This is a genomic window from Candidatus Woesearchaeota archaeon, from assembly GCA_016214075.1.
Classification (GTDB): domain Archaea; phylum Nanobdellota; class Nanobdellia; order Woesearchaeales; family DSVV01; genus JACRPI01.
The window spans coordinates 56,438-143,554 of sequence record JACRPI010000005.1; the positions used below are offsets into that span (position 1 = coordinate 56,438).

The 87,117-nt window shown below is 39.9% G+C and carries 72 protein-coding genes and 1 tRNA gene; 40 read left to right on the forward strand and 33 right to left on the reverse strand.

Going from position 1 to position 87,117, the window contains the following annotated elements:
• Window positions 1–290: 290 nt before the first annotated feature.
• Complete coding sequence (locus tag HZC31_01140) at window positions 291–512, forward strand: hypothetical protein (protein MBI5001969.1); 222 nt, start codon at window positions 291–293, stop codon at window positions 510–512.
• A 182-nt stretch (window positions 513–694) separates the two neighbouring features.
• Entirely contained in the window at window positions 695–3,229 is a 2,535-nt protein-coding gene (locus HZC31_01145; GenBank protein MBI5001970.1) for an alanine--tRNA ligase, read from the forward strand.
• Between the two features lie 363 nt (window positions 3,230–3,592).
• Here HZC31_01145 and HZC31_01150 read toward each other — a convergent pair whose 3' ends face one another.
• From HZC31_01150 to HZC31_01160, 3 genes are all read right to left on the reverse strand, one after another.
• Window positions 3,593–4,084, reverse strand: a complete 492-nt coding sequence (locus tag HZC31_01150; GenBank protein ID MBI5001971.1) for a flavin reductase — start codon at window positions 4,082–4,084, stop codon at window positions 3,593–3,595.
• Between the two features lie 11 nt (window positions 4,085–4,095).
• Complete coding sequence (locus HZC31_01155; GenBank protein ID MBI5001972.1) at window positions 4,096–4,944, reverse strand: DUF1189 family protein; 849 nt, start codon at window positions 4,942–4,944, stop codon at window positions 4,096–4,098.
• A 325-nt stretch (window positions 4,945–5,269) separates the two neighbouring features.
• Window positions 5,270–5,749: a class I SAM-dependent methyltransferase gene (locus HZC31_01160; protein ID MBI5001973.1), complete on the reverse strand. Its 480-nt coding sequence runs from the start codon at window positions 5,747–5,749 to the stop codon at window positions 5,270–5,272.
• A 48-nt stretch (window positions 5,750–5,797) separates the two neighbouring features.
• Here HZC31_01160 and HZC31_01165 point away from each other — a divergent pair, with 48 nt between their 5' ends.
• Complete coding sequence (locus tag HZC31_01165; GenBank protein ID MBI5001974.1) at window positions 5,798–6,382, forward strand: hypothetical protein; 585 nt, start codon at window positions 5,798–5,800, stop codon at window positions 6,380–6,382.
• A gap of 69 nt (window positions 6,383–6,451) precedes the next feature.
• A complete protein-coding gene (locus tag HZC31_01170; protein ID MBI5001975.1) occupies window positions 6,452–7,318 on the forward strand; it encodes a DegT/DnrJ/EryC1/StrS family aminotransferase in 867 nt (288 codons plus the stop codon).
• A 122-nt stretch (window positions 7,319–7,440) separates the two neighbouring features.
• Here HZC31_01170 and HZC31_01175 read toward each other — a convergent pair whose 3' ends face one another.
• Window positions 7,441–9,243: a cation:proton antiporter gene (locus tag HZC31_01175; GenBank protein MBI5001976.1), complete on the reverse strand. Its 1,803-nt coding sequence runs from the start codon at window positions 9,241–9,243 to the stop codon at window positions 7,441–7,443.
• 248 nt (window positions 9,244–9,491) lie between these two features.
• On the opposite strand from HZC31_01175, the gene HZC31_01180 reads away from it, so the two are divergent.
• A complete protein-coding gene (locus HZC31_01180; GenBank protein ID MBI5001977.1) occupies window positions 9,492–9,791 on the forward strand; it encodes a hypothetical protein in 300 nt (99 codons plus the stop codon).
• 1 nt (window position 9,792) lies between these two features.
• Here the strand turns inward: HZC31_01180 and HZC31_01185 are convergent, their stop codons facing one another.
• Together HZC31_01185 and HZC31_01190 are read right to left on the reverse strand one after the other, a co-directional pair.
• Window positions 9,793–10,254 carry a HEPN domain-containing protein gene (locus HZC31_01185; protein MBI5001978.1) on the reverse strand — a complete coding sequence of 154 codons (462 nt, stop codon included), beginning with the start codon at window positions 10,252–10,254 and terminating at the stop codon, window positions 9,793–9,795.
• Complete coding sequence (locus tag HZC31_01190) at window positions 10,244–10,816, reverse strand: nucleotidyltransferase domain-containing protein (protein ID MBI5001979.1); 573 nt, start codon at window positions 10,814–10,816, stop codon at window positions 10,244–10,246. Before HZC31_01190 ends, HZC31_01185 begins: the two co-directional genes overlap by 11 nt.
• A 128-nt stretch (window positions 10,817–10,944) precedes the next feature.
• Here HZC31_01190 and HZC31_01195 point away from each other — a divergent pair, with 128 nt between their 5' ends.
• The 16 genes from HZC31_01195 to HZC31_01270 all read left to right on the forward strand — a co-directional run bounded on the left by HZC31_01195 (window position 10,945) and on the right by HZC31_01270 (window position 36,777).
• Window positions 10,945–11,496 (forward strand): hypothetical protein, encoded by a 552-nt coding sequence (locus HZC31_01195; protein ID MBI5001980.1) that lies wholly within the window; start codon window positions 10,945–10,947, stop codon window positions 11,494–11,496.
• 81 nt (window positions 11,497–11,577) lie between these two features.
• The gene (locus tag HZC31_01200; protein ID MBI5001981.1) at window positions 11,578–13,872 is read left to right on the forward strand and encodes a hypothetical protein; all 2,295 of its coding nucleotides are present in this window, start codon (window positions 11,578–11,580) and stop codon (window positions 13,870–13,872) included.
• A gap of 200 nt (window positions 13,873–14,072) precedes the next feature.
• On the forward strand, window positions 14,073–17,402 hold the full coding sequence (locus tag HZC31_01205) for a hypothetical protein (GenBank protein ID MBI5001982.1): 3,330 nt from the start codon (window positions 14,073–14,075) through the stop codon (window positions 17,400–17,402).
• 3 nt (window positions 17,403–17,405) lie between these two features.
• On the forward strand, window positions 17,406–17,930 hold the full coding sequence (locus HZC31_01210; GenBank protein ID MBI5001983.1) for a hypothetical protein: 525 nt from the start codon (window positions 17,406–17,408) through the stop codon (window positions 17,928–17,930).
• 271 nt (window positions 17,931–18,201) lie between these two features.
• Complete coding sequence (locus tag HZC31_01215; protein ID MBI5001984.1) at window positions 18,202–18,423, forward strand: hypothetical protein; 222 nt, start codon at window positions 18,202–18,204, stop codon at window positions 18,421–18,423.
• The gene (locus HZC31_01220; GenBank protein ID MBI5001985.1) at window positions 18,420–18,935 is read left to right on the forward strand and encodes a PIN domain-containing protein; all 516 of its coding nucleotides are present in this window, start codon (window positions 18,420–18,422) and stop codon (window positions 18,933–18,935) included. The genes HZC31_01215 and HZC31_01220 overlap by 4 nt, the downstream gene beginning before the upstream one ends.
• Before the next feature lie 287 nt (window positions 18,936–19,222).
• On the forward strand, window positions 19,223–21,109 hold the full coding sequence (locus tag HZC31_01225; GenBank protein MBI5001986.1) for a hypothetical protein: 1,887 nt from the start codon (window positions 19,223–19,225) through the stop codon (window positions 21,107–21,109).
• A 4-nt stretch (window positions 21,110–21,113) separates the two neighbouring features.
• Window positions 21,114–21,641: a hypothetical protein gene (locus tag HZC31_01230; GenBank protein MBI5001987.1), complete on the forward strand. Its 528-nt coding sequence runs from the start codon at window positions 21,114–21,116 to the stop codon at window positions 21,639–21,641.
• 182 nt (window positions 21,642–21,823) lie between these two features.
• Entirely contained in the window at window positions 21,824–22,612 is a 789-nt protein-coding gene (locus HZC31_01235) for a hypothetical protein (protein ID MBI5001988.1), read from the forward strand.
• 31 nt (window positions 22,613–22,643) lie between these two features.
• Window positions 22,644–24,599: a hypothetical protein gene (locus HZC31_01240; GenBank protein ID MBI5001989.1), complete on the forward strand. Its 1,956-nt coding sequence runs from the start codon at window positions 22,644–22,646 to the stop codon at window positions 24,597–24,599.
• Between the two features lie 184 nt (window positions 24,600–24,783).
• Entirely contained in the window at window positions 24,784–30,828 is a 6,045-nt protein-coding gene (locus HZC31_01245; protein ID MBI5001990.1) for a fibronectin type III domain-containing protein, read from the forward strand.
• 195 nt (window positions 30,829–31,023) lie between these two features.
• Window positions 31,024–32,880 (forward strand): nucleotidyltransferase domain-containing protein, encoded by a 1,857-nt coding sequence (locus HZC31_01250; GenBank protein MBI5001991.1) that lies wholly within the window; start codon window positions 31,024–31,026, stop codon window positions 32,878–32,880.
• An 84-nt stretch (window positions 32,881–32,964) separates the two neighbouring features.
• Entirely contained in the window at window positions 32,965–34,410 is a 1,446-nt protein-coding gene (locus HZC31_01255) for a LamG domain-containing protein (GenBank protein ID MBI5001992.1), read from the forward strand.
• A gap of 246 nt (window positions 34,411–34,656) precedes the next feature.
• Complete coding sequence (locus HZC31_01260; protein ID MBI5001993.1) at window positions 34,657–35,421, forward strand: SIMPL domain-containing protein; 765 nt, start codon at window positions 34,657–34,659, stop codon at window positions 35,419–35,421.
• A gap of 253 nt (window positions 35,422–35,674) precedes the next feature.
• Window positions 35,675–36,400: a hypothetical protein gene (locus HZC31_01265; protein MBI5001994.1), complete on the forward strand. Its 726-nt coding sequence runs from the start codon at window positions 35,675–35,677 to the stop codon at window positions 36,398–36,400.
• 146 nt (window positions 36,401–36,546) lie between these two features.
• Entirely contained in the window at window positions 36,547–36,777 is a 231-nt protein-coding gene (locus HZC31_01270; protein ID MBI5001995.1) for a hypothetical protein, read from the forward strand.
• A 236-nt stretch (window positions 36,778–37,013) separates the two neighbouring features.
• On the opposite strand, the gene HZC31_01275 is transcribed toward HZC31_01270, so the two are convergent.
• Window positions 37,014–38,210 carry a bifunctional folylpolyglutamate synthase/dihydrofolate synthase gene (locus HZC31_01275; GenBank protein ID MBI5001996.1) on the reverse strand — a complete coding sequence of 399 codons (1,197 nt, stop codon included), beginning with the start codon at window positions 38,208–38,210 and terminating at the stop codon, window positions 37,014–37,016.
• A gap of 374 nt (window positions 38,211–38,584) precedes the next feature.
• Between HZC31_01275 and HZC31_01280 the strand changes: the two genes are divergently transcribed.
• Window positions 38,585–38,995 (forward strand): hypothetical protein, encoded by a 411-nt coding sequence (locus tag HZC31_01280; GenBank protein MBI5001997.1) that lies wholly within the window; start codon window positions 38,585–38,587, stop codon window positions 38,993–38,995.
• Window positions 38,985–47,642, forward strand: coding sequence for a hypothetical protein (locus tag HZC31_01285; GenBank protein MBI5001998.1), 8,658 nt, complete (start codon window positions 38,985–38,987; stop codon window positions 47,640–47,642). Before HZC31_01280 ends, HZC31_01285 begins: the two co-directional genes overlap by 11 nt.
• 6 nt (window positions 47,643–47,648) lie before the next feature.
• On the opposite strand, the gene HZC31_01290 is transcribed toward HZC31_01285, so the two are convergent.
• From HZC31_01290 to HZC31_01305, 4 genes are all read right to left on the reverse strand, one after another.
• Window positions 47,649–48,575: a hypothetical protein gene (locus tag HZC31_01290; GenBank protein ID MBI5001999.1), complete on the reverse strand. Its 927-nt coding sequence runs from the start codon at window positions 48,573–48,575 to the stop codon at window positions 47,649–47,651.
• A gap of 88 nt (window positions 48,576–48,663) precedes the next feature.
• Window positions 48,664–48,861: a hypothetical protein gene (locus HZC31_01295; protein MBI5002000.1), complete on the reverse strand. Its 198-nt coding sequence runs from the start codon at window positions 48,859–48,861 to the stop codon at window positions 48,664–48,666.
• A gap of 225 nt (window positions 48,862–49,086) precedes the next feature.
• Entirely contained in the window at window positions 49,087–50,262 is a 1,176-nt protein-coding gene (locus tag HZC31_01300; protein MBI5002001.1) for a methyltransferase, read from the reverse strand.
• Window positions 50,263–50,270: 8 nt separating this feature from the next.
• Window positions 50,271–50,750, reverse strand: coding sequence for a hypothetical protein (locus HZC31_01305; GenBank protein ID MBI5002002.1), 480 nt, complete (start codon window positions 50,748–50,750; stop codon window positions 50,271–50,273).
• Between the two features lie 317 nt (window positions 50,751–51,067).
• Here HZC31_01305 and HZC31_01310 point away from each other — a divergent pair, with 317 nt between their 5' ends.
• Window positions 51,068–51,673, forward strand: a complete 606-nt coding sequence (locus HZC31_01310; protein MBI5002003.1) for a cyclase family protein — start codon at window positions 51,068–51,070, stop codon at window positions 51,671–51,673.
• 15 nt (window positions 51,674–51,688) lie between these two features.
• Here the strand turns inward: HZC31_01310 and HZC31_01315 are convergent, their stop codons facing one another.
• The 6 genes from HZC31_01315 to HZC31_01340 all read right to left on the reverse strand — a co-directional run bounded on the left by HZC31_01315 (window position 51,689) and on the right by HZC31_01340 (window position 57,671).
• Window positions 51,689–52,615: an ORF6N domain-containing protein gene (locus HZC31_01315; GenBank protein MBI5002004.1), complete on the reverse strand. Its 927-nt coding sequence runs from the start codon at window positions 52,613–52,615 to the stop codon at window positions 51,689–51,691.
• Window positions 52,616–52,725: 110 nt separating this feature from the next.
• Window positions 52,726–53,949 (reverse strand): DEAD/DEAH box helicase, encoded by a 1,224-nt coding sequence (locus HZC31_01320; protein ID MBI5002005.1) that lies wholly within the window; start codon window positions 53,947–53,949, stop codon window positions 52,726–52,728.
• A 99-nt stretch (window positions 53,950–54,048) separates the two neighbouring features.
• Window positions 54,049–54,873, reverse strand: coding sequence for a Bro-N domain-containing protein (locus tag HZC31_01325; protein ID MBI5002006.1), 825 nt, complete (start codon window positions 54,871–54,873; stop codon window positions 54,049–54,051).
• A gap of 134 nt (window positions 54,874–55,007) precedes the next feature.
• Window positions 55,008–56,033: a virulence RhuM family protein gene (locus tag HZC31_01330; GenBank protein MBI5002007.1), complete on the reverse strand. Its 1,026-nt coding sequence runs from the start codon at window positions 56,031–56,033 to the stop codon at window positions 55,008–55,010.
• Between the two features lie 361 nt (window positions 56,034–56,394).
• On the reverse strand, window positions 56,395–57,318 hold the full coding sequence (locus HZC31_01335) for a transcription initiation factor IIB (GenBank protein ID MBI5002008.1): 924 nt from the start codon (window positions 57,316–57,318) through the stop codon (window positions 56,395–56,397).
• 182 nt (window positions 57,319–57,500) lie between these two features.
• Window positions 57,501–57,671: a hypothetical protein gene (locus tag HZC31_01340; GenBank protein ID MBI5002009.1), complete on the reverse strand. Its 171-nt coding sequence runs from the start codon at window positions 57,669–57,671 to the stop codon at window positions 57,501–57,503.
• 207 nt (window positions 57,672–57,878) lie between these two features.
• On the opposite strand from HZC31_01340, the gene HZC31_01345 reads away from it, so the two are divergent.
• The 4 genes from HZC31_01345 (at window position 57,879) to HZC31_01360 (ending at window position 60,301) form a co-directional block, all read left to right on the forward strand.
• Window positions 57,879–58,376 carry a CBS domain-containing protein gene (locus HZC31_01345; protein ID MBI5002010.1) on the forward strand — a complete coding sequence of 166 codons (498 nt, stop codon included), beginning with the start codon at window positions 57,879–57,881 and terminating at the stop codon, window positions 58,374–58,376.
• Between the two features lie 33 nt (window positions 58,377–58,409).
• Window positions 58,410–58,577, forward strand: a complete 168-nt coding sequence (locus HZC31_01350; GenBank protein ID MBI5002011.1) for a hypothetical protein — start codon at window positions 58,410–58,412, stop codon at window positions 58,575–58,577.
• A gap of 182 nt (window positions 58,578–58,759) precedes the next feature.
• Window positions 58,760–59,299, forward strand: a complete 540-nt coding sequence (locus HZC31_01355) for a hypothetical protein (protein MBI5002012.1) — start codon at window positions 58,760–58,762, stop codon at window positions 59,297–59,299.
• 54 nt (window positions 59,300–59,353) lie between these two features.
• Window positions 59,354–60,301, forward strand: coding sequence for a hypothetical protein (locus tag HZC31_01360; GenBank protein MBI5002013.1), 948 nt, complete (start codon window positions 59,354–59,356; stop codon window positions 60,299–60,301).
• A gap of 8 nt (window positions 60,302–60,309) precedes the next feature.
• Here HZC31_01360 and HZC31_01365 read toward each other — a convergent pair whose 3' ends face one another.
• Window positions 60,310–62,874, reverse strand: a complete 2,565-nt coding sequence (locus HZC31_01365) for an ATP-dependent helicase (GenBank protein MBI5002014.1) — start codon at window positions 62,872–62,874, stop codon at window positions 60,310–60,312.
• Between the two features lie 153 nt (window positions 62,875–63,027).
• Window positions 63,028–63,129 carry a 23S rRNA (pseudouridine(1915)-N(3))-methyltransferase RlmH gene (locus HZC31_01370; GenBank protein MBI5002015.1) on the reverse strand — a complete coding sequence of 34 codons (102 nt, stop codon included), beginning with the start codon at window positions 63,127–63,129 and terminating at the stop codon, window positions 63,028–63,030.
• A gap of 44 nt (window positions 63,130–63,173) precedes the next feature.
• Here HZC31_01370 and HZC31_01375 point away from each other — a divergent pair, with 44 nt between their 5' ends.
• Together HZC31_01375 and HZC31_01380 are read left to right on the forward strand one after the other, a co-directional pair.
• Window positions 63,174–63,821, forward strand: a complete 648-nt coding sequence (locus HZC31_01375) for a hypothetical protein (GenBank protein ID MBI5002016.1) — start codon at window positions 63,174–63,176, stop codon at window positions 63,819–63,821.
• Complete coding sequence (locus HZC31_01380; GenBank protein MBI5002017.1) at window positions 63,818–64,327, forward strand: hypothetical protein; 510 nt, start codon at window positions 63,818–63,820, stop codon at window positions 64,325–64,327. The genes HZC31_01375 and HZC31_01380 overlap by 4 nt, the downstream gene beginning before the upstream one ends.
• A gap of 6 nt (window positions 64,328–64,333) precedes the next feature.
• On the opposite strand, the gene HZC31_01385 is transcribed toward HZC31_01380, so the two are convergent.
• Genes HZC31_01385 through HZC31_01400 form a run of 4 tightly spaced genes read right to left on the reverse strand, consistent with a single transcriptional unit; the run spans window position 64,334 to window position 66,574 of the window.
• Entirely contained in the window at window positions 64,334–64,792 is a 459-nt protein-coding gene (locus tag HZC31_01385; GenBank protein ID MBI5002018.1) for a 23S rRNA (pseudouridine(1915)-N(3))-methyltransferase RlmH, read from the reverse strand.
• Window positions 64,793–64,798: 6 nt separating this feature from the next.
• On the reverse strand, window positions 64,799–65,572 hold the full coding sequence (locus tag HZC31_01390) for a VIT1/CCC1 transporter family protein (GenBank protein MBI5002019.1): 774 nt from the start codon (window positions 65,570–65,572) through the stop codon (window positions 64,799–64,801).
• 4 nt (window positions 65,573–65,576) lie between these two features.
• A complete protein-coding gene (locus HZC31_01395; protein ID MBI5002020.1) occupies window positions 65,577–65,882 on the reverse strand; it encodes a DUF4191 family protein in 306 nt (101 codons plus the stop codon).
• Between the two features lie 32 nt (window positions 65,883–65,914).
• The gene (locus HZC31_01400; protein MBI5002021.1) at window positions 65,915–66,574 is read right to left on the reverse strand and encodes an endonuclease III; all 660 of its coding nucleotides are present in this window, start codon (window positions 66,572–66,574) and stop codon (window positions 65,915–65,917) included.
• A 334-nt stretch (window positions 66,575–66,908) separates the two neighbouring features.
• Between HZC31_01400 and HZC31_01405 the strand changes: the two genes are divergently transcribed.
• A complete protein-coding gene (locus HZC31_01405; GenBank protein MBI5002022.1) occupies window positions 66,909–70,466 on the forward strand; it encodes a DUF5011 domain-containing protein in 3,558 nt (1,185 codons plus the stop codon).
• A gap of 275 nt (window positions 70,467–70,741) precedes the next feature.
• On the opposite strand, the gene HZC31_01410 is transcribed toward HZC31_01405, so the two are convergent.
• From HZC31_01410 to HZC31_01420, 3 genes are read right to left on the reverse strand one after another with little or no spacing between them, the layout of a single operon-like run.
• Window positions 70,742–71,092 (reverse strand): OB-fold nucleic acid binding domain-containing protein, encoded by a 351-nt coding sequence (locus HZC31_01410; GenBank protein ID MBI5002023.1) that lies wholly within the window; start codon window positions 71,090–71,092, stop codon window positions 70,742–70,744.
• Window positions 71,093–71,101: 9 nt separating this feature from the next.
• Window positions 71,102–71,437, reverse strand: coding sequence for a type II toxin-antitoxin system RelE/ParE family toxin (locus HZC31_01415; GenBank protein MBI5002024.1), 336 nt, complete (start codon window positions 71,435–71,437; stop codon window positions 71,102–71,104).
• Window positions 71,406–71,720, reverse strand: coding sequence for a hypothetical protein (locus tag HZC31_01420; protein ID MBI5002025.1), 315 nt, complete (start codon window positions 71,718–71,720; stop codon window positions 71,406–71,408). The genes HZC31_01415 and HZC31_01420 overlap by 32 nt, the downstream gene beginning before the upstream one ends.
• 203 nt (window positions 71,721–71,923) lie before the next feature.
• Between HZC31_01420 and HZC31_01425 the strand changes: the two genes are divergently transcribed.
• On the forward strand, window positions 71,924–72,724 hold the full coding sequence (locus HZC31_01425; GenBank protein MBI5002026.1) for a hypothetical protein: 801 nt from the start codon (window positions 71,924–71,926) through the stop codon (window positions 72,722–72,724).
• A 183-nt stretch (window positions 72,725–72,907) separates the two neighbouring features.
• Here HZC31_01425 and HZC31_01430 read toward each other — a convergent pair whose 3' ends face one another.
• Both HZC31_01430 and HZC31_01435 read right to left on the reverse strand, forming a co-directional pair.
• A complete protein-coding gene (locus HZC31_01430) occupies window positions 72,908–73,393 on the reverse strand; it encodes a hypothetical protein (protein MBI5002027.1) in 486 nt (161 codons plus the stop codon).
• Window positions 73,390–73,866, reverse strand: coding sequence for a hypothetical protein (locus HZC31_01435; protein MBI5002028.1), 477 nt, complete (start codon window positions 73,864–73,866; stop codon window positions 73,390–73,392). The genes HZC31_01430 and HZC31_01435 overlap by 4 nt, the downstream gene beginning before the upstream one ends.
• A 250-nt stretch (window positions 73,867–74,116) precedes the next feature.
• Between HZC31_01435 and HZC31_01440 the strand changes: the two genes are divergently transcribed.
• Complete coding sequence (locus tag HZC31_01440; protein MBI5002029.1) at window positions 74,117–74,731, forward strand: hypothetical protein; 615 nt, start codon at window positions 74,117–74,119, stop codon at window positions 74,729–74,731.
• Between the two features lie 1,270 nt (window positions 74,732–76,001).
• Window positions 76,002–77,084, forward strand: coding sequence for a hypothetical protein (locus HZC31_01445; protein MBI5002030.1), 1,083 nt, complete (start codon window positions 76,002–76,004; stop codon window positions 77,082–77,084).
• Window positions 77,085–77,123: 39 nt separating this feature from the next.
• On the opposite strand, the gene HZC31_01450 is transcribed toward HZC31_01445, so the two are convergent.
• Window positions 77,124–77,717 (reverse strand): hypothetical protein, encoded by a 594-nt coding sequence (locus tag HZC31_01450; GenBank protein ID MBI5002031.1) that lies wholly within the window; start codon window positions 77,715–77,717, stop codon window positions 77,124–77,126.
• 220 nt (window positions 77,718–77,937) lie between these two features.
• On the reverse strand, window positions 77,938–78,762 hold the full coding sequence (locus HZC31_01455; GenBank protein ID MBI5002032.1) for a hypothetical protein: 825 nt from the start codon (window positions 78,760–78,762) through the stop codon (window positions 77,938–77,940).
• A 103-nt stretch (window positions 78,763–78,865) separates the two neighbouring features.
• Between HZC31_01455 and HZC31_01460 the strand changes: the two genes are divergently transcribed.
• Together HZC31_01460 and HZC31_01465 are read left to right on the forward strand one after the other, a co-directional pair.
• The gene (locus tag HZC31_01460; protein MBI5002033.1) at window positions 78,866–79,531 is read left to right on the forward strand and encodes a hypothetical protein; all 666 of its coding nucleotides are present in this window, start codon (window positions 78,866–78,868) and stop codon (window positions 79,529–79,531) included.
• A 105-nt stretch (window positions 79,532–79,636) separates the two neighbouring features.
• The gene (locus HZC31_01465) at window positions 79,637–80,737 is read left to right on the forward strand and encodes a histone deacetylase (protein ID MBI5002034.1); all 1,101 of its coding nucleotides are present in this window, start codon (window positions 79,637–79,639) and stop codon (window positions 80,735–80,737) included.
• 5 nt (window positions 80,738–80,742) lie between these two features.
• Here HZC31_01465 and HZC31_01470 read toward each other — a convergent pair whose 3' ends face one another.
• Both HZC31_01470 and HZC31_01475 read right to left on the reverse strand, forming a co-directional pair.
• Entirely contained in the window at window positions 80,743–82,890 is a 2,148-nt protein-coding gene (locus HZC31_01470; GenBank protein ID MBI5002035.1) for a hypothetical protein, read from the reverse strand.
• Window positions 82,877–83,647 (reverse strand): hypothetical protein, encoded by a 771-nt coding sequence (locus HZC31_01475; protein ID MBI5002036.1) that lies wholly within the window; start codon window positions 83,645–83,647, stop codon window positions 82,877–82,879. The genes HZC31_01470 and HZC31_01475 overlap by 14 nt, the downstream gene beginning before the upstream one ends.
• 144 nt (window positions 83,648–83,791) lie before the next feature.
• Between HZC31_01475 and HZC31_01480 the strand changes: the two genes are divergently transcribed.
• A complete protein-coding gene (locus tag HZC31_01480) occupies window positions 83,792–84,148 on the forward strand; it encodes a hypothetical protein (GenBank protein MBI5002037.1) in 357 nt (118 codons plus the stop codon).
• A 164-nt stretch (window positions 84,149–84,312) separates the two neighbouring features.
• On the forward strand, window positions 84,313–85,152 hold the full coding sequence (locus HZC31_01485; GenBank protein MBI5002038.1) for a hypothetical protein: 840 nt from the start codon (window positions 84,313–84,315) through the stop codon (window positions 85,150–85,152).
• A gap of 5 nt (window positions 85,153–85,157) precedes the next feature.
• On the opposite strand, the gene HZC31_01490 is transcribed toward HZC31_01485, so the two are convergent.
• Window positions 85,158–85,766, reverse strand: a complete 609-nt coding sequence (locus tag HZC31_01490; protein MBI5002039.1) for a hypothetical protein — start codon at window positions 85,764–85,766, stop codon at window positions 85,158–85,160.
• Window positions 85,767–85,885: 119 nt separating this feature from the next.
• Here HZC31_01490 and HZC31_01495 point away from each other — a divergent pair, with 119 nt between their 5' ends.
• Window positions 85,886–86,644 carry a hypothetical protein gene (locus HZC31_01495; GenBank protein ID MBI5002040.1) on the forward strand — a complete coding sequence of 253 codons (759 nt, stop codon included), beginning with the start codon at window positions 85,886–85,888 and terminating at the stop codon, window positions 86,642–86,644.
• 164 nt (window positions 86,645–86,808) lie between these two features.
• A tRNA-Leu gene (locus tag HZC31_01500) sits at window positions 86,809–86,923 on the forward strand.
• The last annotated feature ends 194 nt before the right edge of the window (window positions 86,924–87,117 follow it).

Sequence of the window (87,117 nt, forward strand, 5' to 3'; positions counted from 1 at the left end):
TAATGGGTCCCCCTGACATTTTTGCTTTACTGGTGCGTGTATTCTTCTTTACTATTAAACAATAATTCGCCTTACTACTACATGAATCGCCTTATTGTCCTTTTGAATCCCCATGTCTTTATTATTTATTTTTTAAAATACTGATTATTTTTCTAAACATCGTACGAAAACAAACAAAACAACAATCAAATACTCTCTTTCATTCCCGAGTGGTTATAAAACTTTAAATAAGGCAAGTAGCAGAAAAAGAAAATACCTGAGATCAAAGATTTCAAGGAGGGGTGTTTATTATGGCAAAGAAAGCAATGAAAGCGATGGGCGGAACGTGCCCAACAGAAGGAAAGTGTCCGTGCTGGTTTAGCTGGGCAGTATTAGGAGTAGGTATATTATATTTATTGAGCGACCTTTTTCCAATGACTATATTTGGATGGTTCGGCGCGACATTCAGCTGGTGGACAGTAGCGTTTGTCTTATTTGGCTTGAAATGCGTTTGTAAACAAATGTGCAAGTAACGAAAACCAAAGTTTGGTTTTCGGTATTACAAATCTCGATCTGAAGGTTATAATAAGCGAGATTTGAAATAAGTTTGCACTTTTTTCTTTTTTCATTTCACTATTCTCTCAAAATTTTCTCAAAAATATTTTTCAAAGCATCTCCCGTTACCTTTATATAGCAATTCATTCTCTTGAGAACCATGCCAACTGACAAAGAAATAAAAAAGGAGTTCAAAAGCAAAACCTCCAAAAATCCAGAAAAATATTATGCGGTGGATGTTCTGAAAGGAGAAGGCTTTGAAAGAAAGCAATGCGAAAAATGCAGTATCTTTTTCTGGACAACAACAGGCAAAACAGTTTGCGGCGATCCAAGCTGCAGTGGTGGATTTCAATTCTTCGGCAAATCTCCAGCGTCAGAAAATCTCGATTACATCCAAGTCTGGAAAAAATTCTCCAGCCAATTCCAAGATTTAGGATACACACCTATCAAGCGCTATCCTGTCGCGGCGCGATGGCGAGACGACACGGATTTCGTCCAAGCGTCAATATACAATTTTCAGCCCTACGTCGTGAGCGGAGAAGTTGCGCCACCAGCGAATCCATTAGTGGTCCCGCAATTCTGTCTCAGATTCAATGATATTGATAACGTTGGAATAACAGGCGCGCATTACAGCGGCTTCATTATGATTGGTCAGCACGCGTTTATGCCGCCAGAACGTTGGGATCAAAAACAATATTTCCAAGATATTCACGGTTGGTTAAAAAAAGGATTAGGACTTCCAAATAATGAGATCACGTTTCATGAAGATGCGTGGGCGGGTGGCGGTAATTTTGGACCCTGCATGGAATTTTTCAGCAGAGGATTAGAGCTCGGAAATCAAGTATATATGATGTACGAGCAAACCCCAAGCGGTCCAAAAGAACTCAAGATCAAAGTCCTCGACATGGGCATGGGCCATGAACGAAACGCGTGGTTTACAAAAGGAACATCCACAAGCTACGAAACAACGTTCCCTACAGTGTGTCAATTCTTAAAACAAAAAACAGGAATAAAAGTAAATGAATCATTAATTCAAAAATTCCTTCCTTATTCTTCCTACCTCAACGCGGATGAAGCGGAAGATCTTAATGTTGTGTGGAGAAATATCGCGACAAAGCTCGACATGAATATGTTTGAGTTAAAAGAAAATATTCTTCCGCTCGCGGCAATGTACAGTGTGGGAGAACATACACGATCATTGCTTGTCGCGATTCATGATGGCGTTCTTCCGAGCAATGTCGGTGGTGGGTATAACTTACGACTCATCTTACGCAGAGCGTTAGGATTTATCGACAAATACAAGTGGGATATTGATCTCGCGGATGTTGCGGAAAAACACGCGGCGTATCTCAAGCCATTGTATCCAGAACTCACTGAAAATCTCGACCATGTCAATAAAATCTTGGAAGTTGAAAAGCTCAAGTATCAGGCAAACAGAGATAAAGCAAAACAAATAGTAATAAGGCTCATTGAAAAAAATGAAGAGATTAATGAACAAAAACTCCTCCTCCTCTACGACACACAAGGTATTGCTCCAGAAATTGTCAAAGAAGTAGGAATAGGGCTCCAGAAACAAATTACAATCCCTGATAATTTCTATGCGCAAGTTTCGCAATTACACGAAAAAAGAAAGCAGGAGCACCAAACAACACAAGAAGAAAAACTGCAACTAGTTGGAATTCCTCCAACAAGAGCGTTGTATTTCCAGGATTATGCGGTCACAAAAGCAAAAGGAAAAATTCTTGCGGTGATCGGTAACAACATTGTCTTCGATCAAACAGTCTTTTATCCAACAAGTGGAGGACAGCTGTATGATACAGGAATGCTCACCACAGAAACAGGAAAAAAAGCGCGCATAATAACCATCTTCAAACAAGGAGCGCATATTGTGCATGTTGTTGATTCTATTGAAGGATTTTCTGTAGGCGAAGAAGTCAAGCAAGAAGTGGAGAAAGAACGCAGGCAGCAGCTCAGCCAGCATCACACCGCGACGCACATCGTGAATGCGGCGGCAAAAAAAGTGCTTGGTGCACATGCGCAGCAGGCAGGAGCGAAAAAAGACATAGACAAAGCGCATATTGATCTCACCCATTACGAAAGTCTCACAGAAGAACAATTGAAAGAGATTGAGCGGGTGGCGAATGAGATTGTCAAAAAAGATATTATTGTAAAAACAGAATTTATGTCGAGAGACGATGCGGAGAAAAAGTATGGCATGGAAATCTATCAAGGAGGAGCAGTGCCAGGCGCGGAATTGCGCATGGTTCAAATTCCAGAAATAGATGTGGAATGTTGTGGAGGAACACATTTGCATTCCACAAAAGAAGCAGAAGAAATTAAGATCATAAAATCGTCAAAAATTCAGGATGGAGTGGTAAGAATTACGTTTACTGCAGGAAAAGCGGCGAAGAAAACAGAATCACAGAATGAAGGAGTTTTGGATGCGGTCAAGAAACTCATGAACGCGCCAGAAAATCAGTTGCCTGGAAAAACAATTGAACTCTTTGAAAAATGGAAGAAAGCAGTAAAAAAGAAACAGGAAATAACAGCGGCAGAAGCGCAATTAACATCCACAACAATCTTTGAAGGAGATGTGCTTGCGGAACTCGCGAAAATTCTAAAAACACAGCAAGAGCATGTCCCAAAGACAATTGAGCGGTTTATGAAAGAATTGAATGACGCAGTGAAGAAGTAAAAGTAGAGTAAACTATTAATAGAAGTATTAACGAGTAATATGAGGTGGTATTTATGGAAAGCATAATCAAGACATATGGCTTAAAGGATTGGGAATATTATTTGGCGTTGACACTGAGTGTTATTGCGGTTATAGCGATTGTTGCTGTCGCATTGCGAGTCTTTGGTTTGATATGAAAGATAAAATTATTTTTTTCATTACACTTTTAGACTTTCTTCTGATTCTAATGACCGTTCTTATGATACTTATAACTCTTCATACAAGTTCTTTATTTAATCTTTTTTATAATATTGTTTATGTTACTCTCAATAGTGTTTCTTTGCTTCTAAACATTCATGTGATTAACAGAACAAGAAATATTTCTTAATCCTTCGTCGTCGTAAACTCTCCACCACCCACGTGAAATAATCGTTTTGCGCTAGAAATTAATTCTCGTGAAGCGACAACGTTCCCAATAAAAAGAACATACTCCTCAAAAGCATGCTGTTCAACAACATGACAACTGATATACGCGACAGCGTCTTTCAGCCGACAGCAATCAACGCCATCCGCTTCTTCTTTCGCGATAGAATAAATAGCAAATTTATCAATAGTGTGTCCGCTTGCTTTTCCAAGCAATCGAACAGTATCAGCAAATCCAACGCCAACAAAATTGACGACAAACACGCCGCTTTGTACGATCAACTGCGCGGTAAAAGAGTTCTTAGAAACGCTTATCGCAAAATGAGATGGAGAAATAGGCATGTGCCAATCAGTGGGTGCAACATTATCTTTCAAGAACTCTTTGCCAAATTGTATAAGAGTTCCACGAGAAGTAATAAGGACAGTTTCACGTGGTGTAATAAAAGTAAGCATAACCAAAACCCTCAATGCGGATGTTTAAAGTGATGGAATGGCTTTTCTGAAACCATATACGTTGAAACCATAAAGAGCAACAATGACGCGGCGTACGGAACATAATATGTTTCATAATAAAAACCAAAGATGGTCTCAGAAAGGATGGTGGGCGTCATTGAAAAAACAGCAACTAAAAAGAGTTGTCGGCCATGCACTTCATATCTGATCGCGGTAGTATAAATAAATCCAAAAAGAAAAAAGAGTAAAACAACAATGAAATATTTGGCAAGGAGGAAGAGGAATAATAAGATAAATATCCCTGGAAGCATCAAGAGAATAAAAGTAAATGCAATGTTAGTAAACTTGTCTCTGTCTTCAACAAGTATTTGCGCTTGTGAAAAGTCAAGCTGATGAGGATCATTGTCAAACAAACAAGCTATTCTGCTCGTGAGGCATAAATTATTTTTCCAGTAAACACTTTGTTGAGTGAGGAGTAAAGATTCACCATCATAGGGTTTTTCATTTGCGACAACAATCCCAAAATCTTCAAACGCGATAACTTGATTGATTTCCATTTGCGGTGCGAGCGTGAAATTATTCAGATGATTTGTTTCTTCACGGAGTTCGTCATAAAAACTAAATAGGTAAGGAATCGTAAAGAGAATGAAAAGCAGAAAAGAAAGCGCAAGGATGTGAACGTAGTAGCGAAGTCCTTGACCAGTAGAAGCCATGCATAATTTTTTGTAAGAAAGCGGATTAAAAGTTCTGATCACAACACCCATAAACCCGACAAAAGTAGTGTATTCTTTATGTGCTTCTTCTTTGACTTTCTTTTTGATTTCATCAAAGATTTCAGGTTTGACTTCTTCCTTTGCCATAAGGTATTTTTTGCGCAGTTCTTGTTTATATGTTTTGTTGAAGGAAGGATATCATTTATCTTTTCCGTTGTTTTGTGGGGATTTTGTGTATTCATCTATTTTTACAAACTCCATAAAACCCCATTGCACTCAAGTGCAATGGGTCCCCCGGGCATTTTGCTTTTGCTGGTGCGTGTTTTGAAGCTTGTCGTAGCCCAGTGTAGCTTTGAATCGCCATACTCCTTTACTGTCAGGGGGACCCATTCCAACGCGCTTTTGCGTTGGAATGGGGTATTATTAAGGTGTAAACATATTAAAGAGAATCATAATTACAAAATAACACGAATCAATACTTCCGACAAAAGAAAATAATATCTTTCTCTTCTTCAATTGCTTTGAATGAAGGAAATATTTTTCCCATCAATTCTTCAATCAATCCAATCTTTGGACTTTTTTTCAGAGCGCTAATAACAATAAATTCTTTCGCGACTCGTTTCATTTCCAATAATCCTTGTTCAATGTCATCGAAGTTCTGCAGTGCGGTGATAGACACAACAACCATGAAAGCGTTTGTTCGAAACGGCAGCATTTCTCCTTTTCCAAGAGCAGCAAGAATTTTTTGCTTTGCGAGTTTCAATAATTGAAAAGAAGGATCAATGCCAACAACTGTTCCAGGAAAGTCTGCGAAATAAGGACCGCAACCCACGTCAAGAATCTTCCATTTCTCGTGAAAAGGGATATGTTTCTTAATCAGCGCAATTTTCTTGAGTTGTTCTTCTCGATGCAGTTCAGAATAGCCAGACGCGATCGTATCGTAGTAGGTCATGAAATGATAATGAAAGATTTATATATAAGTATTCCTAAAAAAAGAGCCATGGATAAGACTAGTGCGTATCTTCTTGGTGTAGTGGGGATTGTAGCAATTGTGGCAGTTGCAGTATTATTGATGAACAGTGAGGCATCAGCTGATCTTTCTGGACAAGCGGTAAAGATAAGCAAAGTCTCCAAACCTTCTTTCGGAGCGTTCGCAAAATATCCGGATCTCATTATTACAAGTATAAACTCTATTTATATAAATGGTACTACACTTAACGAAACCCGAGTTAATTTTACTATCAAGAATCAAGGAAGAGGAGACCCATATGATAACGGAAAAACAGTTGTATGGGTTTCCGGACAACAAACGTATCTCACTATAGATGGTATTTCTGAAGTAGGTTGGGGAGGTCCGGATTATTCAAGTCTCTCAAGTACTTCTTTAGATCCTGGAAGTAGTATGACTATGAAGCTGCTATTTGATTTAGATACAGATGTTATAAACGCAATTAATGGTGGTACTTCGTGGGATTTGGAAGTTACTTTAGAAGTAGATGAGTGGAATTTGATCACTGAATCCGACGAAACAAACAATGAATACACAACAACAGTGACGCTAACAGCAGCTGATATTGTCAGTTAAGTTTTTCATTTTCTTTTTTCTTCTTTTTCTCTTAAAATTTTATAAACAAGAAGTCATTAATTCCCATTCATGGACGAAAAACAGTTGAAAGATCAACAAGAGAAACACCTCAAAGACAAATGTCTCAAACTCTTGCAAACATACACAAAGCATCCTGTGGTAAAAATAACAAACAGTGGAAACGCTGCGATATTCGGCGCGTTATCAATCGCAAAACAGCGTGGCTGTAAAGAAGTACTCATCCCCGATCAGGGAGGATGGCTTTCCTATAAAACATTCCCAAAACTTCTCGATTTAAAAATCACAGAACTCAAAACAACCTACGGACTCATTAGCACAAACGAACTCCAAAAGCACAAGAACGCGGCATTACTCTTCTCGAGTTTTGCAGGCTATGCGGCGCCGCAGGATATCGAAGCAATCGCGCAAGTCTGCAAAGAAAATAATATCCTCATAATCGAAGACGCTTCAGGCTCCTTAACACATTCAATATTATGCAATGGAAACCTATCCGACATCATCGTCGCAAGTTTTGGAAAATGGAAGATCGCGGATGTCGGTCATGGGGGCTTTCTGAGCGCAAAAGAAGGCATTATAACAAAGGAAATTAAGGAATCAGATATTCTGAGTCTCATCAGCATAAACATCATAGACTACGCTATCCTGCTCGAAAAAATCAAAGCTGCTCCGCAACGATTACAATTCATACTAAAAAAGACAAAGGAAATCAAAGCATTGTGTAAACAAGAACACTTCGAAATGATTCATGAAGACGCGGAAGGGTTAAGTATTTTTGTCACGTACAAAACAGACAAAGAAAAAGAACACATAATAGAGTTCTGTAAAAAACAGAAACTGGAGTACAAAGAATGTCCATTATACATTAAGGTTTTAGAAAAAGCGATTTCTATTGAAGTGAAACGATTGACAGAATAAAAAAAATCCCTGCTGAGCAACGTCCGTCACTCAGCAAAAAAACAAATTCTTCGATTGAGCCATCGAATGTTTTGTTCAAAGTTAATTCTGGATGAACCAACCATAAACAAAGCCTATGATCATTATTGAGCTTTTTTCTGCGCAAATCCTTTTGGCGCTGTTCTGTACACTTCCTGAGATTTGTACAATTGCTGTAAGCTAATCCCATTGTATAATCTACCGCTTGCGTAATTGTTTGTCTTATACGTGCTCAAGATGCGCGTTGTCAAGTTGAAAAAGGCAAAGCTAATGCCGAGCAACACAAACGAAACAACATTTGTCCATGTAGGGAAATGTGCAATGTACATGATCAAGGGGAAAAACAATGCGCTGACAAAAAACACGCTGACAAAAAACAGGTTTTGTAAAATGCGCTGTGATTTTCTGTGGTTCATCATGCGGTCAATGCCAGTAAGGACTTTGACAAGCGTTTCCTGGGTGTGGCGTATTTTTTTGTAGATCACGACAAGCGCGAGGAGAGTGATAACAACAAAGCCAGCATGGATCAAATAGATGATTGTTGAAGAGAGTTCAAATGTCTGTGCAAGACCAACTCCTTTGTCCCAGCCAACAAAAATGTATGCAAGCAGCAATAAGGAAAATGCGGTGCTGAAAAATGCTGTTTTGAATTTCTTTGTTTCAGCGTTTTCTGTGTCAATCTGGTCAAAAAAGCTGCGGACATACGTTGCGAGCTGTGAAAAGCTGTTGTTCAAATACATAGGGGTTTTTGTTGCGCTCCATACATCACTGACACGGCTGCTGGACGCGACGCTGATCGACATAATGATTGCAGTTGCGAAGATAATGACGGAAGTAATGGTCACAATATCAATGGACATGCCAAAGCCGCTGCTTTGTTTTGCGATGAGCAATGCGAATTCTCCGACAGAGATCATCGCGAGGCTGGAAAAAAAGATTTGGTTTCCTCGGAAGCCAGCGAAGACATAGCTGACAAGTCCGACTGCGATGAATCTGGATATGATGACTGCGATAAGGAGCGCGACAATGAACCATGCGTTTGGAGCGATGCTTTTGAAATTCACGAGTGTTCCCATCGCGATGAAAAATAAGGAACTAAAGATAAGAGAGTATGGAGCGACTGCATGCTCAAATGATTTTGCTTGTGGTAATGATGCGATGATGCTTCCTGCGAGGAACGCGCCTGCGCTTGGAGATAATCCAAGAAAATATGCAAGCGTGCTGAATCCAATGCAAAACCCAAGCGCGAGGAATGTCGTGATATCATCGCTGCCGTTTTTGATAAGCCATCTGAAAAGATACGCGGAAACGCGAAGCATAATAAAATATGCGATGAGCAATGTGCTTAACGCGATGATCATATGTTCAACCATCGCGAGAATGTTTGCGTCCGTGCTGTTTTGAAGGCTGGAGAAGAAAATTAATGCGATGACTGCGAGAACATCTTCAATAACAAGAACAGTGAGGAGCAATGGTGTTTCTTGTCTGTTATACAATGCTTTTTGTTCTAAAACTTTGACAATGACAACAGTGCTGGAGAAAGATAATACTGCGCCAGCGAAAATACCCACGATTGGTTCATACCCAAATAATGATGCGGTTTGATAGCCAATGAAAAATGCGATGCCTGTTTTTAAGACAGCGATGGTCACTCCTTTGAAACCAAGTTTAACAAGTTTTGAAAGGTCAAACTCTAATCCAACAACGAACAACAATAATATTGCGCCAAATTCAATGATCATGTCGATCCATTCTTGATTGGAAACAATGCCTAGCGTGTTTGGTCCGACGATTGCGCCGACGAGAAGAAGACCAAGGACAGCTGGTTGTTTGAAGCGTTTTGCGATGACTCCACCGACTATTGCGAAGAAGAACAAAATTCCCAATGTTAACAATTCACTTTCCATATCCTACACCCTCGATTTATTGCACATCAGTCCCTTTCAAGCGACAAAATCGTTTTTGCCACACAACTGATATACTTTTTCGTATACTCGTTTGCTTTTTAGGATATTAATATACGCACTGCTTATATATAAACCTTTTGTTTTGGCCGGATGTTTTAAGCGCTCAGAAATGTGCCGTTTAATCAGTTGTCATTGGAAAGTGGTTATTGTAATAAACTTTATAAATTAAGGTTATCTACTCTCATAAAATGTCAAGTAAATTATCTAAATATGTTGGTGAAATTGCTATAGTAATGCAACTTACTTGTGCAGGAGCAATTGTTGGTGGAGTATACAATGGTCATGCGCATACGCCTGATGATTATGAAACTCAAAAAGGAGAAAGTGCGTATGTTGTTAATTCTGATGGTCAGAGAATATTAACTCACAAATACCTTGATGCAAAAGTAAGTGCTTTTTTTCAGGGAGTAGGAATAGGCGCGTTAGTTGCTGCAAGTGTTGGAACTGCGGGAATTACTTATGTAAGGGGAAAATATTTTAAAAAATAAATTAAAGGATCTTCTTCCTAAACGCTCCAATATCATTCTCACTAAGCCCACTCACTTGCGCGTCAAACTGAATAACAAATACTTTTGCATCTCGCAACATCGTTGCAACTTCTTCTTGTTTATCCACGCGCATGTAATACTGTGCGTCAATGCGTTTGTTTTTGTGCGTATTTATTGTGTTTACTACGTCTTCCCCAAGAAGAATACTCGTAGCCAAGATAGAGCACGTATGATTCTCACATTTTATCCCAATTCGTTGAAGAAAAGAATAGAGTGCATAGTATTCAGCGTAATAAATAACAACAGTTGTCCAGAGTAAATCTCCATCAGCAAAATTCTTCTCTGCTCGCTTCAAAGACGCTTTTGCTTCTTCTAAGTATGATTTTGCAAGCCGTTCGCTCGGCTCTTCAATTTTCAGACCATCTTTTAGTCCAAAACACCAGTGCAATTTTTTATTCTCCATATTTCCTCCACTTAATATTGACATATGTTGAATGATTATTAAAAATAATGTGATTATCTTCTATTTCTTTGATTAATGTTTCGTCTTTTGCCTTTTTGTACGATTCAAGCGTCATTCGTATGTCATGTACTTTGTACGGCAATAAATGCAAGGATAGTTCTTCTTTTTTATCAGAAAGTATCAAAAGATCACAATCAGAATCTTTCGTTGCAGTTCCTCTCGCAAAGCTTCCGAAAAGAACAATAATTCCCTCCGTATGTAATGCCTTAAGAAAGGTACTAAAAAGGGGATACTTTCTCAAGAAAAGCTGCGTTTTGTAGAGTTCTGCATGAGTAAGAGACCATTTTGTCTCCAAGGTATCAAGATGCAGTGCAAAGTATTTATTTTTGCCTTCAATCGTGCTTTTGAGAATCTTTGCATTTTCCAGTGCTCCAACAATATTTTGTGTGGTTTTCAAAGGTATTTTTGTTAAGACACTTATCTCCCGCAAATAAAATTTCTTCTTATAATCTTTGAGATACAGTTGCAAGACATCCAATTCGCTGTTTCTTTTTAGGTACATATGTATCTATTTAGATACAGTGCTTAATAAAGTTTTCTCCTTTTCTTTCTAACTTCTCAAACTACTCTCCTCCAGTAGCAACACCAACAATAACCTTTAAATAACACCGCTCAAGACAATAAAGTACGATGACAGAAACAACAGCGTTAGTGCGACTCAGCGATATTGTGGATTATCAAGGGGATCCAAGAGATGCGTACCAAGCAGTAGTTTCAGGTCTAGAAAGAGGAACAATTATTACATCTCTTTCATCGTGGGAAGATGTGGGGTGTATACAATACGCGGTTGCTACAAATTCTCAAGCATGGTATGCTCATCTTGAAGCGCAAGACAATCCTGCTGTTATTGAGGAAGCGCTTATTCTTCGCCAGCTCTTGCTTGACGCGGCGCTGGAGATGATGATTACAAGCGTTGATGGTGTTGATCCGCATGACTTGCTTCAGCTTTTGACAGAAAAAGTAGCGACAGATCGATTTTATGGAACACCAATTGGAAGGAATTTTGAACAATCTGTTGAAAGATGTCTCCAAGAGGGAGCTCCTGTTGACGCAGATGCAGTGGCGTTGCTTCGTCTCAAGTTGCGTGAAAGCGCTCGCGCAGTTCCTCAGAATCATATTCTTGCTCATTATGTTGCGGATAAATTTGTTGCGGGCTATCAAAGCAGATATTCTGCTCTCTAATTTCTCTCTCGACAATTTCCAAACCTTTATATATCTCTAAACCCCAAAAATCTCTTATTGTTCGGGAAAAGGGGAGATGTTGTGAAAAAGAGGGTCAGTAAACATATTTTTCATTCCAAAAAAGCGCAAGTCACGGTCTTTATTATAATCGGAATTCTCCTTATTGCGACAGTCGCGACAATTATTTATTTTCAAACGCAGTTCAAAAAAACACCAACATTCGAGCTTTCTGAAGATCCGGTGACGGCATATATCCAGCAATGTCTCGTTGACGTCACAGAAGAAGCAGTGCTTTTAGCAGGTCAGCGTGGTGGGTATCTCTACGAAGAAGCATTGAGCGATAAAGAAAAAGAAATCCTGCAACTCACTCCATTTAACAGCGATGTCCTCCTCCTCGCGAACGGAAAACAACAGCTTCCATACTGGTATTATCAGAAAGCAGATGGTATTGATCGTGTCGCAATTCCAGAATTAGAAAAGACTGTTGAAGGAGATAATTCAATCCAAGATCAAATAGAACGATACATCGAAGAAAAAATGCCAGATTGTCTCAACAATTTTGAAGCGTTAACTCAAGCAGGACTAGAAATAGAACAAACAGGAAATCTCAGTATAGAAACAACACTCAACGAAAACAGCGTGGACATCACCGCGACACTTCCGATAAATATAATCCAGGAAAGTGCGACAACAACGCAAGAATCGTTCTCCGCGCTTGTTCCAGTTGCGCTAAAAAAATCATACACGCTCGCGAGAGGAATTGCGGAGCATGAACTCGATACGCTTTTCCTCGAGCAGCAGACAAGAAATCTCCTCGCGATGTACAGTCAGGTGGACAAAGAGTATCTTCCGCCGATGGCAGGCGGTCTCAGATTTGAGCCATGCGCGAATCGCGTCTTTTGGTTTTATAATGCGGTCGAGACTGATGTGCAGCAAATGCTTGCGGGAAATATTCCTTATCTAAAAATCGCGGGAACAAACTATGGCGAAATTACAATTGATAAAAAAATGGAAGCGGATGATGAAACACGGGAGCTCAGACAAGGAGTTTTCGATGGATTCACGCAATATCTTGATGAACAGCTTCTTGGGGATATGTCCTACGACACCATGACTGCGTCGATAAATTATCAAACAAATTATCCTATGGAATTATATTTTGGAAACAATGTAGGGTATGGACTTCTTCAGCCAAGTGTTTTTGAAATCAATATCCTCATCGCGAATCTTTGTATGTTTGAGTACAATTATCTTTACAACCTCAAATACCCTGTTGTTGTTTCTGTTGTTGATCCGGAAAGTACAATTGAAGGCAATGCGTTTGTGTTCCAGTTCCCGATGCAAGTCGTCATTAAAAATAATTATCCGAGAGTAAAACTGAACGACGTGCTTAGAGACGTGTATAGAATTCCAGAAACAACAGATGAGCCAACGTATCAGTGTGATCCAGAGCAACGTCTGAGTGGAGAAAGTACAGTCACGGTAGAAGATCCAAAAGGCGCACCTGTAGACGGCGCAGTGATTACATTCCAGTGCGGTCCAACGTATGTGTATGAGTATGACATAAATGGAACAGTAAGCGCGGTGAATAAATTTGCAGACACCTGTCACATGGGAACAACAGATGAGAATGGAGAACTCTCCACGACATTCCCTCCATGCATTGGATCTGGTGTGATTACGGTGCAGCATCCAAATTATGTGGAGAAGAGCGCGGCGACAGGAGACATTGTGCAGGGAAAATCCTTTGAAGAAACAATCAAATTAGATAAAGTGTACACAAGAGAAATCACTATTCAGAAATATTTCATTGCGCCGCCAGGTCCAACAAATGAAGAAGGTATTGGCGTGCATCTCGATGAAGCTGGAAATGTGATCGCGTGCAACGTGAATATGGATCCAAAAGAATTTTTTAGCTACGAATCAGCGATTATCAGCTTAACAAAACTCGACACAGAAAATGGAATGTTGAACGCAGCGCCGATCGCGGTGTATGAAGTTGCGACAGGTGAACCAACGACATTGGATATTGCGCCAGGAGAATATTATGTAGATATTATGTTGCTTAGAGAAGAACGATATATGGGAGAAATGACAATTAAAGCAAACAGTGAATCATTGCAAACAACATCAACAGTTGGAACAGAAACGATTTATTATCCAGAAGAGGATGTGTTAATTCCACAAACGTTCACTGGCGGTGCGGTGTTCCTTTGGAATGTGACTGCGGCGGAATTAGAAAGCGATGATATGGTACAGTTCAGTGTGTTTGACGAAGGACCGCCAACAACTGTGGAGCAAGTAGGCGCGCCATTATTACATCGAGAAGCATGTGCGAATTTATTGCCAGAGTTAGTGGAGCCGAATGTGGAGTAATAAAATGATACAGAAGACACAGCACGCAGAAGAAAAAAAGAAAACAGAAAAAGCACTACAAATACACAACACTCACCCTCAAGACCTTGTACTGTCAGGGGGACCCATTGCACTTGAGTGCAATGGGGTTTTATGGAGTTAGTGTAAATATAAAATAATCACGCAAACAATTTTAACGAGAAAAAAACGAAGCGAAAACAATGAAACAAAAAAGAATCAAACAATTAATAGCGCTCTTCATGATCTTCCTATTTACTTCTCTCCCTGTTGCGTTTGCGTCAACAACAATGACCATAAACTCCTACGCGGGAAAAGATGAGGTCGCCGGCTACCTCAGCACGTACGATGATTACCTTGCAGTAGAAGTAGAAGTGACACCTGATACTGAAACCGACACATTCGCAAACTTCTCAGAAGACAATATTTATGTTAATGTGTTCGGTAAAAAAGAAGCGTTTGACAGCTGCGAACAAGATGGCGATGACTACATCTGCGCATACACGACAAGTACAGCGGATAGAACAGCGGCAGAAAAAACCCTCACCATATCAGTAATAGATGACGACAGCAGTATTGCTGCGGAAGAAGAAACAACAGTGTACATTGATGGAGAAAATCCAACATTCGTAAGCGCAAGGTATCCAAATTATTTTACCGACGCGGTAAACATTTCTGTTGAATTGGAAGATGAAACATGTACATCATGTGGCAGTGATGTGTGCAGCGGTTTTGATCGCTTGGAAATATGGATGAACAACACAATCAAGCAAAACATTTCAATAAATGGTGAAGCAGGAGATTGTGATTATGAAACTGTTTTCGAAACATCAGTCACTGATCTTGGGGCGAGTGAAGGTGCGCAACAAATCTGTCTTTACATCTACGATAATGTGCAAAACACGAACAAACGTTGCAGTAGTATTACTGTTGACAGCCAAGGTCCTTCAATTTCCACATCATCCTTTGTCATAAAAGATGATAACCAAAACCCTATCGAGCACATCAGCGATACAGCAATTCACGCGACAGTTTCTGTCAACATCACAGAAACAGGCGCTGGATTAGACACAAGCACAGTCTATGCGAATCTCTCCAATCTCAACGATGAAATTGAAGAAGATTATAATGAAATGGAAGCGGCGTGTGATGAGTATGAAGATGGTTTGTTCATTTGCTCATGGGATATATATGTAGACACAGCAGAAACAAGTGCGACAGTAAAAATTTATGCAGAAGACAATGCGGGAAATAGCAATGTCCTCACAAAAACAGTGGGATTTATTGAAGACAGCACAGCGCCGATTGTGGTAAGCCTCACTTCTGCGTTTGATGATTATTTCAATGCAAAGAATAATACACTCACGTTAGAAATTCAAGAAGACGGAAGCGGGTTTGATGATCTCAATGTATATCTTGATCTGAGTGAATTGCAGTTAGGAAGCAAGCAGGCAGATTCATGTTCTCAATCTGGCACAAGCTGGTATTGCTACTGGGAAAGCTTTGCGATTCCAAGTTCAGTGTCGCACGGAGAAAATATTGATATTGTGCCAGATGTGGTGACAGATGACGCGGGCAATGATTTCGACGCTACAACAGTGGAAGAAGTATCATTTGTCTACGATGAAGAAGCGCCAATCTTTCTGAACGTCACCATGGGCGCGCTCGGCAGAGAAGCGGATGTCATTACAGAAGGCGATGTCGTTTATATCCTCGCGTATCTTGAAGAGGATGTCAGCGGATTAGAAGAAAGCAATGTTCTTGCGGATTATAGCGCCTTTGAAGACAGCAATGAAAATGAAGAAGCGTCCTATTGTACAGAAGTCAATGATAATATTTGGGAATGTTATTGGGAATATACAGGAGCGCTTGATACTGGAGAAGATGTTGAGCTCACGATGATTGCGACAGATAACGCGGGCAACACAAAAGACAGCGATGATGACGATGTCGTCGCGGAAAGTCATGTTGTCAGCATTGTTGAAGGCGAAGTAGATTATTGGGACGCGGAAGCAGACGTTGATGATCTTCCGTATTTGAATCCAAACTTTTTGTATTTCACGAGCAGTGGCACGATTATTCGATTAGACACAGAGTTAGAATCAGCGTCAGGAACTGTTCCCTACATCCATGCGTACCAAATCCAATCCTGTCAGGCAGGAGTGTTCCTTGCGGAAAATCAGACAGCTGCGGTCAGTATGTATGACGCGGCGATTGTCGGACAATATTATTATGACACAGCAGATAAAAGCGCGAAATATGCGCTCGTCAACATTCCGTCGTTCTTTTATGGAAAAGTAAATATGACCGTGAGTGAAGGAAGTACAATCGAAATTACTTGTACTGCGACAGTCACGCAGGCGCGATCGATGTACGCGGATATTTATTCACCAGATGAAGAAGTAAATATTACAACCTCTGTTCCGTTGATGGGTGGTTTGTATACAGAGCCAAGTCTTGCGTCTGTGGATAAAATTCAGACAATGGCGAAATTTATTGAAACATTGGGAAAAATCACCAACTTCCTCGGAAAATGGACAGAATGGGGAACAAAGATTTGCAGTCCGATTAATGGAGTTCGCGTCATTGCGAATAATTTAGTGACTATTTTGAAAGCAATAAACACATTGGCAGTCGGAGAAGCGACAGGTGTTGTTGCAGGTGGTGTGAAAGTCACGAATACACTAAACAATGTATGGTACGGATATTATTCAAAGGATGAAGTTGCTTCTGCAAAAGGAGAAACAATCACGCAGACAGAAGTAGGAGATACAGGGGTAATGGAAAACCAATATAGAAGCGGCGGTGCTCCATTCTCGAACAAATACAAGATGCTTAGTTTAGGATACCTTTGCGACACTGTCCTCTGCGAAAGTTGTTCAGAAAACTGGAACGAATTACTGTTGAAAGGACAGAGAGGAGAAACAGAAACAATAGGTGGCTATGTTGGTGGAGAATGGGTTCCAAACTTGCTCGGACAAAAATTCACCTTCCCCTTCAATCCACGAGAAAACTTAGTGATTGCGTTAGTTTGCAATCCTCCTTGTGTGCCAGGATTATACGCGCAGTTGAATGTGTATTATCAAATTTTGATTGCCTACAATACGTGCTTGAATGTCGCGGTCGCGAAAGGAGAAGATGTCATGCAGTGTGAGCAGTTCCTCAGCGCGCAGATTTGTCAGAATGTCGTGAATGCGTTCTTCTGGCATTGGTTTTACGGATTGAAGAATCTTGTTGTTGCGAATGCAGTGGGACAAGTCTTTGACTTCATCAAAGAAACAGTGTTCAATTGTCCGACAGGAGAAGATAGCGAAGCAAATCCAATCCCATTGTGTAGTACATGGCGGGGCATTATGGCATTAACGACAATAGTCACCACAGTGGTCGATACAGTAAATACTGTACAAGGCTTGTTTAACATGAATTGGAATTTGACAGGCAATGAAACTGCTGAAGAACAGCAGGACGCGTTAGAAACAGATGTGGAAACAAATATTGGCGATCAGTTAGGAACAACACCGAGTTATGGGTAGAAAATGGAAAAAAGAATACTGCTTGATACAAATGTGTATGGGAAACTAGTTGAAGATACATTCATTTTTCCTTTATTACTAGATCAAAAAACGTGTAATAATCTTGTTGTTTATGGTACTGATGTTATTAGAAAAGAACTTCGCGCGATATCAAAGAAAGCGACAGATAAAAAAGGTCAGAAGATTAGGTTGTATACATTATATGTCTATGATAACCTTATAACAAAAGCGAATCATACTTTGAGAGTGAATAATTTTATTGAATGTTTGGCGCAATTATACATGAATGGATATAAGATAAGAGGTGGTGGAGTTGGAGAAGCAGAGATCAAAAATGATTTCCTGATAGTTGCATGTGCAACATTGCATAATTTAGATATTGTTATCTCAGATGATAAGCGGACGATGCTCAGCACAGCTGCTCTTGCTGCGTACAAATGGGTTAATCAAAAACAAGGTTTTCAAAATCCAAATTATATGCACTATATTACATTTAGAGATAAATTACTTAAGAAGGGTGGTATTTAATGAATGCGCGCAATGCTTTCATAAACTCGGGATCTTTTTTAGCTTCCTCGACCTCTTTAATAAACGCTTTTACTGTTTTCCATTTATACTTTGTTTTCTTTTCCATAATAACAATAACGCAACCATTATATTTAAATTTTACTATAAAAAAGCAACAAATCGCCAAGCAGTGCAAGATACACGCACCAGCAACATCCACATAGTATATTTATATAATTATTAGTAAATAAAAAATACAAAAAAGAGAAGGAAAAACACACAGGAAATTGGAATGAAATCCCACCAAAGAAAATATTACGGAAGTTTGTTTGTGATTATAGTAAACGCACTAAATAATTGTGATAGGAGTAGTGCGTTTACTATCCCTCTGAGGCGATATACCCATTCAATAATAAATCGCCTCAGAGATATGTTTTTGATAGTAGCGACAGCGATGTTGTTGACGAATTATGAAAATAAGGATTTGGTGGGGATGGCGGTGATTCCTCTATGAAACGAATACTGCTCGATACAAATGTGTATGGAAGATTAATGGAAGATAAGGAATTTTTGTCTCGATTACTGATATTAGTCCCTTCTTTCTTTGTGGTATATGGTTCTACTATTATTAGGCAGGAGTTGCGTGACATTTCTAAAAAGGCAAAATTTCAGGGAAAAAGTAAAAGAACATTTGCGCTTTCTGTTTACGATGCTTTTATTAGAAAAGAGAACCACACACTCCAAAACACAGATCTTATTCTTCTCATTGCGCATAAATATTTTGAAGCATATAAACAAAAAAAAGGAAGCTTCTCCTTTGATGAGTTGCTTGTTGACTTTACGCTTGTTGCTCTTGCGTCATTTCATAAATTAGATCTTATTGTTTCTAATGATAAGAGAACTATGGTATCAGATAAAGCGAAGGCAGCATTTTCTCAAGTAAACACTCAATATCAATTAAGAACTCCTGAATTTTACACTTATGAAAATTTTAAAAAGTATGTGGGAGGAAATCAACTACGATGAGCACTCAATTTAATAAAACGCTTCAAAGCTTTAACGAATTCAGGATCTTTCTTAGCGTTTTCAATATCTCTGAGCAGCTTTTGTACTTTTTTATCCTCTGCCAACGATTTTTCTTGTTTCATACCACTCATAACGCAAGTATTATATTTAAATCTTACTATAAAAAAGCAACAAATCGCCAAGCAGTGCAAGGTACACGCACCAGCAACATCCACATAGTATATTTATATAATTATTAGTAAATAAAAAATACAAAAAAGAGAAGGAAAAACACACAGGAAATTGGAATGAAATCCCACCAAAAAAAATATTACGGAAGTTTGTTTGTGATTATGTTTTTGATAGTAGCGACAGCGATGTTGTTGACGAGATCAGGAAATAATAATGTGACAGGGATGACGACGTTTGAAGAAGGAAATCAAGTCTCTTATCTTTATTATGACGGTACGGATAATGTTATTTACGAAGATTACCTCTATTATCATAATGGAAATTATTATGTAAAAAATTCAGAAACAGATACAGAGTTAGGTAAAGCCTTTAGTTCATATGGAGATGCTGTAACGTATATGAATGAGCATGTACCTAGGAGTGCAAAGAAGACTGTTATTAACCTTGAAACTGATTTTTCTGTAATCTCCACCTACACTATAGGGGAAGATGCAGCATACATAAGAACGAAGATTGCTGATGAAACAGCTAGTCCATTTAATGTAAAAGCTGCAACAACAGCAGACGCACAGACTGTAAGCAAAGCAGGTAAAGTAGAAACTTTTGACTATGCTGAAGACACAAACACACTCACTGTAAAGATTGGTGGCTATACTTACGAATATAAAATAGTGGAGATTGGTGGAGAGTATTATGCAGAGAAAACAAGTGGGGGTACGAAATTTTACACAGATGAAGCGGGCGTAATCTGGAAATATGAAGGGGAGAAATTAGTAAAGACTGGATCAATCGAGTCTGCTTTTTTAGGTACAGACGATAAAGTTCTTCCTGTGTTTAGTGCAGTACTTAGCAATGAAGAAGAAAGAAGATCAACTGCGAAAAAAATGGAAGCATATCAAAAAACAGCAACAGAAATTGGCGGTGGAGTGACAGGAGAAGACCTCTACGGCGAAGAAACCGCAATCAACGCATACTTAGATCTGAGTGAGAGTACAAAAGGAGTCACCTACGATGTCGCTTCAGGTTATTACTCAGGAAAAACAAGTGAAGGAACGTATATCTTCCATGATAAAGACGGAAATACTGGAACTTCTGTAACTGTAAGTAAGCAAGACGGGACTACTACCACAATTAACATCCTAAAAGAAAAAGGAACACCTCTTGGTAAACCAACATATTATCAATGTACTACCATAGATGAACATGGTATTTGTACTGCAAAAGTAAAATATTCTGGAGATACATCTGATTTCTCAGATGCGATCACTGATGCAAAAAAAGCAGATGAAGATATACAAGAAGGTATTCAAAAACAAATGGAAATATGTAAGAAGCCTGATAATTCTGCTTGTCAATTAAAATCTGGCGATACGCAAATCTCCGCAACCGCACGCCAAACAGCGTTCATGAATCGTATGTACGCGGAACAAGAAGCAAAAGTGCAAGGACTTATCGCAGGCTGGCTCAATGGATGGCTCGATGAAAAGCTTGGAGGCTGGAGTAGAGGAGTGCCAGCGGGAATTTGCGCGTACATCTTTGGGTTGGAATACTACAAACAAGACGGCTGGACACGAGTGACAATGAACGCGTCAGTGGATCAGCTTCAGTCACAATTAATCGCGAACAGCAGAACAGTGATTATAGAAGGAGAAAAAGAAGAAATTACAGAAGACATGTTCCGCTATGCCTACACAGTAAAATTATTAGCAAATCAATCAGTGGAGTGGCAAACCTATCTCTACAATAGTTGTACAGGAGAAACATCAGTCGATACATTTTACGATTACGGCTCATTACTTGCGGGCGGATACTTCGCGTTCCATTATGCAGGAGCAGGAGCGCAGGATATGATTTTCGAGTGCGAGCAAGAAATCTGTCTCTACGATCAAGCGTGTGTTGTCTTTGCAGATGGAAGTACACCAACCTGTGTCAGCTTAGTGCATGGCGCTGGGTTTGAAACACCTGTTGCAGGAAATGATTATGATTGTGCGATCACAGGGTAATACAATGGAAAAAAGAATATTGCTGGATACAAGTGTGTATGGGAAATTAGTAGATGATACTCTTTTGTTTGCGCTATTATTAGAAAGAAGAAAAAATAATGAATTTATCATTTATGGAAATGAGCTCATCAGAAAAGAACTTCGTGCGACACCTAAATCTTTGTTAAATAAGACGAAAGAAAAAAAGGTACGTCTGTTTGGACTATCTCTTTATAGCTCTTTAATCACTAAAGAAAATCATGTGTTAAAAATAAATTCTCTCATGGAAAATTTAGCGAAGTTATATTATCAAGAGTACCGAAAAGGAGGGGGAAATTTTAGTGCTTTGGAGTTGCATAATGATTTTCTTATGGTCTCCTGTGCAACACTGCATCAATTAGATTTGGTTGTTTCTGATGATCGGCGAACAATGTTTAGTGATGGCGCATTGCATGCGTATGAAATGGTAAATCACAAAATGGGATTTAGAAATCCGGATTATCTGCTTTATAATGTGTTTAGAGAAAAAATCCTTAAGAAGAGTGGTATCTAATGAACGCTTTCAGTGCTTTGACAAACTCGGGGTCTCTTTTCGCTTTTTCAATTTCATGTATGAGTTTTTGTTCTTTTTTAGTAAGGGCAAACAATAATTTTTTATCCATAAACGTAAATAAAACATGTAAAGTATATAAATTTTACTGATCATAAATTAAAGTAAAAAAAGAGGGGATACTGGTGGGGGAAAAAGAAAGCAAGAGCTTTGCGATTATACAAAGTTGGAAAGCGCTAGACAAATCTATCATACACATCATCTTGTTAGACTTTATCTATTATTCCATCTTGTTATTCGTCGGATCGTTTTATGTGTACAAAGTCCTTCCGCAGGCGCTTCAACTTCTCGACGCGGCATCGCTTTTACGCGATGAAATCTTTGCGTCCACTAATGATTTTGTCACGCAGGCAGGATCTATGCTTGATCAATGGACAGAATTCAAAGTATACACTATTGTCATTGGTCTTCTCTTATTCGCAAATTATGTGATCTTCAAACATTTCATTTGGTTAAAAATTCAAAAAAAACATCAAGAGCACAAAAAACTCCTCACGCAGCTGGGACAATTCGCGCTCCTGAATCTCACTATTATTGTAGGAATTGTTCTTTTCCTTGTGGGAAGTTATTACGCGTTTGTCCTCGACACGTTTAACATCATGTTTTTCTTTGTCGCGCCGCTTCTGTTCATATACACCATGAATCTCGCGCATCCATTATTTACCATGACAGAGAAGTACACAGAAACGTGGAGATTATTTTGGGAAGTAGGAATCAAACAATGCTACAAATTCATCATCCCGCATCTCATCATGCTTGCGGGAACAGTCGCGATGATGTGGGTAGTCACCCTGTTGTTAATCCTTCCAAGCGCGCTCTATTTTGTCTGGTACGTCCTCTGTTTTGCGGCATACTTCACGTGGACAAAACAGTATATTTGGGCAGTCATCAAAAAAGCGCAGGAAAAACAATAACCTTAAGAATAAGAAAATGAAAAAAATCAACGTGAAACACAAAAAAATGCAAAAAAAAGCGCAAGTGACGGTGTTCATCATATTGGGACTCTTTATCTTAGTAAGTGTAGGGATATTTACCTATTTCACATCAGAAATTTTCAAGTACAAAAATCTTCCAGAACAATTTGTTCCTGTCGCGAAATACGCGGAGCAATGCACAGAAGATGTCCTCTTACAAGGTATTTTTCAAGCAGGGATGAATGGTGGATATGTCTATCCGCAATATGAAGAAAAGGAAGCGTATCTCAACGCGGGATTTCCAGTGCCATATTGGTATCTTGCGGGACAAGATCGTTCTGTGACGCTCGCAAAACTGGAAGCGGATCTCTCGACATATCTTGAACAAAACATAAACAATTGTCTCAACAATTTCGCGGCGTTTGATGACGAATTTGATTTTGCGAAAATTCCAGAACAAAACACAACAGCGAAAATAGAAGTGCAACAAAACACTGTCATGATAGACATAGATCTCGCGACACAAGTGGGTGATGGCGCAACCACAACTACTCTCCCAACAATCAAAGTCGAAGTAGAAAACAGTATTGGCAATAAACTCTTTTTGGCGTATCAAATTATGAAAACAGAAAATGAAGAAGGATTTTTGGAATTTTACACAGATGAAATTATTGCGGCGTCAGATTGGTTACCGTATGAAGGGCTTGATTTTACCTGCGCGCCGAAGCGTTGGAAAATAAATGATATGAAATCCTACATCCAGCAAGCAGTCACGACAAATATACAATTCATCATGTTTGAAGGAACAAGCTATGAAGAAACAGGAGATTTATACTATGACAATATTTACAAAGTAGATGTGGGCGCAGGAGATGTCGATACTTTGAAAGTCGAAACAACATATAATCCAAGTTGGGATATGTCTTTGGATGTCCAGCCAAACATCAATGGCATTGTAACAGACATAAAAATGGTAGGTCCGACAATTGCGATTCCATGTATTCATGTGTATCATCACAAATACACGACAGAATTTCCAATCTTGTTCGAAATTACTGACGAAGAGAGCAGCGAGTATCCATTCTTTTTTGCGACACCAGTGATCATGCGAAGAAATGAGCCAGACAGAGAGCGAACAATGCAGCCGTGGCCGAGTGAAATTGACGCTGTGCGAAGCAAAGCATACTGTAGTAATACAACAACCGCGACAGCGTATCTCCAAAGCGAGGATGGAACAATCAGCACAGAAGAAACAACAGTGGATAATTGGCTGTACACATTAGACATTGTCGCGATGGATAGTGTCTACGGTTTTGATGAAATCCTGAACAATGTCTCAATAAGTTACCAGTGTGTCCAATTCCTTTGCGATGTCGGCGCGACAATGTATGGCAGTGGAGAAAGTCTTGTGGGCTATCCTCTTTTATCGTCACCATTCCCAACGTGCGCGAATGGACAGATCATTGCGGAGAAAGAGGGGTATCACACGACAAAAATGTTCCAGACAGTATCACAAGACACAGACGGAGGAACAATTTTGCTTCCAATGTATCGCGTGCAACCATTAGATTACGCAATCACTGTCATCCAGAATCATAACAACGTGATTACAGAGCGTGCGATGGAAGAAGGCGAGCTTGCGGTCATTACTTTGAAAAATGAAGCAAATGAATTTGAGCGCGTGATGGTGCGAGAAGCAAGTGCTGATGAAGAAACACCAGAGCAGGAAGTAGGTTTTGATAATTTCGAGCTCCTTGTCGGAGATGATATTACCTATGCAGTGGATATTAAGTTGATGAAAGACGATAGGTTTATAGGAAGTTATGTGTATAATTGGACACCAACAGCGAATGCGGTGAGTGGATCAATGCGTGTTCAACTCTATGTTCCTGTCAAGGATGTCCTTGTGCCAACAGATGAAAATTATTTAGAGGCAATCCAGTGGGCAGAGAGCGCGTCACAAGAGTATGCGCCGATATTGTCGTAAATGAGAAGACAAGTAAAAAAACAATCGTTAAGTAAAGAAAAAAACACGCATCAGAAATATACAACACGCACCAGCAAAGACCTACAACACAATTTATACATTTATTAAAAAATAAAAAAGAGATGAATTGTGATCAAGCAGCGAGGCGAATTAAACTAGTCAAGTGGCGAATAAAAGGTCAAAAATGAAAACAAAATCAAGAAGCAGAAAATTCAGTAAATTCTTCGTCGCGCTAGTTCTCTCACTCCTCTTCACAACACTCCCTGTTGCCTTTGCGGTGTCGGTGAATCCAAGCTCGATTGTTGTCGAAGTAACAGACACAACCGCGACAATTGGTTGGACAACAGACACTGCGTCAACAGGCATTATTAATTATGGAAAAACAACATCTGGAATGCAGAGTGTCGCGTCAACAGCAGGGCAGGCAACAGCGCATGAAGCGTCAATCACAAACATTGAAGATAATCAGTATTATTATTACAATATTCAGGCAACAGACAGCGCGGGAACCTATACGTCAACGTACATGAATTTCACGACATTGCCAAAAGCGCCAGAAGATTTGGAAGCGGATGTAGACATAAATTACGTCACTTTATCGTGGACTGAACCAGATGGCGCGCAATATTACAATGTCTATCGCAATGGAGCGCTTTCCGCGGTTGCGCCAGGAGAAGAGTATGAAACAAGCGCATTAAGTTACAAAACAACTTACACATTCAAAGTCACCGCGGTGGATAAATATGGACGAGAAAGCGCGGCGTCAGAAGAAATTTCTGTGACAACAAAAGAGCAGCCAGTGAATATGACATTTGTGCAGGCAAATGAAATCACCAAAACAACAGCAGTTGTTTCGTGGCAGACAGACAGAGAAACAAATGCGACAATAAAGTATGGCACAACTAAAACAGTATTAAATCTCTCGCAGAAAGATAGCGATCTCACGACAACGCATGAGTTCACATTGAAAGATTTGCAGGAAGACACAACGTATTATTATGAAATCATTGCAGCGTCATCAACAGGAGCAGAAATATATTATTTCAAAACATTGGGCGATGAAACAGCGATTGAAATCATGAATGTCGAATCCAGTGATCCAACACGAAGTACTGTGGAAATTAGCTGGACAACAAATTATGAAACACGCGGTTCTATCGAATACAGCACAGATGATTCTTTCTCAGAGTCAAAAAGAGAAGATACAGAACAAGTGCAGCACAGCGAACAACTCAGTGATCTTCTCAGCGGCATGACATATTACTATAAGGTTGTCGTAGACAGCACAGAAAGCGATATCTACAATTTCACCACATCAGAAAGTTTGTATGATTTCCTTGATCTCGAAGATGTTCCATCATTAGTAAGCAGCGCAACGCTCACGCTAAAGGGAGCAACAGCAGAGAATGGAAAAATATACATTTTTGTGAACAAAGAAAGTAATCCATATGCGCAAGTAATGATGACTGCGACAGGCACGCAGTTTGAAGCAAATGTCACCTTAAACGCGTACAGTTATGTGGAGGGCGTGAAAGGAAGAAACATTGTCGAGATTGATTCTTGGGATGAAAATAATAACAAAGCGGTAAAAACCTACACAATCGATACAGATCTTGGTTCACCTTTACTCACCCTCAACGATATTCCAACCTATATCAACACAAACAAAGTCAATGTTTCAGGATATACAGAACAAAACGCGACAGTCACATTCCTCATTGATGAAAAAAGTAAAGGATCAATTTATGTCAGTGATGAAACAGGATTTTTCAGTTATCAGGTGGATGTGGGAACATCGACAACAAACCATACGTTTGCAATAGAAGCGCAAGATTATGCGGCAAATACAGTGAGATATGAAAAAATAATATATGTCGATCGACAAGATCCAAAATTAGATTTCTACACGAGCTTTGCGGAGCAAACGCATTACAAATTATTCCGAATTGATGGAAATACAGAACCAGGCGCGGCGATCACCGTCACGAATTATGGCGAATTCTCTGGCTGTGAAACCCCTGAATTCCAAACAAAGTACGGTGAATGTGACTATCTTGCGAATGTGTATGGGCCCGGTCCGTATCAATCATTAGAAGCGCTTCTCGATCCAACAAGTTTGATGGTGGATCTTTTATCGATGACTATTGGTGTTCCAACATCAACAGTCGCGGACACTGATGGAAACTTCTCCGTCATTGTTTCCTTGTTTCCAGGAGAAGCGGATCAGCAGCTGCTCGGGAAAAACACATTAATTTTTAACGTCACCGATCAAGCGGGCAACAAATATGACACGACAAAGCAAGTGAAATATCAACCAAGTTGTATTGACTGGGCACTCGCGGAAACAACATCATTCCCAATTAACATTTACACGCAGGATCTTACTGCGGGAGATATCACAGGAAGTTCATTATTCGAATTAAGATACATTGGTGGTGGAGTTCCTGAAGTTGGAAAAATCACAGTCAAAGAAGATGAGTCTGGTGGAAAATTGATCGCGCAATCAAGTGTTGATATAGGAACAGCAGAATCAATGTATTACTCGCAGAGTTATGGTGGATTAGAAAACAGTAATGAATATATCAGCATCAGTTCGCAGACAGTCAAAACAACAGCGTATGACAAAGACACAGGAAAAGTCTACATTTACGCGCCAGTGACCATCAACAGATACAAAGACAATGTTGATGAGTTGCCAGAACAGATTGGGGTGTATCTTGATGTGTTTATGAGTTACACAGATGGCAATGGAGATCTCGCGAATTGTCACATGTATCCTGCGGTGAGTTATGATATTCAAAAGCCAGAATCATTTACAAAATGGTTGAGTCCAACGATGATTAATCAGACAATCGAGTTGCTTGATCAAACAATTAATGTCACCGAATCCGCAGTCAAATATTTGGAGATTACAGCGCGGTGGACAACAGTTGCGTGTGGCGCGACGATTGCGTGGAATTATCTGCGAGGATTTGATGGAGGCAATTATGTAGAAGACGTATCTGGAGAACAATGTAACGTCAATTTGAAAACAGTGTATTCGGTGTGTGATAGAATCTTGTGTCCAGCGATTCCGCCGAATTGTGATGATAGCAAAATAAAGAGTGAAGGATTGTATAAATACAAGGATCCAGATACGGGTCAAACTAAAGAGTGTGCGCAAGATGATGAGAGTTGTAAAGCAGGGTATAATAATGCTGTTGTAAGAAATAATAACATCAGAGCAGAGCTTGATGATGAATATGATGAGTATAAAGCAACACAAAATCCAGATGCGACATTTGAAAAATTTTATGGAGATACAAAAAAAGCAAATCCTCAAACAATTACAGATGCAGAAAATAAAGTTGGTGGAGGCTATGATTTCTCAGCAACAAAACCAAACACGTTTACTTTTGATCAGGATGGAGAAGAGATTACTATCAAATATTATGCGCTTGATGATAAAGTAAGTGGTGGCAAAACTGCGGAAGACGTGTATGGCGTAGAAGGATGCGCGGATCCGCAGGGAACAAATTCATTGATCGTGTTTACTGGACTTGAAAAAGAAGACACGCCAGGTTTCTCCATAGGTGGTTCGACGTCTAAGAAAGGACAGAATGTTTGGTGTTCTCCTAAGACAGTGGATCAATTAGAAGCGCCATCTGCGAAAAATATTCCCGGCTGCTACAACGAAGAATGCCCGCAATTCGATGATGTCAAATGTTTGGTTGGAAAAGGATCTAACATGAATCCTGCGGAAGATTTGTTTGGCAGCCTTCAGTGTGGTTGTATCACAGGAGCGAAAGGACATTTAGAAAACCTATTAAAAATTATGTATGGCGCGAAAAAATGTTTGCAGCAGGCGCTCATTGGAGAAACAACAGCAGGCTATTGTGAACGATTGATGAGTTATTTTGTGTGCGACATTCTCACGCAAATCTTCAAGCATATTTTCAATAGTCTCAGTCAGGGAACAGGCGTCGCGGCAGGATTGTTCAGCGAAGATCGTCTTGCGAACTTCCAGCAAAACTCAAAAGATATTTCTTCTGGATTAAGTAATAGATATGGAAATATTGTGAGTAATCAGCTTGGTCTTTCGACAGATGACATTATCAATAAAGCATGTCTTGCGGCGTTTACTGCGGATTGGTCAGTGCTTGAAGACGCGTTAGACGCGATTGTCGAAGAAGTTCCTGTTGCGCCAATCGCTGCGGCAGAAGCAACATCACGACCATATGGATATGATCCATTTACAGGAAGAATGAGTATCGCGTATAATTTGTATGTGGGTATTGTTCCTGGTGGAGAAACAGAAATAGACGCGTGGCTCGAGTGCGATGAAAATTATGAAGGCGACGAATATTGCGCGCAGACAGGAAGCGACAAAATCGATCTTGTGCAAAAAGGAAAAGTTCCTGGCTACATGACAAAAGATGACTTCTTTGATGAAAATATAATGTACATTGATGAAAATAGTGTGAGCTGGTACAATAAGATGGTACTCCAACTTCATTACAGTGTTGGTGGAGAAGAAGAAACACTGAAAATTGTCAAACCCATCACAAAGAAAGGAGATATTTCTGTGTTGGATTGCAGATTTTCAACAATAGAAGGAATTACCTGCTCTGTTGGCGCGGAGTTTATGGATCTTGCCAATGGAGAAGGCGGTACAGTCCAATTATACAGCGGTTCGCAAGGAACACAATTATCGCCAAAAATCACCACATACTATCCAGGCAATCAAGTTGCTGCGTTAGTAAAAGTCACGAACGCGTATCCAGATGACTTCTTTTTCCGTGTTGAGAATAGCGAAGACGAATTTGAATACTTTGCGATTGGCGGCACAGAAACAGGAGATTACAGAGGGTTGCAGTATTATTTATTGTGGTTGGATGAAGGTGCTGGAAGTGCGTCAGGGTCAGGAAAAACACTACAAGATTGGACAGGCAAACTTATTCTTCGAGGAGATGGTGAAGTTGGGTTTATGTTACCAGAAATATTTGATAAAATGAAATTACGGATTTATCCAGTAACTGCGAATGATGAGAAAGAAGCAGTAACGTGTGAAATCAGCACATTTGCAGAGCCAGGAAGTGGAGACGTATATGAGAAGCAGTATGGAATAAGAATCAAAGGAACATTGTATGCTATTACGGATCAAACGTCTTGGGAAAATGTTTGTAAGAAAGATAGCTCCATTGAAGGATGTGGAGATAAATGGGGTACAGAATTAAAAGAAAAATACAGTAGGTTAAGTACTGATGGAGCATACAAATGTATCACAAAATACGATACTCTTTCTTCAATTGATAGAAATCAGGTTGAAAGGATAGAGAATATTAAATTTAGCGATGAGATCCTCAATTATAATCCAGAAGAAAAAGAAGAATTCCAAATTACAACAACTGATGCAGAAACAGATGATGGAAAAGAGTATGTCACAACAAAATATAGTTCTTCTGCATCAACAACCGCGTCAGGCACCTCCTCCAAATCCTCCACGATCAACGTCCTTGCAGACATAAATGAAAATGGGCAAGGAGAAACAAAAATTTATTCCAATGATCAGAAACCAAAAGATCAGGCAGTAAAGCTCACCTACACCATGAACAAAGCAGAACCGACAGGAGACAATATCAAACCAGTATTGCACTTTATTGAACCAGTCACCATCATCGAGCAATCCACAGGATATGTGAATAGTAATAATAAACCTGTGCCAATTGGTTTTACAGCGTGGGATGACAAGAATGAAATCCTCACACTATCAGTAGGAATTGTTGGCTATAATGGCTATCAATGTTTAGCAAAATGGAAATGGGATGAAGCGGCAGGACAACTCAAAGACCAATCATCAACAGATAATAATAACTGCGGTCTCACTGCGACAGATCGATCAATCGGTTTCGAAGACAAACGTCCATCATTTTTCGAATTTGATCTCACCGTAGATGGTTCTAACATTGTCATCGATGACGACGCGTATTATGATATCACGATTCATGCGGTTGATGAAGATCAGAATGAAGCAGAGCCAGTGATTAGAAGAATAAGATTCGGAACAAAATTAACCTACGAATATGAAGACATGCTTGTCTGTCTTGGCGGTTCAGAATGTTCTTCAGCATATCAGGAACCAAATATGGATGTTGAAGCAATCGCGTCAGGTTCTGCTGCGGAAGCAAAGAAAGAATCTGAAGAGTCAAGCGGTTCTGATGAGGACGAAGAGTTGACTGCGTTGACGTAATTCTTTTGTCCTTTGTTCTTTCTCTCTCCTTACATTTCTTCAAAAAAGCACAAATTTTATTGGTTTGTAAGCCCATGACTCTTTTGTCCCACACCTCACAGAGAAAAACAACAAATATTTATATTAGGGAACGAGTTAACAGAACAGAGAAAGAGAAATATGTAACTCCTAAATAATGAAAATGAGGTAAACTCCATGTCTAAAAAAACAAAGCAACCAGAATCTATTCAACCAGTACATCAAGCACCAGCAGAGCAGTCAATGTCAGCAATGCAAGTTCCAGCAGATCTTCCAAAAGAAGCGCAGGAGAGACTTGCGGAAATTAAAGCAAAGCTCGAAAAGTTCCAGAAAAAAGTTGTGGAAAAGTTCGATAAATATATCGCGGCAGTTGGTCTTCTCCCACCAGAGCGGGGAAAAGATGGGAAGCCAGTAAATACAGAAAAGATTAATGTTATTGTTCTCGTCGATGATACAGACAGCCAGAAAATGTCGAAGCAGGAACTGAGAGAAAAACTCCAGACAATTATTCTCAAGATCGCGGAAGAAGTGGATAAGAACCTTGTTCCTGATGTTGTTATTTATTCTGAAGTATGGCAGAGTTGCTATGATGGAAAGTTTGATCTTGTGCAAATGATTGCGATGGCTGCTCCTGTCTATGACACAGGAATGCTTGCGGCAATAAAAATCGCGGAAATTCACAAATCAATGGTCATCAAGAAATTCGAAAAATACATTGTCAGCTATGTTCTTAGCGGATCATTAGTGCGAGGCCAGGCAACTGCAACCTCTGATATTGATGTCTTCATTGTTATCGACGATACAGACGTCAAAAAAATGACACGCGCGGAGCTCAAAGACAAACTCAGGGCAATCATCATTGGTATGGGTATTGAAGCTGGCGATATGACCGGCATCAAGAACAAGCTCAACATCCAAGTCTACATCTTGACAGACTTCTGGGATAGTTTGAAAGAAGCAAATCCAGTGATCTTTACCTTGCTCAGAGACGGTGTTCCATTTTATGACAGAGGAATTTTCATGCCGTGGAAACAGCTTTTGAAGATGGGAAAAATCAAGCCATCGCAGGAAGCAATTGATCTCTTCATGAATTCAGGAGATCAGATGTTGAAGCGCGTTCGTTTCAAGCTCAAAGAAATTGGGATGGAAGATACATATTACGCGATTTTAACACCATCACAAGCAGCATTGATGATGCATGGTATTGCGCCGCCAGCGCCGAGAGAAACAGCGCAGCTCATGCGAGAAATTTTTGTCAAGAAATTAAAGATTTTCGAAGAAGAGTATGTCAAAATTTTAGAACACAATATTCAAGTGCGAAAAGATCTTGAGCACGGAACAATGAAGGAGCTCACTGGAAAAGAAATTGACAAATTGCTTGATGACGCGGAAAAATATCTCAAACGTGTTGAACGCTTGTTTACTCAGATTGAAAAAATGCGTGATGAAGATTCTGTTGCGCAGATTTACGAATCTGTGGTAACTATTATTCGTGACATCCTTCGTTTGGAAGGAGTTGAGCGGGTTAAAGATGCAGATATTGTGAACCTCTTTGAGCATGAAGTTGTGGAGCGGGGGGTTATCCCCCAAAAATTCCTTCGTATGCTGAAAGAAATTGAGAAGGCGAAGCATGATTATGACGCGAAGAAGATCACAAAGACAGATGTGGATAATGTGCGCAAAGCGAGCAGTGAGTTTGTGAAATTCATGATTGAGCATCTCCAGAGAAAGCGTGGCAGAGAATTAGAGCGCGCGAAGATTCGTGTGAAGCATGGGAATAGATATGGCGAAGTCATCTTGCTTGATGATATTGCGTTTATTATCCATGACATTGATCATGAAGAGAAAGAAATTTCAAAAGCAAAGATCAATCCGAATGGAAGTCTTGGCACGCCAGAAGCAACAACGATGGAAGAGCTGGAGAAGCATTTAGTCAAGGTAGAAATCCCAGGCAAAGTCTTCATAAAAGAACCAATGTTCGAAGATTTGAAGAATATCTTCGGCAAAGATGTGGAGATTTTAGTGAATTATTGAAAGTCAGTTTTTGGTTAAGTGTAGCGTCGAATGAAGTGAGCGCAGAGGGAAAAAACATATAAACTGTCAATCTATACAGTGCTCATGAAGCTTCAAATGAGAATAAGTTGTGTATTCTTTGTATTTTTATTAAGTATTACTGTTGCATTCGCGGCAGCGCCGACGCATGACGATCCGGTTTTAGCAAGCACTGAAGGCACAGATTTTGATGACGAAGATTTGACAGTCTCCCCGCAAAATTCAGAAGATGCGGATGGAGACACCATCTATAATATCATCGCGTGGTATAAAGATGGAGCACCGTATCAGGGGATTCATCTTCCATTTGACGATGGAACAGCGACCGATTATAGCGGAAACGAGAACACTGTTTCAGGCAATGCGACATATACAACGTCTGGACGAGATGGAACAGGCGCGTATTCTTTTTCAGGAAATACCTATCTTGCTACTCCAACAGATGCCTCCATAAGCATGACCACAGCGACAGATGATGTTGTCGCGATGAGTTTCTGGATGAAAACAAAACGAAAAGCGTGGCAGCCGTTGATGATCAAACAAAAAGAGTACGGCGTTACTATGGGAAGAAATGGTGGGTTTATTCTTTATAGCTGGGGCGATAATTCAGGAGAAATAGGAAGCGGGTATGCGGATAATACATGGCATTATGTTGTCGCGGTGTTTGAAGAAGGAAGCGAATATCGCATCTATGTTGACGGAACATTGATTGGAACAAAAGCGACAGCGGATACATCAGCAAGCAGTACGTATGATTTGGAAATGGGAAGCCAGAGAAGTGGGAAGAGTTATTTCAAAGGAACAATGGACGATGTCATTGTTTTCAATCACGATCTTTCTGACGGCCAAGTGCAGGCGTTGTATGATTCATATCTTACAGGAGCAAATCCTTTTGAGACGATCGCATCTGATGAAACAACCGCGGGAGAAACGTGGTATGCGGAAGTAACGCCGACTGATGGAGTAGAAACTGGTGTGACAAAACAGAGTAATGTTATTACAATCATTGTGGCTTCATGCCCTTACAGTTGTTCATCGCAACTTTGTCTTTATGAAGATGGATCATTGGTTGCAGAGGTAGATCAAATAGATAGTGCGGCTATGTCTGCTATTGAATATATTCGTGTTGGTCATGGTTCACAAACGTTTGATAATTTAAAATTGATTATTGATGGTGTAACCTATCTTGAGGAAGATTTTTCTGAAGCTGTGGGTTGCTTTGATACAGGATCTGTAAGTAGTGGCTATTATGCAACAGCGGGAACAGACAATAACTGTGCGCTTGGTGCCACATACGACTTATCTCAGTCAGAATGGGCGGTTATTGTGAATTCATTAACAGGAAATAATAAAGCATATCTTTCACTTCGTTCTTCAACAGCTGATGGCTCAATATGGGCATATCAAGAAGCGTACCAGGCATATCTTGATGATGGTAATGGAAACCGTGATTATTTTTCTATCCCTGATAAAACAACTGACCATGAATTAGTTATGTGTGGCAATAAATGATTATAGTCAAGGACACAAGTAATTGAGCAAACAAGTGTCCTTGACTATATTATGGAGAACATTATATTACCCAGTTGTTTATGTTCTCCACTATAGGTTTGTCAGGTAAGTAAACTTCTGCAGTAAAATTATCGGGAAAGAACGATAACTTCCATCTCATTCAAACTCTAAAATACATATTTATATATGAATACTATTCTAAAGAGCAGGTAAACATGTATTCAAGTATTCATGGAGGAGAGAAGCATGAAAGAAGAAAAAAACAGTATGATTATGATCGCGTTGGTGATTGGCTTTATTGTCGTGAGCATGCTCTATGCGTTGAAGAGCGCTCCGGATATCACTGTTGCGGATCAAGAACAGAGAGAAACAATTACAGTGAGCGAAACAGTCGAGCAGGAAACAATGCCTGATGAAGCGTATGTCTACATTGAGATCGAATCTCGAGGAGATACAGCGCAGGAAGCAAAAGAAGAGAATGCAAAAGTAAGTGATGCGGTGCTTGACGCGTTGTATGAAAGCGGAATAGACAAAGAGAGTGTTGAAACATCATCCTATTATCTTGATGAAGAAAGAAAATGGGACAAAGATACAATGGAGTACATCATCACAGGGTATACACTCACGAATACGTTAAAAGTAACCACAAGCGATGTTGAAGGAGTTGGTTCTATCATTGACACAGCTGTTGATGCTGGCGCAACAGGAGTAAATTCTGTCCAATTCTCGCTCAGCAGAAGCAAAGAGAGTGAAATCAAAGGAGAAGTCCTTGCGCTTGCGGCGGAAAAAGCAAAAACAAAAGCAGAGAATATTGTGGATGCGATTGACGTTGATTTAGGAGAGTTAGTCAGCATCAGCGAAACGAGTTATTACAATCCATATCCGTGGTATGCGAGGTCAGCAGGATACGACATGGCGGTTATGGAAGAAAAGAGCTATGAAACCTCCATCTCTCCGCAAGAGTTAACAGTCAGCGCGACTGTTACATTGACATATGAGATTGTGCAATAGTTTTTTGTTTTTTCTTCTTCTTCTTTCTTTATAATTTTTTAATTACAATTTTAAGAAAAATAATCGCCAACTAAAGCGAAGACACGCACTAGCAGAGACAAAAATGTCAGGGGGACCCAAAGCACCACAGTGGTGCTTTGGGGTATTATTAAGAAAGAAAAAGCTTATCTTACAAAGCAACGGAAAATCTTAGGAGAAACTAAAGCTATCTCTCACGGCAAACTATATAAACATCCACTCCAATAAAACCCTCATGGACGAAGAACTCATCGGAAGATTCAATGGCTATGCGCAGTGGGCAGCAGAAGTGTGTTGGAATAGAAGAACAGATGAAGTCCAGAAGCAGCAGATCATAAACACCATTCGCGTAAATAGAAACGCAGGATTCACGAAAAACAAAGCAGCAGTAGATGAATTAAAAGCGCTTCTTCAAAAAAAACAAATTCCTGCGACAGAAATGCATATCCAAGTGGCAGGCGACATACGAGAGACACTTAAAGAATTAAAAGAACATTTCAAAGACATGCACGCGGAGCTGCATGTAGAAGATATTGTCCACGGAGCAGGACGAGTGCATGAAAACGTCGCAGCGTTATATGATGCGCTCAAACGTCAGGAAAAAATTCTTCTCAATCTCAATGACGCGGTTTTCGCGGATCTTATTCCTCATCTTTTTTTCCTTTATAACAAAGAAATTCAGCTCAATCAAAATATAGAGCAGCATAGCCATGGCATGTACAAAAAGAGCGCAAAGGTGGTGAAGCATATCAATCAAAATTATTTCTCTCGCTTAAAGCAAGTTTCAACAGAAAAACAGTTTTTTGAAGACCACAGAGAAATCTTGCTTGCAACTTATTTGCTCAGTGTTTCTGGAAGAACAGTGGGAAATGTGCATGGCCTAAATACGACAGAAGGCAGGCAGGCGGAAGCGGCGTTTATCAGCAGTTTGGCAGAATTAACCACCTTAGTAAAGGGATAAGAAGCTCTTTTGGAACAAGAACCGCGGTAAAGGAAGCAAAGAACCATTTTCTCCGACGGTAAAATCAGAAAACTTTATATACTTCTTCTTCTCAGAAAGAAACATGTTGAAATGTAAGTGTTTCAATAAGGACTGAGGTGGTTAAAATAGCAGCAAAAAAAGTAGCAAAGGTAGGAGTTAAGAAAGAAAAGGGGTATCTCTATTTTATAGATAAAAAAGGAAACGTCGCGCGCGCGAAAATGTCTCGCGGCAAAAACAAGAAAGGAAAAGCAAAACAAGAAGTTGTTGCGAAGCCAGGAGTCAAAAAAGAATCAGGATATCTGTACTTTATTGACAAAGACGGAGACGTCTCCCGAGCGGCAATGGCGAGAAGATAGACCTTTTATTGATTTTTCTTTTTTTTATTTTTTATACCAATTCTCATAGTCATTTTGTTGATGAACAATTTCTAAAATATTTTTTATCCCCAAAACACGCACTAGTAGAGTCCTGTATCACAATTCATCCTTTTGTTATTTAATAAAAGATAAAGACATAGAGATTCAAAAGCAGTTGAGCGATTATAGAAAAGAGTGGCGATTCAAACACTAAGTAAACAAACAAAAGAAATGACTCATCTGTAAATCTCCCCAACAGTGTAAAAACTCCCAGTCACAACGATCAAATCCTGTTTTCCAGAAATCCTTTTTGCCCGTTCCAGCGCAGCAGGAACTGCTTCAACGACTTCAGCATCCATTCCATATTCCTTTTCAAGATATCGTTGAATCTGTGCGGGTTCAAGTGCGCGATGGCTGTTTGGTTTTGTCGCAATAATAATTCCAGCGACAGGAACAACTTGATCAAGCATCAGTTTCCATTCTTTGTCCGCGAGAATTCCAACAACAATAATAATTCGTTTATAATCTCTTTCATCCTTCAACTTTCGCAATTCTTTTGCAAGCTGGCTCATCCCGCCAGGATTGTGCGCAACATCCACAAGCACATTCTGTTCAATAAACTCCAGTCTTCCGTGCCAGGTGGTTGTTCGCAGTCCTTCTGCGATGTGCACTTTCGCAATCATTATCTCTTTCTTCTTGAGCGCTTCAAGCGCAGCGATAACAACCCCTGCGTTTTCTTTCTGCATTTCTCCTTGGAGAGAAAGGTCATATGCATCAGTAGGTTTTGCGTAAACAAGTTCTGTATTTTTCTCTTTGCAAACTTCCTGAATCACTGAGAGCGCTTCTCCTGTCGCGGCAGTCACGCAAATGCTGTTTTCTTTGATAATCCCTGCCTTTTCCCGCGCAATCTCCTGTTCCGATTTCCCAAGTCGCTGTGTATGTTCCAAACTAATGTTGGTAATCACACTAAGAGTACTTTGAACAACATTTGTGGAGTCCAGTCTGCCACCAAGTCCTACTTCAATAACACTAAAATCCACATGATTATCTGCAAAATAAAGAAACCCAAGAACAGTCATGACTTCAAAAAAACTTTCAGTGGTGACAAAAGGTCGAACACGATCAACAAGGCAGGCAAAATCGTTTTTTGAAATCTCCTGATTGTTCATTCTGATGCGTTCAGTGATTCGAGAAATGTGTGGAGAAGTATAAAGCCCGACAGTATATCCAGCAACATGAAGAATCTTCGCGAGCATCGCGCAGACAGATCCCTTGCCGTTTGTGCCAGTGACGTGCAGAATTGTTCCGAGTTTTTTTTCAGGGTGCTTCAATTTCTTGAGAAGCGCTCGTGTCGTGTCAAGATTCCATTCTCGTTCAAGAGTGTTTTCTTTCTCCAGAGTTTCAAGCCATGCGGTTGCTTGTTGGTAGTTCATAAAAGTCAAATATTATACAGAATATAAAAAAGTAATGGTGCCACAATACATTTCGAGTGATATAAATTTTTTCTTTGACATCAAATAAAAATAAAGACATGGGGATTTTCAAGCACTGCTGGGTGATTGTTTTATGTAGTAAGGCAATTCACGCACAGGCTTAGCGAAGCTTTGTTCAGTAAAACACGCATCAGTAACACAAACTGTCAGGGGGACCCAATGCTCCTGTAGAGCATTGGGGTTTTAAGGAAGTAAAATAAACAGAAATTGGACCGACCCCTTTTTAGGGGAATTTTCATATTCATCACTCTCAAGTTTACTCAAAAACTGCGAACCTTTATGCAAACGTTTAAATAAGATGAAATATCAAAAAAATGCAAAAAGGGGTGGGTGATATTACACGCAAAGGGGTGCGTGTCCAGGAGTTGCTCTTGGAACGTATTAAGAAAGAGGATCATCTTATTTCTACAAGACAGCTTGCCCTCATTTTGAATCTTTCTTGGCATACAGTACAGCAGCATTGTCTTTCGCTTCAGGTAAAAAAAAAGATTGATGGCTTTCAAATTGCTGGATCTTATTTGTGGATTCGAAAAGGTTCTTTCATAGTAAAAAAACAAGAAGATGAAACACTTCTCCAAACATTTCTTGATACAGAAATAAAAAAACTGAAAGATGAAATCAATATTTTGAAACAAAAGAAAATAGAATCAAAAACTTCTCAAAAAATACGAGAGAGAGAAACAACAGCGCAGAATAGTGCGGGAGGTGAAAAAAATGTGGAATAAAAAAATTTCAGAGAAAATGCTGATATTCTTTTTCGCGCTCGTGACTGTATTTTCTCTTTCCTCTTTAACAGTCGGCGCGGTATTCGCCAATTGTCCAGGTGATACCACAAACGGCTGGTGGGATATTTCCAACACGCAGACAGTGAACACCACTGAAACCATTGTATGCGAATACATTAACATTACATCCACAGGAAAATTGTATGTGAACAGCAGCATGGGTAATTTTACAGTCAACATTACTGTCGGCAATCTCACGATTCAGGCAGGCGGAGAAATCAACGGATCAGGGACAGGGTTTGAGAACGCGTCAGGAGAAGGAGGAGCAGTAAGTGGCGCGGGTCCAGGAGGCGCTGGGCACGGCGGAAGAGGAGGCGGAGGAGGAACGGTTGGATTCAATGGGGGAAATCAGTATGGATCCCCGCTTGAGCCGCGAACGTTGGGAAGCGGCGGCGGTGGAGCACAGGGTGGTGATGGCGGGGGTGCTGTTCTGATTAACGTCTCCAACATTACCTGGGTGAATGGGACGATCGCGATCAATGGCGAACCCTCAAAAACAGGATCCCAGGGAGGAGGTGGCGCAGGAGGATCATTATATCTTGATACAGATTCTTTGCTGGGGACAGGAACAATCCAGGCGAAAGGCGGTCAGGGAAGAGATACTACAAATGATGGAGGTTCTGGCGGCGGCGGACGAATCGCGGTGTACTACAAATCAAGTGGCGAAGGATTTAGTTTCAACAACACCAATGTCGAAAGTCTTGATTCCCCTGGAACAGGAGCGACGGGTGATCAAGGAACAGCAGTGTTCATTGATAAAGATGATAAGAATTTGTACATTGTTGGCGGCTTCGACTTCACGCTCGCGACATATAATTACAGTAACGTGACTGTTGAGCATGCGTGGCTGCGAGCAAATAATACATTTGAGTTCAACGCGACAAATTTTGTCAATACAGGCGGTCGTGTCACAAACATAACCTGTTATAATACCTCGCATGATTTCACTATTCGAACGCTTCGAGTTTTAGGTCTTGATAATGTGAATATAACAGATAGCGGAAGAAGTTATAGCGAGTGCGGAAATATCACGATTCATCGTTTGGAAACAAGAACAAATTATACAGTCAGCGTATTAACAATTCTCTCCAATAAAACATTGATATTCAACGTCAGTAATGATGACCTTGTCCTGCGATCAACGTTTTTGTTTGGAAATTTGAACATCACCAATCTGACGAATATGAGCATAGACCGTTTGTCGTCGCTGAACGCGACAGGCATGGGAAATAAAAATGGAACATTTGAAGGAAAAGGAGCAGATGGCGGTTCAAATATAGCGGCAGGTGGTGGAGGGTATGGTGGTATTGGTGGAATAAGTGAGGATAATGCTCTTGGCGGTCCACAATATGGCGATCCATTCGCGCCTGGGTTGTTTGGTTCTCCAGGTGGAGCGGGAAGCAATGGCGCGTTTCTCGCGACAGCGGGAGGAGGAATCATTTATCTGAACATCTCAGGAACATTGTGGAATAATGGAACAATTGTCGTGGATGGAGAAGATCAAAAAGTGACATCAGGAAATCGCGGCGGAGCAGGGTCAGGCGGAAGTATCTGGATTGACACCACAAATTATTATGGGACTGGATCATTATCCGCGATGGGCGGGCAAACGCCAAGTGCCGCGGAAGCAGCAGGAACAGGCGGTGGCGGAAGAATCGCGGTCTATTATAACACGACAAATAGCGAAGTATTTTTTAATACAACAAATGTGCAGTCACAGGATTCCGCGGATCCAACTGCAGGGGCTGGTCATCCTGGCACAGCTATTTTTATGGACAAAAATGATAAAAATCTCTACATTGTCGGTGGTTTCGATTTCACGCTTCCAACCTACAATTACAGCAACGTGACTGTCGAGCACGCGTTCCTGCGAATCAATAGATCATTTGAGTTCAACGCGACGAATTTTGTCAATACAGGTGGTCGTGTCACAAACATAACCTGTTATAATACCTCGCATGATTTCACTATTCGAACGCTTCGAGTTTTAGGTCTTGATAATGTGAATATAACAGATAGCGGAAGAAGTTATAGCGAGTGCGGAAATATCACTATTCATCGTTTGGAAACAAGAACAAATTATACAGTCAGCGTATTAACAATTCTCTCCAACAAAACATTGATCTTTAATGTCACAAGCGATGATCTTGTTTTACAATCAACGTTTTTGTTTGGAAATTTGAACATCACCAATCTGACGAATATGAGCATAGACCGTTTGTCGTCGCTGAACGCGACAGGCATGGGAAATAAAAATGGAACATTTGAAGGAAAAGGAGCGAATGGGGGTACAACCCAAGGAGGAGGTGGCGGAGGGTATGGGGGAATAGGAGCGCTCTCAGAAACGAGTAATGTAGGTGGTACACCTTATGGTGATTCTTTTGCTCCTCGGTTGTTTGGTTCTCCGGGAGGAGCGGGTTCTAACGGAGCAAATAGAGGAACAGCAGGAGGAGGAATTATTTATCTCAATATTTCAGGAACATTGTGGAACAACGGAACAATTGCTGTGGATGGCGAGGATAATAAATATACAGGAAGCAATGCAGGCGGTGCTGGCTCAGGAGGCTCTCTCTGGATCGAAACAACAAATTATTATGGAACAGGCGTCTTGTTTGCGAGGGGCGGAAATACTCCAGCCGCGGCACAGGCAGGCGGGACAGGCGCTGGTGGAAGAATCGCTGTTTATTATAACACGACAAATAGCGAAGTCTTTTTTAATAGTTCATCAGTCGCCGGACAAGAGTCTCCCGATACAACAGTAGGTATAGGCGATCCAGGCACAGCTCTTTTTATAGACAAAAATGATAGAAACCTGTATGTCGTTCAAGGTTTTGAATTTACGCTCGCGACATATAATTACAGCAACGTGACTATTGAGCACGCGTTTTTGCGTATCAACAATACATTTGAATTGAACGCGACGACTTTTGTCAATACTGGAGGCAGAGTAACAAACATGACCTGTTATAATGCGTCGCATGATGTGACGTTCCGCGTGTTGCAGGTTGTTGACGTGGATAATTTTAATTGGAGTGACAGGGGTAAAAATTTTAATGAGTGCGGGAATGTGTCTATTCACAGAACAGAAGTGCGGACGAATTATTCCATTTCCTTTTCAACGATTGAATCAAATGGGACGCTGAAGTTTAACGTGACTGATGATGATCTCACGTTGACAAAAACAATTTTCTTTGGGAACATGAACTTCACTGTGGTCAACATGACTATCAATGGAACATCATCATTAATCGCTAAGTTCCGTGGATATGGGAATGGAACAGGACCAGGGACAGGGACAACAGGATCATCAGGAGGAGGCGCTGGATATGGTGGCGCGGGAGGAGCAGGACAAGGAGGAGAGGCAGGAGGTTCGACATACGGGAGCAATCTGACCCCAAATGATGTAGGAAGTGGTGGCGCGGGATCAAAAACAGAGGAGGGAGGAAACGGCGGTGGAGCGATTTTTATCAACGCGAGCAATAGACTTGAAATAAACGGAACAATAAACGCGAGTGGAAGGCAAGGATTCGTAGGACAAACAGGTGGCGGCTCAGGGGGAAGTATCTGGTTATGGACACGAATTTTGAATGGAACAGGAAATCTTTCCGCGCATGGGGGAGATGGCGCAGCGGGGGTATTTGATGGCGGCGGCGGCGGTGGCGGACGAATCGCTGTCTATTTTAGAAACGATCAAACGAATGGATTTAGTCGTGATGTGAATGGTGGAGAAGGGAATAGTGGAACAGATGGCGCTGCAGGAACAGTAGAATTTTTGCAGACAAATGATACGATCGCGCCAACAGTAATAAATCTACAACCTCCTTCAGACAGGACTGCTCCTGCTCGCGCGATTATTAATCTGACAGTCAATGTGACAGATAATGACGAAGTACAAGTTGTTCTGATCAATATAACGTATCCAGATAATACGTCAACAGGTCAGCTCTCCAGTCTTCTAAATCTGACAAAAGTGGGGACACGGTACAATTTCAGCTTTGGAGATACCACCATGCTTGGAACGTACAATATTACGTACATCGCGAATGACACTTCTGGAAATATAAATGATACCACAAAAACAAACTTCACCATTCTTGTCAACGCCGCGCCAACACAGGGCACACCTATTCTCAACACAACGTTGGGGCAGAATACGACATTGGAAAATCTCACTGTCTACAATATTTCCACGGCGGATGTGGATAATGAGTCTGTCAAGAATATCATAACATGGTACAGAAATAACACTATTCTCACCATTCTGAATGTTCCAATGGAAGGAGGCAGCAATATATCTGATACAAAAGATTATGGAGTCACTGCGACAAATGGCGCTGTTGATGGCCCGTTTCGGAACGCGACAGGGGGCTATGATGGGAAAGGCGCGTATAATTTTGATGGAAAAAATGATGTCATTAGTTGGGACAATGAAACTTTTTTTGATATAACTACAGAACTCTCTGTTGAGTTCTGGTTTAGAAGGCAAGGATACGGACTTACGGTAACACCACAGTTGGAAGTAATGATTGCGAAAGGTCAGGCAACGCCAGGAGGTTTTTTTGTAGGGTTTAACAGTTCAGAGAGCAAACTTATCGCCGGAGTAAATAATCTCAAAATGCCGGGAAATAGCGTTATCCAGAATAACACCTGGTATCATGTGGTGGTTTCATACAACACAACGAACGTGAGTCTCTATGTTGATGGAGTCTTGGATGCCAGCAAAGGACATAGTGGTCTTGTCCTGAATAATGTGAACATAACAATAGGAGGTTTCGCGGTAGCAGGCAGACCATTTAATGGAACTATTGACGATGTGAGAATTTGGAATGTCTCCTTGACAGCAGGGCAGGCAGAGGCGTTGTACAGAAATCTTACCAACACGCTCGTGAGCGATCAGTTGAAAGCAGGTGAAACATGGAACGCTTCAATAACGCCGAATGATGGGGGCATGGATGGAACAACGAAAGTCAGCACAGCGGTGACCATTTCGCAGGATACAACAGCGCCAAGTGTCACGAATGTTCGTCCAGTCGCGAATAATTTTACAAAACAAAGTGTTGTCGCGAATATCAGCGCGACTGTAACAGATGGTATTGCCGTTGACAGCGTGCGGGCAAACGTGACCTATCCGGACAATACAACAAAAGAACAGCTTGTTCTTGTAAAAATAGGAAACATCTACAATTATAGTTTTGGGAACACCTCTACGCAGGGGCATTACAATGTGACCTTTATCGCGAATGACTCTGTCGGAAATATAAACAGCACAGAAAAAACAAACTTCACTGTGGATTCAACAGCTCCGAGCGTGCGCTTGCTTGTTCCAGTGGCAGAAACTTCTTTCACAAATGGAACAGTGATTAATGTGAGTACAACAGTGACTGATGAATTCCTCAATGTCGATGTTGTCCTCGGGAATATCACCTGGCCGGATAATACAACAAAAGAACAGTTCCGTCTGGAAAAGGTAGGAAGTATTTACAATTACAGTTATCCCAACGCGACAGCGCAGGCAGGGGTGTATAACCTTACATTTATCGCGAATGATACAAATGGCAACATTAATGCAACTGAAAAAACAAACTTCACTATGAACGCGACAATAGTAAGCGCGGGAATCGACATCGCGAATACCACCAACATCACCTTCAGCCCAGATCCAATCAGGCAAAATGATCGTGTTTCATTCAACGCGACGTTTAATGTCACGGGAAATCTCAACGCGACAGGATTAAATGTCACATTAACAGTGGACAACGCGTTTATTACCTCAACATCGTTTAATCTGGAAAATGGAACAACGCGAGTAGTAGAACTCAATTGGACAGCGGAGAATGGAACACACGCGATCAGAATAAACGCGGACGCGAATAACACCTTCGATACAGAAACGTTTGAAAATAATAATAATGCGACCGCAACTATTACTATCTTCAATGTCTCTGTCCTCAATTTCACCAGTCCGTCGCAGAACGCGGAAATCATACGAGGAAAAGACACGAATTCTTTGCCAGGAGAAGACACACTGAAGAAAGTCAGCAACTTCACGACGATTCAGGCAAGGGTCTACAATAAATACGCGACAGGAGTTGGAGTCAATTCAAACTGTACGTATTATTTCAACAATACAATCTTCCTGGGATGGAATCAAACCAACACGACAGGAGAGTGTACATTCACGTATGATCACACGATTTACGCGACAGCTGTTTACAATATTACGGTCAATTATACCAACCTCAACACGACAAATTATCTTGCAGATAGCAATAATTCGCTGATTGATAATGAATCTCTTATTGATCTTAGTAAAGTAGAAATTGATCTTGACGCGGAAAATCAGCGCACAGGAAGTGTCTATAATCCAGGAGATGTTGCGGTGATGAATATCACAGTCACGAAAAACAGCACTGCGTTTGATCCAAATAAGTTCATTGTCGAAGTCAAAGATCCAGGAACAGAGTGTAACACCGCAGGAGGTATCTTCTTCAATCATACGTATCCTGGAGATGTTGTCCGCCTCAGTACAGGACTATTCCAAAGCTACTCTGTTTTAGAAGTTGATACAGATATCCACTGGTGCCTTGTCGTCAATAATTCAGCAGGAGCTCCTCTCGCTTCGGCGTCGCATTCCGATAAAGAAGTGACAAACACCAATGCAAACAGAGCAAATTTCACAATACTAAATTCCGAGTCACAGGGAGACGACGCTGTCTTTGACGATGTAAACATAACGTTCTTCAGCAGCAGAGGAAATTACAAAATCTTTGACAGAAATTTCAGTACAACAGATGGAGGAGAGAATAGAGTCTTGACATTGAATGAAGGATATAATGTCTTGTTTAGACATCCGGGAAGACAGGAACAACTCAATATTACCGGTTTGAACATTACAGCGGGAAACAAATCACTCCCATTTAATTTGTTGATTAATTACAGCGGCGTTCTTCCCGTGCGATTTACTAATCTGACAGACATTATTGCCTTCAATAATTCAGGATTCACATTCACCAGCGCGAACATAACGTTGCAAAAATCAAATCTCAGTGTAAACAAGATTGTGCATTGCACGAATTGGAACTTCAGCGCAGGCGCATGCATTGGATTATGGGAAATTAATCAGACAAGCGCTTACGCGAATTTTGGAGAGAACGCAACGCACATGTGGTTCCAAGTATCAGGATTCACTGCGTACGCTGGAGGAAATGGATCAAACGTGAATCTCACGATTTATGATCAGACAGATGTAGAAGGTGGTTCAGTCGAGGCGCAGACAGGAAATAATATTAATTTTACCGCGAATTATACAAGAGCGGTGGATAATGTGACTATTACAGGAGCAAGCTGTAATATTTCGTTTAGCACAGCGCCGCTTGAACCTTCCGCGATGACGTTTGATAATACGAAACAAATCTACAATTTCACAAGAACCTTTAACACGACTGGAAACTTCACCTGGAACGCGACCTGTGGTGCAGCATCTTTCGACACGCTGACCGCGGTGGACACAATTGAAGTCTCAGACACCACCGCGCCAACAGTGAGCGCGATTAGTCCGACAAGTATTACGTCAGCACAGCAGTACACATTTAGCGCGACAGTGACAGATGGAAGCAGTCCATTAACCTGCAATTTGTTTATTAACAATGCGAATGACGGAGCGATGACAGTCTCAGGAACAACAGCAAGCAGAGTTGCGAGTTTCAATGTTTCTTCACAACAAAAGATTCTGTTCTACGCGAATTGCACAGATCCTTCTGGAAATAACGGATTTAACATCACAAATGTGAGTGTTGCTCCTCAGGAATTGGGTGGCGGAAATCCTGGTGGAGGGGCTCGTGCAGGAGGAGAATCAAGTGCAGCGACTGCGGATGGTCTTGAAGGAGGCACAACATATCTCAATCTTGGAAAAGGAGATATTATTTCAATAAAAGAGAAAAATGTTGATAGTTCTGTCAAAGTTCTGGCAGTCTATCCAAATTCTGTCCGTATGGATGTAGGTGGAGTGTATAATGTTGTTCTGCTGGAAGGATTATTTAGAAGATATGATCTGAACAACAATGGAATTTTGGAAACAACCATTTATGTGGATGATGTAGTCTCGTATTCAAAAGTAGCAATTAGTATTTTGGTGGAGGAAGATGGTGGAACAACGGCGCGGTCTTCACAGTTCTTTGATGTGCTTGGAACGATTTGGCAGCGCGTTGTTGGCGAGCAGGAACCTGCTGTTGAAATAACAGAAAAAACAGGAGAAGAGCAGGAAGAGCTTTCTCCTGCTGAAGAACTACAACAAGTGGAACAGTCAAAAGAAAGTTATACAAAGAGAGTATTGAATTTCATGGTTGAGTTTGGCGAGTATGTCAAGAGCAAAGGAGGTATGACAGGGAGTGTTGTAGCAGCGCAAGGAGAAAATCTTCAAGGAATTATAAGTAGTCCTGCGCAAAAAGCAGTGCTTGTTTCCATCCTTACACTTGGAGTGCTTGTTCCTGCAATTACTGGTTCGTATGTGTATAGAAAGAAGTATAGCAAGAGAAAAAATAAACTTGCAGAAGAGCTTGAAGAAGAGATGAAGTATAAAGGACTTTAAGAAAATCTACCAACCATTAAATTCAACAGGTGCTGTTTCTTTTTTGTCCCATGGAGAGGGAAGAGGATTTGCCTTCCAAAGTTGCGTATCATAAGAATTCTCATCTCTTGGCTCAGGTTTTATAATAACTGTTGCAGTGAGGTACGCATGAGTGGCTGGTGCTTGGTATGATCCATCTGTTGGTAAATACTGAACAAATCCTTGAAAAATAGAGTCTCTTGGGTATTGTTCCTGGAGTTTTTCCGATGGTATAATGCGAAGCGTGACACGGTAAAAATCGCTTGCAGGAAGAGGGAAAGGAAGCGTGTATGTATAATCTTGCGAAGCTGTAGTTCTCTTTTCCTCTGCTTTAACAGAATTAGTGCGCTTCAGTTCTGGATAGGTAGAGTCGTTTGAATATGGTTGAACAAACGCTGCAAGAAGTGCTTGATAAGAAGGATCTTGAAGAATTGCATCATGAGGATATGCTGCGTTACTGATAATTGTTCCAAGACTGTTCTGGACTTCTACGTGAAGCGTCGAGAGAGTGGGTACATCATAAACAGAAACAGCAAGTTCAAGAGAATCATGGGCATTGTAGATCTTGACATCATGATGGCTGAGATTATAGCGAGTGGCGGATCTATCTGCATACAAATCATAATCAGCTGCTAAACACCAGTGAATCTGCGTTGTCTTTGTGAGTGTATTATATAATTCACAAGCGTGTGCTGGGCTCAACATCTGGTCTGCTATGAAAGCCAATTCCTCTTGGACATCTTCAGGAAGTGACGGATATTTTTGATTTTTAAGAGGAATAAGTTCTACAGAACCAGGAAAAAAACTTGCTAATTCAGTAGGGGTGCGTTGAGATCTAAATTCTTCAGCATAAACGCTGTAAGAAGATACTAATGCTGTACTGGCAAAAATAAATGCTTTGTATGTTTGTACCATATTACCACTAAGAAATAGTTAATAATTTATAAAAGTTATGGCGTATCTGGCAAGTGCTTTGTGGTGCGTCAGAGAGATAATCTGCGTACTATTTCGTTCTTTTGCTTCCGCCTGTTTTGTACGGACTAAACTGTCCTTTTGCTTTTTGTGATGTTTTGTGTTCTGGATAAATTTCGTAAAGAGCAGATTCGTCATAGCCGCATTTTTCACAAATAAGAATATTAATGTCCATATATAATTGAGTTTTTGTTTTTGCAGATCCACATTTCGGGCAATGTTTTGTCATTTTGTTTCTTTCTTCTCTTATCAGTATTGCTAAGTAACGCAGTCTTAGTTTTTTAGTGCTGCTGAGTGTAACGAAGCGCACCTCGCTTCCAATTGGCGAAAGAATTGTCGCCAAGCACTGCACATACACTCTTTAGCTATTATTTATTTAATTTATCAAATATTTCAAAATGGATTGAAGAGTGTATTGACTTTGCGAATATTTGGCTTTGTTTGCGATTCTTTCCTATCGTATGAACGTAATAATAGTGTTATAATTCTTTTTATTTCTATTCAATTTATACCCTCTTGCAGCATCCTGCATCCCTTTTTTGTCCACATGAATTCCTTTCTTTTCTAATAACAATGTAATTCTTGTTGCAGTGATAAATTGCACCACTTGCGTGATGTTCTTTGGATCTTCTGTATGTCTGCAGCGTTCAAAGTCAATCATGATAGGAATTCCTTTTCTGATAATGATATGTTTGTCGGGGTGATTCATTTCATATTTATTGATGCCCAAAGAATCAAGAAGATACATTTGTTGTAAAAGTTTTTTGATCATAGAAAGAATGTCTTTTTTCTGATGTGTTTGAATAAATTCCTCAAATAAATATCCTTCAATAAGTTCCATCACAAGAAACGTCTCTGTTGCAAAGAAAAGTGTTGGTCCAATGTGATGCGGATTCAGTTTTTTCAACCATGTTGCTTCAAATTGCACAGTGGAAAGTGTTATTGCGTCAGGTCGTTGTATTTTCACCACCACTGCTTTTCGTTTATACACTCCTTTATACACCAACCCTCGTTTTCCTTTTGCGAAATAATGAACATCTGTTATTTTATGTTTTTCAAGTTCTTTGAGAAGCGCTGATTTTGTGATCGCATACACATATAATGTTTCAAAGGAAATGTGTTGCTGATCAATTTCTTTTGCTTCGAAAAGATTCTTTTTAATAATCTCATCAATAATATGCTTTTTAGAAAACGAGCTGAAAAGAAGAAGAACTGTTCCATCAGGAGCAAGATAGTTGTTCACCGCAGCAAGAAATCGTTCAATAAGTTCATATCCTTTTTTTCCTGCGTCTAAGGTTATGTCTGGAGCTCGTGGATTGGTCGGAAGATACGGCGGATTGAAGATGATGCAATCAAATTTATCTGCTTTTATGTTCGAGAAAAGATCACCTTGTTTAAACGTTATTTTCTCCTTTTTAATAATTTTTTTGCAGTGATCAATCACTCCTTTCTGAACATCTACCGCAAGAACTGTTTGGACGTTTGCACACTGTGCTGCTGTTTCTGCGAGAATCCCAGAACCAGTTCCTATCTCCAGGACGGTTCCTTTTGCGTATTCCTTAATGTGCTTTTGGATGAGAAAGCTGTCTTCTGCAGGTTCGTATAGAATGAAGGTTTCTTTTGTTCTCATGTTCCGCGCTAAAATCTGGTGTCCATTTCTCCAAAGTATTCCTTAATTCTGGTCACAATCGTTGGAAGCAGGAACTGCGAAAACTTTTCATCGTAATGTGTGGAGAGTGTTCCAAATTCAATGATGCGGTAGCTGCTTTTCACTTTTTCTACAAGCAATAACTCACGCAATCGTTTGATCTGTCTGCGCACGTTGGATGGCGCAATCCCCAACTGCGCTAAATTATACTTCTTTCGTATGCCAATAACTTTTTCATTAATCTCTTCTGAGCTGAGCATTGTTTTTTCCTTTTTCGCGAGGAGCATTGCCATAAGAACATCGACAACAACGTCTCTGCTGTCTCCAGGCTGTAAGAGTCCAACACCTAAGCAGAATTTGCGAACAAGTTCTCGATCTTCGAGACCAAGGGGTTTCTCGTATCTTCTCAGGGTGACTTCCATTAATGGGGTATCTCGTGTTTTAGTTGGTTTTTTTGCTGTTTCTGCCATTTTGACACAACCGAATACCATCAGGGTATTCTCTGGAGGGGTGGTATGAGCGTTGTGCTCAAGAACCACTGAGTCTTTAGTTCATGCCACCAGTCTTTATTAACCAGTAGTTCTTGACAACCTCAAATGATTTTTGCTTAAATGTTATAATCATATCTTAAACAGAACTTCTATATATACTTCACGCTCGCATGTCCAGTGGAGGAAGTGGATTCACTTTACTGAGAATAAAAGCACTGGACAAGGGGATTTGGGGAGTGGGAAAGGTGGAGTTTCAGTCTAAACCTATTTATATCTGGACTTTTATCTATATTTTTATGAAATATTTGGATTTAACAATGCCAATTGATGAGAAAACACCAACTTTTCCAGGTGATCCACCAATAAAAATCAAACGTGAGAATGTGAAAGAACACACATACGGAAAAACATTTCTAGAAATACATACGCATGTATCAACTCATATAGATGCTCCTTCTCACATGATTGAAAATGGAAAAACGTTAAGCGATTTTTCAATAAACAAGTTTATTGGGGAAGCAATTGTCATTGATGTCAGAGGGCAGAAAAACATTGAGTCTGACTTATCAAAAGTGAAGAAGCATGATATTGTCTTTTTTCTGACGTCACATGCAGATAAAGCGTGTGCTTCGGATTATTTTGAAAACAATCCTGTAATAACAGAGAAAACTGCTCAGCAATTAGTTGAAAAAGGCATAAGTATCGTTGGTTTAGATTCTTTTACTCCTGATAATGAACCATATGATGTTCACAAAATATTTCTTAAAAGAGATATTCTCATAGTTGAGAACCTCAGTCATTTAGAGAAATTATCAGGGCAACGATTTACCTGTTTTATCCTGCCTATGAAAATAACTGATGCAGATGGCGCACCTTGTCGAGTAGTTGCTGCAGTCAATTAATGTGGGTACGTACATTCATTTCAACCCAAGCTTATCCAACAGCTTGAATGCTTCTTTGTCAAATCTTGAGAAAGCAAACCATTTTTTGCCCAAGTCTTTTAATGATGCTCCAAAATGGTACACTTCTTTATTGTCAATTATCAGAAATCTGTCGTGTGACTGCGTAAATTCTTTCACTTCAACAAACGGATATTGTAAATTATATTTAGCCAAGTCAAGGGATAATTGTTTAGGAATCTCTTTAGTGAAGATAGTAACTGCTACATTTTTATTTCTCTTGCTAAACAGCGTCAAGACAGAATCATCAATATAATTGTCAATGAGAACTATGGAGATATGAGCATTTCTCATGATGTCTGAAACAAATTTGTATGAATCAAATATCTGTCCATCAAAAAATATGCCTTTCTCTGGCTTTATGTCTCTGCTTTGGAGGGCATCGAATATATCATCAAATTTTTTATCATGTTCAATCTGTTTTGTCTCAACAACATCCAATCTATGAAATATCTGTGCGTTTGAAGAGATAAATCTTCTCATAGCGACAAATGTACTCATTATTTGAATGCTCACTTTTATTGCAGTTCCACTTCTTAAGACCCCTGAAAGCATAGCTACACCCTGCTCTGTAAAAGCATAAGGTAAATATCTCCTTCCACCATATTCTAATCTTGAGGTGCCAAATTGGAACCTTAAATCTTTTGTGTTTGAGGTCACAACTTGTGACTTCAAGGTATCAAATTCCTTTAGTGAGATTTGAAACATAAAATCATTAGGAAATCGCTCGCTATTCCTTTTTACAGCTCTATTAATCTGTTTTGTCTCTACATTATAAAGCACTGCAAGATCTGCATCAAGCATCACTTGCATACCTCTTAGGGTGTAAATTTTATTCTTTATTTTATCTGTGCTTGATAATGCTAGATTGATTTCTTTAGCCATGAAATGAGACTCTTTTCAGATTTTATATATCTCACACTGGCGTGTCTAGTGGGGGAAGTGGATTCACTTTACTGAGAATAAGAGCACTGGACAGCGTGGTTTGTCTTGTGCTATCTTCTAAATCGTGATCCCTGTTGAGATCTAGATCTTCTTGAACGCCCTCGTTGCTGTTGTGGAGGAGGGCGAGCAATTACTCCAGAAGCATTTTGGGCGTGATCGGAATGATAAGGATGAGGCATCACTTCAACTTTCAAACGGATTAACCGTTCAATATCGCGAAGATAATCTCTCTCGTCAGCAGCGCAAAAAGAATACGCTGTTCCGCCAGCCCCTGCCCGTGCGGTTCTCCCAATTCGGTGCACATAATTTTCAGGTCCGTTAGGAAGTTCAAAATTAATAACGTGAGAAATATCATCAATATCAATCCCGCGGGCAGCAATGTCCGTCGCAACCAGAACTTTAGTTCTGCCTGATTTAAAATTCGCGAGCGCGAGTGTTCGGGCGCCTTGTGATTTATTGCCATGAATCGCGAATGTTTCGATGTTATGGCTGCAAAGATACGCAGCGACTTTATTTGCGCGATGCTTTGTACGGGTAAACACTAAGACACGAGTAAGGTGTTTTTGCAGCAAGAGTTCTAAAAGGAGTTTTTCTTTCACTGTGGTGTCCACAAAAAAAACGCATTGTTTGATGCGTTCAGCAGTGGTTGCTTGTGGCGCAACTTCAACACGAACTGGATTCGTGAGCAGTTGATGCGCAAGCTGCGTTACTTGCGGGGACATAGTCGCGGAGAAAAAAAGTGATTGTCGTCTAGGAGGTAACTTTGCGATAATTTTTTTGATATCATGAATAAATCCCATATCAAGCATTCGATCCGCTTCATCGAGAACGAAGAACTCAATGTCTTTTAAGCTTACTTCACATTGATTCATTAAATCAAGCAGTCGTCCTGGTGTTGCGACAATAATATCAACGCCTCGGGAGATTGCATTGACTTGTGGTCCTTGACCAACCCCGCCAAAAATAACAGTATGTTTGAATCTAAGAAATTGACCATACGCAGTAAAACTCTCCCCTATCTGCGCGGCAAGTTCTCGTGTTGGTGCAAGAACCAGTACACGAACCACTCGCGGATATTTTTCAGTCATGCGCTGAAGAATAGGGAGGACAAACGCGGCAGTTTTACCTGTTCCTGTTTGAGCGATGCCAATGAGATCTTTGCCTGCGAGAAGGTCAGGAATAGATTTCAATTGAATAGGAGTAGGCGTTGTATATCCTTGCTTTGCAAGCGCTTTTTGAAGCGGTTCGATGAGATGCAGTTGTTGGAATGTCATTGTTAGAGATAATTATTTTATATAAAACAGAGGGGTGTTTTTAAACGTATTGGTTGGTCAGGTTATTTTCAAGAAGAAGAGAATAAAAGCAAGGATTTCTTATTTCTCCAATCGCTTCACTTTTTCTGGAGTTTCCAGATAATTGTCAGAACTCACTATTGATTTTCCAATTCTTTTTTCAATATCTTTGCGCGTTGCTCCTGCAACATCGCCGCCATCTTTCGCGTCTTTCTTTAAAGCAGGTAATTTCTCAGAATCTCTTTCTTTAGTTAATCTTGTTGTTGTTGCTTCTCCGAGCATCGTGAGAATAAGTTCCATGTCATCCATGTGATCACGCAGATTTTGTTTGCTGAGATTTTTGTGCTCTTTGTATTCTTCCACTGTTTTTCCAAATGTTGCTTTGGAGATTTCATTGGTCAGTATTGCAAAGTCTTTGTTTTCCTGTGCTCCTCGTGCTTTCCATTCATCAGTGAGTTCTTGTCGTACAGCGATTCCTCGTGTTCGCTTTTCAATCCATTCATCAGAGTATCCTTTGAGTCTGTATACATCCTTCATTCGTTCCATCGAGAGTTCAGGATTTTCAATCTCCTGCACACGTTCATATCCCACTTTCGCGAGCCATTGTTTGAACGGTTCAGCTTTCGGAGAAGGAATGGATTGGATGATGCGGAAGATGCCTTCTGTGCTTGCACAGTTTATATTTTGTACACCCCCTGCTGTGGGAAATGAGAGGGGGGTGGCAATTTGCCCCCACCCTTGAGAGAGAATCTCATCACGTCTGCGCATATCTTTAATGTACCCTTTAGGGTCTTTAGAATCAGTAAGAACTGAAATAACATCCTCTATCACAAACCACCATTTGGCATTATACCATGCTCTTCTGATCTGTTTATTCTCAAATAGCACAAGAGACTTTTGTTCCATACAAAAGGTGTTAACTTCATTCTTTATATATCTCACGCTGACGTGTCCAGTGTGAGGAGTGCACTGCATTTACTGAGAATAAAAGCACTGGACAGAGTGGTTTGTCTTGTGATAGTTCTTTGGTTTGTTTTGAATTAATCTTTTTGTTCTAATAATTTTTTAGTGACTTTGTCAAAATCAGATTCGAACAAATTATCTTGAACTATTCGATACTTTTCAAATTCGCTTTCTGCATGCTGTTTTGCAATCTCTGCGGTTATTTCACCTGCGGATTTTAATATTTCTCTTTCATCAAATTCTAAGAACAAATCAAGTCTTTTTGACCAATCTTCCATGGTCATAGGTATTTTTCTTTTTGCCCTTTCTTCTGCTAAATCAAGGTATGCACTGACTATTCTTCCTAAAGATTCTAATTCTTTTTTTGTTAAGTAATTTTTTGCAATGGATACGTCGGTCTTGAGTATTCTACCCTTAGGAGAATTTCTCCATGATGTTAAACCCATATAATCTTTCTTGCTATCTGCTCTTTTCACAATTAATTCTGGCGCAGTATGTTTGTGTATTGCATAATGGAGTTTATTTTGAACTTTAGCGAAGAATTCTCTAGTTGTTTCTGCGTTTTTATTATAATCTAAGCTTGTTGCATAAAGATCAGTTATTTTTTGGTAGAAATTTCGTTCACTTAATCGTATTTCCCTAATTTCAGCTAAAAGTTCATCAAAGTAATTCTTATTTAAATAATTTCCATTTTCTAGTCTTTTTTTGTCTAAAACATATCCTTTGATTGCAAATTCTTTAATAATTCTTGTTGCCCAAATCCTAAACTGAGTGGCTCTCTGTGAATTTACCCGATATCCAAGAGAAATGATTGCATCTAAGTTGTAAAAATCTACCTCTCTTTGCACACTTCTATTCGCTTCATTTTGAACTATTCTGAATTTCCTAATAGTTGATTTTTCGTTTAATTCTTTAGATTCATATATATTTTTAAGGTGTTCATTTATTGTGGGAACAGTAACATCAAACAGCTTTGCCATCATTTTCTGTGATAACCAAAGAGTCTCCTCCGCATACTTTACTTCAATAGAATCTTCTCCTGACTGTGCAGTAAATATAAGGAATTCAGCAGTGCTGTTTCTTATAGCAAGATCTTTAGTCATTTTAATGGTCTCCAGAGGATTTTCATCAGCCATACAAAAGGTGTTAACTTCCTTCTTTATATATCTCACGCTGGCGTGTCGAGTGGGGGTTGTGGATTGTATTTTCTGAGAATAAGAACACTGGACAGAGTGGTTTGGGGAGTGTGAGGAAGGGGAGGGGCGCTGGACAAAGTGTGTTTTTGTTGTCATTATTTTTTTGTTTCCTAAAAATACCTTTATCATAAAATACACGCACCAACTGCATGAACGCAGTGGGGACCCAAAGCACCACGTTAAAAAAAGAAATGGTGCTTTGGGGTATTATTAAGAAATAATTTTATCAAAGTGAATAATAAAAGTAATAAAGAAAATAAACAAAAACCTACTTCTTCTTCTTTTTCGTCTTCTTAATCTCTTTCTCAAGATCAAGTTCATCGAGTAATTCCTTATATCGATTACGAATAGTAACTTCTGTCACGCCAGCAACATCAGCAACTTCCCGCTGTGTTCGTTTCTCACCGTGAACAAGAGCGCTCACATAAAGCGCGGCAGCTGCGATTCCTGTTGGTCCTCGTCCAGAAGTTAATTCACACTTCTGTGCGCGATCCAAAATCTCAATTGCTTTACTTTGCGTCTCAGCAGTTAATTTAAGAGCAGAAGCAAATCGTGCGATATAATCTACAGGATTGCTTGGTAAAATAGTAATCCCTAATTCACGAGTGACAAACCGATACGTTCGTCCAATTTCTTTCTTCTCAATACCCGACGCTTCAGAAAGTTCATCAAGCGTTCGTGGAACGTCGTGTCTGCGACAAGCAGCGTAAAGAGCTCCTGCGACAACACTTTCCATACTTCGACCACGAACCAATCCACGTTGAACAGCGTGCGTATAAATTCGCGCGGATTCTTCTTCAACGCTTTCAGGCAGTTTCAAGAATGAACTCACTCGTTTTAATTCTGCAAGTGCTAATTTCAGGTTTCGTTCGATTGCAGTGCTGATTCTGTACTGCCATTTACGAAGTCTATAAAATTTATTTCTCTCGCGACTCCCAAGCTGATAAAGATCAGCTTTTCGTCCAACTTCAGTTCCTAATCCTCTATCATATTGGGTATACGTCATTGGCGCGCCAGTTCGTCTTCGTTTGTCAGCGCCATCACTGTCAAATTCACGCCATTCTTGACCGAAGTCAACCATCTTTTCTTCAACAACAAGACCGCAGTCTTTACAGATGATTTCTCCTTTTTCTTTGTTCCAGAATAAATTGACGCCAGCGCATTCTGGGCATTTTTTAACGAATTGAGCCATGGTTTTCCCCCGAGATTTTATGCAGAATGAGACAGTCTCATCACAAACAGCATAAGTGTTATTCTGACTTACATTCCCCAACGCAAGTTAAATTTATAAATAGTAGAGGGTCAGAATTTATAAACTTTCCGGTAACTTTTCAAAGAATTCGACGAGAAGAAAAAAAGAAGAAAGAAAAAATCTTACTTCAATTTAGCTGCTGTTTCTTTAGAAACAACGCGCCAGCATTCATGCGGTCCGCATTCGGATTTAGCGACAATAAAGTTTCGTCCGCTTTTGGTAACGAGTCTGTATTTGTCTGTCTTAAATTTCTTTTTGCTTTTCACGTCATAAAATTCTTGTGCTTGTGGCATAGGGTACACCTCGGTTTTTTGATTGATTAAAGGAAAATGACGAATAACTCGCCGATAATTCTCCTTCCAGCTTCTTCACGGGCAAAAGGGCTATAAAAACATTGCGGTTGCACACTGCTTTACACAGGAAAAAACAATAATTTTCCAAGAAGTTCATTTCTTAATAGTAACACATATTTAAATAGAAGTAAGGACCAAAAACAAAGCATGGGGAGTACAGTTCTACAAAACGAAGCAGAATACAGAGAAGTCCATCACTGGATGACGAAGAAAGTTATAACTATAAGCAGGAAAGAAAACCTGTTACACGCAGCAAAAAAGATGGCAAAAAATAATATCAGCAGTTTGGTCGTTGAAGAAAATAACAAACCTATTGGAATCATAACAGAACGAGATTATCTAAAGAAAGTAGTCCTTGAGGAAAAAGAGCCGCACAAACATCTCGTCGAAGAAGTCATGACACTAAGTGTCCGATTCCTTCCAGAGGACGCGGATATCATCAGCGCGTTCGCGTTAATGAAAAAGTATCACATCAGGCGTTTCCCTGTCATAAACAGAAATGGAGAACTCACCGGAATTCTCACGCAGAAAGATCTTCTTGAAGGCATGGCGCATATTATCCAGCGTTTGGATTGGAAATTAGTAAGAACAAAAATCGCGTTTTCAGAATTCACAAAGCATTTAGACGATGTGGATGTTATCTGAGGAAAGTGTCAGATAATTAGGGAAGGTGAAAAAATGGTCAACAAAAAAACAAAAAATATTGTCTTTTGGGTTGGAGTAGGAATAGTCGTCGTAACGCACATCTATATGCTTGTTGCAGGTTTGCCGCAATCACAGATGACGGGTCATGCGCTCCTTAATCTCGTCGCAGCAGGATTACTAGTGTACGGAAGAAAAGCGTAAATTTATAGTAAACGACACAAGTATAGTGAATGTGCCAAATATTCGAACAAAGAAATGCGCATTCACTATCCAGATGAGGTGATACAAATGTTCGATAATAAATCACCTCAGCTATATAATTTATTCATGTCCGCCACTATTATGTCATTATTATTATATATCTTGACGCTTCTCCAATGAAGATGAACATTACATTAACAGTCCTTCTTTCTTGTACTTCTCCCGAAACAGATACCGCGCAGCTTCATCCGCAAACAAGATACTTTCCAGAAATAGTAGAAACAGAAAATCTTCACTATGCAGCATCTTTAGATGCGTTACGAGTTGATATGACTGCGTATTATTTTTTTGTTAATGACGAGTATTGTCTTGCGCCGCTTCAAGAAGCGTTATCCACTCTTGCGACGTATGATTTGTCAGGGACAGTGTATGTTCCTGCATTTCCAACAGAACCAGGAAAACAAACGTTTGCTGATGCTCCTCTACACGTAAAGGAATGGGGAACAACATATATTGGTTTAAATGATATCATCTTCCGGCAAAAGACTCCTCTCGAAGCAATATTCTACGATCCTCTTGGTGATACAGTAGGAGAACGTGATTATCGTCGTATAACAGATTACGCAGTTGTTGCGCCAGAAAGTTTGTACGCCCAATTTATGGAGTTCGCGGCACAACGGGAAGCGCGGCCAGAAGTGCATGTATACTCTTGTCATAAGTAATGATATCACTAAACAGAAGTAACTTTTATAAATTATTGTCATTTTCTTGCTTGTATGACTTCAAGAAAAACTGTGTACACAATGGCAGGAATGCTCGGAGCGAGTGTTCTGTTTATTGCTTTGGATGATGGTCCTGACAAAAAAGCGCCAGTGCAAGCTTCTTCAGCTCAAGCTTCTGACGTTGTCCCTTCTTCAGTTCTTGAGCATGTTTCTTCTTTTCATGAAACGTATTTCACGAATGTGGAACATATAGCAGGAAAAGGACTCCCTGCGGAATTAGAAGACTTGACACTTCATCTCTTCCTTCAGGTTCATGATGGAGATGGAATACAAACAGATGAGAGGGGCGCAAATTGTCAATTAGGAATTTACAGACAGCTTGAAGCACTCTATCGAAACAAGAAGATTACAGGAGTATTTTTTGAAGGGTATAGAATTGGTTTTGATTATATTGATAACTTAGCAGGTTGGGATTGGTCAGAAGATAAAATTCAAGCAAAAAAACGTGAAATCGTCAATGCGGATGATCAAAAACTAAAGGATCTTTTCCAAGTTCCAGAAAATGAATTTGGTGATCACAATGATACAAGTGAATTATTTCCAGTGCAATATGGAAAAATACCAACTCTTTTAGTAACAGGATGGGAGGATAAAGCATTATCTCCTCAAGATATGGTTGATTTTGGAAAAGTTATTGGAAGATATGGAGAACTCTATAATCTTCCTCATCGTACAGAAGCGCAAGAGCAAGAGGTAAAAGCATTAGAACCAGCTGCGTTAGCGTTTGTTGCTCGTCATCAAGACAGAACTCGACAAGCGTATGATAATTCTCTCCTTACCATGGCAAATGTATTCGCTGCATATCCTTCACTTCCACATGGGTACGCAGTGATTATTGGTGCGGCGCACGCAGATGACCTTTCTCTTCATGGATCTGCGCAGGCGGACATTACATCAAAGTCAGTTTATCCTAACGCGAAGATTTATCGTTGTAAACTATAGAATAATTTTTACTTCCTCCCCTTCTCCAAACTAATTTTCGCCAAAACCAATTCATGCATGCGCTGCAAAAAGGCGATCTTATCCTCAATCTTCAACACATCCATAAAGCCTTGCAACGCAATATTAAACGCGAATGGCGTAGGAATCTTGGTCTGAATTTCAACAAGTCTAATCTTCCCCTCCTCAATTTCGCGCAAAACCTTCTTTGAGTTTTCAATTTCCATCAAATCTTCAAGTACTTCACGTCGAGCTTCCTTGAGAATACAAAAATCATCAGAAATCCTTTTCACCGCGCTCATCAAAATCATCGAACTCACTTGCTGCCGTCCAGCATTCTTCTGTCTTCCCATGTAATTCCGCAAAATCATAAAGCCACGAGTCGCGCAATGTCTAAACCGCCGTTTCAAAATCTCTGTCTGATCAATCGCGTGCTTCATTACTAAATCAAGTTTATCAGATTTCAATGTCTTTAATGCCTTCACTGCGTCAATCTTCTTTGCGAATCCAACATAAAATCCATTATCGTTCATGCCTATTTCGACATCGCGATGTTCCATCCGCGCAATCGCAAACGCGACTCCTCTACTCAACACGTCATTCACCCTTCTGCCAAAAAGCGTGTGAAAAATAATCTTGTTTTGTTTATTATCAGTATAATGTTCGATTAAAATCTTGCGATCAGAAGGAAAATGCCCGGCATACTCGTATTGTTCAGCAAAATAATTGTACAACGCTTCAGAACTATTTGCATCCACATACAGATACTCGTGAATAAAATCCAAAATATCCTTCTTCGATTTATCATGCTTAAATTTATCTTCCATTAAAAATCTGAAGTGCCCAATTTCATTTGCGAGATCAAAACTCAACGGCAACATATCAGAAAACCAGCTTGGCACAGTAGGAGGTCGATTCGATGTCGCGACAACTTGCGCGACCATGCCACGAGAAAATTTGAATTGGTAGGTATCGCCGCCTAAAATAAATACATCTCCTGGTCGAAGTTTCTCCAAGAATCCTTCATCAATGTGACCAATAGTTTGTGTTCCAACTTTGACGATCACAAAACTTTCATCAGGAATAGTGCCGAGATTGGTCATGTAAATAATTCTACCCAATTTCCCACGTTTACCCAATTTGCCATCCTGTCTCCAGATTTTCGCGAAGATGTGTCGATCTTCAAGGGTGGTAAATTCTCCTGCTAAATACAACAAAACCTCAAGATAATCAGTATGTTTCAAATCACGATAACAATAACTCCTCTTCACTAACTGAAAGAGTTCTTCTTCATCCCACACTTGCATGAGCGCGAGTCCATCAATGTACTGCGCAAGAACATCCAAACAGTTTACAGGAATGTGAATTTTATCGATCTTTTTCTCAACAGCTGCTTTCAACAACACACTGCACTCGACAAGATCATCTCTGTCCATCACAATAATGCGGCCTTTGACAGTTTCATGCAATTTGTGTCCAGCTCGTCCAGCTCTTTGAAGAAACCGCGCGACTGATTTTGGCGAGCTGAGACAAATAACAAGATCAATGTAACCAATATCAATTCCTAACTCCAGAGACGTGCTGCACACCACGCATTTCAGTTTTCCTTCGCGAAGACGTCGCTCCAAATTCTGTCGCAGTTCCTTGCCCAGACTTCCGTGATGCGCGCCAATGTTGTCTGTATAATTTTTTGGAAATTTGTGTTTCAGATGATCAACCACTCGTTCCGTAGCGCTTCGTGTATTCGTAAAGATAAGCGTTGTTTTATGTTGCTGCACAAGATCATCAATAACTTTGTACATTGCAGCGTGCATAACTTCATGCGCTGTTCCGATAAGATCTGGAACAGGACAAATAACTTGTAAATCCAGTTTTTTAAGAAATTGCACATCCACAATCTGACAGTTGCGCGAAGAGCCGACAAGAAATCCAGCGACTTTCTCGAGGGGCGCGACAGTCGCGCTTAGTCCAATACGGGTAATGTGCGGCGCGATAAAAGAAAGTGTTTCGAGCGCGAGAGAAAGATGAACCCCGCGTTTATTGTCTGCGATCGCGTGCACTTCATCAATAACAACCCATTCCACGTTGCGAAGATGTTCCACAAACTTAATGCTTGCGAGCATGATTGCAAGACTTTCTGGCGTGGTAATGAGAATGTGTGGTGGTGTTTTGAGCATCTTGGATTTTTCATAAGAAGTTGTATCTCCTGTCCGAATACCGACACGAATTCCTAATTTTTTACCTGCAATATTTTCCATTTGTTCAAGCGGCTCAACAAGATTCTTGTGAATATCATTGGAAAGCGCGCGCAGGGGACTCACATAAACACAATAAACGCGATCCTGCAATGTTCCTTTTTCGCTGTGATCAATGAGTTCATTCAGTACAGCGCCAAAGGCGGACAGTGTTTTTCCAGAACCAGTTGGCGCGCTGACGAGCGTATTAATGCGACAATGAATGTTGTAAATAGAATACCGTTGCGGTTCGCTAAAGCTTGTAAACTTTTCGAAGAACAATTGTTTGAGAAGCGGATGTAAAATACTTGTGGTCAAACTATCTTCATGCGGCTTTTCCATGAATTCTATTTTTCCAGTCGTTTCACTGCTTGGGTTTGTCATTATTATTGAAGGAAGAACAAAAGGTTATAAATCTTACTCGTGTTTGTCGAGTGGAGGAAGTGCGATCCTTTGTCGAGAGTAAAAGCACTGGACAAGAAGAAATGGCTAGTGCTACTTCTGATACTTCCTTCCACTGTTAATCATCCAACTTCTATAGATCTGTTCAACAAGTAATCCCTGCGCAATCTCATGAGGAAACGCAACTAATAACAGAAATTACCACAATCTTTATATATACCATAACCTTTATTATAATTATGCTTATAAAAATAGACGAATCAGCTTTTTCAACTATCTTTGGGAAAGTAGAAATAGCTACCATAAATAAAAGAATGCAAGGAGCACCTTTAACACAAGTAGAACGCAACTATTTATCACGTTCCATTCGTCCAAAATTGCGAGCTGCAAGAATCATAACTGAACAAAAAATGCTAGACCAACTTACCAAAGGCAGTCCAGAAAGAGAGCGGATAGAATATAATCTCAACAGATATGGCTATCCTTTGTTCGCCATAACAAAAAGAAAATCATTGCTTTTATCTATTGAGGAGCTTATTGCGTTAATTCTCACAAAATACCGTTCTCCAAGATATATTGAAGCAATTCCATTCCTCTTTCTTAAAAATAAAATTGACGCTTGGAAGATGTTAGAGCTTGCGTCTCAATTTCAGATCAAAAATGAGATAGGGTATCTTCTCGAGACAGCGTTTCTCATAAAACCAATCCCTCAATTAAAAAAATTATTATCATTTCTTAAAAAAAATAAAGAAAAAAATCTGGCGTTTTTAGCAGAGGGGGATTATGAATTTCTTCTCAAGACAACACCAATACGTCTCAGGAAATGGAATCTGCTTGGAAGATTTTTTGATAGTGATTTTCTTGAAAAAGCAAAGGTGATTTTGTGATTGACAAGAGTGAGTTGTTGGCATGGCTTGCTGAAAAAGACAAAATCTTAGAGAAGGAAATAATTCTTGTTGCGGTTGGAGGAACAGCAATGACACTTTTAGGTTTGAAATCCTCTACTATTGACGTAGATTTTTGTCTCAGTGCTGCTCAGAAAAAAATATTCGAAAAATTGATAACAAAACGAGATAAGAACTGGAAAGTTGACTTGTTTACAGATGGCTACATTTTCTCTGAGCAGCTTCCACATGATTATGTTGACAAAGCAGAAGAGATCAAAAGGTTAAATCATGTTGTCTTAAAGGCTCTTGCTCCTGTGGATATTGTCATTACTAAAGCAGCGCGGTTAAATGCGCGGGATGAGGAGGATATTGCAGCGTTAGTAAAATTTGTGAACAAAGAAGAGCTTATCAAACGGTTTGAAAAAGTAGTAACAACCTATGCGGGAAAAGAGGAAGAGTATCGATATCATTTTGGAATTATTCTCAAAAGATTTTTTAATCAATAGAAAAGATCACTTCTGATACTTTCTTCCACTGTTAATCATCCAACTTCTATAAATTTGTTCAACAAGCAATACATGCGCAATCTCATGAGGAAACGTCATTGGTGACAAGGACAAAAGAACGTGCGCTTTTTTCTTCACCGCATCCGAAAGTCCATACGCGCCGCCAATCACAAAAATAACTCTCTTTTCTGCGTTCTTCTTCAAAAAGTCAGCGAACCCAACACTATTCAGCAGCTTCCCTTCTTCAGATAATGCAATAATAAAACAATCATTTTTCATCGCTTCTATTTTCTCAAGCAATCGATCTCCTTCTTTTTTCCGAACAGCGTCAACATCATTGGTTGCTTTCTCTTCTTTGACAGACAAAACAGTAATCTTTTCAGAAGAAAGCCGCTTCAGATATTCTTGAACAAGCGCGATAATGTTTCTGTCTTTCAATGTTCCAACAGTGAGAATGGTGATCATGCTTGCTCACGCAGTCACGCCAAAAATCAATCCAATCATATATCCAACGAGCGCAGCAACTGTTCCAATCAGTGCCATTTCTAAACCAGATTTCTTCCAATCTAATTCAAACCATCGTGCTTTCAGGACACCAACGCCAAATAATATCGCAGCGCAAATCCCAACAGCAACATACGTTGCATATTGAACAGAAAAAATAAAATAAGGAAGTAATGGGATAATGGAACCGATAAGCGACGCGATCCCCACAAAAAATCCTTTTTTCAGTGGATTTTCATATTCGTCAGGAAACATGCGGAGTTCTTCTGTCATCATCGTGTTGAGCCAGAGTTCTTTGTCAGAAGTAATTTTCTTGACAATACTATCCAACTGTTTGCCGCGGAATCCTTTGTTATAATAAATTTCCCGAACTTCTTCAATTTCAAGATCAGGAACATTCTCGATTTCTTTAGTCTCTCGTTCTAATTCTGCGTAATAATATTCCTTTGCTGCTTTTGTGGAAGTATAAACAACAGCGCCCATGGAAATGGATTCAGCGAATGTCGCGGCAAGTCCAGAAACAAGAATAACGTGAAAATCATTGGTCGCGGTCGCGACTCCAAGAACAATTCCCAAAACATTGACAAGTCCATCTTGTCCACCGAGAATCGCGTCTTTCAATAATGGACCGCCAAATGATTGTCGTGCCTCAACATGCTTTTTGTGATGTTTTAACGCTTCAGAACGAGCATACTCTTTCCCATCTTGTTTTGGAATATTATAATCTTTTAATTTTGCCATGATGCTACTCTTTTTTCTCAATCACTTCTTCAATTTGTTCGATAACTACTTCTTGCTCATTTCCTTTTGTTTTGGTCTTTTTAATAGTTTGCTCTGTTCGCTGCGTATATCCTGGCGCGTTTGTCCTGAATTTATACAATGCATATTTGAATCGTCTGTTGAGATAAAAGATAAAAGAAAGTAACGCGAAAAGAACAACGATAACAAGAATGATTGCCGCAATAACGCCAAAAAATAAAATTCCTAATGCAAGCGCGACAGGAAGTAAGATAAAACCGAGGATGATCCATATAATTTTTCGTAGTTCCATTATTTCACCAAAACCTAAAGTTCTATATTATTCTACCTGCTTTTCGCAACGCCAACGCGATCGCAGTACGAAAAAACAGCGCATTTACTGCATAAAGGACTGATGGGTTTACAAATGTTTTGTCCCCACGCGACAAGATAGTCATTGTAAGGAATCCAGTATTCTGTCGGCAATTTTTTCCGTAGCGCGAATTCTGTTTCATCAGGCATTTTTGTTTTTACATATCCTAGTCTGTTCGAAATTCTGTGGACATGTGTGTCCACGCAAATCCCCAATTTCCCATATCCTTGGGTTAATACAAGATTCGCGGTTTTCCGTCCAACACCTGGCAATGTCAATAGCACGTCAATCTCGTCAGGAACTTTGCCATCAAACTGCTCAAGTAATATTCTGCAAATTTCTGGGATTCGTTTTGCTTTGGTGATGTAAAAACCAACAGGATAAATTGCTTCTTCTATTTTTTTGATGGGCAGTTTTTGCATATCTATCGGATTATCCGCGAGCGCGAATAATCTGTCTGTTGCTTTGCTAGTCGTGCTGTCTTTTGTCCGCAAGCTGAGTACAGTGGAGATTAATGCTTTGAATGGATTTCTTCCTTCTCTGATCGCGTATTCGCTGACAATGGGAAGCGGCAATTTCTTGACTTCTCTTTCAAGAATGTTCATCACTGTTGGGACATCTTTTTGTTGCATAGGAAGAGTCTGTGAGTGGTGATATAAAAAATATACTGCTCAGTGTTCGCAGTAAGAACTAAACAAAGCAATAGGTAAACAACACAGACACGCACCATCACAAACATTCGCTCAGCAAAGTCCTTTCTCACAATTCATCTCTTTTGTTTTTGTTAAAAGAGTATAAAAAAACAAAAAACACTCGAAGCGATCTATTTTCGTCCAAACAATGTGACGAAAATAATCATTATGTGCCCTCGACGGAGTTACTATCTACTAATAGAAACGTGAACAATAATCTTTTTATATAGCGTCAGATTACATAGCATTATATTTGGGTGTGGGGGTAATTAGGATGAGAAATAACAGTGGAGTATCTTTTCTATTAAGCATATTTTTGATTGCAATACTTTTGACTGCGCAGGTTGCGGCAGGTATTTTAGTGATTGGCGCGACAGAAGTCGCGGATCCAGTTGATGTATCTGATGATATTGAATTTGTCGCGGATGTTCTCGAATTTGATGGAGAAACAACATCTTCTGTTGTTTTGACGATTGACAGTACTTCTTATCCCATGACCCTCACAGGAAGTAATTACACCCTCACGTTAGCGGCATCCACACTGAGTTCAGGAGCAGCTCTATACCCTTATGATGTTTTAGCAACAGGAAGTGCAGGAAATACAAGCACACTTTCTTCTGATGTCACTGTTGGTGATTTAGTTGATCCAACTATTGACGCAGAATCTGTTCCGCTCACTGTTTGTTATGGTGATGATATAGGTGTTTTCGCTTCTGTTTCTGATAACGTTGCAGTTTCTTATGTTGCAATTAATATTGACGGAACAGATTATCCTCTTTCAGATCTCGTTGGCGACCCAACATATAATTACGCAGAACCAATTCCTTCTATTCCATTTGGAATTTCCTCGCTTGTCTACAATATGTACGCAGAAGATAGTTCAGGAAACTTTGAAACAGGCTCTCCAGGATTTATTGATGTATACGATTGTATTGCGCCAACAATCAGCACTATTGTTGAAGTAACTGATCCAGTAGAATATGGTTCTTCAATTACAATAACTGCGGATGTTACTGATGATATCAGTGGCGTTGACAGCGTTGAACTCAGCATTGGTTCAGATATTTACACAATGACTCAAGTTGGTTCTTCTGATACATATTCTGTTGACATTCCAACAACAGGAATGACACTAGGAAGTCAAGCATATACAATTACTGCAACAGATGGAAGTACAGATGCAAACGAAGCAACTGAAATAGGAGACTTTACTGTTGTCGATACAACAATTCCCGTGATCACGTTAGTTGGCGTAAATCCGCAGACGATTGAAGTTGGAGATGCATATGCAGAGTTGGGAGCGACTGCAACAGATAATTATGATGGCGACATCACAAGCAGCATTTCAATTGACGCGACAGCGGTTGATACAAGCACATTAGGTTCTTACACAGTAACATATGATGTGAGTGATTCATCAGGAAACGATGCGACACAAGTTACTCGAACCGTAAATGTTGTCGATACAACAATTCCAGTCATCACGTTAGTTGGCGCGAATCCTCAAACAATTGAAGTTGGAGATGCGTATACAGAATTGGGCGCAACAGCGTTGGACAATTATGACGGTGACATCACAACAAGTATTTCCATTGACGCGACAGCGGTTGATACAAGTACATTAGGTTCCTACACGGTAACATATGATGTGTCAGACAGCAGTGGCAATGCAGCAACAACAGTAACACGAACCGTAAATGTTGTCGATACAACAATTCCCGTCATCACGTTAGTTGGCGCGAATCCTCAAACAATTGAAGTTGGAGATGCGTATACAGAATTGGGCGCAACAGCGTTGGACAATTATGACGGCGATATCACAAGCAGTATTTCAATTGACGCGACAGCGGTTGATACAAGTACATTAGGTTCCTACACAGTAACGTATGATGTTTCAGACAGCAGTGGTAATGCAGCAACACAAGTTACTCGAACAGTAGATGTTGTTGATACAACAGCTCCAGTCATCGTCTTAACAGGCGCAGATCCGCAAACAGTTGAACTTGATGATTCTTATACAGAATTGGGCGCGACAGCAACAGACAATTATGATGGCGACATCACAAGCAGTATTTCGATTGACGCGTCCGCAGTTGACACAAGCACATTAGGTTCTTACACAGTGATGTATGATGTGAGTGATTCATCAGGAAACGATGCGACACAAGTTACTCGAACAGTAGATGTTGTCGATACAACAGCTCCAGTAATAGTCGATATTGATGTAGCGCCAAACCCTGTGGAATTAGGAACATTGGTTAGCTTCACAGCAGACATAACTGATAATGAAGGAGTAGGATTTGTTGTATTGGAGATTGATGGCAGTGCATACATTATGACATACAACACAGGAAGCGGCGAATATGAATACACTGATTTTGATACAGCAGTACTCGGATCAGCAGGAAATTTCACCTACAACGTGACTGTTGTCGATACATCATTCAATGATGATGAAGAAAGTGATATTTTAGAAGTCATTGATGCAGAAGCACCAGTCATCACCATGCTCGGCAATGATCCAGAAACAGTCGAAGCCGCGACAACTTACACAGACGCGGGAGCAACAGCAGAAGACAATGTTGATGGAGATCTCACTGCGGACATTATCACAGTAAACCTCGTTGATACAAGTGCTGTAGGCGTCTATGAAGTGCGATATAACGTCACCGACAGCGCAGGCAACATGGCAAATGAAACACGAATTGTTATCGTGGAAGACACAACAGCGCCAGTCATCACCGTCTTAGGAAACAATCCTGAAACAGTACAACTTGGTGATTCCTACACAGATGCGGGAGCAACCGCGACAGATAGTCTTGATGGAGATCTTACCTCTTCAATTATCCCATCTGGAACAGTGGATACTACTGTTATCGCAACATACACAATAACGTATGATGTAACTGACAGTGAAGGAAACAGTGCGACAGCAACACGAACAGTCAACGTTGTCGACACAACAACTCCAACAATGAGTACAAGTGTTTCACCAAATCCAGTGAGCCAAAATGATTCTGTAACATTCACTGCTGATGTGACAGACAATGACGCGGTAGCTTCTGTCGAACTTACGATTAATGGAGTAACAGAACCAATGCCAAATACAGGGGGCACAACCTACGAATACATCCTTGACACAACAGGAATGGCGTTAGGATATTACCCATATACTATTGTCGCGACAGACAGTTCAGGCAATACAGTCACTGCGACAGGAACAGTACGAGTGACCATCGTCTCGCCAATGACTGTCCATATTAACGCGGACAAAACAAGCGGCGAAGAAGACCTTGATGTTTCCTTTGCGTCGTATGTTGATGCGGGCGGCCTTGCGCCGTTTACCTATGTCTGGGACTTTGGTAATGGAGACACAGACAGCAACAAGAACGTACGGCATGTCTTTACAAAAGATGGAACATACGTGGTGACGTTGACTGTCTATGACCAATACGGCAATGAAGGATCAGACAGTGTTACCATCACAGTAACTGATGAAGAAACAAACAACAATCCAAGAAATAACATCAGACTTGATGAAGTAGATTTATCGAATGATGTTGTGCAAGCAGGAGATGTCCTTGAAGCGTTTGTCAGTATTGAAAATATTGGACAGAGCAGATTGGAAAACATCGCGTTGACGATTGTCATTCCAGATCTCGGTCTTGTTGCGACATCAACAGCGGAAGATATCCGAACAGGAGATGCTGATGAGTTCTCTGTTGCGCTTGATATTCCAGAAGACGTTCCTCCTGGAGTGTATGATGTGCGAATCATAGTCAGCAATGACGAAATGAAACGCGTCAAGCACAGAGACATTGTGATTGAATAGTTTTTTTATTTTATTTATTTTTTTGTTCTTTCTTCTTTTCTTGATTTCTATATTTCTTTGTTTCTTTACAAAAATATTTCATAAAGACCCCATTGCTGACGCAATGGGTCCCCCTGACATTTTTGCTTTTGCGGGTGCGTGTATTTTCTCTCTTGCCGCTGAGCAAAGATTCACTTTGCCTCTGAATCGCCAGACAGTCCTAATGAATCCCTATTCCTTTATTATTTTTTTATTATACAAATATCAAGAAACGGTGAAATAAAGAGAGAAACAATTCAAGAATCTCTATACAAATACTTTTCCCCAACTATCTGCAATCTTCCTTTATACTCCTGCACTTTCCCAGAAACAAGAACATCCTCACCAGAAAAGACATCCTCAATCTCCTGAAAGAAAACAACAGGAAACAGTTCTCCGTCATCTTCCAGTGTAATGAATGTCATTCCATCTCCAAGAGAAATCTTCGAAACAGTGCCTGAAATAGAAACAGTTTGCCCAACATAGTCAGGGGTAATCAAAGAAATCTCTATTTCCTTTGCTTCAAGATTCTCGGAAAGAAAAAACAAAGACACAATGCCAAGTGCCGCAACAAGCAGACAAATACGCAATAATTTTGTTTCGTTCATCGTTTCACCTCAATACTTAAATCTTCGTTCATACTCTTTATGATCAAACCATTCCAAGATCACGCTAATAATCACAAGATCTTCTTGTTCAATACTATATAGAAGTCTCCAGCCATTTGGAAGATTATACTTCCAAAGATTCTTAACCGCATACTTTACTTGGTATTCTTTAGGAATAAGATGTTTGCGAAGTTGTATCCCTGAAAATGCATTTTGTTCTATAGTCTGCACCGCTTTATGGACTGCTTCAAACAGTTGTCTATCACTATAATCGCCCTCTTTCAGAGAGTAGAATGCAATCTTTAGTTTATCATCAGCGAATCGTGCGACGGAAGGTCTTTTCATCGTTTTCTAACCCCAGATGTGTTTTTTTCAGCCATGATCTTGCTGATTCTGGATACCATATCCAGCCTATTTTTCCTTCCGCATCGATTGAAAGCTTGTGAGAATACAGTAAATAATCAATGATCACACAATACGTTTGGTACATCATTTTTTTAGGCAATGATTCCCAAAGTTTTCTTTTTTTGAATTCGCCATCATGCTGTTTGATGAATGTTTCTACCATAAGGACTGTGTCTAATCGAGGTGAACGTGATAATGAGAGCGCTTTTTTCTTTTTTAGCATGTTATATCGATTGATATAACTCATTTTATTTAAATTTTTTTGAAATTGAAACATTTTCATAACTCAATCCTCGCATTTCCCCTTTTTAAAACCAGCAGAAAGAGCGTTGACAAAATGTATACTTTTGAAACAAATAAAATAACTCCGTAACAGTGGTAAACAACCAAAACCTTTATATATCTCCTCATTGGAAAGAATATAATATGGTAATAATGCAACAACAAAGGGCTATGGCAAATTTTGTGACGAAGTTAGTAGAAACAGCAGACCGTTATGATATAAGAGAAAAGACTGATGATCATCTTCTTGTCGCGCAAAAAAGAGAGATTGCAAGAAATCCAGAACATCCTGTTCAAGTGTACATTGCGCTTCTTACAGGAAATATGACTATCGCAGAATATAATCGTTTGGTCGGACAAAATACACAGCAAGGCGTCTACACTGCAAATGTTTTCTACAAAGATGGGGAAACAGCGATGGTACGACTTGGAGCGCGAGGACATGTCAAAGGAAATGACAGAAGTCTCAAATTATATTGTAAAACAGATATAGACAAGATGGTTCATCTCAGAGGTTTAGAAGCGCGGGTTCTTGAGATAGAGCGTCCAGCAGAGACGCTTGTTTATTATCAGCCAGAAACAGCGCGCCTTCCAGAATCATTGCGTGGATATGAAATGCGGTCTGTAACATTAGATTACACCCATCTCGAGCCAGGAGATAAAGGATATGGGTTTAGAGAAGGAAAACAAACAGCGGCAGATTACCGACTTGCGGAAGAAGTATATCAGCGACTGGCTTCTGACAGTGTCATGTTCAAAGATACAGGATCAAGAAGATATACGATGAACATTGTTCCGCCTACCGCACAACCAATACAAGTTGCTCCTCTTCCACAACCACTACATCGTGTTTCAGATTCACAGCCAACACTAATTTCTCGAGAGCAAATAACAGCTCCTTCTACAACTGTGCGCGGAAAGCAATTACCATTATTTGGAAAGTAAATTACTTCCAATATTTCATCGGCAGAACAAAAACCAACCACAGCACACCAAATCCAAGAAAGAAATACAGTGAATCATAAGGTGCTACCTTAGTGTACGCGGTAAAAATAACATAATAAAGAAAATGAGTGACAGTAAGTAAAATACCTATTCCAGCAAATATTTTTTTAAAAAAAGACGATGTCATGGGGGAGTTATTTGTTCTAGTGCTTTTATATCTTCTGTTCTTTTAATCTCTTCTCCAACAGCGAGAAGACCAGAGAGATATTTTTGCTGATGAAAGGATTTCTCATCGGCAGGGAGAAAATCATACAGAATCATTGCGCCAGTGTCAAGAGAAATGATCAAGGAAACTCCTCCTGACACACCAAGATCCACGTATTCATAATGAGGATTTTTTCCTTCTTGGAACAAAAGAACATCGTCAATATACTCACCACTATCGCCAGAAGGTTTGTAAAGAACTGTGTATTCTTCTCTTCCACTTTCATATTGCGCCCAGTAATATCCTTCATGTATTTGCTCTTTTTGGATAACAGAAGCAGCGACAAGTCGCGCGATGGGAACAGTAGAATAAATGTGAACATTCGCGGACTCGATTGTCTGTGGCTTTGGAGCGCAAGCACCGAGAAGCAAAGCAACTAATGCGGACGCTGCGCCTTTTCTCACAATAATCCCTCACGTTTCATTTCACGATATACTTTTCGTACGACTGTCATATATTCATGAGAAACAAATGCCTGAAATTCGGGTTTTGTCGCTGTAACTGGAATTGGAGTTGCTGTTCCATCGAGAACAACATCATCAAGCGTATCATTGAGTCCAAAATCAATACAAGTATGGTCAAGTTTTTCAAAACTAAAATAAAAAATATCGTCGCTATAATCAAATGGCTTGTTTAAATCCATGTAACAAATACTGAGAGGTCCTGCGCCAGTATGAAGCGCGCCGCATTTCGCCCCTCTTCCCCCATCTTGGCCATGGTCGCGAAGATACGATGCAATCTCCTGTGTTTTTGTGGTAGGTTCAGGAAACTGAGGACTATCATAAACTTTACGCGCTTCAAATTCTTTATTATGGAGAGAAGTACACCCAGACGCAAGCATTCCTGCAAGCATTCCTCCTAAAATTGTTCTTTTCATGAACAAAAGAAACCGCTTTCCTCTTAAAAAAGTTCTGACACGACTTGAATAAACTATTCTAAAGTAACAACAAGCAAACTCTAAACCTCTAAACTCAAGCAAAAACAGGCAAAAAAAGAAACCTTTATATAGTAGTTCGTCCATATTAGTATACAGAAATGTATATTGGTAGCAAAGAGATGTGCACCAATATGGTTCAACGGCAACAAGTGTACTCAAAACAAAGACAACAGTGAAACAGGTGGTATGATTGGACATAGAACGATTAAAAAAATTAAATGCATTGGCAGGTGAATTAAAACATCAGGGAATCGCGAGCAACCACGAAGATGCTGCGTTTTTGGCAGTAACAATGGTCGGCGAAAGTGAAGAACAGGCATTGTCTGACATGCACATTAATGATGATCAATCCTTAGTTATCCGAGAAATTATCAAAGACAAACCACAAGTGAAACATGAAGAGCATGTTGAAGAAATAAAACAAGAACAAACAACGTTACAAGCACAGCCAAGTGAAGATGTCGCGAAACAAATTCAACAGTCCATGAAAAATGTCATGACGCGTGATGAGACGCAGGCGATCATGCAAAATTTCGCGACGCAAATCGTGAATGAGTTTAATGCGTTGCAACAAAAAATAGAACAAAATAATGCGCAGCTTGCAAAACTTGCGCAGCAGTTGAGCGGATTATCACTTTCACAGCAAAGACCAACGCAAGAAGTTCCTGTGCAAAGGACAATTCAAGATACACAACCAACGCAGCCAGCAGCGCAACCACAATCTGCTGGTAATCCTCGCACAGGAAGCTTTGCTGCAAATGATGTCGCGATCGAAAAAATGTTTTACTTTGGCGCAAAAAGATAAGAAAAAATTAAATAAAATTCATAGAAAATAAAGAAATAAAATTCACATTACTGAGATAAGAACACTGTGTCATGCGGTGTGTTTGTATAAGAGACTTATCCAATAAAATATTGTCGGAAAAAAGATAATGTTTTGTCAGGATGGAGGCACCAAAAATGCAAAGCTCGAATACAAAAATTGTGTGCAAGCGATGACAGTAAGATTTTTACCAAAAAATCTTATCGAACAGAAAAACGGCAAAGAGAAGAACACCAGTTCAGCCAAGAATAATTGTTCTTTTCTTTATGTTTTATTTGTTCTAAGTTGTTTGGCGCGGCTCAGTAAAATAAAAACCAAAATTGAGTAGTAGGCGTGGATAATGTTGTTCATGCAACAAGGAATGTTGTGAAACAGAAAAATATGTTTCCAGTATTCATTGGTCATCCTGTGTTTATCGAGAGAGAATACAGTGATGGTGTTTGAGACCAGGTATGTTCGATTGTTTTATTGCAAAGAACATAGTGTCTGTAGCTCAAGCATAAATGGCAGGAAAATGGACGTGGTGTCCCCGTTAAAGTAAGCAGTTATGGTGAAAACATAATTGCCGTATGTGAAACGCGTATGCGGAGACTGTTTATGAGGCTTACAAACTTGTAGATGGGATGCGCAGATGCAGGACATGTATGAAACTATGAAAAAAACTCTATTGACCCGCGTGCAGGAAAGAAACTGCTCAAGAACAGCAGAGTCTGTTGCCTACTAATCTCAATTCCTTTTATCATAGTCCATGAGTCGGCTCATGCTTTTTTTATGCTAAAAAAAGCAATCACAAAATTTGTCATGAACCATCATATCATGAATTGTTAGTTGGGTTGGTGTGCATCAGGAGTTCAACACACGTTGGTCTCTTTTTGAGTGAACATCAATCATAAGGAACTATGGGTCTTCGAAAGGAGGGCATAGTTCCTACTTTTTCTCTCATTCTTAGTCGAAGTTCTATGTTAATGAGGGTTCTATTTTTTTTCATTCTCAATAATAAATAATAAATACATAAGGATTCTCAAGGACTGTCAGGTGATTCAAAAAAATAAAGCAAAAAAAATGTTTGCTCAACTACAAAAGAAAATACACGCACCAGCAAAAACAAAACGTCAGGGGGACCCATTGCAGCAGCAATGGGGTCTTTATTGGGATGTCATGTAATAAACGGCACTCCTTTCAGAAAAAGCTCTTCAAAAAACCTAACCTTTAAAAATACCTTTTCATTACCTTCTCGTAGTGGGGGATTACTATGAATAAAGGATTACTATTTGCAATCAGTGTATTGATTTCAGCGCTTTTCTTGCCGGCTGTTTTCGCGGCAGGTCTTGGCTTTAGCGACATTGATGTTGAAATTGATGGCGAGAGCGACGATGATGTTGATGCGTCAGGCGGCTCATTTGAAGCAGCGCCAGGAGACAATATCGACCTCACTGTAGAAATTGAAAACACATTCTCCTCAGGAACAATAGATCATAACATAAAAAATATTGATATTATGATTGAGTTAAATTCTTTCTGTCCACAGAATAGTGATGATGAGATAGATGAAGAAATCCGAATCGACAATCTTGATCCAGGAGCGGATGACAGCGCAACGTTCCGTTTTACTATTCCAGACTGCGCAGAAGAAGACAATTTTGATCTTGACATTCGTGTCGAAGGAAAAGATGAAGACGGCACAGAATATGCGATCGATGAAACAATATTCATCAACGTCGACAAAAAGCCTTCTGAAGTAACACTTGATTTATTCCAGCCAGAACCACAAGTGCTTGATTGCGAAGATAGAACATTCAGTATTGCAGTAGAAGCGCACAATATCGGTTCTTTAGACGAAGACGCAGGCTTACTTATTATTAATAATGATCTTGGCGTCAACCGCTTTGAGTTCATGGATTTGCGAACAGGAAGTTGGACAGATGAAGACACGATGTTTGAAAAAACATACACCTTTGTTGTTGACGAAGATGTTGAAGCGGGAGACTATGACATTCGCGCAGAAGTAGAATATAATAGTAACAATAATGAAATCAAGCGATTCCAGACAGTAACTGTTCCAGAATGTTCTTCTGAAACAGCAGATGTTGAAGAGACAAATGATGACGAAGCAGAAGAACCTGCTGCTGAAGAAGCAGAGGAAGCTGAAGCGCAAGACGAAGAACCTGCCAAAGAAACAACCTCAACAACAGTCACTATTCCAGCAACTGAAGAAAGCGCAGAAGAAACAGCAAATGACGATTCTTCATTGTCTATTCCATTGTTGGCAGGAGCGTTAGCAGTTGGCTTGTTTATTCTATTTGCGATGATCATGATGCTTGTGAAGAAAAAGTAGTTTACGCTTCATTTTTTAATTTTATATTCTCTTATTTTTCTATTTATTCTTATCCATTTCATTTCTCAATCGTTCAATTCTCTCCACATTCCGTTTCATTTTCTCGTTTGCGTCAGCAACAAAGTGAGAAATTCCCTCTGAAGTGATCAAAAGCGTTCCAGCTTTTGCGACAGGAGCGTCCAAGCGATCATTCCCCACAATCTCCACAACAATCCGCTCTCCAAGTGAAATTGCGCCGCTGTGTTTCAATCCAGCGGTATTGCAAAGCAATAATAGCTGCTGCGCAGCGTCCAAATCTTTGCAAACAATGTGTAAAATAAGTGGTTCAAATCGAAAGAAAACAATGTCTGAAGAAATACTATTCACTGATTTTAGTTTCTCACTAATTTCAGAAAGCAAAACTTCTTGATGACTCACGAGAATCCATTCTGTTTCATTTTTCTTTCGATCAGGAGAAATGGAATAGAGTAAAATTCTGCCAGAGCACGAGCTTGTTGTATAATAAGAAGGATGTTTATTTATGACAGTAACAAGTTCTTTAATTTCTGCGTCAATAAATCCTTTTTTTGATTTATCGCGAAGTCCTGATTCCAGTTCTGCGAGATATTTCTGTTTTTGTTTGTCAAAATCCATCTAATAAAAGAATCATTCAGTATTCTTAAATTTTAATGTATAAAAAGTAAAATTACCCTTTCAAACACAATCGCCAAGAACGAAAAAAACACGCACCCGCAAAAGCAAAAATGTCAGGGGGATCCATTGCGTCAGCAATGGGGTTTATTGAAGTTTCGTTAAAATATATTATAATTCAACAATAAGAAAAAGGAACTATAAAAAATAATTAAAACACAACTCAATCCTTCTGCGCTTCAACAATCTTTTTGATCGCGTCAACAAAATCATGCGCGTCTTTGTAATATCTCTCATACGTTTTACCGTCAATATCTTTAATCTTGCGGTGTAAAATTAACTTAGACAATGTATACATCGTCTGCATTGTTTTTGCGTGTTTCCCATCTAAAATCTTCTTCTTCACCAGTTTTTCTTCGAGCATAGCAGAAACATCTTTTGGTTGTGGAGGCAAGACACCATGCATCATTAAAGCAGCGTGCGCCGCGTCAATGCAAGCCCAATAAAGATCAAGTGTTCCTTGCAACACGTGCCAACGGGAATTAAACAATGTAGTCGGAGCGCGGCTGTAATACGCGTTTACTGCTTCAGGGGTTGGTCTGATTCTTCCCTGATGTAATAATAATTGAAGCGGATAAAAAAAGCCAGTATCGAGCAGCGCGACACCATTGCGAAGCATATTGATTCCGATGGGATCACCAATTCGAGTATATTCCCAAAAACTGGTAAACTTTAGTGTCGTCACATGCAGTCGTCGTGAAGTTTCCGCGATTGTTCGTTCAACAACAATTCTGTAGGTTTCAACAACTTCAGGAGAAAGATAATAGGTGACATCATCAACGATCATGAGAATATCAATGTCTCCTTCGTGTTTGATGCTGAGTTCTTCAGGTTTTTGTTCAGTGACAGAACCAAACAATACAACACAGCGCAAGAATGTTCCAAACTCTTTATGTACTTTTTTAGTAAAGTCATATGCAATGTCTGTATCTCTTTTTGCATATCTGCGCAGTTCTAAGGGATCTCTTTTTTTGACAGTAAAATCCATGGGTCATTTTCTGCCGGATTGCATATATAAATCTTTGTTACTTTTGGAGAATGGTGTTATAATTTCAAAAGATATAAATACTCTAGGGACAAAAAAATCATAGATGAATGAAACACAAGACCAAAAGCAGCAAAACATTGATCAGCTGTTAGATGAAAAACTAAAACCCTTAATTCAGGAAGCGACAACAAAGGCGTTAGGGATTACAGTGAGCGAGTTAACAGAAGACATCACCGCGAAATTAGTTAAAACGCCGTTTATTGATTTCCAAATTAACACGTTGATAAAATACAAACAGGCAAAGCGGTTGTTCAAAAAAGCATATCTGCAAAAAATGCTAGAGTTAAATCTTGGAAATATTTCAGAAGTTGCGGATATTGCAGGCGCAGAGAGAAGAAGCATTCATCGTCTCATCAATCAGTTGCACATCAATGTGCATAAAATCAAAGAAGAATTGATTCGCCCGTATGATCTCAAAATATCCGCAGTGAGTCAGGCGATTGAAGATGTGCTCGCAAAATACAAGCCAGTGATTCATCCAAAAAAATTAGAAGAGATGTATAAAAACGTCAGCCAGCTGAGCGAAAATCTTGCAAAAGAATTGCCAGAAAAAAAAGTAACGCTCAAAGAAGCAGAAGAAGAATTTGAGCGAAAATACCTCCAAAAAGCGCTGGAAGAAAATCAGCATAATATTACAAGAACCGCAAAAAAGATTGGTCTCAGATACGAAACACTGCAGAGAAAAATGAAAGTGTTGGGGATTCGCTGACTAATTGTTTAAGCATTTTGGAGAGATCTTCTTAATCAACACGATGTCACTTAAAAGTAGTAATATGGCGAAATCTTTATAAACCCTTTAGTATCTCTCTTTTGGATGGATGAACAGGGAAAACTCTCTCGCCGAGCACTTTTCTATGGTGTAGCGGGCGGAACATTGGGTGTAGGACTAGGTGCTAGTCTGTGTGCTTTTCTACGAAAACCTTCTTTAGAAGAGGTTCTTGATCTCACAACAGAACCTGTTGATCCAAAAACAGCAGGACGTTTTGTTTGGAATCCCGCGTATGAAGCATTATGGACAGAAGATTTTCTAGTGAAGCAGTACAGAGAAACAGTTGGACATCCAACTGTTGTGGAGAAATTCCGAAGACTTCATGAAAGATTAAAAAGAGAAGGGGGTTTAACAGAAAGAGATTTTTCAGGAGTCGTTGCAATGTCTATGAAAGATTATGGAAGAGTTCATACAGAAGAATATCTTACGAGAGTTGCGGATCTTGGAGAAGATACAACATTTAATAGTTCTTTATTAGAAGAAACGCCAATATTCAAAGGAACTGTCCAACTTCAAGGAGCATTTGTCAATGGAACATATACTGCCGCGCAGATCGCGCTTGCGCAGGGAATTGCAATGAATCTTGGCGGTGGTCTTCATCACGCAATGCCTTCTTCAGAAGAAGGGTTTTGTATATTTAGTGACATTAGCATCGCAATAAAAAGACTGCATGCTGAACAAAAGATTGAGAAAGCAATGATTATTGATTGTGACGTGCATCATGGAAATGGAAACGCAGTCGCGTTAAGAGGAACAACCACGTATATTGCGGATTTCTATCAAGAGAACACGTATCCTTCAAGAAAAGAAAAGGTACAACTTCCCATTGCTTTAGACACGACAAAAGTAAAAGTAGATGACGATGTATACCTGCATTTATTACAGAGAACAATCGACGCAGTCGCGGAACAAAAGCCAGACGTAGTTTTTTATCTTGCGGGCGCTGATCCATTTGAAGAGGACATGCTTGGTGATTTCCAACTCTCAAAACAAGGATTAGAAGCGCGAGATCGTTTTATTATAGAAAATGTTAGAAAGATGGGAATTCCTGTGGTGGTAACACTTGCGGGAGGATATGCGCGAAATCCTGATGATCTTGTGGATATTCATTATAATACAGCAAAGGTTGTAAAAGAGCAAATATAATTTTTTCAGGAAACTATTTTAGTCAATTTTGCAACTTGTTGTTCAACAGGTCCAGAAACCTCGTTAGGTATTTCTACAAGGTTTGGATTGTCTACAAGAAGTTTTCGCGGTGTTGTTTCTATTTGCGCGGCGAGAAGTCCTTGCGCGTATGTCCACATGTCAACTTCAGTTCCTCTTGCAGTAAAGTCACTAAAGCTCACGCCATAACCAGGTGCAGCTTCTTCTATCTCAGGCGATGCTTCCATATTAAATTCACAGAATCCGCTGCACGTAAAACCAGGAGATAATTTTTTTACAGCGGCATTGTAAACATCGTCATGAGGAATAGGAAGATCAACAGGGTCATAATGTTTATAGTCAGAACCCGCAAGACGCTCTGCAGACTCAATAATAGGAGTAGGATCTTGTACTTGTATTTCATAAACTCCATCTGTTTGTTGTGAAAAAAGACTTTGTTCAAAAGGTTGAATTGTTGCAGAAACACCATTTTCTTCTGCAACCCACCATTGATCGTCTTTGTAGTACATAAGTCCCGCGTGTCCCCATTCTTTGAATTCAAGATCTTTCCCAACAAGCGCTTCTGCTGCGGATCCCCCTTTGTAGCCAAGAACATAGACTTTGCTTGTGTCAAGGGTATATTTATGATCTCGTTCTGGGTATTGTAAGCCTGAGTCATCATAAACTTCAACAGGAGGAGTAGTAAATTCAAGAACTTCTTTTTTTGATACTAGAGAGTATCCAGTGCCTTGTTCAGTTTTCACGTTGACATAACCACCATCAGCCATGCTCACGCCAACCTCTCCACAAGAAGCGTGTCTCCCTTCTCCAGGAGGATCACGGTCGCAGTGTACGTAAAAATAACTATATTGAATAGGTTTGTCTTCTCCAGAAGCATACTCAACAGCGTTAACGCCGTTCACTAACACAACGCCTGGTTTTGTTACTTTAAAATTATTATTATAATACGTTGCTTCTCCTCCATTCATTCCAGCCATAAGGCGGAAAGACGCCTGCTCATCATCAACGTCCACATATTTATTTTGTTCAGTAAAAGAGTAAGGGAAATAGGGACCTGGATTTCCGCCACCAACATCGCCAAATGCGACATAATAATCAGAACCACTCATTTTCATATATCCATCTGCTACAATCATGTAATTTCCAGCGGCAGCAGGAGGTTTCTCAAAAAAAACCTGAACACTTGTCTTCTGGGTATTGATATAAACCCCATCAACGCTTTGAGGAACATAAGACAATGGTTGCTGTGTAAAGAAAAAACTATTTTCTGTTATATAGGGATCGCCCTCAATAACATGCTGGTCTCCGCTATTAAAACTGATTGTTCGTGTACTTAATCTTTCTGTTTGAGCATAAAGAAAATTGTTGTCATCATCAACAATAAGCGTTGTCTTCATACCACTTCCATGGATTATAATGTCGGGACTTCCATGCGCGTCGTAATTACAATCTGCGGTGCAAGAGAGATATCCATTGACATAGACAAAGGTATCTGAATCACCGCTCATTGTAATATAGTTCGTTCCATCACCTATTTTAGTATCTGGTTCTATGTTCGCTTGAAGAATCGTTCTGCTTCCTTTTTCAAAATTAAAACCATCAACCTCTGATCGTGCATAAAATTGAGGTTCATAAAGATTTTGAACAGCAAAAGAGTCAGAACCAGTCATAGAGATCGTTCCGGACTCGATAAAGATGATGACGCCATCCTCAACAATCCCTGTTCCACCAATAGAAGCGGTTCTGCCAAAGTTCACGACAGAATCTTTGAACTCCAGATCAAGGGACGAAGGTACTGCGAGAGTAACAGTGCTGTCTACTGCGGTCATCGTACTTGTGTCGAGAGCTCCTCCTTCGATGGTATCTCCGGAAGGAAGGGAGATTGTTCCACCATTAGTATCAATAATGAGGTCATCCGGAAGATCAGTAAGGGTCAATGAAGCGCCCGAAGTCATTGTCAATATTCCTCCTTCATAAGTACAGCCACTATCACAGCCTTGAAGCGAAGAGGAATCTATTCCTGTTTCTTCATAAAATCCTGTATCATCAAGATCTGTTTCTGCGATAACTCCTTGAAGGAGAGAGAAGAGAATAAACAAAAACACAAGGAGAGAAGCAGTTTTATTGAGAAGCAAAAGGATCACCCCATTCGTAGAGGACAGCGAACATAAATTTTTCATTTGCCTGCGTTTCCTCGTTAGGAATATCAAGACGATAAATAACAGTGGTGTTAAAGTTTCCTGCGTTGATGTAAACTTCATACTTTTCTCCAATCTCTGTAAGTTCACCAAGAGGCATCTTTGTCGCGTCATCATGTGCTGCAACTATTTCAGAAGCGACAGTGTGTGCGAGAAGAAGTTTGCTTGGGATTTCAACAGTAAAAAAGTCATAAGTTGCTGTTGTTCCTGCAATACTCAAGGTAATTGGATACTGCAGTTGAAATGCAACAGCATCGTTTCCTATAACTGTTGTCGCAGACGGTGCTTGTGTTGTTATTTCGTATCCTTGTTGAGTAAGTGAACTAAAATTGTCAAGGCATTGAGGAAGATAGTACAACATGTATGACGCAAGTTCATTCTCAACTGTTTCAAGAGAAGGAATGTTGCTGCCGTTAGGGGAATAATAATGCGGAATTTCGTAAAATCCAAGACGAAACGAGGATCCAGATGTTGTAAAATAACCTCCTTGCCTTGGAACAAAAATAAGCGCGTTTTCACCAATCTGTTCCATACAACTTTCAACGTACGATTCAAGTGGAGAGAGCGTCGTAGAAACTTCACGAATAGTCACAATTTCTTCTTGTTTTGTTTGTGTATAAAAAACAAAGAACCCTGTAACCAGAACAAGAAGTAGACCAAGAAGTATAAAGATGCTGATCTGTCCTCTTTTCATGGGTTTCTTTTAGGCATCCGTCTATATAAATGTTGCTCATGATCTTTTTGTCTCACTTGTTTTCTCTCTTTCCTCTATGTTCTTTTAAAGATAAAGATCTTAGTAATACTCATAATGATATTTGTGTCATAGGTGAATTACAATATGAGTAAAGGAGGAGCAGTAGGAACGTATTCCGGAAATAGTGTCGCAAGTTTTGGTTATTTAGGATTTCCGCAGAGAAGCGGATTTAGTTTTTATCCTGGCGGGAGCGGCTTGCTACAACCAACTGATGGAAACCTGTATGCACCAAGACAGGGGCATGGAATGCCGGAGTTTTCTCCTATTCCACGTTATGAAGGAAATGGAAAAAGCCCCATAACATTCAATGCAGCAGCGATGTACAAAGGTTCATCTATTGATGATAAAATAACGGGAAATTATACAGTGAAAAAACAAGACGCAGAAAGAAAAAGAAAACCATATCTCTTGGCACCAGAGATGATGGATTATTTACACTAATTCACATAATCAGAAGAAAAAAACGCATCTCCTCGCATATAAATTCGCTCAGTAAAGTCCACAAACACAATTTATCCTTTTACTAAAAATAAAAAAAGGATGAATAGTGATCAAGCAGCGAGGCGAATTAAAGGAGTTGAGTGGCGAAACAAAACGTGAACAACATGTACAACCAAGGATATCAAAGCAGATTTGGCGGATACCAAACAGCGCAAGCGCTCTACACACCAAGAATGTATCATTCAGAGTCTTCTTCAATTGATACGCTCATCCATAAAACCGCGTCAACTGCGTCAATCGCGCCTATTCAGGAATATAACCCAAGCAAACCAATGCAGGAGAGAAGAGAAACAACATACACCTCTTCTCCTCTTGTGGCATTTACCTACAATCAAAAAGTAGAATCGTATTTTCCCAATCAGAGAAAAAAAGAATATCACGCGACAGAAGGTTTCTTAAAATTATACAGACCAAAAACACAGTTCATTGAAGCGGCGGCAGACATAGAAGGTTTGGTCAAAGAAACGTTCAAACACACGACAGGGAAAGATTTCCCAGACAATATTGTTGTGAGAGTTCTTGACAAAGAAGAAATGAAACAGGTGCATGAACAAAATGGCGGAATGTGGAGTGATTCGATCCAAGGATTTTCTATGAATAGCAACAGAAACAATTCAGCAAAACAAGTATTTGTTAAGCAAGCGGATTTAGACAAAGTAATGATTGTTGTTGGTCACGAAATTGGGCATGTGCTCACGCCATCACTTTCAAACGCGCACGACGAAGAAGCGAAGGCGTTTGCGTTTGAATTTGCGTGGATAGAAGCAATCATGAAACACAATATTGCCAATCTCAAAGCAAACCTCACGTTGGATATGAAACCAGCGAGTAATGGGTTGCATGATGTCGCGAGTAATTTTGTAAAGACATTACTCAAAATGGGAAAAGAGGCGATTGATGTGTATGGAGAAATTGTGGGGAGAGTGGTGACTCTTTCCCTTTAGTCTCACTAAAATTTCTTCGCAACAAAAATACCGTAGGTAGGTGTTGTTGCAATACTATTGCCAACTTGAACCAGATCAAGGGCTCCTCCAACAGTGTAGCCGTGAGCTCCAATTCCTAATCGCAATCGTTCAGTGCTCCATTCATGTCCTCTAAGACCAACATCAGTAATAGTTTCAAGCTGTCCAAAACCAGATATTTCTTTTCCAAGTGTTGGAGCATAAGTCAGTCGCAGCGTCAGTTCTGCGTTTGGATCTCCAGCAACCTCTGCACTAAGCTCTCCAAAAAAACTAAATGCTTTTTGCTGAGTAAAATATTCTGTTCCTAAGCGGGGAACAATCCCCATCTCTGGTGCAGCTTGCACTTCAGCAACTGCGTCTAAACCTCCAACGAGAGTATATGCGATATCACCAACAAAAAATGTGCTGACTGCATTTTCATAATCAACAGTTGTTCTGTTTCTGCCATAGAGCATTGTTCTTGGAGCAAGTTCTCCAGAGAATCTTGTGTCGAGCGTGCTGCTTTCATTGGCAAGCATAAGTTCTGCAGAAACCCCTGCGTGTGCTGTGTTTATTGTTCCTAAAGAGATCATTCCTACTATGAGTTGTCGTTTCATATTGTCACCTTTGTTGTTATTACTTGTAAGAAGTGGTTGAGAAGTATATTAGCTTTAGCACACCACTACTGGTATAATAATATAAAAATATAAAAACAACAAGATAAATCTGTATGAGGATGGACATAAGACTCCTTAAGGAAGCAGGATTAACAGGCGGAGAGATCAAAGTGTATCTCGCATTGCTAGGTTTAGGACTATCAACAACGGGTCCAATAATAGAAAAATCCAGAATTGCGCGATCCATTATTTACCAGATACTTGAGAAGCTCATGCAAAAAGGATTAGTGTCTGTCATTACAAAAGAAAAAACAAAGTATTTTCAGGCAGCGGAGCCAAATAAAATTATCGAATACATTGATGAGCGAGAAAAACAGCTGCTTGAAAATAAAAAGCAAATAGAGAATATGCTTCCAGAGCTTCTTCTGAAGCAAAAGATGGCGCCGAAAAGTTCGACAACAATGTATTTTGGGTACAAAGGCATTAGAACAGCGCATGAACATTCGTACGAAAAAGTAAAGAAAGGTGAAGAATATTTGTATCTTGGTGTTCCTGCGTATCAGCCAAAAGAGCAGCATCTATACTGGCAACGAGATCATATTCGAAGAATGAAAATGGGAATTACCTTGCGGGTTCTTTTTAATAATGACACCGATATTTCTATTTTAAAAAACAGAAATTCGTTTAAAGGTCTTGATGCGCGATATATGCCAAAAGGAATCACAACCCCTGCATGTTTTTTGATCTACAAAGACACGACGGTGATTATTCTTCAAACACCTGAAGCGATCGCAGTGGAGATTGTGAATCAACATATTGCGGATTCCTTCAAATCATATTTTGAAGAATTCTGGAAGCAGAGTAAAAAACTCAAATAAACTCTAATTCCCTTTTCGCCATATCCGTAAGATTTTCGGATAAAACGTTTCTTTCCGAAATGTATTCGGTTAAACCGAAAAAATAAGCAAATTTCTTCAAATATTTTCGGAAAACTCGTCGATACTTTCTTTAATAAGTTTGTTCTAAGAAATTGATAGATCTTGCCGAGGTCGCCTAATCAGGTTATGGCAGCGACCTGAGAAGCCCAAAGTAACTTTGGACTTCAGAGAGTCGTAGCGTTGTCCAGACGCATCGGGGTTCAAATCCCCGCCTCGGCGTTTATTATCTTCTTCTCAGATTTAAATGTTGCGATATATTTTCAAACAAGAACAAGACATTGTCTATTTAGCGTCATCTATATATATTAGTTAATTCTTAGGTTGTTTTGGTGATTTTTATGGACATTCAATGTTTGAACTGTAAATCCAGTGATATTGCTAAAAAAGGTTATAGAAAAAATAAGTTAGGAAAA

What these genes read in the sequence shown, in the direction of transcription:
- HZC31_01475 (MBI5002036.1), bottom strand. Translation starts at nt 83,647, where the DNA reads ATGAAAAGAGGACAGATCAGCATCTTTATACTTCTTGGTCTACTTCTT.
- HZC31_01160 (MBI5001973.1), bottom strand. Translation starts at nt 5,749, where the DNA reads ATGACCTACTACGATACGATCGCGTCTGGCTATTCTGAACTGCATCGA.
- HZC31_01490 (MBI5002039.1), bottom strand. Translation starts at nt 85,766, where the DNA reads ATGAAACGACAACTCATAGTAGGAATGATCTCTTTAGGAACAATAAAC.
- HZC31_01445 (MBI5002030.1), top strand. Translation starts at nt 76,002, where the DNA reads ATGAATAAAGGATTACTATTTGCAATCAGTGTATTGATTTCAGCGCTT.
- HZC31_01415 (MBI5002024.1), bottom strand. Translation starts at nt 71,437, where the DNA reads ATGAAAAGACCTTCCGTCGCACGATTCGCTGATGATAAACTAAAGATT.
- HZC31_01210 (MBI5001983.1), top strand. Translation starts at nt 17,406, where the DNA reads ATGGAAAAAAGAATACTGCTTGATACAAATGTGTATGGGAAACTAGTT.
- HZC31_01310 (MBI5002003.1), top strand. Translation starts at nt 51,068, where the DNA reads ATGAAATATTTGGATTTAACAATGCCAATTGATGAGAAAACACCAACT.
- HZC31_01290 (MBI5001999.1), bottom strand. Translation starts at nt 48,575, where the DNA reads ATGGTACAAACATACAAAGCATTTATTTTTGCCAGTACAGCATTAGTA.
- HZC31_01170 (MBI5001975.1), top strand. Translation starts at nt 6,452, where the DNA reads ATGGACGAAAAACAGTTGAAAGATCAACAAGAGAAACACCTCAAAGAC.
- HZC31_01155 (MBI5001972.1), bottom strand. Translation starts at nt 4,944, where the DNA reads ATGGCAAAGGAAGAAGTCAAACCTGAAATCTTTGATGAAATCAAAAAG.
- HZC31_01365 (MBI5002014.1), bottom strand. Translation starts at nt 62,874, where the DNA reads ATGGAAAAGCCGCATGAAGATAGTTTGACCACAAGTATTTTACATCCG.
- HZC31_01230 (MBI5001987.1), top strand. Translation starts at nt 21,114, where the DNA reads ATGGAAAAAAGAATATTGCTGGATACAAGTGTGTATGGGAAATTAGTA.
- HZC31_01405 (MBI5002022.1), top strand. Translation starts at nt 66,909, where the DNA reads ATGAGAAATAACAGTGGAGTATCTTTTCTATTAAGCATATTTTTGATT.
- HZC31_01225 (MBI5001986.1), top strand. Translation starts at nt 19,223, where the DNA reads ATGAAATCCCACCAAAAAAAATATTACGGAAGTTTGTTTGTGATTATG.
- HZC31_01325 (MBI5002006.1), bottom strand. Translation starts at nt 54,873, where the DNA reads ATGGAACAAAAGTCTCTTGTGCTATTTGAGAATAAACAGATCAGAAGA.
- HZC31_01220 (MBI5001985.1), top strand. Translation starts at nt 18,420, where the DNA reads ATGAAACGAATACTGCTCGATACAAATGTGTATGGAAGATTAATGGAA.
- HZC31_01205 (MBI5001982.1), top strand. Translation starts at nt 14,073, where the DNA reads ATGAAACAAAAAAGAATCAAACAATTAATAGCGCTCTTCATGATCTTC.
- HZC31_01420 (MBI5002025.1), bottom strand. Translation starts at nt 71,720, where the DNA reads ATGCTAAAAAAGAAAAAAGCGCTCTCATTATCACGTTCACCTCGATTA.
- HZC31_01285 (MBI5001998.1), top strand. Translation starts at nt 38,985, where the DNA reads ATGTGGAATAAAAAAATTTCAGAGAAAATGCTGATATTCTTTTTCGCG.
- HZC31_01190 (MBI5001979.1), bottom strand. Translation starts at nt 10,816, where the DNA reads ATGTACCTAAAAAGAAACAGCGAATTGGATGTCTTGCAACTGTATCTC.
- HZC31_01295 (MBI5002000.1), bottom strand. Translation starts at nt 48,861, where the DNA reads ATGACAAAACATTGCCCGAAATGTGGATCTGCAAAAACAAAAACTCAA.
- HZC31_01355 (MBI5002012.1), top strand. Translation starts at nt 58,760, where the DNA reads ATGAACATTACATTAACAGTCCTTCTTTCTTGTACTTCTCCCGAAACA.
- HZC31_01250 (MBI5001991.1), top strand. Translation starts at nt 31,024, where the DNA reads ATGTCTAAAAAAACAAAGCAACCAGAATCTATTCAACCAGTACATCAA.
- HZC31_01175 (MBI5001976.1), bottom strand. Translation starts at nt 9,243, where the DNA reads ATGGAAAGTGAATTGTTAACATTGGGAATTTTGTTCTTCTTCGCAATA.
- HZC31_01480 (MBI5002037.1), top strand. Translation starts at nt 83,792, where the DNA reads ATGAGTAAAGGAGGAGCAGTAGGAACGTATTCCGGAAATAGTGTCGCA.
- HZC31_01345 (MBI5002010.1), top strand. Translation starts at nt 57,879, where the DNA reads ATGGGGAGTACAGTTCTACAAAACGAAGCAGAATACAGAGAAGTCCAT.
- HZC31_01245 (MBI5001990.1), top strand. Translation starts at nt 24,784, where the DNA reads ATGAAAACAAAATCAAGAAGCAGAAAATTCAGTAAATTCTTCGTCGCG.
- HZC31_01305 (MBI5002002.1), bottom strand. Translation starts at nt 50,750, where the DNA reads ATGGCAGAAACAGCAAAAAAACCAACTAAAACACGAGATACCCCATTA.
- HZC31_01350 (MBI5002011.1), top strand. Translation starts at nt 58,410, where the DNA reads ATGGTCAACAAAAAAACAAAAAATATTGTCTTTTGGGTTGGAGTAGGA.
- HZC31_01330 (MBI5002007.1), bottom strand. Translation starts at nt 56,033, where the DNA reads ATGACTAAAGATCTTGCTATAAGAAACAGCACTGCTGAATTCCTTATA.
- HZC31_01215 (MBI5001984.1), top strand. Translation starts at nt 18,202, where the DNA reads ATGAAATCCCACCAAAGAAAATATTACGGAAGTTTGTTTGTGATTATA.
- HZC31_01400 (MBI5002021.1), bottom strand. Translation starts at nt 66,574, where the DNA reads ATGCAACAAAAAGATGTCCCAACAGTGATGAACATTCTTGAAAGAGAA.
- HZC31_01145 (MBI5001970.1), top strand. Translation starts at nt 695, where the DNA reads ATGCCAACTGACAAAGAAATAAAAAAGGAGTTCAAAAGCAAAACCTCC.
- HZC31_01495 (MBI5002040.1), top strand. Translation starts at nt 85,886, where the DNA reads ATGGACATAAGACTCCTTAAGGAAGCAGGATTAACAGGCGGAGAGATC.
- HZC31_01335 (MBI5002008.1), bottom strand. Translation starts at nt 57,318, where the DNA reads ATGGCTCAATTCGTTAAAAAATGCCCAGAATGCGCTGGCGTCAATTTA.
- HZC31_01435 (MBI5002028.1), bottom strand. Translation starts at nt 73,866, where the DNA reads ATGAAAAGAACAATTTTAGGAGGAATGCTTGCAGGAATGCTTGCGTCT.
- HZC31_01165 (MBI5001974.1), top strand. Translation starts at nt 5,798, where the DNA reads ATGGATAAGACTAGTGCGTATCTTCTTGGTGTAGTGGGGATTGTAGCA.
- HZC31_01390 (MBI5002019.1), bottom strand. Translation starts at nt 65,572, where the DNA reads ATGGCAAAATTAAAAGATTATAATATTCCAAAACAAGATGGGAAAGAG.
- HZC31_01465 (MBI5002034.1), top strand. Translation starts at nt 79,637, where the DNA reads ATGGATGAACAGGGAAAACTCTCTCGCCGAGCACTTTTCTATGGTGTA.
- HZC31_01280 (MBI5001997.1), top strand. Translation starts at nt 38,585, where the DNA reads ATGCAAAAAGGGGTGGGTGATATTACACGCAAAGGGGTGCGTGTCCAG.
- HZC31_01180 (MBI5001977.1), top strand. Translation starts at nt 9,492, where the DNA reads ATGTCAAGTAAATTATCTAAATATGTTGGTGAAATTGCTATAGTAATG.
- HZC31_01485 (MBI5002038.1), top strand. Translation starts at nt 84,313, where the DNA reads ATGTACAACCAAGGATATCAAAGCAGATTTGGCGGATACCAAACAGCG.
- HZC31_01360 (MBI5002013.1), top strand. Translation starts at nt 59,354, where the DNA reads ATGACTTCAAGAAAAACTGTGTACACAATGGCAGGAATGCTCGGAGCG.
- HZC31_01375 (MBI5002016.1), top strand. Translation starts at nt 63,174, where the DNA reads ATGCTTATAAAAATAGACGAATCAGCTTTTTCAACTATCTTTGGGAAA.
- HZC31_01395 (MBI5002020.1), bottom strand. Translation starts at nt 65,882, where the DNA reads ATGGAACTACGAAAAATTATATGGATCATCCTCGGTTTTATCTTACTT.
- HZC31_01275 (MBI5001996.1), bottom strand. Translation starts at nt 38,210, where the DNA reads ATGAACTACCAACAAGCAACCGCATGGCTTGAAACTCTGGAGAAAGAA.
- HZC31_01300 (MBI5002001.1), bottom strand. Translation starts at nt 50,262, where the DNA reads ATGAGAACAAAAGAAACCTTCATTCTATACGAACCTGCAGAAGACAGC.
- HZC31_01150 (MBI5001971.1), bottom strand. Translation starts at nt 4,084, where the DNA reads ATGCTTACTTTTATTACACCACGTGAAACTGTCCTTATTACTTCTCGT.
- HZC31_01340 (MBI5002009.1), bottom strand. Translation starts at nt 57,671, where the DNA reads ATGCCACAAGCACAAGAATTTTATGACGTGAAAAGCAAAAAGAAATTT.
- HZC31_01455 (MBI5002032.1), bottom strand. Translation starts at nt 78,762, where the DNA reads ATGGATTTTACTGTCAAAAAAAGAGATCCCTTAGAACTGCGCAGATAT.
- HZC31_01265 (MBI5001994.1), top strand. Translation starts at nt 35,675, where the DNA reads ATGGACGAAGAACTCATCGGAAGATTCAATGGCTATGCGCAGTGGGCA.
- HZC31_01255 (MBI5001992.1), top strand. Translation starts at nt 32,965, where the DNA reads ATGAAGCTTCAAATGAGAATAAGTTGTGTATTCTTTGTATTTTTATTA.
- HZC31_01450 (MBI5002031.1), bottom strand. Translation starts at nt 77,717, where the DNA reads ATGGATTTTGACAAACAAAAACAGAAATATCTCGCAGAACTGGAATCA.
- HZC31_01185 (MBI5001978.1), bottom strand. Translation starts at nt 10,254, where the DNA reads ATGGAGAATAAAAAATTGCACTGGTGTTTTGGACTAAAAGATGGTCTG.
- HZC31_01460 (MBI5002033.1), top strand. Translation starts at nt 78,866, where the DNA reads ATGAATGAAACACAAGACCAAAAGCAGCAAAACATTGATCAGCTGTTA.
- HZC31_01385 (MBI5002018.1), bottom strand. Translation starts at nt 64,792, where the DNA reads ATGATCACCATTCTCACTGTTGGAACATTGAAAGACAGAAACATTATC.
- HZC31_01315 (MBI5002004.1), bottom strand. Translation starts at nt 52,615, where the DNA reads ATGGCTAAAGAAATCAATCTAGCATTATCAAGCACAGATAAAATAAAG.
- HZC31_01140 (MBI5001969.1), top strand. Translation starts at nt 291, where the DNA reads ATGGCAAAGAAAGCAATGAAAGCGATGGGCGGAACGTGCCCAACAGAA.
- HZC31_01260 (MBI5001993.1), top strand. Translation starts at nt 34,657, where the DNA reads ATGAAAGAAGAAAAAAACAGTATGATTATGATCGCGTTGGTGATTGGC.
- HZC31_01195 (MBI5001980.1), top strand. Translation starts at nt 10,945, where the DNA reads ATGACAGAAACAACAGCGTTAGTGCGACTCAGCGATATTGTGGATTAT.
- HZC31_01320 (MBI5002005.1), bottom strand. Translation starts at nt 53,949, where the DNA reads ATGACATTCCAACAACTGCATCTCATCGAACCGCTTCAAAAAGCGCTT.
- HZC31_01410 (MBI5002023.1), bottom strand. Translation starts at nt 71,092, where the DNA reads ATGAACGAAACAAAATTATTGCGTATTTGTCTGCTTGTTGCGGCACTT.
- HZC31_01425 (MBI5002026.1), top strand. Translation starts at nt 71,924, where the DNA reads ATGGTAATAATGCAACAACAAAGGGCTATGGCAAATTTTGTGACGAAG.